The sequence below is a fragment of the Psychrobacillus sp. NPDC058041 genome, from assembly GCF_042885655.1.
Lineage (GTDB): Bacteria > Bacillota > Bacilli > Bacillales_A > Planococcaceae > Psychrobacillus.
In genome coordinates this window covers 173,014-288,356 of sequence record NZ_JBHVRO010000003.1, presented here as the reverse complement: position 1 = coordinate 288,356, position 115,343 = coordinate 173,014, and the positions used below count along the sequence as shown (strand labels likewise).

Genomic DNA, 115,343 nt, shown 5'->3' with positions numbered 1-115,343 from the left:
TTTGTTTGAGCTTCCAAATTCGCGCATTTTCCCTATAACCGTAGTTTTAATAGCATCGCGTGCTGGGATTAAATATTTACGTGGATCATATTGAGTTGGATTTTCATCTAAATATGCACGAATTGCTTTTGTTGCAGCTATTTGATTTTCTGTATTTACATTGATCTTGGCAGTTCCTAATGATATAGAACGCTCAATATCATGGGTTGGTATCCCTGTACCACCATGCAGTACAAGCGGAAGGTCTGCTAGTTTTGAGATTTCTTCCATTTCTTTAAATCCTAAATTAGGTTCACCTTTATATGGACCATGTACTGAACCTAACGCTGGTGCTAAGCAATCAATTGCAGTACGTTTTACTAGTTCCGCACATTCTGCTGGATCCGCATAAATAACGCCATCTGCGATTACATCATCTTCTTGGCCGCCAACTGTCCCAAGCTCTGCTTCAACTGACACATTTTGAGCGTGCGCATATTCCACGACTTTAGAAGTAATTTCTACGTTTTCTTTAAATGGATGATGAGAAGCATCGATCATCACAGATGTGAAACCAGCATCTATTGCTTCTTTACATTTTTCAAAGCTAGAACCGTGATCTAAATGAATAGCAACTGGAACCGACGTTTTGTAGTCTTCCATTAGTCCTTTTACCATATGTACAACTGTAGTAAAGCCGCCCATATATTTTGCAGCACCTTCTGAGACACCTAAAATAACTGGTGACTTTTCTTCTTCTGCCGCTTGTAAAATAGCTTGTGTAAATTCTAGATTATTGATATTGAACTGTCCTACAGCATATCCTTCTTTTTTACCTTTTATAAGCATTTCTTTCATTGATACTAAAGCCATTCAAATGGACCTCCTCGTTTGCTCTTATGCTCATTTATTTACTTATTATATCTATAATGTCTAGCGAATGAGAAAATCCTCATATCGCATCTGGCATTTCCCACTTTTCTTTTTCATCATAACAAAAACAGGCGATGTTTTCCACTGCCTGCTTATGGACTCTTTTTTAACAAATTATTTATTGCGTCCCGTACTTCAAAAATATCAAAAGGTTTTGTAAAATAAAGCGATGCACCTAATTCCATGGCTTCTTGAATCATGTTCAACTCTCCATAAGCCGTCATCATTATAACGGGTAAGCTTGGATACTTTTCCTTTAATAAAGTGAGAATCTTTATTCCGTCCATTCCAGGAATCTTCATGTCCAATAAAACACCGTCTATTGCTTGTTTTTCAGCAATATCCAAAGCTTCTAGACCATTTGAAGCCAAACTCACTTCGTATCCTTCTTGTGAAAAAACTTCCTTTAAGAGCATTCGTATTCCTAGTTGATCATCAACAATTAAAATGTGTTTCATGATGCACAAACCCCTTTAATTAAATTTCCCCCTCTATACTATTCGCTATGAATTTTCTTTTCCCTTCTATAAATTCAAAATACTTCCCATTTTACGTATATCTTCTCCTACCTTATAATAACTACGAGGTGATAATTCCATGAAAATGCTAACAACACAACTTTCTGGACTTCTTCAAAGAATTGCTACTTCCGAAGAAGAAAATATAGAAGAAACATCTAGACTTCTTGCACAAGCTGCTGCACGACAAGGTTCCATTTACTTCGCAACTTTCGACGAAATGGAAAGTATCAAGATTAATGCAAAAAATGCTGTAGAACCATTTCCTAGCATGCAAGAATGGACAAAAAATACTGAGCTTACAAGTGTAGATCGAGTTTGGATTATTACAAGATCTTGTGAAAATAAAGAAGCTTTAGCTCTCGCAAAAAAGTTAAGTGATGAATTCATCCCTTTTAGTGTTACTGCCGCAGAAGCTGCAGATGACGAGAACCAACTTGCTAATTTAGCCTATACATATATTTCCTTGAAGCTTTCCAAAGGTCTCCTTCCTACTGAAGATGGAAGTCGAATTGTATTACCCTATGCCTTAAGTGCAATGTTTGTATATGAAGCTGTCAAAATGAAGCTTGACGAAATACTTATTGGTGAATAATCATACGAAAAGTCCCTAGAAATTTGTTATTTCTTGGGTCTTTTTTGTTTGGTCTTGCTCTGCTATTGATTATGGATAATATTCAAAACTCTCGCCCCAGTTATAAAAACGCACCGTCTATCCTGGAGTTAACTCTTAGTTTTGAGATTTGGTCGCTCTTCTACTTGAAATGGTTGCTCTTCCCAAAGAATTGGTCGCTTCAACCACATAATTGGTTGCTCTCTAAGATCATTTGGTTGATCTTAACCATTTACTTCCATAACAAAAGCAGTTCGACTTATCGAACTGCTTTTGGTAATTTATTTTTCAACAGCTGCTTTTATAAATTCACGGAATAATGGTTGTGGACGTTGTGGACGTGACACAAATTCCGGATGGAACTGAGACGCTACGAAGAATGGATGATTTGGTAGCTCGATGATTTCGATTAGACGACCATCTGGGCTTGTACCAGAGAATACGAATCCAGCTGCTTCGAATTGTTCACGGTATTCGTTGTTGAATTCGTAACGATGACGGTGACGTTCGTATACAAGTTCTTCTCCGTATGCTTGGTGTGCTTTAGAGCCAGGAGTTAGTTTGCACGGATATAATCCTAGGCGAAGTGTACCACCCAAATCTTCAACATCTTTTTGTTCAGGCAACAAATCGATTATTGCATGTGGAGTTTTAGCATCTAATTCTGTAGAGTGAGCTCCTTGTAGTTCTAAAATAGAACGTGCAAACTCAACTGTTGCAAGTTGCATTCCAAGACAAATACCTAAGAATGGTACATTGTTTTCACGTGCAAATTTAGTAGCTGCAATTTTACCTTCTACTCCGCGGTCTCCAAATCCACCTGGAACAAGAATTCCATCTACATCTGAAAGAATTTCCGCAACATTTCCTTCGTTTACTTCTTCTGCATTAACCCATTTAACTTCAATATCTGCATCAAACTTGTAACCAGCATGTTTCATTGCCTCAACTACAGATATATATGCATCTTGAAGTTCTACGTATTTACCAACTAAACCAATACGAGCTTTTTTCGATAATGATTTCACTTGATCCACAAGTGCTTGCCAGTCCGTCATATCCGCTTCTTTTGTATTAAGTTCGAAATGATCCACAACAATTTGGTCTAAATGTTGTTCTTGAAGCATTAATGGAATTTCATATAGTGAATCTGCATCGATACATTCGATTACTTCTTCTGGTTTAATATCACAGAATAACGCAATTTTGTCTTTCATATCTTGAGGAATTGGCATTTCTGAACGGCAGACAATTACATTTGGTTGTATACCAAGGCTACGCAATTCTTTCACGCTATGTTGTGTAGGTTTTGTCTTCATTTCACCAGCAGCTTTAATAAATGGAACTAAAGTACAATGTACGTACATAACATTTTTACTACCTACATCACGTTTCATTTGACGAATTGTTTCTAAGAATGGAAGAGACTCGATATCTCCAACGGTACCGCCGATTTCTGTAATAACGATATCCGCATGTGTTTCTTTTGCAGCTAAGAATAAACGCTCTTTAATTTCATTTGTAATATGTGGAATTACTTGCACTGTTCCACCGTTGTAATCCCCACGACGCTCTTTTCTTAAAACAGAAGAATATACTTTCCCTGTTGTGATATTCGAGTATTTGTTTAAATTAATGTCAATAAAACGCTCGTAATGACCTAAATCTAAATCCGTTTCTGCTCCATCATCTGTTACAAAAACTTCCCCATGTTGATAAGGACTCATTGTTCCTGGGTCTAAGTTAATGTATGGGTCAAATTTTTGAATCGTTACATTCAAACCTCTGTTTTTCAATAGACGACCTAGCGACGCCGCCGTGATACCTTTTCCTAATGAAGATACTACTCCACCAGTAACAAAAATAAATTTAGTCATTGTTTATTCCTCCTATGTTTTTAATTACAACAACAAAAAGCGCCCCGCCTGCTTTTTTGCAGGGGAGCGCATATGCACATGAGTAATGTCTCTTTAAAAAGAGCCCAATTGAATCTTATAGCGTATAGAAGTAGAAGTCAAGAATTATTCCTCATCTTCTAAATCTTCATCGTCTAAATCTTCATCTTCAATGATTTCAAATTCATCTTCATCTTCATCGATTAGATCCTCTTCGATCACTTCATCAATTTCTCCTACGAAATCAATTGAAACGTCGTCATCATCTTCGTCATCTTCATCTTCAACAAACTCATCGAAATCTTCTTCAAAGATAATTTCATCTTCATCTATTTCATCTAACTCGTCATCTTCCACGGCTTTAGCTTTCTTTTTACGAACTTTTACGGTTGGAGCAGTTTCTTCTTCTATTTGTTCAACAGGGTACCACTCTCTCAAACCCCATTGATTTTCAGCTGTAGCTAAAAAGCGGCCATCGATGTTCATATCTGTATAGAATTGAGGCTTACGGTTCGCCATCTCTTCATCAGTAAAACCATTAAGTTTTTGGATTTCGTCAAATAGTTCAGTTAGTGTTAAAGAATTTTTTTTATCCTCTAAAATAGCAAATCCTAAATCTATTAACGATTCTTCTTTTAATTGTGCTGTTGTCATTTCACGAAATTTCAAATCGTGCACGTCCTTTCAATGTCCGTTTTGCATACTTCCCATTATATACAAACAAGTATGTTATATGCTACATTCATTTATTCTTTTTGAAAAATGATTTTTTTGAAGTTGCTAATAAAAATAAATAAAATGAAAGTAATAATAAAGGAATAGATCCCAGTTGTTTATTATATAGGAAAACAGTAAGTAGTAGGAGTATGATAATGACCATTATGTGAATTACTTTTCTCATGTCATAGCCCCTTTTACTACGTAATCTAGTTCGCCTTGGCTTATTTGTGCGCTTCCTTGAGGAATTATTTGTGTCTCATCGGAGGCTCTAACCTTATTCAGAAGAGGTCTCTAACTTCTAGTTAGTTTCATTATACAAAAAAACAAGAAAAAGTGCCTCGATAATATATCGAGGACACTGAAAAAGTTTCATTCTATTATTTTTACCAGGATTGAGCACTCTGGTATTCGCTTTCTCTAGGTGAGCGTCGAGCTTTCTGGGCAACCAAGATGTTGGGAAAACTTTTTTACATATTGCGTCGGTACTGCCCGCCGACCTCGTAAAGTGCGTTGGTGATTTGTCCAAGACTTGCCTTCTGAACGGTTGTCATTAGCTCTTCAAATATATTTCCACCAGTAACAGCTACTTGTTTTAGACGAGCAAGTGCTTCATCTGCTTCGTTCGCATGTTTTTGTTGGAAGTTTTGGAGATTTGTAATTTGTGTTTCTTTTTCTTCTCTCGTTGCACGAGCAAGTTCCATATTATCAATATCCTCTGCGGAAGCAGGATTTGGATTTAAGTATGTGTTCACACCGATTATCGGAAGTTCACCAGTGTGTTTTTTCATTTCATAGTACATGGATTCTTCTTGAATTTTTCCACGTTGGTATTGTGTTTCCATGGCACCAAGCACTCCACCACGGTCATTTATACGATCAAATTCAGAAAGAACTGCTTCTTCGACAAGATCCGTCATTTCTTCAACAATGAACGCTCCTTGCAGTGGATTTTCATTTTTTGATAATCCATGTTCTTTTGTAATAATCATTTGAATTGCCATTGCACGACGAACGGATTCTTCCGTCGGTGTTGTAATTGCTTCGTCATAAGCATTTGTATGAAGCGAGTTACAGTTATCTTGCAATGCCATCAACGCTTGAAGTGTTGTTCGGATATCATTGAAATCGATCTCTTGTGCATGCAGACTTCTACCTGACGTTTGAATATGATATTTAAGTTTTTGACTTCGCTCATTCGCACCGTATTTATCGCGCATTACGACAGACCAAATGCGACGAGCAACGCGGCCAATTACTGTGTACTCTGGATCCAATCCATTCGAGAAGAAGAAAGATAAGTTTGGTGCAAAATCATCAATATTCATCCCTCGACTCAAGTAGTATTCTACATATGTGAAACCATTTGAAAGTGTAAACGCCAGTTGGGATATTGGATTAGCTCCCGCTTCCGCAATATGATAACCAGAAATCGATACCGAATAATAGTTACGAACTTTTTGGTCGATAAAGTATTGCTGAATGTCCCCCATCATACGTAAAGCAAATTCTGTGGAGAAAATACATGTATTTTGACCTTGATCTTCTTTTAAAATATCTGCTTGAACTGTACCACGAACAACTTGTAACGTAGCAGTTTTCACTTCTGTAAATTCTTCAAGAGTTAATGTACGGCCAAGTTTTTCTTCTTGAATACGAACTTGCTGATCTATAGCTGTATTCATAAACATTGCTAAAATTATTGGTGCTGGACCATTAATCGTCATCGATACAGATGTAGATGGCGCACATAAATCAAATCCATCATATAACTTTTTCATATCTTCTAATGTACAAATACTTACACCAGATTCACCGACTTTTCCGTAAATATCTGGGCGGTGATCTGGATCTTCACCGTAAAGTGTTACTGAGTCAAATGCTGTAGAAAGACGTTTTGCATCATCATCTTTGGATAAATAATGGAAACGACGATTTGTTCGTTCAGGTGTTCCTTCTCCTGCGAACTGTCGCTTCGGATCTTCCCCTTCACGTTTGAATGGGAAAACTCCCGCCGTGTATGGGAATGACCCCGGAACATTTTCTTTATATACCCATCTTAAAATTTCGCCATAATCCACGAATTTTGGAAGCACTACTTTTGGAATCTTTAACCCTGACAAGCTTTCTGTACGTAATATTGTGCGAATTTCTTTATCACGAATCTTCGTGATGAATTCATCCCCAGCATACGCTTCTTTTAAAGTTGCCCAGTTTTCCAATATCCGCTTTGATTCCGCTGTTAATTCATCACGAACTCCATGTGCTAATGACTCCAATGATTGAACTAAAGCATCATCCGCAGCTTTTTCTTTTACTGTCTCCATTGCACCTTCTAATTGGAACAATCTTCTCGCAAAAGCAACTTGTTCATCCGATTTTTTATGGTATCCACGAACAGTATCTGTAATTTCACGAAGATAATAGCGACGGTCATTTGGAATGATGACGTTTTGCTTTTGTGTTTTCACAAATTGTTCGTAGGAAGTTTCCCAGTCAGAACCTGTCTTTTCATTCAACACTGCTACTAAAGCTGCAAATAAAGAATTTGTTCCTTTATCATTAAATTGGCTAGCAATAGTTCCGTAAACTGGCATTGTATCTAAATCATCATGCCATAATTCACGACTACGCTGATATTGCTTTTGAACTTGTCGAAGTGCATCTTCTGAGCCTTTACGTTCGAATTTATTGATAACAATTAAATCTGCATAGTCAATCATATCGATTTTTTCTAATTGAGACGGTGCTCCGAACTCACTTGTCATTACATACATCGAAACATCCGATACATTGGTAATTTCCGCGTCCCCTTGCCCAATACCACTAGTTTCAACAACGATTAAATCGAAACCTGCTACTTTTACAACATCTAGAACGTCAGCTATTGCACCCGATAATTCCGTGCGAGATCCACGTGTTGCTAAACTACGCATAAACACGCGCTTGTTGAAGATTGCATTCATACGGATTCGGTCTCCGAGTAACGCTCCACCCGTTTTTTGTTTCGTTGGGTCAATCGATAAAACGGCAATTTTTTTGTCAGGCAATTCATGTAGGAAACGGCGTATTAATTCATCTGTTAGTGAACTTTTACCCGCTCCGCCAGTACCTGTAATACCTAGAACAGGAGTACCTTTTGACAATTTTCTTGCTTGTTCAATCATTACTTTTACTTCAGCATCTTGCGTTTGATGCGCTTCTTCAGCAATTGTGATTAAATGAGCAAGCACCTCTGGGGATTCTGTCGAAACTGTTGAAATTTCATCTTTTGCTCCAGAAGCTTTTGTTGGCACATCACATTCAACTAGCATTTGATTGATCATACCTTGAAGACCAAGCTTACGACCATCTTCAGGTGAGAAAATACCTGAAATCCCGTATTCTTGTAGTTCTTTTATTTCTTTAGGGATAATTACTCCGCCTCCGCCACCATATATGCGAATATGAGGTGCTCCGCGCTCTACGAGTAAATCCTTCATATATTTAAAATACTCAACATGTCCTCCTTGGTAGGAAGAAATTGCGATTCCTTGAACATCCTCTTGAATAGCAGCATTCACTACTTCTTCTACAGATCGGTTATGCCCTAAGTGAATAACTTCTGCTCCACTTGCTTGTAAAATACGGCGCATAATATTAATCGATGCATCATGTCCGTCAAATAGACTCGATGCAGTGACAAAACGAACATGATTTTTTGGACGATAAACTTCTACAGTTGACATGTTGTTCCCCCTTTGCTTTTTGCAAACACTTATTGTCAAAGTTACTAAATATCTTAATTAAAATACAAGTCCCGATTTAAATACTAATTCCAAATTTTTCAGTGATTTTTCGCTGCGGGTGGACGCTTTCCTGGACTGAGCGCTAGCCAATGAAGAGACTTTAAGCCATGCCGGTGGAAAGAGTCCCCCTGAAACGGAAATCTACGGATACCATAAAATAGTTCAAGGACTTGCATAAGTGCATCCGTATTTCTTACTTGCCCATCCCACTTAACACAAATTCTATTTGTAATTCGGTAAATTGTTCAATCGTATATTCTTTACGTAAAGCCCATCTTCTAAATGCCCACATTTGTCCTTGAACGACAAGAGTATGTGCATAAAGGTTTGCTTGTGCTTCTGTAAGTTCAAGTTCACCAGATTGAATGCACCCAACAAGAATTTCATGGAAGATACCTACCATTTCTAATTCTTTTTTTAATACATATTCCAGTGCATCTTTTGGTAAAGATTTGGATTCTTGATACATAACAACAAACTCATCCTGCATGTCGTCAATTACTCGATAGTAGTGTCGGATCGCTGTTTTCAAATCTTCAATTGTGTCATTTTGTGACGTAATTTGAGATAGTTTGTCATGCACTTCATTGTAAATACTATCGCAAACTAAATAGAGCACATCTTCCTTTGTACGTATATATTCGTACAGTGTACCTATACTGAAACCAGCTTCTTTAGCAATTTCTCTCGTTGTTGCGCGGTGAAATCCTTTTTCTTTAAATAATGTAACTGCTGCACGAATCATTTGGTGACGTCTTTTTTCGATGAGTCCTTCATCTTTTACAGATGTCTTCACTTCATGCTTTTTTTCCATCGCCATCTACTACTTTGTAAGCATACGAGAAATAACTAGACGTTGAATTTCTTGTGTGCCCTCGTATATTTGCGTAATTTTTGCATCACGCATAAAACGTTCTACAGGGTAATCTTTTGTATACCCGTATCCTCCGAATACCTGCACTGCTTCTGTCGTCACTTTCATTGCTGTATCGCCAGCCATTAGCTTCGCCATTGCAGATTCTTTTCCGTAAGGAAGACCATTGGACTCTAGCCATGCAGCTTGATACGTAAGTAAACGAGACGCTTCTGTAGAAGTTGCCATATCAGCAAGTTTGAAAGATACCCCTTGATTCGCAACAATCGGCTTACCAAATTGAACGCGTTCTTTAGCATATCCAACTGCAGCATCTAGTGCGCCTTGTGCAATCCCTACCGCTTGAGCTGCAATACCGTTACGTCCACCATCTAATGTTTTCATTGCGATGATGAAGCCTTCTCCTTCTTCTCCAAGAAGATTTTCTTTTGGTACACGGCAATTATCAAAAATAATTTCAGTTGTTGGAGAAGAACGAATTCCCAATTTCTTTTCTTTTTTCCCTACTGAGAATCCAGGGAAGTCTGCTTCAATGATAAATGCACTTGTTCCCTTATGCTTTGATTCTGGATCTGTTACTGCAAACACTACATAGATATCTGCAATTCCACCATTTGTGATGAAAATTTTAGAACCATTTAGAACATAATGATCGCCATCTAATTTAGCAGTTGTTTTCATCCCGCCAGCATCAGAGCCTGAACCTGCTTCTGTTAAACCGTATCCACCGATTTTAGTTCCCTCTGCCATCGGACGAAGGTATTTTTGCTTTTGCTCTTCATTACCGTATTTAAAAATCGGCCATCCAGCGAGTGAAGTATGTGCAGAAAGCGTCACACCTGTTGAAGCACAAACACGGGACAACTCTTCTACTGCGATGCAGTAAGCAAGATAATCAGAACCGATTCCGCCATATTCTTCTGGCCAAGGAATACCCGTTAAACCTAGTTCCGCCATTTTGTCGAAGATTTCGCGGTCAAAGCGTTCCTCTTCGTCACGCTCTGCAGCTGTTGGTGCTACTTCGTTTTCTGCAAAGTCACGTACCATTTTACGAATCATTTCATGCTCTTCTGATAGTTGGAAATTCATTGTTATCCCGCCTTTTTAGTGTTTTAGTTTGTTTGCTCTCGTAAAGCCGATTATTTTGAATGGATTTAATTTGTAAGATGCTTACTAATTACTATTTTTTGAATTTCACTTGTTCCTTCGTAAATTTCCGTAATTTTTGCGTCACGGAAATAACGTTCGACAGGATAATCTTCAGTGTAACCATATCCTCCGAATACTTGAACCGCTTCAATTGCTACATCTACTGCAGTTTTCGATGCAAATAGTTTCGCCATCGAAGCTTCTTTTCCACAAGGAAGTCCATTTTCGCGAAGACTCGCTGCACGATATACAAGAAGTCTAGCCGCTTCTACCGCTGTTCCCATATCTGCAAGCTTGAAGCCTACTCCTTGATTTGCTGCAATTGGTTTACCAAATTGCACTCGTTCTTTTGCATATTCAACCGCCGCTTCAAATGCTGCTTCTGCAATTCCGAGTGCTTGAGTTGCAATTCCAATACGACCAGTATTTAAATTTGCCATCGCAATTTTAAATCCTTCGCCTTCTTCACCGAGTCTATTTTCTACTGGAATTTTCATATCTTCAAAAGTGATTTGCACAGTCCTTGAACCATGCAAGCCCATTTTCTCTTCATCTTTTCCAACGATAAAACCTGGAGTATCCTTCTCCACGATAAACGCTGTTATTCCTCTTGAGCCTTGGGACGGATCCGTTGAAGCGAACACGATGTTCACATCTGCTTCGCCACCATTTGTAATAAATACTTTGGAACCATTAAGTACATAGTGGTCATCTTTTTTTACTGCTTTCGTTTTTAGTGCACCTGCATCAGATCCTGCAGATGGCTCTGTTAAACAAAATGCTCCTAAGTATTCACCAGTTGCAAGCTTCGGAATATATTTGTTTTTTTGCTCTTCATTGCCGAAGTAAAGAATTGGGTTTGTTCCAACAGATGTATGAACGGAAAGAATTACTCCAACAACTGCACTCACTTTTGACAGCTCGTTTATTGCAATTACGTAGCTTGTGAAGTCCATTTCTGCACCGCCATATTGTTCAGGAACTGTTATCCCCATTAACCCAAGTTCGCCCATTTTTTTTATTATTTCACGAGGAAACTCCCCTTGTTCCATTCGTTCAATAAAAGGCTCGATTTCTGTTTTCGCAAAATCTCGCACCATATTACGCATCATTAATTGTTCTTCCGTGAATTTCAATTCCATCTAAAAAGCCCCTTTTTCCTCGTATAAATACCCGAATGGTTCAACTAACAATCAGTAGGATAAAACCCCACTGATTGAAGTTTCACTTTTCCCCGTATTAACGGTCAGTAAGGCTCCCACTTCTAGTATATTTTTACGGGAAGTATAAGTGGGAGCCTAACAGTCCGTAAAAACCCGATTGGTTCAACTAACAATCAGTAGGATAAAACCCACTGATTGAAGTTTCACTTTATTCATAGCTGTAGAAGCCTCGACCTGATTTCTTGCCTAACCAACCAGCTTTTACGTATTTTCTAAGCAGTGGGCACGGACGATATTTACTGTCCCCAAAACCTTCATGTAAAATTTCCATAATATATAAGCAAGTATCTAAACCAATAAAATCGGCTAATTGAAGTGGTCCCATTGGGTGATTCATACCCATTTTCATCACATCGTCAATTGCTTCTTTTGAAGCTACACCTTCATAAAGAGTGTAGATTGCTTCGTTAATCATTGGCATTAAAATACGATTGGAAACGAAACCTGGGAAGTCATTTACTTCAACTGGTGTTTTACTTAATTTTTTTGTCATTTCTTCTATAGCTGTGTATACCTCGTCGGAAGTTGCTAATCCACGGATGATTTCCACCAGTTTCATCACCGGAACAGGATTCATAAAATGCATACCGATGACTTTCTCAGGACGTTTCGTTACCGCTGCAATTTCCGTTATTGGTAAAGAAGAAGTGTTCGTTGCCAAAATAGTATGTTTTGGCGTTATTTCGTCTAATTGTTTAAAAATTGATTGTTTAATATCCATATTTTCGACAGCCGCTTCAATTACTAAATCAACATCTTTTGCGTCTTCAATAGAAAGTGATTTTGTAATATTATTTAGAACTGCTTGTTTTTCATCTTCTGTCATGCGACCTTTTTCGACGTTACGTGACAAGTTTTTCGTAATTGTTTGAATGCCGCGATCGTAAAATTGTTGTTCGCGGTCATTTAATTTCACTTCAAATCCGGCTTGTGCACAAACTTGTGCAATTCCAGATCCCATTTGACCTGCTCCGATTACCATTACTTTTTGAATTGTCATGCGTTACTTCCCCCTGTTTTTGGAACTTCGATCATAATAGCATCACCTTGCCCGCCTCCCGAACAAATTGCTGCTACTCCAATACCACCACCGCGGCGTTTTAATTCATAAGCAAGTGTTAATATAATACGCGCACCAGATGCTCCAATTGGATGACCAAGCGCTACTGCTCCACCGTTTACGTTCACTTTTTCCTCATCGAGACCTGCAATTTGGTTGCTAACTAATGCAACAGCTGCAAATGCTTCGTTTATTTCAAATAAATCTATTTCATCCAAAGATTTGCCTGTTTTATCAAGTAATTTATTTATCACAATACCTGGTGTTTGAGGGAAATTCTCTGGTTCAATTGCAATTTCAGCGTGACCTAACACATAAGCAAGCGGTTCCTTACCAAGCTCTTTTGCTTTTTCTTCATTTGTTAAAATCATTGCACAAGCTCCGTCATTAATACCAGGTGCATTTCCTGCAGTGATCGTTCCTTCACTCCCGAATACCGGTTTCAATTTCGCAAGTGATTCAATGGAAGTGTCGCGGCGAGGTGCTTCATCTTGGTTTACGATGATAGCGTCCCCTTTTCGTTGTGGAATTTCCACAGAGATAATTTCCTCTGCAAAAATGCCTTTATCCATTGCTTTTAGTGCCAGATCATGACTTCTAAAAGACCACTCATCTTGCTTCTCGCGAGAAAGTTCGAATGATTCTGCAGTAGTGTTTCCGTACGTTCCCATATGCACATGCTTTGGATGGAATGAACAAGAAAGTCCATCGTAGACCATCCCGTCCACCATTTGTGCATCTCCCATACGAAGTCCGAATCTACCTTTTGGTAAATAATATGGAGCATTCGACATCGATTCCATTCCACCAGCAACAATGATTTCTTCATCACCAAGGCGAATTAATTGATCAGCTAAAGTGACACTTCGCATACCAGAAGCACACACTTTGTTAATCGTTTCGGTTTTAACTGACCAAGGAATTCCTGCTTTTGTAGCTGCCTGTCTAGAAGGAATCTGTCCTTGACCTGCTTGTAACACAGTTCCCATAATGACTTCATTTACTTGTTCCGCATATATTCCAGCACGAGTCAACGCTTCTTTAATCGCTACTCCACCTAAATCAGAAGCGGTTAAACTACTAAGAGCCCCTCCGAATTTTCCAAAAGCTGTCCGTGCACCATCCAAAATAACTGTCTTTGTCAAACTAGCCACCCCTTTATTGGATTTTATTTAGAAAACTTAGCGCCAAAAGGCAGCACTAATTGTATGCGCTTTCAGTACAAATAAAATAAAAAATGTCACTGACTGAACGCTCGCTCGATATTAAATGTTAGAAAAAAGGGAGCTTTTACACTCCCTTACTATTAACACTAGTTTACGAAACTATCACATTAATTGCAATATTTATTGAACGATTGGTTCTACTTCTTCCTCTTCAACTGGTGGAATGAACTCTCCGAAAACAGACTTTTCTAGAAGCTCTGCAATGTCATACGTACCAACAGTTTCTTCTACTTCCTTCGCTTTCGTACCATCCGATAGCATCGTTAAGCAGTAAGGACATCCAGAAGAGATAATGGTTGGATTCACTTCTAGCGCTTGTTCTGTACGAGCTACGTTTACACGATTTCCAACATGCTCTTCCATCCACATTAATCCGCCACCTGCTCCACAGCACATTCCTGTTTCGCGGTTACGATCCATTTCTACTAATTTCACACCTGGAATTGCTTTCAACACTTCACGCGGTGCGTCGTATACATCATTGTATCGACCTAAGTAACAAGAATCGTGGAATGTAATGGTTTCTTCCACTGCGTATTGTGGTTTCAAGCGACCAGCTTGCACTAAGTCATAAAGCATTTCTGTATGGTGAACTACTTCTCCACTCCATCCGAAATCGCTGTATTCATTTTTAAAGATATTATATGCATGCGGATCAATTGTTACTATTTTAGTTACCCCAGCTTTTTCAAATTCAGATATATTGTTTGTTGCTAGCTCTTGGAATAAAAACTCGTTCCCAAGTCGACGTGGTGTGTCTCCAGAGTTCTTTTCTTTATTACCAAGAATAGCAAATTTCACTCCAGCCTCGTTCATCAAATGGGCAAACGATAAAGCGATCTTTTGTGATCGGTTATCGAACGATCCCATTGAACCAACCCAGAATAAGTATTCAAATTCTTCTCCAGCTTTCGATACTTCTTTCACTGTAGGAATGTGAATATCTGGACGTGCATCTCTCCAGTTTTCTTTTTCTTTACGATTTAAGCCCCATGGATTTCCTTGACGCTCAATATTCGTCATTGCGCGTTGTGCATCTGGATCCATTTTTCCTTCTGTCATTACTAAGTAACGGCGAAGGTCTATGATTTTGTCTACATGTTCATTCATAACTGGACATTGGTCTTCACAGTTACGGCAAGTTGTACAAGCCCAAATCTCTTCTTCTGTAATCACATCACCAATTAGTGATGGACTATAAATATCTTCGATTACTGCACCTTCTGCACCTGCTGCCATTGCAAGTTGGTTTCCTTTTGTTCCTTGGAAAGCAAGTGCTGGTACCCAAGGTTTTGACTTTGTTTCAACTGCTCCAGTAAGTGTTAAATGATCTCGAAGCTTTACGATTAAGTCCATCGGAGAAAGCATTTTGCCTGTTCCCGTTGCTGGACACATATTTGTACAACGTCCACATTCTACACATGCGTAGAAGTCGATCATTTGTGCTTGTGTAAAATCTTGAATGCGACCTACACCAAAAGAAGGCATTTCTTCTTCGTCCGCATCTTCGTCTTCTTCCTCTTCAAAATTGATTGGACGTAGCTTTCCAACATTATCTAAACGGTGGAAGTAAACGTTTGCAGGACCAGTTATTAAATGGAAATGCTTTGATTGTGGTACGTATACTAAGAATGTTAGTAGGAACAGAAGATGGACCCACCACATTACATAGAAAACTACAGCAGCTGCAGTTGGTGGAATAAAACCAAATATTGTTGAGATAGAAGATGCGATTGGCTCAGTCCAAGCTGCATCATGGCCATGCCAAATCATCCCCATGCCATTACCGACTAAAACAGAAACCATTAATCCCCCGATGAAAATCAAAACAAGGCCATTTTTCCATCCACGTTTTAAACGAACTAATTTTTCAATATAACGTCTATAGAAAGCCCATACTACTGCTATTAAAATAACAAATGTAACGATTTCTTGGAAAAAAGTAAAAGCAGAATATACTGGTCCCAAAGGTAAATGTGAGCCAGGAGCTAATCCTTTCCATATAAAATCAATTGCTCCGAATTGAACTAATAAAAAGCCATAGAAGAACATAACATGAATTGCTCCACTTTTCTTATCTTTTAATAGCTTCTTTTGCCCGAAAACATACACCCAAATTTTGCGAAGTCTTTCCTTCACATTATCTTCAAATTCAACTTTTTTCCCAAGTTTGATATATGCATACCTCGTTTTCAATAAATATGCGAACAAACCGATTGCGTACAAAGTAACTGCTATAAACAGCACCCAGTTTGCGATTAATAATGGACTCATCTTATTTCTCCCCCTTTGAGTTGTAAAATGACGTGTTACCGATAGAATACCATTTGGCTAATAGAATGTTAACGAAGTAATTTAATATTAAAACTGAATGAGCATTCAGTCAACATTAATTTATTTCAAGGTGTTCGAGATTGATTATAAAGGCAAGAAGTTTCTTTGGGAATAGGGAAGTTTATTTAGAAATCAGAAAGTTTCTTCGCAGTGTAGGAAAAGCAAGGAGTTTTATTCGGTATTAGAGTGCTGTGACTGCTATCAAAAATTATTTATTAATCAAAATAGTTTGGGATTATTTAACTTTATTTGTTGTAATACGGCACTTCGAGACCAATAACTAAGTCGGCGAGACTAATTAGCTTGTAAGCGAGACTAATTTATACTTATTCGCAACCAATTCATATACAACCGAGACCATTTCTCATAATAAAGAGTTAACTCTACTTGAGATAGCGCACTATTTTTCAATTAACAATAATTTAATTGGAATTATTTTCTATTAAAAGTCACTTTAAGGTTAACCGAGACCATTTTCACCATATTAGCGATCAATTTGCTCATATCAGCAACCAATTCGATTTCCAAAGCAACCATTTCTCACAATAAAGAGCTAACTCTTTGTGAGTTAGCTCTAGGTTATAGACAAAGTTATTTTTGAATGAATGGTATCTCTTCAGACTGTCTTGAAAACGCTTGTCAGTCGAGGCGCGCCAGCACGAGGCGGAAGCGAATAGAACTAAAGTTCATGAGCTTACAACGAAGTGCAAGCAACGAAGAATGCGAGCGTTTGTCAACAGTCTGGAGCTAACTCTTTGTGAGTTAGCTCCTATAAATCAATTAATTTCTTCAAAATACTTTCCAAAATGCACTTTTGCTTCGACCATTCGATCAGGAGAAATTCCAAGTAATACAGATGTTGCCGGGCCTGCAGATTTCGAAATGTCCCAGCCGTTTAATTGGCAGGATAATCCAAGTCGCTTGCATTCTGCTTCTATTCCCGTGGATCCGATTGGCCATACACGCTGCACTAGTCCACTAGCTATTCCATCCCAAATCTTCTTAATGTCTGCAATTTTATCTGCGTCCATTAGTACTTCTTGCCCGACGCATGGTTTGCCATATATACACCACGTTGATTCTTCATTGCTCGTTGGTCGCTTTTCACCAATCATCGTGACGGACATCGCAGATTGCAGCATTTCCATGTTTGATTCGGTGCTTCCTGTAACAACTGGGCAGGGTTGCTCTATTTCTATAAACAATTTTTCGATACCGGTTAAATATTTTTTCCAACTTTTATTACCCGAAAAGTTATGCATGATTATTGAGATTGGATGTGCTCCTGCAGCCCATTGTTCAACCAGTGTTACTCTTGCTGCAAAATAAGCTACAATCTCATCATCCACATGAACAATATCTGCCTCTTTTTCACCGATTCCAGCAGAATTATCGGTAGTTAATAAAAGTCCATTTTGCAATAATACTGCGTTACGCATGGGTTTTCACACGCGCCATTACTCGCTCAACTAATGGAGATACGACTATCGCGATTCCAGCATTCAAAACGGTTGCAATTGTAATTTCGGGTAGTACAGTTACAAAAAATCCCGGCGAAATAATCCAATAAAACGGAAGTGTTGCAAGCACACTATTTGCAAACACAAAAAATATCCATTTCCATATGCGCAATCCTGCTCTATGAAGTTTCGTGAACACAAACAAAATCAAAAACATTTCACCAGCAATTATTATATGAAGTGGTCCTAAAGGAAATCCTGCATAAAGGGATGAAGATAAATGGCCGATCATGGAAGCAGCTCCTGCGTAAACAGAAGGTAAAAATGCAGCTGATACAAGTGCTGGAATCGTATCAAGAGCTGCGCTTCCAATACCTACAGGAATCTTCACGAATGCACCAATAGCACATAATGCTGCAAACATTGCTGCGAGTGTTAGTAAACGAAGCTTCATTGCACTTACTTCCCCTCTTCTTTTACGCTTCCTACGTTTTTAAAAACTTTTGCACTACGTAAATATTCTACATCCGAAACATTTTCTCGTGCATTGGCTACACGTGCTGCTGCAAATAAATAATCGGATAGGCGATTCAAATAGCGCTGCACTACCGCTGGCACATCCTCTTCCGTTTTCATCAAGGTCACCATTTGACGCTCTGCACGTCTAGTAATTGTTCGTGCAATATGAAGTGTTGCTGCAGCTGGCGTACCACCAGGTAAAATGAATCTTTCTAACACTGGACCTTCCTCGACAAGTACATCAATACGTTTTTCCATTGCTTCAATCGGTTCGTCGGTCATTTTATACACACGTCGATTCGATACATTTGCTAAGTCGCCACCACAATCGAATAATTCGTGCTGAATCGTTTCTAAGTCCTCCAACACGTCTGCGAAAATTGCTGGATCTAATTCAGTCACTGCTTTTCCTATAAACGAATTCACTTCGTCGATTGTTCCGTATGTTTCAACGCGAATATCATCTTTGTCTGTTCTTCCTCCGATTAATCCTGTTTGCCCTTTGTCACCTGTTTTTGTGTAAATTTTCAATCCGATCATCTCCCTTTATTGTTTGTGAAATACCGTACCAAATTCGTGTTACACTTTCTGCTTTTGAAAAAAGTTGTTGATAAAATCGGCCGACTTCATCTCGTAACCGGCGTAAACTTGCTTCCATCGGTACAATACCGCGACCAATTTCTGTTGCGATGACAATAACTTCAGCTTGATCATCCCATTGTTCAAGCTGCCCTAGCAACTTGTTCAACTTAGGTTCAAGTAAATTTTCTACTCCAAATACCACAATCACTTCTGTAGCTGGCAATAAAACCGGGACATCCTCTCCAGCATCAACCCACTGGACACTTTGACCTTGAACTAGCCTATCTACATATGCTCGTTTTCCATTAAATGCTCCACCGAAAATGACATGCACGGCTTTCCCTCCAGTATGTCTTTTTTAGTTGCCCATTGCAGCTTATAACAGCAACCATGGGGCACTTCCCACTCCCAAAAACTCTTGTCGGCACTCACAAAATTTGTTAATAAAAAACGAATTGGTCCCCCATGTGTCAAAATAACAGGTTCTTCAAATTCCTTAACCACATTATAAAATCCTTGTAGCACACGCTTTTTCATACTTGCAAGTGACTCCCCATTTGGTGGAGCCACTTGTCCAGGGTTCTCTAGCCAACTCTTATAAATCGTATCCTCTTTTAATTCATTATATGTCTTTTCTTCCCAATCACCAAAAGAGCACTCTCTAAAATTTGCATTTTCAAGATAGGGAATCCCTTGGAATAACTGTTCGGCCGTTTGTTTACAGCGTATCAGATCGCTACCAACCACTTGTGTAAGTTCCCAATCTAATTTTTTCGTTTGTATTTCAGAAATAATCGACTCATCAGTCCAGCCGATGTATTTTTTCTCCCTGTTCCCATTCGTTGGCAAATGTCTTATGAGAGTAATAGTAAAAGTGTCATCCATAGCACTACCTCCGAAACTTCTACACTAGCACCGAGCAAATCCCCCGTAACACCACCGAAATTCTTCATTGCCCAGTGTCGAAATAAGCAAATAAATACGATTAAAACTGCTGCAAATGTTATCGCAATTAACCATTCTGTAAACCATCCTATAAAGAAAAGACCCGCAAAATAGTTACATGCAGTGGCAAATATGAGCATATTCGTATTCATTCTCTGTTTAAAAAAGTAAGCAAGTCCGCTTTCTTTAGCACTTCTCGTTAACACGAATACCATAGTAAGTGTTGCCCTTGAGAAAAAAGGTATAAGAAGGACAAAAATCCAATGAAACGTTTGTGCAGCCAATACTTCGGATACAATAATCACTTTCCCTACAACCAATAACACAACTGCCATTACTCCAAAGGCACCAACTCGTGGATCATCTAATATTTCATATCGTTTTATTCGGTCTCTGTAAGAGAAAAATGCATCAGATGTATCAATAAAACCGTCCATATGGAGACCTCCAGATAACAAGATCCCTAAAAACACAATAGAAAAACTCGTCATTAGGGTACTCCATTCGAAATATAGCCCTAAACAAGCGATTGCCCCGATACCTGCACCTATCCAAGGAAACAAACTATACATTCCCGATATTTCCCTATTCTCCATTGGTAAATTTTTATGCACAGGAACGATGCTAAAAAACTGAAGAGCTAACAACAAGCTTTTCAATTACTCATCCCCTTCTAAAGTAGCAACAATTTTATCCCATCTAACATACTTTTTAAAATGGTTTGCCCAATCATCTATTTGATCATCGGAAGCAGACTTATCACTTTTGGCAATACCATCTTCTTCCTCTAGTTCATTCGGAAAGTAAGGAACTACCCCTAGTACTTCAATTCCTGTGTATGCTTCGATGAAGTCAACTCCATCTTGGAACATCGAAACGTCTCCTTGGAACTTATTAATAATGATTCCTTTCACACGTGCTCTTTGCTCTTCAGGTAATAATGCAAGTGTTCCAACAATAGATGCAAACACTCCACCATATTCAATATTTGCGACTAATAAAACAGGAACATCTGCTAAATCAGCAACACGCATATTGACTAGTTCACGATCTCTTAAATTCATTTCGACAGGACTTCCTGCACCCTCTAAAATCAAGAATTCAAAGGAATTGGATAATGCGTGTAAACTTTTTTTAATAAGCTTTTGACCTGCTTCAAAATACTGTTCCCGGTAGAGCATTCCATTCATTTTGTTTTCTTTTTTGCCGAGAATAATTATGTCAGTTTCCATGTTGCCTGATGGTTTCAATAATATTGGGTTCATCTCAGGTAAATAAGGTGTTTTTGCGGCTCTTGCTTGCAATGCTTGTGAAACGCTTATTTCAAAACCATCTTCTGTATGAATACTTAAACTGGACATGTTTTGTGATTTAAAAGGTGCCACACATTTACCTTCATTCGCAAGAAGTCGACAAATAGCGGTACATATTAAACTTTTCCCTACACTAGAAGCGGTACCTTGCACCATTAATCCTTTCACAACTATTCCTCATTTCCACTGATGACTTAATCCATATTCCATTTCAAATGCTATATCTGCTTTTGCCACAAGTCGTTGGTGAATTTGTCCAATCCACTTTTGATAGAGAACAACACTTTCATATTTTGATAAGGGTTCATCTAGCACTTCATTTGAAACAATGACGATTATTTTTGCTTTGTGAATTAAACAATCAATTGCTTCAAATAGTACCTTTCCTACTTTTTCCATATCATTATCATAAAGCTCATTGGCAAGCCAAGTCGTGACACAATCCCAAAGGATGCCATCTCCTTGTTGGATTAGTGGGATTATTTGTTCGAAGTTACGAGGTTGCTCTATAGTCACCCATTCAACAGGATAACTTTCACGGTCGTTCTGGTGTTTTGCAATTCGTTCCTTCATTTCGCCATCTACTGCAACTCCAGAAGCGACATACACATTTCGTTTTGCCTGCTCATTCATTAAATAATGTTCGGCGAAGCTACTTTTTCCGCTTCGGACACCGCCTGTTATGAAGACAAGTTTTCCTCGAACCATGCGGTCATCTCCTTTTGCAAGTGCTTCATTTGCGAGCTTTTTTTCATTCCCACTCGAAACCATTTTCCATCAAGTCCTTTAAAATTCTCTGTATGACGCAGTACACAGCCTTTTTCTAATAAAAACAAAAAGAATTTTTTTGATTGAGTTGGATCTGGTAGTTGAAAACAAAGAAAGTTCGTCCTAGATGGTAGGACTACACAATTCCAATTTTCAAGAAATTCAGTAAATTGCTCCCGCATTTTCTTTGCAAATGAAATTGCCTGTAAACGATATTCCTCTTCTTGTAAACACGCTGCACCAATCGTTGTTGCAATAGCATTGCTATTCCAATGCGGCATTCTATAACGAGTTTCTCTTACAATTTCCTCACTCGCTACCGCGTAACCAAGTCGTAAGCCTGGAATCGCATACATTTTCGTCATCGAACGAACTACAATAACATTCGTAAATTCCTTCAAATATGGAATAAATGATTCTTTTTCATCAATAAAATCCAGAAATGCTTCGTCTAGAATGACTTCACATTTATATCTTTTCGCGTATTTGGCAATTTGGATAATCTCTTCTAAAGGAACCAAATAGCCCGTCGGATTATTCGGTCTGCAAATATAAATTACTTCCGCAAACTCTATTTCATCGAGTACTTCATCTATTGGTAAATCTTGTGTTGCAATGATTTCTTTTATGTATACATGATAAGGGGCTAGAGTTGAAGCATACTCTGAAAAAGTGGGATGGATCAAAATAGCCCTTTTACTTTCATATCGTTTCGCAAGACAAGCAAATATTTCCGCTGCGCCGTTTCCAACTATTACATTTTCTACTTGTACATCATGATATGTTGCAACTGCTGATAGAAATGGTTCACCAATAGGATCTGGATATTTGGTGATCAATTCACTATAAGATTCCCAGTGCTCATTCACAAATGCAGGTAATCCAAGTGGATTAACATTTTCACTGAAATCAATTACTTTTTCAGGTAACTTCATATCGAGACTTTCATATAAGTGATGAGCATTTGCTCCGTGATTAGGTAATGACAAATAAAATTCCTCCAATGACCATCATCCAAAGCCAAAATAGAAAAACGGCAGTATTCAAATGCGATAATGTACTTAATATATGTTGTGGTGTTAATGTTACCTCACCAATCCCCATTAGTGCTCGATTTGAAACGACACCCTTATATGTATTTATTCCACCTAGTTGTATTCCTAATTGGTAAGCTGTTGCAGCTTCTAAGTAGCCGCTATTTGGACTTGGGTGCTTTTTTGCATCTAGCCACCAGCCTTTTAATCTATCCTTAAAAGGCAACGTACTTTCTTTTTTCCCCCAAAGCATAATAAGATAGCCGGTTAAACGACTTGGAATGTAGTTTGCGATATCATCCAATTTTGCAGCGGCATAACCGAAATCGTTGTATTTCTCGTTTTTGTAGCCGACCATAGAATCGAGCGTATTGATCGCTTTATATACCCAAAGGCCCGGTGCACCAGCAAAAAGAAATGCATAAAAAAGTGGAGATGTAATTCCATCACTAATATTTTCAGATACAGTTTCAACGACACCTCTTGTAATTTCTTTTTCATCTAGTTTTTCTGTATCACGACCGACAATCCACGATAGTTTTTGTCTAGCTGTTGGTAAATCTTTTGCGATTAAAGGTTTATATACATCCATTGCCGCTTCCTTTAAGCTTTTTTGTGCAAGTCCCGATGCGATGAAAATACTCTCAACTGCAATCCCAACCCACATATGAATGGAATAAGCACCTATTAAAATACCAACTGTCACAAAGAATGTGATTCCAACGACAATAATAACAAGTAGAAATCCTTTCGCTTTTCGCGCACTTCCTTTATTTAACAAGGCTGTTAGCTTCGAAATTAGTGAACCAATCCAGCGGACAGGATGCGGCCAGTTTGGTGGGTCCCCGATGATTCTGTCTAATAGAAGACCAATTGCTATAGCAATAATATGCGGACCCATTAGTTACACCCATCCTTTTGCTTTTTTATAAATTTGAATCGCTTCTACGGTGCATTCGTAAACGCCTAGTCCAATTTTTTTACCTATTTCCGTAATGGGACCAGCGTATGGAATATGGATTCCTTGTTGAGTTGCTGCTACTAATACACTATCAGTGGATGTACCTGTAGCTATTGTACCAGTACGTGGATCTTTAACTTGTTCGAAAGAAAGCGCTTTTGTTTTAGCTTCTGTAGCCGTTATGACAGATTGAATAAAAGCTTCATCCGAAAGTTCTCCGTTCACAATAATCCATGTATTAATCGTCCCGATTGCCGGAAACATTTCTACTTCATGTGCTCTTGATACGTCTACCGCATTTCCAACACCTGCAGTTACCATGATGACGATACTGCCAAAAGGTGTATCGTATTCTTTTATTACCGCGTCCTTTGTATTAACTGCAGTCATCATTCCAACTGTATCCGCTTCAGAAAATCCATTATTCGTAAGGTATTCTAACATTTCTTCTTGGACATTATTACAGGCATAGTTGGCGTCCACTCTTCTGTTGACGAAGTTTTTATACCAACCACTACCTGCATTGATTACCGCAGATGACCAAGTTTTTAGCTGGGTTTCTCCTTGGAATACAACAAGTTCTCCTGTAATCTGAAAATTTTTAGTTGTAATTAGTTTATCATTCTTCTTTTCTTTCACATCTGGAAGAATCGTAATTTGCGGTTTAGGACGTTCGGGATGCGGATTTGTACTGACACGTGCTTCATAAACCGTTTCAATTTGACTTTTTGTTACTACTTCATGTGGTGCTCCAATTACTTTTATTTCTCCATGATCCATTAATAACAGTCGATCACAGTAAATAGAAGCAAGATTTATGTCATGAAATACGCTAACAATTGTAATTCCTTTTTCGATTGCCTGTGTTTTAATTGTATCAAGCAATTGCTTTTGGTGTGCTATATCCAGGTGATTTGTAGGTTCATCCAATAATAAAATAGGTGCTTGTTGCGCAAGTGCTTGGGCAACAAATACACGTTGTTGTTCTCCCCCAGATAACATGTCTAAAAGTTGATGTTCGTATTTCTCCATTGCTGTTAATTTCATTGCCTCCACAACGGCGGCTTCATCTTCTTTGGACCATGAAGAAAACCAACCACTTTGATGAGGATATCGTCCAAGTGAGACCGTATCTCTCACTGTATGTGAAAATGCATGACTATGTAATTGTGGGAGGACCGCCATTTTTCTAGCTAACTCCTTGGAAGAGTAGGCTGTTAAAGATTTACCATCAATGTAAACTTCTCCTGACTCCTTTGGTTGAATTCCGCTCATCATCTTCAATAAAGTGGATTTCCCGCTTCCGTTTGGACCTAAAATTCCAAGCATCTCTCCCTTTCCTACTTCAAAGGAGACGTTTTTAACGATTAATTTTTGATCGTAACCACCAGATAATCCTTCAATTTTCAACATTTTAAACGCCTCCTTTTCTTCGTTGTCTAAAGAAAATAAATGCAAAAACAGGTGCCCCAATAAAAGCTGTTATAACGCCAATCGGAAGCTCTGTTGGGGAAATAATTGTACGTGACACTAAATCACATACGATGAGCAGTGCCGCTCCGTTGAGAAAACTTAGTGGTAATACATGTCGATTATCCGAACCAAATAAAAGCCTTGTCATATGCGGAACAACTAGACCTACAAATCCAATCGTTCCAGAAACCGCCACGGCTGTTCCCGTTAACATAGATCCGCCTATTAATATCATCATTTTTCGTTTTTTCACATTTACTCCCAAATACCTCGCTCGTTCTTCCCCAAATAGCATCGCATTTAACTCTCTTCTATTCAGCCATAATAAAAATGAGCCAATGATGATAAAAGGTAATGCCATTTGAACAAAACTCCAACCACGCATCGATACACTTCCAAGAAGCCAGCCAATAATTTGGCGTAACTCTTCTCCGGTAAGTGCAATCATTAGAGAAATTACTGAGCCTAGAAAAGAACTGAAAATGATTCCTGTTAAAATAATGGTTTCCATTTTCATTGCTCGATCAACTAGTTTGGCGAATGAAATAACAAGGAGCATCGTAACTAGTGCGCCTATCATACTAAAAATTGGTAACGTATATATACCTAAAAAAGGCACCGAAATACCGAAAAAGAGCGTAGCCACGGCGCCTACTGAGGCACCGGACGACACTCCTAACGTATAAGGATCGGCAAGCGGATTTTTAAATAACGCTTGAAAAGCAGCACCTGCAATTGCTAGTGATGCACCAACTAGCCCTGCAAGTACAACCCTTGGCATGCGAATTTTCCAAACTATATTGGTAGCAATTTCGTCTGCTCCCGTATCCCATAATGTGCTGATCGGTACCTTTACGGATCCGACCGATACACCTAGCCAAATCGCTACGATTAAAGTAGCAATAGACAAGATGTAGCCGATCATGGCTTTACTCACTAAACGCCTCTGGATAGATTGCTTTCGCTACTTCTTCTAGTCCATCCGCAAGACGAGGACCTGTACGACTTGTTAAGTTTTCATCCACTTGCACAACTTCATTATTTTTCACTGCATTAATCGTATCAAATCCAGGACGAGCTTTAACACTATCAACAATTCCGTCTACATAACTATACATTACTAGGATTACATCTGGATTACGGCTAACAATTTCTTCTGGCTCGATTTTAAACCAACCTTCTTGGTCTGCCGCAATATTTTCCGCATTCACCATATTTAAAATTTCTTGCATGAAAGTTCCTTTACCAGGAGTGTAAATATCCGGAACATCTGATGTTTCGACGAAAACTGTTTTCTTCGTTTTTACTTTTGCTATTTTTTCTTTCACTTCTTCTACTTTTACTTTCATACCTTCTACAATTTTTTGTGCTTCGGCTAATTTTCCAGTTGCACGACCGATTTGTTCAATTGTTGTATATGTTTCATTGAAGTCTGCTGCATTTTTCACAACAAACACTTTCACACCTGCATCACGAAGTTGTTGTAGACCAGCATCACCTGAACCTAACATTGACTCATGTGCAAATACGATATCTGGATTCATCGACACAATTTTTTCCACATTAAATTCAATACCACCGATTTTCTCTTTTTCAAGCGCTTCTGCAGGATAGTCGTCATAATCGTTTACCCCAACAATTTCATCATTCAATCCAAGTGCAAATAATATTTCAGTATTACTTGGCATCATAGAAACAATTGTTTCTGGAGCTTTTTCTAAAGTGATCTCGTTGCCAACTGCATCTGTAATTGTTAGTGGGAAAGTTGCTTCTTTTACAGCCGTTTCTTGTTGTGTATTATCTTTATTATCTACTGGTGTTGCTTCTTTTGCCCCACATCCAACTAGCAATAATACTGCTAATGCGGATGCCATCCATAATTGCCACATCTTCTTCATCTGTCATTCCTCCATTTTTGTGCAAATAAAAATCTCTCGTCCAATGAACGAGAGATAAAATAGGTATAAATCTGCTAGTTTATGTATATAACAAGCTGACTTACACGAACCTATCCTCGTAGGTACAAAAGTGTAACACATAAAGGCAGGTTTTCTGACTCGTGATAGAGTACTATCACATACAGTGGCGGGACCGCGCTGGGTTTGAACCAGCTTCCCTTTTAACTCACTAGTAAACTAGCAAGCACCTTTATGTTCAAAATATTCATGATGCATCGTTTTCATTATACCTTAAATCGATTTGTTGTCGACATCGATTTTTGAAGAACGGGCTGGGAGTGTGAAGATATCGTTTTCCAACTAACGTGTTCATTTTTCCAATTTAATGCTATTTCACATAAGAAAAGTGCAGGTGCCCTTTAAGAGCATCTTGTCTTCACCGATTCCTAAGTGCTTTGGACGAAACATCCACTACACTATTACCTTTGAAATTATGTAGCTGGAAGTGACGCTGTCACTTCCAGCTACACTTTTTTCGGTAATCTTGTGGTAGATATTTGTCCGTCGCCCTCTTAGAACTTGTGAAGACATGATGCGTTTGGTTTGGATAATTAGAGAAAAAATACTTTCTTACTCTTTTTTGAAAGAATAAAATAATACCGGGGATTTCCGTTTCAGGTGGACGCGTTCCGCGGGGTGAGCGATGAGCTATCACCGCCGCTACGCGTTCGTTGTGATAGCTCATCTGTCTCACTCATCCCGCTGGAGTCGCCACCTTTCACTACAATCCACGAAGTGAGTAGTACCTAACAAGAAGTTTTAGAACAGTTTATCGCTAAGAAGATAGAATTAGTTAAATTAAACGCAGTAATCATACCATCCAGTAATTAGGATTGTTTTCCTCTTAAGGCGGACGCTTGCAAGTTAGGCAAGCATCAAGCCGCCGCTTCCTCTGCTCCTGAACAAACTCGTCGACTCACGAAATCCTTTAATAGCAAGTAGCACAGAGATAATCGGTGGCACTAACAAATTTAGTAGCATCCGATAATGAAGCGCAGTGCTTCCGAAATGGTATCTTCGGAAGCTTTTATAATATTATGAACACTAGTTTCACAGGACAATTATCCATATACTTTCTCATCTCGCAAAAAAAACACTCCGACCGAGGTCGAAGTGTTTCGTTTCATAATTACATTTTTTCTGGAGCAGCTACTCCTATTAAACGAAGTGCATTTGCGATTGTTTGGCGTGCTGATGTTACAAGTGCAAGACGTGCTTCTGATAAAGGGATGTTTTCCGCATTTAGTACTTTATCTGCATTATAAAAACTGTGGAAAGTTGCAGCTAGTTCTTGGATATACGTTGCAACACGGTGAGGTGCACGAAGTTTTGCAGCATCCGCTACAACTTGTGGGAAGTCACCGATTTTTTTCAATAGGTCTAATTCTTTTTCACTTTGCAATAAATCAAGTGAATCTGTAGAAGCCTTCATCTCTTGAGTTTCTGCTGAACGTAAAATGGAGCAAATACGTGCATGTGCATATTGTGCATAATACACTGGGTTTTCATTTGATTGAGAAACAGCTAAGTCTAGATCGAAATCCATATGCGAATCACCTGAACGCATGCCGAAGAAATAACGAACTGCATCCAGTCCAACTTCTTCCACAAGCTCACGCATTGTAACTGCTTTCCCTGTACGTTTACTCATTTTCATTTTTTCGCCGTCTTTATACAGCTGAACCATTTGAATAACAGATACTTCAAGTTTTTCACGCTCATATCCAAGCGCTTCAATTGCAGCCTTCATACGTGGAATATACCCGTGGTGATCTGCTCCCCAAATATTGATCAGTTGGTCGAAGCCACGAACTAATTTATCTTCATGGTATGCGATGTCTGGCAATAAATAAGTGAAGGAACCATCACTTTTTATCAATACACGGTCTTTGTCATCTCCAAAAGTAGTAGAACGGAACCAAGTTGCTCCTTCTTCTTCAAAAATGTGACCATTTGCTTTTAATTTGTTGAGAGCTACCTCAATTTTACCGTCTTCGTATAATGAAGTTTCAGAGAACCAGTTGTCAAAGCCAACACGGAAATCTGCTAAATCTTTTTGTAATTTAGCAAGCTCCACTTTCAAACCGTGTGCACGGAATGCCTTATAGCGTTCCTCGTCTGACATTTGCACAAATTTATCCCCATGTTCTTTTACTAGAGCAGCTGCGATATCAATTATATCTTGCCCACGATATCCATCTTCCGGCATTTCCTTATCTAAGCCTAAAGCTTCGAAATAACGAGCTTCAATAGAAACAGCAAGATTATGGATTTGATTACCAGCGTCATTAATATAATATTCACGAGACACATCGTAACCAGCGAAATCTAATACATTACTTAAGGAATCCCCTACCGACGCACCTCTCGCATGCCCTAAATGTAAGTCACCAGTTGGATTTGCAGAAACGAATTCGATTTGAACTTTTTCTCCTGCACCAGAAGAAGTACGTCCGTAATTATCATTTTCCATTAGGACGGCTTTAACTACTTCTTGTAAATAATCTTTACGAACAGTGATATTCATGAATCCAGGACCCGCAATGTCGATTTTCTCCATCATTGTTCCGGTCATATCGATGTTCTCTACAATTGCTTCTGCAATTTGACGAGGGTTTCTTTTTGCAAGCTTTGTTAATTGCATCGCAATATTCGTTGCATAATCACCATTTGCCTTGTCTTTTGGTGTTTCTAAATGGATTGTAGGAAGTTGTTCTTCTGTTACAAGTGCTGCTTTTACAATCGCATTTTGCAATGCCATTTTAATTGATTGTTGTACTTTTTCTACCGCGTTCATTTATTTCGCCTCCGTATAAATTAGTTCCAATATATATGTACCTGTCACTTCATCATTTATTAATAGCTCATATTCCACTTGAAAAAGACCATCTTCAAAATGCAACTGCTTCGTATTTGTTGTGATCATTAATGTGCCATAAACGGTGTCATAGCTTCCTGTTTGAAGCTCTCCATTTTCAAATGGCAATCGCATTTTAACTCCGCCACTTCGCATTATTAGAGCTGATTTTCCGCTAAGTTTCAAGGTTGTTCGAACATTTTTTTCATCCTGCACTTCTTCGTAAACTAAATAAGGCTGATTCCCTTTTAAGATTAGTTCTCCTGTCGTTTTAATATCCAAAGTTTCTTTTTCGACATCAGGATGATGAATTGTTGATAATAAACGAATATTTACTCGTTTTTTTTGTGGTTGGGACATTACTTTCATCCTTTAAAACATTTTTTCTATAACCTTTTTATTATAAGGCTAAAAGCTTACTAATAACAACTAATCAAAAAGAAATTCACTATTTTTTTGGAAGAGGTTATAATATACCAAAGATATTTTAAGAAGGTGAAAGCAATGTTATTAGGCTTTATTGTTAATTTTTGTATTTTATTCACTTTTGCAATTCTTACCTATATTCCTTTTCAAAACAAATTAACTGTTTTTATTCCATCGCCAAAATATCATCCATTTTTACTTGGTGTACTAAGTGGGTTAACTGGATGCGTGTTAATGTTAACGTCTGTAAGAATATCCGAACATGTAATAGTTGATGCCAGAATGGCTGTCATCTCATTATCAGGAGTTTTAGGCGGCCCTTTAGCCACAATACTAAGCGGAATAATTATCGGTTTGTTTAGAATGTTTTTTCACGGATTTTCTATACATACACTTATAGCTGGAGGCAACACAATTATTGTTTGCCTTGTCATTGGTTATTGCATTTCGAAAAAGCCGATGACGTTTAGAAATGCCTCTTATTATTTTACTTATTCAATAATTCAATCTTCAGTAGTGATTTGTTATTTAAATGACTGGTCATTATCAGGAGTTTTACCTCTCATAGGTTTTATAGTGTTCTCCTTTGTTTCATTTTCCATTGTATTTATAATTTTGATTCAACTAAGTAGTTTATTCGATAAAATTCACAAAATTGAAGAGATGTCTGTGACAGATTATTTAACAGGGTTAAATAATAATCGAAAGTTCCAAGAACATGCACAAAATCTATTAAAAACAAATAATAAATTTTCTCTTATTTTACTAGATATTGATCATTTCAAAAAAGTAAACGACACATATGGACACCCAATAGGCGATGAAGTATTAAAAGAATTAGCCCTTCGAGTCAAAGATGCGACAAATTCTTGTGGAGGGTTTGTTTCTCGAAATGGTGGAGAAGAGTTTTCAGTCCTACTTCCAAATATAGAATCATCAAAAAGTATAATAATAGCAGAAACAATTAGACAAGCAATTGAGAAAAATACTTTTCATGTTTCCACTGGCGAACAGTTAACTATTACAATATCTAGCGGAATTAGTTCTTATCCAGAAAACGGAAAAGCGGTCATGGAACTATTTAAACTTGCGGATGATGCCCTTTATATTGCAAAATCGTCAGGAAGAAATAAAGTAGTTCATATTGATCAAAGATAATGTTTCCATTTAGTGTCTTAGCAAAACCAAAAAACGTGATGCCTTGGTAAAGGTCATCACGTTTTTTATATCACCATTTCTTAATAGTTGTCCCAGAAAAATAAAAATCGCTTTCTATTTTACCCAACCTAAAATCATTTCACGTAGTAACTTTGATGCTGTGTTTGCAGTTTGTTCAGAAGAATCATAGATTGGGGCAACTTCAACTAGGTCGAAGCCAACTACGTTTACTCCTGAATTTGCAATTGCATGGATGGAAGCTAGTAGTTCGCGGCTAGTGATTCCTCCGCAGTCAACTGTTCCAGTTCCAGGTGCATGTGCAGGGTCTAATACGTCAATGTCTATCGTGACATAGACAGGACGACCAGCAAGCGTTGGTAGCACTTCTTTCAAAGGTTCTAGTACTTCGAATTTGGCAATTTGCATGCCATTTTCTTTTGCCCAGTCAAACTCTTCTTTCATGCCAGAACGAATTCCAAATGAATAGACATTTTTTGGACCGATGTATTCAGCTATTTTACGAATTGGTGTAGAGTGTGAAAGCGGTTCTCCCTCATATTCCACTCGTAAATCAGTGTGCGCATCCATATGAATAATCGCAAGGTCTTTGTAGTTGTCTGCTACTGTTTTCATAACTGGCCATGATACTAAGTGCTCGCCACCCATACCTACAGGAATTTTCCCATCTTGCATAAGTTGGCGAATAAAACCTGCAATTAGATCCAAACTTTTTGATGCGTTTCCGAATGGAAGTGGAATATCTCCAGCATCAAAATAGTTCACATCATCTAGCTCACGGTCTAAATACGGGCTATATTCCTCTAGACCAATAGATACTTCACGAATACGTTGCGGACCAAAGCGTGAGCCTGGACGATAGCTTACCGTCCAGTCCATTGGCATGCCGTAAATAACTGCCTGCGCTTCTTCGTAATTTTGCTTACTTTTGATAAATACATTTCCTGAATAAGCTTCATCAAATCTCATCGGCTTACTCTCCTGCAAGGTCTTTCACAAATTTCGGTAAAACAAATGCTGCTTTGTGAAGCTCTTTTGTATAATATTTCGTTTCTATATCAAAGAATTGCTCATCCGGTACTTGAAGTGGATCGTATTTTTTCGAACCAATTGTGAAACACCAAAGTCCACTTGGGTACGTTGGAATATTCGCCAAGTACATATTTGTAATAGGGAAAATTTCTTTCACGTCTTTTTGTACTTGTCGGATTAAATCAGCTTTAAACCAAGGATTGTCCGATTGTGCAACGAATAATCCATCTTCTTTAAGCGCTTTAGAGATTCCTGCGTAGAAACCTTTTGTAAATAAATTCACTGCAGGTCCTACTGGCTCAGTTGAATCTACCATAATTACATCGTATTCATTCTCTGATTCAGCAATATGCATGAAACCGTCGCCAACTTGAACTTCCACGCGTGGATTTTCTAGTTCGCATGCAATTTCTGGTAAATATATTTTAGAGTACTCGATTACTTTTCCATCTATATCAACAAGTGTTGCTTTTTTCACTTTAGGATGCTTCATAATTTCACGGATTACTCCACCATCCCCGCCTCCAACAACTAATACGTTCTCTGGATTAGGATGTGTAAACAAAGGAACATGTGCAACCATTTCATGGTACACAAACTCATCTTTTTGTGACGTCATAACCATACCGTCTAAAAAGAGCATATTCCCCCACTCTTCGGTTTCTGCCATTTCTAATAGTTGAAAATCCGTTTGCTCCGTATGAAGTGTACGTTTCACCTTCATTGTGATGCCAAAATTCTCGGTTTGCTTTTCTGTAAACCAAAACCCAGCCATTTATCTATCTCCTCTAACTATATAGTTTGTGTACTTTTAAAAAAAAATAAATACAAAGAAAGTATAGAGGTTTTTGACAAAAGTGCAATACTTTTTTCTTCTTCTGTTTAATTTGAATCTATTGTTCTCATACTAATAAAAACATTAAAAGAACGGAGTAGATTTTTATGCGTCGTGTACAACACCGAAAAAAAGTCAAACGATCAAAACGCATGAAAAGTTTTTTTCTACTTAGTATTGCTGCTATTTGTGCCATATCCGGTGCATTGGTGACTCTTCGTATTTATGCTCAAATCGTTGGTGCACCTATTATTCAGGTACCTATATCCTCTGTATTTTTGGATAATCAAGGAAATGTTATTGGAGATCGATTTGAAGAACAGAGACGTTATTGGGTTGCATTGGATGAAATTTCCCCTTTCCTATCTCAAGCCGCAATTGCAGTGGAAGACAAGGATTTTTATAAGCATCACGGATTTGATTATTCCCGAATTGCTTCTGCTATTTTAAAAGATGTAAAAGCAGGCAAAAAAGTCGAAGGGGCAAGCACAATTACACAACAATATGCACGAAATTTATTTTTAACGCACGAAAAATCGTGGAATCGTAAAATAAACGAGGCATTATTTGCGTATCGATTAGAAATTTTTTACGATAAGGAAGATTTATTAGAAGGTTATTTAAATACCGTCTACTTTGGACATGGAATGTACGGTGTAGAAGCAGCAAGTAGATTTTATTTCGGAAAAAGTGCAAAAAACGTAACACTTTCAGAAGCCGCGTTATTAATGGCTATTCCAAAAGGACCGTCCCATTACTCCCCTTTGGTAAATGAAAAGAAAGCTGTGGACCGACAAAAACTTATTTTAAAACTTATGGAAGATCAACAATTAATAACAACAGCTCAACGTGAAAGAGCTAATGAAGAAAGATATGTATTGAAAGCTGAAGATTCCGTTGTAACCAAGAAAACCGCTCCTTACTTTTTAGAAGAAGTTTGGAAAGAAGCAAGCGAAATTGTAAGGAAAAAAGGCCATCGCATTGAAGAAGGTGGTTGGACTATTGAAACGACTTTAAACAGACAACATCAACAAGCAGCAGAAGAGGTAATTGAAAAATGGATGCCAAAAGGTGAGCTTCAAATAGGGTTTGTTAGCATGGAGCCTAAAACTGGATATGTAACTGCTATGGTTGGTGGTCGCAATTTTGCTGAAAGTCCTTTTAACCGAGTAACTCAAGCAAAAAGACAACCCGGTTCCACGATCAAACCATTACTATATGCTGCTGCACTTGAAAACGGATTTTCACCGTTGACGTACATGAAGAGCGAACAAACTATCTTCACATATGATAATGGACGACGGGAATACGAACCGAAAAATGTAAATGGTGAATTTGCTGAACATCCGATTTCTCTTGCTCAAGCACTTGCTATTTCTGATAATATTTATGCAGTAAAAACGTTTGAAAAAATAGGCTTTAAACCATTCCAACAATTAATACAGAGATTTAATATCGATATGGATATTAAAGATACTCCGGCAACTGCACTTGGAACATCTGAAGTATCTCTTATTGACATGACGAAAGCATATAATACAATTTCTGATAAAGGAATTCAAAAAGAACCTACTTATATAACCAAAATCACAACTAATAAAGGCAAAGTAATCTACGACATTGAAAATGAAAAACCGAAAGAGAAGAAGGTATTGTTGGAACAGGATGCATTCTTATTATCACATTTGCTTACCGGAATGTTCGACCCAACTTTTAATGACTATTCTCCAGCAACCGGAAATAGCATTCGTTCTAAACAATCACGACCATACGCAGCTAAATCTGGTACAACAAATACGGATCAATATATTATTGGATTCTCTCCCCAATTAACCGCTGGTGTATGGAATGGCTATGACCAAGGTAAACAAGTGAGCGATGCAGAAGCTAAGCAAGTAACGAAGCAAGTTTGGATAGAATTTATGGAAAAGTCTCATCAAGGATTACCAGTGGAGCCGTTTATTTCTCCTCCTGGTGTACGTGGAGTTATTGTTGATATCGAAACCGGTGGAATCGCAACGTCAGCTTGTAAGAAACAGCGACTCATCTACTTAAAGGAAAAAGACATCCCAACAAAATTATGTACAGATCCAAATTTGAAACCACAAACCTTTGAAGATAAAGAAAAATATGACAACAGTTGGTCCATTTTTCCCTTTTCCTTTTTTGGAGAATAAAAAAAGATGGAATTAAGTTCGACTTGGAGAAAGCAAGCTAACGCCACCCAGTAAATGGCACTTCGAGAACAATTTTGGGCTATGCGAGACCAAATCGTATCTACCCGAGACCAAATTACAAAAGTCGAGACTAATTCAACCATAACCGAGACCAACGACCAAATAGGAATTTTCACCAAAAATAAAAAGCTTTCTAATACCTAATTTAGGTAATAGAAAGCTTTTTCCTAGTGAAGTATTGCATTGAGCTTGCTGAATCGGAATGGGTTGTCACGATGTCTACATGCCCAAGCATGATCACTTTCACTAAGTGTCCTAGCATTACTGTGAAGTAAGCTTTAACTAGATTGTACTTTTTTTTTGGCATTTATTCAACCTTATAAAACCATAATAGACATTTGTCACTATTTGGTCAGAATTAAATAATATTAGATTTTTAAATCGTCATGTAATTTTTCATCGCTTCGATTCCACATATCTTTATTATGATTTTGTAAAAAATCACTTAGTATATTTTTAGAACGATCATCCATAAAGTCCACAAGAATTTGCCTTTTCATGGATTTATCCATTCGATTTACATGATCTGCGAGTATTTTATAGCCACGACGTTTTTCACGATTAATAACCATTTCACATGCCGTAACCCCTGCATAATATGGACCTTCTTGTTTTTGGTCAATTGTCACCCAAACTAGCCAGTATGGTTTTCCACCCTCTGAATCTTCTCGATTGGTCGTAAATTTAATACCCCGTTCTGTATCACTTCTCGCATGCATCGCGCCAATCTCTACTCTTGCAACGCCTTCTTCAACGTCTATTATTACTGGTGATACATTCTCTAGCGAAAGAGAACCAATTCCAAATCCTTTATGTCCGTCCGTCGGATCGTTTTTTATAATAGTGAAGCCTATTTTTTGTTTTGGTTTTTCTTCATTACCCATTCGAAAGTTCCCTCCGTTCTGTTATGATACTAGTATACAGAAAAGTTCCCTAAAGGAGGAAATGAAATGCCATATGTAACAGTAAAAATGCTCGAAGGTCGTACTGAAGAGCAAAAAAAAGCTCTTGTTGAGAAAGTGACAGCTGCTGTAGTTGAAACAGCAAACGCTCCTGCGGAAAACGTTGTAGTTTTCATTGAAGAAATGTCTAAAAATCATTATGCAGTAGGCGGAAAACGCTTTAGTGATAAATAATCAAAATCGCCCCCCTTTTCATAGGGTAGGCGATTTTTTATTTATATTAACTTATAGTGAAGCTTATTCGACCGATTTTTATACTTATTCAACCGATTGTTATGCTTTTTCGACCGATTGTTAGGAACATTCAACCGATTATTGCAATTATTCGTCCCTTTCGTATCTTTTCTCGTACGAAGAGGACACTTATAGAGATGCTCCTGCGGTTACTCGTCGCAGAAAAAAATTTGCTCCTGCGGTTACTCGTCGCAGAAAAAAATTTGCTCCTGCGGTTACTCGTCGCTGAAAAGTTTTAAGCGCTCTAGCATTGCCTTGAGGGGGCAAGTACGCCGCTTCGCTAAATCTGCAGTGCCATCCTATTGGATAGCTCGCTCATTCATCAGATTCATTACAAAGTTAAATGCTTCTTCTATTTCATCTTCTGAAAAATTTAGTTTTCCTTTTACAACATGAAGCTTTTCGATTTGTTGCTCTTTTGGCATATTGTCGAAGTAGAGTAACGTGGAAACAAGTTCAAGAAATCTTGAGCTTTTGTTTTTCATCTGATTAATACAAGAATTTAATGCTGGGCTTACTTCTTGCACTTGGGCCATTTGCGTGAAATGCTCACCAGCATCTGTCATTTGATATTTATATTGTACATAAGAGCCTTTGTCTTGTCTTTCTTCATATAAAAAGCCCATGTTACATAGTTCTTCCACTCGTAAAGTTAGCTCTTCTGAGTAAGGACCATATACATGAAATTCATACTTTTCTTTGTAGGAGTATTGTAGTTTTTTTGCAATGTAAATCATTTTTTGTAGTTTTTTTCGTCCAGTAATCCCGTCTGCTGCTCCGATAAATTGTACAATTTTTGCATGTTCTTCTAGCAACGCAAACCCACCTTTACTTTAACAACTCTAAGATTTGTTTTTTCAATGCTTTTTTCTTTCCGTCTTCTGTTAAAAAATCTTCCGGAAAGTACAACTTATGATCTGTTCGTCGTTTCCCTGAAATTGCCTCTACTATTTCTGATTCACGTGAAAGTTCTCGAATTTCTCCTGAAGGCATAAGTAAATGGATTGGAATTCGTTCCCCTTCTTCTCCAGGTCGATAAAAGTCATAAGGCAGATCAGAAGACGAATCAAAAACCAAATAATATTCTGGATCTATACCCGCTTTTTTAAATAATAACTCTAGCTCTTTCATCTTCGTATAATCCTTCGCTAAATCAAATTCTATATATTGAAAAAGTTTGCGATTTACAAACCTATCACATAAATCAGCTAATATTGGGTCTTTTTCGTTCATCCACAGCTGAAAATAGGTCATTAAAATACCTTCATCTAATGCAAGATACTCTTTCAACGAAAAACTTCCATCAAAGAAAGATTTAAAATGAGTAGGTTGTTGTTCAAAATCATATCCCATCTCACTTAATGCCTTAGCACGATGTAAGATTTTCGTTAATATCACTTCAGCACTTCGAGAAACTGGATGAAAATACACTTGCCAATACATTTGATATCTACTCATAATGTAGTCTTCTACCGCATGCATTCCGCTTGATTTAATAACGACTTGATCTTCACGAGGACGCATGACTCTCAAAATTCGCTCCATATCAAAATGACCATAGCTAACGCCTGTAAAATAAGCATCTCGCTGTAAATAATCCATTCGATCCGCATCAATTTGACTGGATATTAAGCTTACAACTTGTTTGTTTGAGTATGTTTTTGCAACAACATCCGCTACTTTTTGTGGAAAATCTTCACTAACTCTTTTTAATATTTCATTTACTTCGGTATCCCCAAGCAATATAGCACCAGTAAACTTTTCATGGTCTAGCCCAAACACATTTTCAAAGGCATGTGAAAATGGACCATGTCCTAAGTCATGTAGAAGAGCCGCACATAAAGCTACTAGTCTCTCAGAAGCATCCCATTCTGGACGCCCGCTAAAACTATCATCCACTATTCGACGAACAATCTCATATACTCCAAGAGAGTGATTGAAACGGCTATGTTCTGCACCATGAAAAACTAGATATGTAGTTCCCAGTTGTTTAATCCGGCGAAGTCGTTGAAATTCCTTCGCTCCGATAACATCCCAGATAACTTGATCTCGAACATGAATATATCGGTGAACTGGGTCTTTAAACACTTTCTCTTCTGCAAGCTTTTGCGTTGCATAGCTCATTTAGCCACCTCCATTATTATTCATTCTATTATAAAGAAAAAAACCGCTCTTTGAAAGGCGGCAAAAGTTCTGATTACACTGTCGGCTGTTCTTCGCACGGGAGATGGTAGCTCGGATAAATGAACTCCCTACCTTTCTAGTTTGGCACGTACTTTTTCCATTAATTCGTCTTCTGAAAGAGCTGCTACTGGACGATTATTAATAAATGCGAACGTCTTTTTTCGCCCTGGCCCGCAGTAGGATTGGCATTCTTTTATTTCAATTTCTGCTTCCGGATCTATCGCCTTTAGCTTTGGTATTAGTGATTTTAAATTAACTGCCTGGCATTCATCGCAAACTCGAAAATGGTTTCCCATATTTCTACAACTCCTTCATTAATAATGCTTCAGCGTAATTGTATCCAAACTCTGAATTGTGCTTAAACCTGATAATTCAGGTCCGATAGCCGTTGCCACAGGAGGCAGCACCTCATCCAGAGTTCCACATTATTGGACATTGGACACCATCTCACCACTTTTATAATAGGAGACTTCCACTGAAACACGTTAATAGTAATAGTCTACAGGTCATTGTATCTTAAAGCTTATATTGCTATCAAGTGTATTTTAAGTGAATAAAAGAGCAGTTAGTTGTCCATTATGTTAATAGAACAACGAAACTATGAACATGGTAGGAGGACAAAAATGGTAAAAATAAGACAAGATGCTTGGATGGATGAAAACGATGAAATGCTAGCAGAGATGGTGCTAAGACACGTTCGGGAAGGAAGCACACAATTAAATGCATTTGAAGAGGCTGGGGATGAATTAAATCGAACAGCTGCTGCATGTGGATTTCGCTGGAATGCTGTCGTTCGCCATCAATACGAAGCAGAATTAAAAGAAGCAAAAAAAGAACGAAAAGAAAAGCTTCGGATATTAGGTAAAGACTATAGACGAAGAGGGAATGGTATCTATTTAGCGAAACCAGCTGAAAGCGGCGAACGCACAACCTCTATTCCTGTTTCTGCATTATCAATAGATATTATTATCGCATACCTCGTTCGATTACAGCATAGCGATTCGGATATTTCGAGATATCGCCATTTGGCTACTATCTCAAATGAAAAAATTCGTAAACTAGAAAGCGAACTTGCAAAACTAGAAAAAGAAAATGCTGCAATTAAACAAGATTACGAGCAATTCGTCCAAATTATGAATCGTGCAAGACGACTAGTAACTTTAAATGATGAAGAGATTCCATCTGTACCTGTATTTCAAATGGAGAAAAACGGCAACTTAGTATCAAAAGAACCACCAACTATTTAACAACATTCAGCAGGAATCAATCCCTGCTGAATTTTGTTATATGTCTATGTGGCATAAGGATTCCAACTGGAAATCCTTGGTTTAAGTTAAAAATACGAAATCTTTCTATCTAGACTCAAGCGCAAGCATACAGCCTGTAAGGGCAATAATAGCGCTTGCGTTTTTATTTTTTTTGGAGCATCTTTTTATTTCTATCTACTACCCTTTGCATATAAAACTGATAGAGTTCCATTTCATCTTGTGTAACAGATTGGGACACTACGTTTGGAGACAAATGTTGTAATATTTGTTGGATTCGTATGACAATATCTTCGACTGTAAAATTTGTATGAAGCAGTTCATTCAAAGAGGCCATCACTTTTGGGTTAATTACTGGATAACTAAACTTTGTGTTTTCACCTTGAACTCCTATTTCGTAAAATTGGCGAATCAAATCTGCTCTCTCGCTTCCACTGCCTTCAATGCATAAATAAACTTGGACTGCGATACCTTGTCGAAGTCTACGTTGCGAAATTCCAGCAAATTTCTTTCCACCAATACTTAAATCATATGAACCTGGACAGTACGAACCTACAATTTCATAAGCTTCTATTTTCCCATCGGCTTCTGGAAATAAAATCCTTACAAATTCTAGCATTACTTCATAACCAGTAGAAATATCAATAGACTGCTCATTTTCCGATAGAACAATCGAAACATTAAGCACCCCATCATCTAAAACTACTGCAAGACCTCCCGAATTGCGCACAATAGGAGCAAACCCTTGTGTACGTAAGAACTCCTGTGCATCTTCCACAAATGGTAGTCGGTGATCTTGTATTCCCAATACAACGGTGTTCGTGTGTACCCAAGTTCTAATCGTTGCTGGGGATTGCCCTTGTCCAACTAAATGACAGAGTAGGTCATCTGAAGCGAACGATTCCAATGCGGATCGACTTTTTCCACTAAGCGATTGATCCCAAAACCGCCAACTTTTTTGTTGTAATAAAGATTCTATTTGAGACATTTATTTAACTCCCTATTCTAATGCTTGCGCTGCAGTAATATAAACTAGTTTGTATACATCCTCTGCTGTACAACCACGTGACAAATCATTTATTGGCGCGTTTAAACCTTGTAGGATGGGTCCGATAGCTTCGAATCCACCTAAACGCTGCGCAATTTTGTATCCAATATTCCCAGCATCTAATGAAGGAAATACAAAAACATTTGCATCTCCGTTTACTTCTCCATTTGGTGCTTTACTTGCAGCGATCGCTGGAACAATGCTTGCATCAAATTGCAATTCACCTTCAATTGTAATCGATGGTGCTAATTCTTTAGCTAGTTTAGTTGCGTTCACCACTTTTTCTGTTTCCTCTGAGTGTGCAGATCCTTTTGTAGAAAAGGATAGCATGGCAACTACTGGTTTTATTCCAAAGGTAGCTGCAGTTTTCGCACTTTCCACAGCTATTTCCGCTAATTCTTCACTTGTCGGAGCAATTGTAATCGCACAATCGGCAAATACATAACGAAGATCATTTTTTACCATGATAAATGCACCGCTCGTTTTCGTGATGCCTGGTTTTGTTTTGATTATTTGAAGTGCAGGTCTTACAGTTTCGGCTGTAGTATGTGCTGCTCCACTTACTAAACCGTTTGCTTTTCCAGTATAGACAAGCATCGTTCCGAAATAATTGACGTCTTTCAAAAGCTCTCTTGCTTCAAGCTCTGTGATTTTCCCTTTGCGACGCTCTACCAATGCCGACACGAGCTTGTCCATTTCTTCATATGTTTCGGGGTCCATAACAGTAAGATTTTTAGGAATGTTCTTGGAAGAACTAATTACGATAGGTTTAATAATTCTTTCAGCTTGTAGCTTTTCAGCTGCTCTTATAATTCGCTCGTCTGTTCCTTCGGGTAATACAATAGTTATATTGGCTCCGCTTAACTTATGTTTTATTTCTTGAAATAAATCAGCCAAATGTGCCCCTCCTATTGAAGTTCTCGCTATTTTAAGCATACACGAGTTTGTCACAGATTGTCATGTGAAAATACGTGCAAAACGGGAAAAAGTGGTGGTTGTATGATACACTAAAAATGCGAAATTTTTAATTAAAAGGAGTGTCTTCCTCAATGAATGAAGCAGCAATAACACTAGATGGTTGGTACGTTTTACATGATTTCCGCCAAATGGACTGGACATCATGGAAACAAATAGATCCAGAACTTCGAAAACAAGCAACAGATGAATTTGTCGCATTTTTAGATGAATTACAACACGCAGATGATGCCAAAACAGGTGCACATGCATTTTACACAATCGTTGGCCAAAAAGCAGACTTCATGTTAATGACATTGCGCCCAACAATTGACGAACTTCAGGAAATAGAAGCTAAATTTAATAAACTAACGATTGCCGACTTCACCATCCCTGCTTATTCTTATGTTTCCGTAGTTGAATTATCTAACTACTTAGCAGGTGAATCCAACGAAGATCCGTATCAAAATCCACATGTACGTGCTCGTTTATATCCAGAACTTCAACGTTCACAATACATTTGCTTCTATCCAATGGACAAACGTCGCAATGGCGAAGATAACTGGTATATGCTTTCAATGGAGGATCGTCGTGCACTTATGGCGAGCCACGGAAAAATTGGTCGCGGCTATGCGGGTAAAGTAAAACAAATCATTTCCGGTTCAGTTGGCTTCGACGATTTCGAATGGGGCGTAACTTTATTCTCAGATGATGTTCTTCAGTTTAAGAAATTAGTTTATGAAATGCGTTTTGATGAAGTAAGTGCGCGCTATGCAGAATTCGGTTCCTTCTTTATCGGGACAATCCTTGCTGGCGAAAAACGTGGAGAGTTTTTTAATATTTAATCAGTATCTGACTGCATTTAATGCAGTCTTTTTTATTTGCCCTGATTGCTTTAGGGTATTATGTTCCAATTCATTGCATAGTGTATTGTAGGAGGTGATGTATTGGCAGTAGTTCGTTCTACGGCGAAAGAATTGGATTTACTTGCAAGATTAATGCGTGCAGAAGCGGAAGGTGATGGAGATCTTGGAATGCTACTGGTCGGAAATGTTGGAGTAAACCGAGTTCGTGCTGACTGCTTAGACTTCAAAAATGTCCACAATTTGGAAGATATGGTTTTTCAGAGTCCCGGTGGATTTGAAGCAACAACAAAATCGTATTTTTATCAGCGTGCACGGGAGAGTGATAGAAAACTCGCAAGGCGTGTGATTAACGGAGAACGTTTTCATCCTGGAGAGCGTTCTTTATGGTTTTTTGACCCAGGTGGAGATTGCCCTGCTCAGTGGTTTAACCAATGGAACACTGGACGTTTTAAAGCACACTGCTTCTACTCCCCTTCAGCTGAGGATTGCCCAAGCATTTAATTTAGAAAGGATGTATGAATGGTTCAATATTATTGGTACCCCGGAAGCTATCCACAACAACAGCAACAACAAATGACCCCACCAAACGTTCAACTACCCGCTGCTAGAAGACGCCAGGAAGAATCCTATGTCGAAAACATTTTGAGAATGAATAAAGGAAAGCTTGGCACATTCTATTTTACATTCGAGCACAGCAAAGAACATAACTCCAAAGTAATTACAGGTTATGTTGAAGCTGCAGGCCGAGATCACGTTATTATTAGTGATCAAAGCGGTAAAAGATACTTAATTCTAATGATTTACTTTGACTATGCAACATTTGATGAAGAAATTAATTATGGCTTATGAGAAAAGAAGGCTTATCCGATATTGAGGATAAGCCTTTTATAAATTAGTCTCGTTCCTATGCAAATGAATCTCTTATTTTGTAAAGTTAATGCCGATTAGATGTGAATTGGTTGCTTTCACGTTGCAACTGGTCTCGCTCTGCCAGTTACTAACTGTTTATAGATAATAATTACTGGCATATTAGCTAAAGCTTTGCTTATATACAATATCTCACACAGAGTTAACTCTTTATTGTGAGAAATGGTCTCAGTTGTAGATGAATTGGTTGCTCTTTCCCCCTATTTGGTTGCTCTTGCATGTGAATTGGTTGCTTTCACGTTGCAATTGGTCTCGTTCTGCCAGTTACTAACTGATAATAGATAATAATTACAGGCATATTAGCTGAAGCTTTGCTTATAAATAATGTCTCACACAGAGTTAACTCTTTGTTGTGAGAAATGGTCTCGGTTGTAGATGAATTGGTTGCTCTTTGCCCCTATTTGGTTGCTCTTGCATGTGAATTGGTTGCTTTCACGTTGCAACTGGTCTCGCTCTGCCAGTTACTAACTGTTTATATATAATAATTACAGGCATATTAGCTGAAGCTTTGCTTATATATAATATCTCACACAGAGTTAACTCTTTATTGTGAGAAATGGTCTCGGTTGTAGATGAATTGGTTGCTCTTTCCCTCTATTTGGTTGCTCTTGCATGTGAATTGGTTGCTTTCACGTTGCAATTGGTCTCGTTCTGCCAGTTACTAACTGTTAATAGATAATAATTACAGGCATATTAGCTGAAGCTTTGCTTATTTATAATGTCTCACACAAAGTTAACTCTTTATTGTGAGAAATGGTCTCGGTTGTAAATTAATTGGTTGCGAATTAGTATAAATTGGTCTCGCTTACGAGCAAATAGGTCTCGTCTACATAGCATTTAGTCTCGAAGTGCCGTATAGAAAACAATTTCAACAAACATTTATAAGATAGCAATTTTCTCACAAAAAAAGACCAAATCTATTATAGATTTGGTCTGATCAACTATTAGTTCGCAAATTTTGCTGCTGCAACGATTAGTAAGATCCATCCTACTAAAAACGCAACGCCTCCGATTGGAGTGATAGCACCTAAAATTCCGACTCCTGTTAAACTTAATACGTATAGGCTTCCAGAGAATAAAACGATTCCGACTAGGATTAAATATCCTGCTGTATTCAAGGAAGTGACATGTCCGAGTAATTTACTGCTCATTAGAATGCCAATTGCAATTAACGCAAGTGCATGAAACATTTGATATTGAACTGCTGTTTCCCATATGGCTAAATACTTTTCAGATAGTCGTTCTTTTAAAGCGTGTGCACCAAATGCGCCTAGTGCTACAGATAAAAACCCATTAATCGCTCCTGCAATAATAAAAAATTTCACTAAACTCTCCCACTTTCTGCGTTAGCTATTGAATAAGATCAAAAATCAAATAATGATTCACCGTTGGCATCGTTTTCTTTTATTGTTATTGGTTGTGTCGCGATTACTGGTGTTGACTGGATGGGATTGACTGATGCAGTAGAATCCAATACTACATCACATAATGCACGAATGGCAGCAAATACCTCTCGTGTAGTCTGTCCATTAGTTTCCATTTTCGCTTTATGTATTTGTTTTTCAATTTGATTTAAAATTTGTTCATTTGAAATCATCTTTTATGCCCCTCCACTTGCTTTGGTTCGAATTTTAAACAGTCCATGTTAGAGGTACGTTTTACTATTGTGGATGGAAGCTCTTTTGTTTTAAATCCATAAGCCTTACAACCACGAGGATTACTGGCATCCCATGTAGTAAAAAAGTGTCGGCATTTAAAACAATTCACAGCCATTGCACTCCCCCACTTTCCATTCCATATAGTAGCATAATTACAGACAAAAATCGATTGGCGTCTCTCCCCATGCATCTAGTTGTGCATTTATTTTAGAATATGGCTTGCTCCCTAAAAAACCTCTATGTGCACTTAACGGGCTCGGATGTGGGGCTTCTAAAATTGCATGTTTACTTGTATCGATTAACTTCTTTTTCGCTTGTGCAGGTTTTCCCCATAAAACAAAAATAATGGGATTTTCTCGTTCTGATAACTTTTTAATTACTGTATCCGTAAACGTTTCCCAGCCCATTCCTTTATGGGAATTGGCCTCACTTTTCCGAACAGTTAATACCGTATTTAACAATAAAACACCCTGCTCTGCCCAGCGTTCCAAATATCCACTTGTAGGTGTTGGACAACCCATATCGTCCGAAAGTTCATTAAACATATTGCGTAAGCTAGGAGGAATTGGTACTCCTGGCTTAACGGAGAAGCTCATTCCATGCGCTTGTCCTTCTCCGTGATATGGATCTTGACCAAGAATCACCACTTTCACTTTATCGAAAGGTGTAGAACGAAAGGCATTTCCAATATCAGTTCGTTCTGGATAAATCGTTTGTTCTGCATATTCTTTATCTAAAAATGCTTTTAACTTCATAAAATATGCTTTTCTTCGTTCTTCTTCTAGAATCTCTTCCCAACTCAACACTATGCATCACTCCTTAAATTGTACCTGTACGTCATAGTCTACTAATTGGAACATTTCTTTCACAGATTTTGCTGCGTTTGCTTCTGCTATTTGCAATAACCCTTGCCCAGTAGTCTCCTCGATCATCATTTCTTTTGCAGTTTCTGCTAGGTCATATGCTTCTTTAATATCCGCTTTTTCACGAAATAATCCTTCATATGAAAATACTTCTACTTTATCGAATAAAATCTCTGGACCACCTAAAAATTGCGCCTTGGGCAATGTAAGCTTCGCTGTTTTATTCTTCTCGTCTACTTTTATATCAGACTCTGTCACTTGCGAAAAATCGACTCCGGCCCTCACTGAACCAGGCACTACAACTAAAAGCTGTCTCTTCGTTCCAGGTAAATCAATACCAATTTCTTTTCCAAATAATGCATTATCTTGTCGTTCAATAATTACTTTTGTAAATGCTTGAGCTGTTGATAACTCATTGAGAGCTTGTACTTGCTCAACAAACGAACCTTTGTGTTCCGTATATGTACTTCCTTTTATTGCCCAAAAAGCAGCAAATGGTAATGCTGCTAGAAGTAGAAGAACAATTAGTGCAATCGCAAAGAAAGATTTAAATCCTAGTTTATATAAAATACGGCGTACTTTCCAAAATCCAAATCCTCTTTTGAAAGGAGTTTCTGCAATTGTAGCGGCTGTTTCATTTTGTGCTTTTAATTCTTCTAGTAATTTTTCCATCTCACGAATTTTATCGTTATTACGCATGTCATCCCTCTTTCCCTCTCATTCTACTACGTTAACAGTAACGAAAAGTTTCTCTATTAACAACTATTCGATACATGGTACGATGAAAAAAAGGGGATGTGCAAATGGCAGATTTACATTATCGCGAAAAGTTGAAAACGATAGAGAAAGCAGCTACAACTTCTAACGAGATTCCAGATAAAGCTAAGACTTTAGGAATTGGCTGTTTCACGATAGGAACTATTCTATTGATAGGCTTTCTTCTCTTTTTAGCATTTTCTTTATTTACAAATGGCATTATTATTGGTTCCATTATTACTATTTTCATTGCGTTTATTTTATTATTTGTTTTGATTAAATTATGGATTGCTCCAAAGCTTCCGTAATTCAAAAATTTACCTCAATCTGATACAATGAGATATATTAAAGGTTGCAAAAAAGGAGATATTTTGACATGTCTATTAAAAAAACATTAACAATTGCTGGATCAGATACTTCTGGTGGAGCTGGAATACAAGCAGATTTAAAAACTTTCCAAGAACACGGAACTTACGGTATGAATGTTTTAACGGTTGTTGCAACAATGGATCCAGACAATGGGTGGAGCCATAATGTATTTTCTCTTCCAGTAGAAGAGATTAAACGTCAAGCAAAAACAGCGTTATCTACAAATGTAGATGCAATTAAAACGGGTATGTTAAGTACGGAAGAAATTATCGAAACAGCTGGTAATATTATCGAAGAAGCAGGCGTGAGCAATGTTGTAATTGACCCAGTGATGGTATGTAAGGGAGAAGATGAAGTTCTTAATCCAGGTACTGTAGACGCAATGATCAAATACTTACTTCCACGTGCACAAGTTGTCACTCCTAACCTTTTCGAAGCTGGACAACTTTCAGGTCTTGGAATATTGAAAACAATAGAAGATATGAAAGCTGCTGCTGAAAAAATTCATGCACTTGGCGCAAAAAATGTTGTCATCAAAGGTGGAAAACAACTAGCGCATGATAAAGCAGTAGATTTATTCTACGATGGAAAAACTCATACGTTACTTGAAACAGAAAAAACAGATACAACATATAACCACGGTGCAGGATGTACTTTTGCTGCTGCCGTTACTGCTAACTTAGCAAATGGTTTTACAGTTTCAGATGCTGTATTTGAAGCAAAAGAATTCGTTTCTGCTGCAATTGCACATGGTTGGAAGCTAAATCAATATGTTGGACCAGTACTACACGGTGCAAAAGGAAAATTCGGAGCTCCAAAAGTAACTGCAACTACAGTTTAAGAATTCACTCGCAAAGTCTCTATTGGCTTTGCGTTTTTTTGTTATTTGGCGTTAGTAGTTCAATCATTCGCTTCAAAGACTTTTTTTCATTATACTAATAATAGACAGTATGCTAGGAGGATATAGAGATGGAACTTGTTAAAGTTGAACGGTTACAAGAGCTTTTGAATAATTTTGCAAACGAGGATGTTTATATACATTTAGAAACAACGAACGGTGCTTATGCAACCCATTTTAATGAAAATGTGTTTAATGCGGGTGCCTTTATTCGCAATGTACTGATTCGTTATGAACTTGGAAAAGTGGCTGGTGAATCTCCACATCGTGTTGGGTTAAAATTGCCTCATGGTTGGGTATACGCGCAAGGTATTACTCATTTTGAATTAGACGAGCATGGTCGATTACTAATGGCAGGCCACGATCAAAGCGGAAAATTAGCGGTGGCACTTGAAATTAGTAGAACACCATTTACTTATTAAGGAGGAAAAATAAATGACTTTACCAATGGAACGACATGTATTAGTTGTATTCCCTCACCCAGATGACGAGGCTTTCGGTGTTTCTGGCACGATTGCTACTTATATAAAACAAGGAATTCCTGTAACATATGCATGCTTAACTTTAGGAGAAATGGGAAGAAACTTAGGGAACCCTCCTTTTGCAACTCGTGAAACACTTCCTCAAATTCGAAAACAAGAGCTACTAGCATCTGCCAAATCTATGGGTGTTACAGATCTTCGAATGATGGGACTTCGTGATAAAACGATTGAATTTGAAGATGATGAAAAAATGGTTGGCATGATGGAGAATTTAATAGAAGATACAAATCCTTCTCTTGTTATTACATTTTATCCAAACTATGCAGTTCATCCTGATCATGATGCAACTGGTCGCGCCATGATTCGGGCAATCCGTCGTATGCCGGAAGAAAACCGTCCGACTATTTATGCTCTTGCATTTTCGAATAATTCGAAAGAAGAACTCGGTGAACCAGATATTATTCATAATATTAAAGATTCCCGTGAAGAAAAAATGGGTTCGATGAGAGCACATATTTCACAAACAGCTTGGATGTTACAGGAAATGGACAAACGTCTAGCGGATGGAGAGCCGGAAGCAGAAAATTGGCTTAACTTCGAACGATTTTACACGTATGACTTCAGCAAAGACTTCGAATAATTGAACATACTGTAATACTACGGACTTTCCAATATTGCTACTTGGTTCGAAAATACCAGTGAACTTTATAGATTTACTTGTTATTTTCTTATTGCGTACGCTTATTTCATTCCCGATAATTGCGATAGTTGCGCACGGAAAAAGACACTCGCTTTTCGCAGACGAACCTTCGAGCCTCCTGGGCCAACACGATGTTGGTCATGAAGGCGTTGCCTCAGGAGGAGGCGCCATTAACCTTCCTTCCTTTTTCACGCTTCGTGCGGGGGGCTCGCTGGTCCGTTCTTCCGCAGAAGTCTCACGTCTTTTTCCTCTATCTATTAATCAGAGTGTGTACCGCGCTGATGACAAAACATTTACAGATTGAAAAGGAAAAATGTATAAAAAATTAAAAAGGTTTCGGGAATGTTGGACATCCCCAAAACCTTTTGTATTCAAACAGCTGACACCTTTTCTAGTGTCAGCTGTTTTTATGCAAGTTAATTTTTTGCTGCTAATTTTTCAAGCATATCTTTTGTCATTGTATCTAGATCATATTTATACGTGAAGCCCCACTCTTCTTTGGCAGCTGTAGCATCAATTGAATCTGGCCAGCTATTTGCAATTGTTTGGCGAACTGGATCCACATCATAATCCATCGTAAACGTTGGAATTACTTTTTTTATAGATGCTGCAATTTGCTCTGGCTCGAAGCTCATTGCCGTAACATTAAATGCATTTCGATGAATAAGTTTAGAAGGATCTGCTTCCATTAAGTCTACAATTGCTTGAAGGGCATCTGGCATATACATCATATCCATATACGTTCCTTCCGCAATGTACGAAGTATACTTCCCTTCCGCTAAAGCTTTATAATAGATATCTACCGCATAATCCGTTGTTCCCCCACCAGGCAATGTCTCATTAGAAATCAATCCAGGAAAGCGAACTCCACGAGTATCTAATTCAAATTTTTGAAAGTAATAGTCACAAAGAAGTTCACCAGAAACCTTATTAACTCCGTACATAGTTGTCGGACGTTGAAGCGTATCTTGTGGTGTATTCTTTTTAGGTGTAGATGGTCCAAATGCTCCAATTGAGCTTGGTGTAAAAAATTGCATGTTTAATTCACGGGAAGCTTCTAATGCATTTACAAGTCCACCCATGTTTAAATTCCAAGCAAGTAAAGGTTTCGCTTCTGCAGTTGCTGATAAAAGAGCAGCCATATGCATCATCGTATCTGCACCAAAATCTTTGGCAATCTGATGCATTTTCTCTCCATCAGTCACATCCAAAAGTTCAAAAGGACCGCTTTCTGATACTTCTGATGAAATATTTCTAATATCCGTTGCCAGTACATTTTCAGTACCGTATTCTTTGCGAAGTTTTGTAATTAATTCAGAACCAATTTGCCCTAAAGCTCCGGTAACCATAATCTTTTTCATATCATTTTCTTCCTTTCGAAAACAAATGTGTTTTTGGAGAGAACATACTATATCAAAAAAACGTTGATTTAATGATGTTTTTAACTATTTTATTATACGATGTTCGTTGGTGGAACACAACTGTAGAGTTCACTAAGGATTTGATATATGATAAGTAAGAAGGAGTTTATCATGAAAATAAGTTATAAAATATCAGTTATTTTAATAGGAGTAGCCAGTACTATTGTAATGCTCGGATTTAATTTGCCAATTTTGATCATTTATCCCAGTATACTTTTGTTATTCCTATTGATCTTATTCCTACCTCAGTTTTACACTGTATATAAATCCAATAATTTAAAACGGATTGAACGTTTTTTAGAAGAAAATAAACGAAAGCCCATTTTTGCTTATGTGCTTGCTATAAAAACTGGTGATACTGAAAAAATTATCGAAGCAATTCAAGCCATATTACATAAACATAAGAATCGCTATTTACAAGAAGTGTATAAGACGAATCTTGCATATTATGAAAATAACGTTTCGAAAATAGAACAACTGGCAAAGCAAATTAGCAAGGAACCCCTACGTACTTATAACATTGCCTATGTAGAAGTATTAAAGGGAAATTTTGAGGATGCAAGGAGATTAAAAGAAAACCTGCCGACTGGTTGGATGCCATATGCGATTGAAGCAATTATCGCTAATGAACAAGGGGATATTGAAGCATTTCAAAATGAAGCTAAGAACAGCATTGAACATGCTAGAGGAATTCAGAAGTTTAGCCTACTTTATTCATTTGAACATATGGAAAGAAATATTAAGTAAGAAAAAAGCAGCCGAATTTGGCTGCTTTTTGTTTTGTTAATTATCCCCCTACCTCATGTGTTTTTTCTTATCCTTCACTACCATAAATAACTGTAAGATTCGGATGCTTTAACAATTGACTCGCTGGAAAATCCTCTGTAATTTTACCGCCACGTAACTGTTTTATACTATTTACTTTTTTATCTCCGAAGGCTATTAGTACAATTTCTTTGGCATTCATAATCGATTGAATACCCATAGTAATTGCTTGTGTTGGTACATCTTCTAAACTTTCAAAGTATCGAGCATTTTCGATGCGTGTAGATTCTGTCAGATTTACAATATTAGTTAGAGATTCGAATGAAGTTCCAGGCTCATTAAAGGCTATATGACCATTTACGCCTATTCCTAATAGCTGTATGTCAATACCACCTGCTTCCTCAATGCTTTTATCGTATCTCAAACATTCTTCTTTCAAATCAATTGCATTACCATCCGGCAGATGGTAGCTTTCTTTTGGAATATTCACATGCCGAAAAAGATTTTCTACCATATAGGAATAGTAGCTAGCAGGACTATTAAAAGGTATGCCAATATATTCATCCAAGTTAAAAGACCTCACTTGGTCTAATGAGATTTCCCCTTCTTGATAGCTTTTCACCATCTCTTTATAAAAACCAACTGGGCTACCACCAGTTGCAAATCCTAATACACTGTTAGGTTTATATTGTAATTGCTTAACAAATATCGAGCACGCGACCTTACTCATTTCTTCATAAGAGCTCACTTTCATCCACTTTATCGCTTTCTGTTCAATCATTTAGCTCGTAAACCTTTCTTTTATGAATTTGCAGAGTATACTAATTCACCTTTACAAAATGTATATATTACCTCAAACTCGTCATTTAAAAGGACAATATCTGCATCTTTACCAACTTTAATACTTCCTTTACGTTCAAAGATACCTAAACGATGTGCAGCATTGGAAGAGGACATTTTCACTAAATCTTCTACAGGTGGATGTACCAAACGATAGATTCTCTTTAATGCTTCATTCATTTTTAAAACGCTACCAGCGAGTACACCATTTTCCAATCTAGCTTCGTTTCCATTAATCGTTACCTCTTGATTTCCTAATGTATATTTACCATTTGGCATACCTTTCGCACGCATCGAATCAGTAATCAATATCATTCGATCTGGACCAATGATCTTATAAATAAGCTTTAGCATATCATCTGACAGGTGGACTCCATCTGCAATGACTTCACAAAAAAGATGTGCATTTAAAAGACCTGCACCAACAACACCAATTTCACGGTGGTGGAGTCCACTCATTGCGTTTCCATAATGTGTTAATTGAGTTAACCCATTCTCCATTGCCTCAGTGATATCCAACAATGTTGCTTTTGTATGGCCTGCTGAAACAATAATGCCGTTATCGGACAAATAACGAGTAACATCATAATTCGCATCTTTTTCAGGGGCCAATGTCACTATTTTCAAATGCTCCAACTGTTCTCCAAACCATTCTTTAATGGTGGACTTGGATGGATTACAAATATAATCTACTGGCTGTGCACCTGCAAACTCTTTATTAATAAAAGGTCCTTCTAAATGAAACCCGAGCATTTCAGCTCCCTTAGAATTTGAACGAACTTTCGTGTTTATCTCAATTGCTTTTTGAATAGATCCAGGTGCTTGCGTCATCGTTGTCACTAGGAAAGAGGTCGTCCCTTCTTTAGGTAAGTACTCTGCAACTCTCCTTGTAGCTTCCTCTTCACCATCCATGAAATCTGCTCCCATAGCACCGTGAATATGTATATCAATAAAACCTGGAAGTGCCAACAATGCCTGTCCATCCAACCTCTTACCCTGATAATATTGGTTAGGTTCCTTTGCAATTTGCACGATCTTTCCATTCCTAATTAATATTTCCCCATGGATTACTTGGCCATTTTCTAAAGCAATTCGAATATTTTGCACTAAAATCTCAGTCACATTATTCACCCACTTGACAATCGCTTTTGTATTGTTCGGCAAAATTCCTTACAAATACTGAACTAATTGGGACATTTCGAGAATTTAGTCCAGCAATGATTGCACCTCCAACTGGTGGAATCAGTGGCTTTTTAAATGTAACATTAATATTTGACTGCTTCGCTAACTCTTCAAATCTCGGAATAAACAATTCTACTTCTGAAAATACCCCACCCGATAAAACAACCATTGTTTCTTTCTCTTTTAAATTCATTTTGCTATGACAAGCTTTAATAGAAATAAATAAATTCTCACATGCTTTTTGAATGATTGCTTGTGCAATTTCGTCTTTATTTAAGGCTTCCTCTACTGCATATACACTTAATGGAGCAATAACCGACCTAGGATGAGCGTCTCCATACACTTTTTCTATTATGTCTGGAATAGAACTGACACCAAAGTGACTTTTCAATCTTTCCGTTAACGAAGTTGCTAATCCTCTCCCATCATACGCTTTAAAAACAGCCTTTGTTACCCCTATTCCTATGTCATAACCACTTCCCTCGTCATCAAATATGTATCCCCATCCCGCAGAACGAAACAATTCTTTTTGCTCGTTAATACCTACAGTTATAGCACCTGTCCCAGCGATTTGCACAATTCCTTCACTGCCTAATGTTCCCGAAAATAAGGCATTAACGGCATCATTTGCAATTAATACCTCGGTCTTTGATGGCAAGTATCGCTGAAGTATATTCTGTAGCACACTATCGTAGTTGCCTTCTCCTACTCCGGCCATACCAGCGTAACAACAGACTAACTCACTAAATACATTTGGATTTTGATTTTGAATATTAAGTAGTAAATCTCGTATCACTATCTCAAATTCTTGCTTTGACATGGCAGTTGGATTACTTCGTCCTGCTATTAGTTTACTGTAAATATTACCGTTTTCATCTGCAATAATAGCGGAAGTTTTCGTGCCTCCCCCATCAATTCCTAATACATACATACCACCATCTCCACTTCCCAATATCCTTTTCTTCTATTTCTATAAAAAAAAGGATGAACCAAAAAAGTCGTTTATTAACTACTTTTAGAGTCACCCTTTCTAGTTTTCATACATTTTCTTAAACTAACCGGAAACTTAGCCAAGGTAAAAGCTGGCATTAATTTAAATCAATTAACGAATTCTGCGCTTGGATAGCTGCTCCAAGTACAACACCTTGACTCCCTAAACTAGAATGGACTATGCGCAAGTTCTTTTTAATCGGCTCCCACATATACCTTTCACATTTTTCTTCAATTTGTTGTTTAATTTCGGGCATTTTATCAATTAAATTTCCGCTTAATATAATGCATTCCGGTTCGTATAAACACGCAAGATTACTAATAGCTAAAGCAATATAAGTCGCAGTACGATCCAAAATATTGAGTGCCCACGACTCCCCGTCTCTAAACGCCGTGAACACATCATCTATTGAAGAAACATCCTTCATCTTTTTTGCATCAGCAAGTATGGCACCCTCTGAAATATACGTACATAAGCAACCAAATTTTCCACAATTACATACGTTTCCATTTGGATCGATAACAGTGTGTCCTATTTCTCCAGCGTTATTAGATTCTCCACGATGAACTTCCCCATTCAGAAGAATTGCTGAACCAATACCTGAACCAATACCAACTAAAATGGTGCTTTTAGAATCCTTTGCTTTTCCTACAGTGTTTTCAGCAATAATTTTCATTTTTAATTCATTATCTATTACTACATTTAATGAAGTTAATTCACTTAAATCACGGCTAAGATGAACATTTCTCCATCTCAATTGCTCTGCAACTCTCACAATACCATTCTCATAATCAATAGAACCAGGTAACCCCACAGCTAATCCAATAATTTTATCCATGGGAATTGCATTTAGCTCGATAATACTTTTTACTTTACTGTCAATATTTTGAACTGTAACTTCATAAGGCTCTAAGGGATTTCTTTCATAGGTTTGCAAATTAATCATTTCACCTAGGTAATTTACAATACCAATTTTCAATACGGACTTATCCAATTCTACCCCGATTGTGAATAAAACATCTCCACAAACATCCAGTAAGACAGCCTTTCTCCCAACTCCTGAAGTAACTAATTTGGTTTCCTTTACAAACCCTTGTTCCTGCAACTCTCCAACAATTCGAGTGATAGATGTCGGACTCATCTTCGTTATTTTGGAAATTTCCATTCTAGAGATAGGCGCCATATTTTTGATTAAGTCTAATACGAATGTTTTATTTTGTTTCTTCATTAAAATTTGGTCTTGTTTTTCCATCATTTAACCTTCTTTTTAGGAAGATTAGCTTTTAACCAATCTATCCACGCATTATTTACATACCAAAAAACATGAATTATTTTTCTTTTCAATTAGTAATGGTATGCTAATTTCATCATAATGCACAACGAACTTTTAATCTATAAGGAGAAGCCTATACTGCATTTCTCACAGATAGGCTTCGTCTCTTTTCTAGAAAACTGACTTTGTTATAAAACTAGTGTTTAAACTGTTGAATATACTTCACTGCATCTGCAATGTCTTTAACAGGATCAATATTTACTTCTCGTTCAATCGTTAAGTAACCATCATAATTTATTTCTTTCAATGCATTAAAATAGTTTAGAAAATCCACTTTCCCATGTCCTAATGGCGTTTCTCTAAAGTATGCTCCAGAGGAAACCATTTCTGCAATTTTCTCATGGTCTACCCCTCCCCCATAACCTAAAAAGCCATAAACATCTTTTGGATCAACCGCTTTTATTTGAACTCCATCTTTTACATGTGTATGAACAATATAATCCTTTAGCAACTTTACCCCAGCTACTGGATCGTCTCCTGTCACCATTACCATATTAGCTGGATCAAAGTTAACAGAAACACCATTTGTGCTAAGACTGTCTAAAAACTGTTTTAGTCTGCTCGCTGTTTCGGGACCAGTTTCAATTGCAAAAAAAGCATCGAGACTTTTCGCATATACACCTAGTTCCTCGCATGCAATTTGCATTGCCTCGTAGATATTGCTATTTTGATTTTCAGGTATGATTCCAATATGAGTCGTAACTATATTTGTTCCCAAATCTACCGCTAAATCTAAAATACGCTTCGATTTTTCAACTTTTTCTTCATTGAGAACTGCATCCTGAAAGCCATGTCCTCCTAAATCTCCGCAAAGAGCTGAAATTTCTAATCCAATTGAATCAAGAAAATTTCTTAACTCTTTACGAGCTTGAGGGCTCATATTTTCCGGTGCCATTGTTCCATCTACTGCATAGATCTGAACACCATCTGCTCCTATTTCCTTCACTTTTTTCAAGCCATCATAAAGAGGCAACTTAAGACTATCTACAATTACACCAATCTTGTTGGATAATTTCACTTGTAAATCCATTACGGAAATGTCACCTCACACTTTTTTTCCGCAGCTTCATAAATGCCTTCCAAAATTTTCATGATCTCTACACCATCTTCAATTGGAGCGACTGATTTCTCTCCAGTTAAACAGCAATTTACAAAAGAATCAATTTCGCTTTGGAATGCATTTTCAAAGTCAAAAGATAAATTATCTATTTGTGGATGTATATTTAAAATCGTATTATTTTCTTCACTTACGATTACCAATTCAGGTTCTAATTCAGCTCCACCCTTTGTTCCAAAAAGCTTCACGCTAATATCATCCTTTTTGGCATGTAAAGTAAAGGATACATCCACTGACAAAGAAGCCCCATTTTCAAAAGTAATAAGTGCATTTGCTAAATCTTCTACTGTATTTTTTGATTTATCATAGTCAGCTGCTTTATAAAATCTTAAATTTTCAACATTCCCTCTATTACCTAAGTTATTATAAGTATTTCCCGAAATCGATTTTACTTTTGGTCGTCCCATTAAGTACCAACAAATATCTATTACGTGAACACCTAAATCAATAAGTGGACCGCCACCAGATCTTTCTTTATCAGCAAACCAGCCGCCAGGATTTCCTATACGTCTTAAGCAAGAGGCTTTTGCATAGTAAATTTCCCCCAGCTTATCAGTATCGATAAATGATTTTAAAACTTTAGTATTCGTTGCAAATCTTCTCACAAAGCCTACTTGAAAAACTTTTCCAGACTTTTCAACAGCTTCTTGAACCCTAAGTGCTTCTTCTACATTTAAAGACAAAGGTTTTTCAACAAGAACATGTTTTCCACCATTAAGAGCTGCGATAGAAATTTCTGCATGTGTATTGTTCCATGTACAAATACTTACTGCATCGATCTCTGGATCTTCAAATACTTCATTTAAACTTTGGTACACTTGAGGAATACCATATTGTTCCGCTTTTTGCGCAGCTCTTTCCGTCACATAATCAAAGACACCGTGAAGTGTAACCTCTGGATTATTTGCATATGACTTGAAATGAAAATCTGAGATTGATCCTGTTCCAATTATACAAACTTTTAGATTTTTCATTTTTAAATCCCCTTAATGCTTATAAATTTTTTTTAGTTTTTTACTTCGTTCCAGAATCTTCTTACGTTGTCCATCCCGATTTTCGAACCTACTTTACAATCTTCCATTCCTTCAAATTCAACTGTAAGATATCCATCATAACCAGAGTTTTTCACTAATTTCATCACTTCTCGAATATTAATGTCACCATGTCCTACAATAGCGCCGCGCAAATAGTTTTCATTCACCGTTCTAAACCATACCCCGTCACCTGGATTTTCATAGTAAGGTCGGATATAAAAGTCTTTAAAATGAACCGTTGCAGCATACTTCAAATTTTTCTTCACACCTACAAGTGGATCTTCATCGATACATAGGAAGTTTCCAACATCAAGAGTAGTTTTAAAGTTATCTCGATTCACCGCATGGATAACGCTTTGCACTCGATCGCTTGTTTGGACATTGAATCCATGATTTTCAATTGTAGTAGTAATTCCGAATTGAGTAGCATAGTCCGCAATTAATTGACTACCTTTCACCATTTTAGAGAAATGCTTCTCAAAATATTGAATTGTCATCTCTTCAGGTTGCAATGTAAAAGCCGTAACATCATGACGCATAATTTTGATGCCTAATCGATTCACTATATCCACATGTTGCTTTAAACGAGCTACTTCTTCATCAAACGCTTCTTCCGTTTCTTGTACGAAATTTGCTGGCAATGAATATGCAGATAATTCTATTCCAACAGATTCTGCTTTTGCTTTAATCTGATCAGCTAATTCCACATTATCAACAACCGTGAAGCCATAAGGAACAATTTCCATATGTTCCCCTCCATTGTCTGCGATCCATTGGATGACATCCAAAACTGTCATTGTCCCTTCTCTTAATTCTTTTACTAAGCTGTATGTACTTAAACCTACTTTCATTCTCTTCACCTCTTCAATTTAATATGTTGCATTTTAAAGCTACTAGTTTGATATATATGTTAAAATTTATGAGTTTATCAAATGACATGAAACGAAATGATCGTCTACTGCCACTTGAGTAACTTTAGGTTCCATCGTTTTGCACATTTCCATACTAACCGGGCAACGTGTATGGAAAGGACAACCTGTTGGAGGATTCATTGGGCTCGGCAAATCCCCTTTTAGGATAATTCGTTCTTTCCTTAACTTAGGATCTGGTATAGGCACTGAAGATAATAAGGCCTTTGTATAAGGATGTTGCGGATTAGAGAAAATCGCATCCTTTGGCCCTGATTCAACAATTGTTCCTAAATACATTACACCGATGTAATCACTAATATGCTCTACCACACTTAAGTCATGGGAGATAAATAAATACGTTATATTGTACTCATTTTGTAAATCCTTTAATAGATTTAATATTTGAGATTGGATAGAAACATCCAGTGCAGAGACAGGTTCATCCGCAATAATTAATCGTGGTTTCATAATAAGTGCACGAGCAATTCCAATACGTTGACGTTGACCTCCACTAAATTCATGCGCATATCGGTCCGCATGAGATTCATTTAAACCCACAACTTTTAAAATCTCAGAAACTAATCTTTCCTGCTCTTGTTTAGCTAGCTTAGTATGAATCAAAAGGGGTTCAGCGATAATATCTCGCACCTTCATCCTAGGATTTAAAGATGCATATGGATCTTGGAAAATCATTTGAACCTTTTGTCTCATTTCCTTTAGTTGTGACTCTTTCTTTTGAGATATTTCTTCACCATCTATCCAAATTTCACCTTCACTCGGTGTAAGTAAACGAGAGATCAGACGACCAGTTGTAGATTTTCCACAACCACTTTCCCCTACAAGACTATACGTTTTCCCTTCTGTAATTTCGAAGGTTACACCGCTAACAGCCTTTAGTAGTTTTTTCTTCTTTAAAATACCATTTGGAATCTCAAATGTTTTCTTAATCCCCTTTACCTTGAGAAGCGTATTAGACAATTGTTTCCCCCCTTTCATTATCGTAAAGCCAACAGCTACATAGCCTCTCGTTCTCTAGCCTGATACTTGTTGGTTCTTCCTTCAAACAAATTGGCATTACTTGTGTACATCTCGGCGCAAATTTACATCCTATCGGCATATTGCTAGGGTCTGGTACATTCCCTTTAATCGAATCTAATTTATCCCTTTTATCCCCAATTTTAGGTACAGAACCAATGAGTCCTCGAGTATATGGATGTTTTGGTTCTTCAAACAAATCAAATACATTCGCTTCTTCGACAACTCTTCCCGCATACATAACCACCACTCGATCACACATTTCAGCAACAATACCTAAATCATGTGTTATCAATAAAATAGACATTTTTTCTTGCTGTTGAAGCTGTTTCATCAATTCCAATATTTGCGCTTGAATCGTTACATCGAGCGCAGTTGTAGGTTCATCCGCTATTAGTAAATTAGGATTACAAGACATTGCCATAGCGATCATAACTCTTTGTCTCATCCCGCCTGATAATTGATGTGGATATTCATTGATGATTTCAGCTGGACGAGCAATCCCAACTTTCGTTAACATAGCAATCACGTGCTCTTTTGCCTGCTTACTGTTCAAATTCAAGTGAATTCGAATAGGTTCCATCAACTGCTCCCCTATTTTCATCACTGGATTTAAAGAAGTCATTGGTTCCTGGAATATCATTGCAATTTGTTTGCCACGCATTTTCCGCATTTCGTTGTCATTTAAACTTGTTAAATCCTTACCATTAAATTGAATATGCCCACCTGTAATTTCACCACTTGTTCCTTGAAATAGCCTCATGATAGAAAGGGATGTTAAACTCTTACCACACCCTGATTCACCTACTAAACCAATAACTTCCCCTTTGTTTATATGAAAATTCACACCGTGCAGGATTTTAACTTTTTGCTTATCTTTCGTAAATTCAGTTTGAAGCTGTTCAACTTGAAGTAGTTTTTCAGTCATCCTTTACTAACTCCCTTATTCGTTCTTTGTTTTAGGATCCAAGACATCACGTAATCCATCCCCAATGAGGTTGAATGCTAAAACTGTCAAAAAGATAGCGATACCAGGCATCATTACTACGTGTGAAGCTGTCCCTAAATAGTCACGCCCCATACTAAGCATTGCTCCCCAATCAGGTGTTTCCGGACTAGCCCCTAATCCTAGGAAACTTAAGCTCGATGCTGCTATTATAGCCCCACCAATTCGCATCGTTACAAAAACGATTAAACTACTAACTGTTTCAGGGAAAATATGTTTAAACATAATTCGTTTGTGTGGTGCCCCCATTGATTTTGCTGCTTCTACAAACGTATTTTCTTTGGCTACCAAAGTAGAGCCTCTTACTAATCTTGCAAACGAAGGGACACTAAACACAGAGACCGCTATAATTACGTTATTTAATCCTGGTCCTAAAATTGCAACTATCGCAATGGCTAATAGTAAGTCTGGAAATGCGAACATTACGTCACTAGTTCGCATAATAATTCGATCTAACCAACCACCAAAATACCCACTAATTACCCCTAAAACAGTACCTACAATAGCACCTAATAGAACAGATGACATACTTACACTTAATGTAATTCTAGTTCCCACTAATATTCGACTAAATATATCTCTACCATATTCATCCGTGCCTAAAAAATGTTCACTACTCGGACCTTGTAAAATCACATCATAATCTGGTTGATACGGGTCGTATGGAGCGATAGAAGGACCCAGAATCGCAACAATTATTAGTAATAAGATAAAAATACTTCCACAGAAAGCAGTCTTTTGACGCTTGAAGTTCATCCAAAATTCTCTAATAGGTGAGTACTGTTTTTTTGGAACTACTTGTTTCTTCTCACCTACTGCACTTGTAAATACCATAGTTACTCTCCTTTATGATTCATATTGGATTTTTGGATTTAGCAAACTATATAAAATATCAACCACTAAGTTCACCAAAATGAATTCAATTGAAAACAGCAATATTGCAGATTGAATAACAGGGTAATCTCTAAATGCTATCGAATCTATAAGTAAACGCCCCATTCCTGGAAAACTAAAAACAGTTTCTACAACAACCGATCCACCTAACAGGAAGCCAAATTGTAATCCAGCAATTGTTACAACAGGAATTAACGAGTTTCTTAACGCATGGTTTGTAAGTACACTATATTCTCTCAATCCTTTTGCTCGACCAGTTCGGATGTAGTCAGCTTTTAACGTTTCAAGTAAAGAAGATCTTGTAAAACGCGCAAGCATTGACATTATTCCTGCACCCAATGTTATGGAAGGCAAAACATAACTCTTCCATCCTTCTGCACCACCAGTTGGAAACCATCCTAGTTGTACAGAGAAGATTTGGATAAGAATTAAACCTAACCAAAATCCTGGTAATGAGATACCAGATACAGCTGTAACCATCCCTACATAATCTGGCCACTTATTTTTAAATACAGCAGATAGTGCTCCTATTATTAGACCAAGGACTAATGCCCAACCTAAGCTTATAAGTGTCAAATAGATGGAAGGCATAAATCTGTCTGCAAACATACTAGAAATCGGTAAACCAGTTTTTAATGAAGTTCCAAGATCCCCCTGCAATAAATTGCCCATAAATGTTATGTACTGCTTCCATATCGGCTGATCTAAGCCCATTTCGATACTCACACGTGTAACATCTTCAAGTGTTGCATCCTTTCCAGCCACTAAGCGAGCGGGATCACCTGGAATTAAGTGGATAAATAGAAAAGTTAAAATGGAAACAACTAAAATCAGTGGTATCATTTCCATAATTCTTTTTAAAATATATTGAAACACGAATTATTTCCCCTCTCTATAAAAGGTGGATAAAAGTAAATATTGTAAATCGATGAAATAAGTAACCGTAAGGATTTTAATAATAGTAGGGCGATTATATAATATCGCCCTATCTTAGTTGTAAGCCCTAATTATTTCTATTTCATCGTTTTATTTATAATTTGCATTACTTACATTTATTCCTCCACCAGTTTCAACATATATGCCCTCTACATCTGCACGTGTTCCAACAAGCAGTTCATCTACACCTAGGAAAATCCAAGGTGAGTCCTTGTAAACAGTGGATTGAATTTTTTCATACAACTCTTCTTGCTTACTAGTATCACCAGTAGAATTAGCTGCATCGATCCACTCATCCACATCTGTATTTTTGTAATAAGCGGTATTCGAACCGTTCGGAGGGAAAGATTCACTATGAAATAATGGTTTTGTAGCATTTGTTATATCAGAAGCATAAGCAGACCAGCTCACATACCACATTTGTAACTTTGTATCTTCTGGCGTTTGTGCGCCATAGATTTCATCTGACAGTGTCGCTTCTTCCATAGATTTAATCTCTACTTTTACCCCAATTTCTTTTAATTGTTGTTGAATAAATTGCATGCCTTTCATCGTATCGGAGTTTGTATTACCCCAAATTTCAGCAGTAAATCCATTTTCAAATCCTGCTTCTTTCAGTAGTTCTTTTGCTTTTTCAATGTTTTGCTCATATACACCTTGGTTAACATAATAAATTGTTTTACTAGGGATAATTGAGTCTAAAGGTAAACCAAAACCAGAGTTAACAACATTAATATATGCCTTTTTGTCTACCGCGTAATTTAGAGCTTGGCGAACACGAACATCATTAAACGGCTCTTTCATCGTATTAATAGATACATACCGAGCTATTGTTGAAGGAATCTTACTAACTACAACATCTTTATTTACTTCAAGTTCTTTAAGATTTTGCGCTGGCAATGGATAAATTACACTTGCCTCACCTGTTTTTAACATCGCAACGCGAGAACCATTTTCTGGAACTGGTTTATATGTTATTCTCTTTACACGTTCGCCTTTTTTCCAATAGTCATCAAATCTTTCAATTGTTAAGTGATCTCCTTGAACCCATTCTACAAATTTGAATGGACCAGTTCCTACTGGACTCTTTGGAATAGCACCACTGTTTTCTTTTATTAACTTTGGACTAATCATTTTAGCCGCGCCGAATCTAGTTAACATAGGACCATAAGGTTTCTCTATAGTAAACTTAATTTCGTAATCTCCTAAAATATCTATATTAGTTATTAAATTAAATCCTCTACTATTTAATCGTAAACTTTTATCATTCATAATTCTTTCAATGTTCACTTTAACTGCTTCCGCATTAAAATCTTCACCGTCGTGGAATTTAATCCCTTGATTCAACTTAAAGGTATATTCCAACGCATCATCACTAACGCTATACTCCTTAGCCAATACAGGTGTTATTAATCCATCTTTATCAAACCCCAATAAACCTTCCAACATTGCTGATTGAACTGAATTAGAATTTGTATCTCCAGTGTTATGTGGATCCATCGAAATAAAGTTTTCGTTTACTGCTATTACAATTTCTTTGTCTTTTGATGCTTTCCCTTTGCCACTATCTGTTTGCCCAGTCTCGCTACCTGCGTTTTTTTCATTTGAACAACCAGCAACTACTATTGAACAAATTAAAGCGAAAAATAGGAACTTCCAAAAATTAGCCTTTCTCATTTCAATATCCATCCCCTTGGTTCGTTTTATTTTTGTAAATCTATAAAATATTTTCGTATCTATACAAACTATAAATAGAAAATAATTTTAACCACCGTGTTAAAAATTACACGTATATAAACAGAAATACCCTTAAAAAAATTACTCATCACAATTAATTTCTCCAATGGTGAAATTAATTGAATAAAAAAATATTATTTGCAAACATAACTTTCTAGATTAATCTAAATTATTAATCAATTCGCAAGTATTTATGATAGATTACAGAAAATTCTGCTGACAGTCAATAAAAAAATATTTTTTTATTTTCATGGATGACAAAAGTGACTGTACCTCCTTTTCTTCAAGGACAGTATTTTGAATAGAACAATCCTTTGGATGCATAACGAGTGTTAATTTAACATCATAAAAAAAAAAACGCAGGGGTTTAAAGCCCCTGCGTTTTCTTGTGCGATTTAGTAACTAAAAGTACTTACGAGTTTATTATGAAATTACCCCAAGCTCTTTACCAACCTTCTCATAAATAGCTAATGCTTCATCTAGCATTTCTTTTGTATGAGCAGCTGTTGGCATGTTGCGTACGCGGCCTGTGCCTTTTGGGACGGTTGGGAAGACGATGGATTTTGCGTAGACGCCTTCTTCAAATAGTCGTTTGGAGAATTGTTGTGTTAGTTTTTCTTCTCCTATGATACATGGTGTGATTGGTGTTTCGGATGCGCCGATGTTGAAGCCGAGTTTGGATAGTCCAGCTTTCAAGTAGTCACCGTTCTCCCATAGTTTGTCATGTAATTCCGTAGAATCAATAATCATTTGAACTGCTGCAGTAATTGCTGCGACATCTCCAGGTGGCAATGCTGTAGAGAATAAAAACGGACGGGAACGAACTTTTAACCAGTCGATTAAATCTTTTTTCCCTGCAACGTATCCACCTACAACTCCGATTGCTTTAGAAAGCGTACCGATTTGGAAGTCGATTTCTTTTTCTAAACCGAAGTGCTTCACAGTCCCTTTTCCTTTACCAGTAACGCCTGAACCGTGTGCATCATCCACATAAGTGATTAGGTCGAATTCTTTTGCGATTTCTACGATTTCTGGAAGTTTTGCAATATCTCCATCCATAGAGAATACGCCATCTGTGATCACCATTACTTTATTGTATAATCCAGATTCTGTTGCTTGTTTTGCTTTTGCCCGTAAATCATCCATATCAGAGTGATTAAAAGGAATAATTTTGGCTTTAGAAAGTCGGCAACCGTCGATAATGGATGCGTGGTTTAATTGATCCGAAAGAATGGCATCGTTTTTATCCATTACAGCTGAAATTGCTGCCATATTACAATTGAAGCCAGATTGATAAGAGATAGCTGCTTCTGTTCCTTTGAACTCTGCAAGTTTGGCTTCTAATTTTACATGAAGATCCAGTGTACCATTAATTGTACGAACTGCTCCTGCTCCAACTCCATACTTGTCCACTGCTTCTTTTGCAATGCGTTTAAGTTCTGGGTTTGTCGCAAGCCCTAAATAGTTATTAGAAGATAGATTAATAAGTTCCGATCCACGGACATTTATCTTCGCTCCATTTGGTCCTTCTACAGGGTCAATTTCGTTATATAAGCCTTGGTCTTTCAATTCATCTAGGTTTTCTGTTAAAAAATTGTTTAATACGTTTGACAAGGTCATCTTCCTTTCAAGCGAAATATTCCCTTCTATCTTACCATGCCTAGCCGAAAAGACAAAAAAAAACCGCAGACAGTAGTCTGCCGCATTGTTTTGCATGAGAGAATTTCTGGTTAGTTGGAAAAATGCTCTCTTTATGCCGCTTTGAAGTAAAGATTGATAAAAATGGTTTTTTTATGATTTAGTCTACAGCCTTTATAAAAAGGTTTGATCATTTTTTAATACTAACTCCACATTAGTTAAATAATATTTTTTATCCAAGTCATCATTCGAATAACTTGGAATGGTTCAAACCAAGTGACTAAAAATAGAACAATGAATAAAGATGAAAGTGAGATATATTTTATACTTCCTTTTTCCCTTTTAGAGATAGCAATAAAACAAAAGACAGCCCCAATTAATAAAAAGATAGCTCCTAGAAGTATAATAGGTTCAACATAATCGTCTATTATCCAATTAAATGTAAAGAAAAGAAATCCTAAAAATATAAAGGCTATTGAGCTTTTACTTAAACGTTTCATATTACAAACACCCCTAAATCATTTTCTAATTATGACTATAAGTTTTCATGAAAAGTTCCAATTCTTGTTAAACTAGACTCCCCCATTAGTTGAACAAGAAAAATAGCCGTCTAAGCAGCAAAAACGGTGCATCACAGACTTGTCACTACTCTATACGAGTAACACTCATGGGAGATTAATCCTTCTCTGGTCATTGCAACAGTCTTGCCTTTATTCTAGGAAGAATGGAGTTGGTTCTTGATCTACCTATCAACTCAATATTAACATTCTGACTAATATTAGTTACTATTACAGTAGTAACTAATATAGAAAGAGTGACAATATGATATTTGATTTAGATCCACAGGTTATAACTATCCTTATATTACTTGGCTTTCTAGCCGCTTTTATTGATTCTATTGTTGGAGGTGGTGGTTTGATAGCATTACCAGCTCTTTTATTTGTAGGGTTAAATCCAACAGCTGCTGTTGCGACAAACAAACTCGCGGGTACGATGGGGTCATTAACTTCTACTATTTCATTTTATCGTTCTGGAAAACTCGATTTCCGATCTGTAGCAAAGTATTTCCCACTAGCGTTTATCGGGTCACTTATTGGAGCCTGGGCCGTTACATTAATTAGTCCAGATATATTAAAACCGTTAATGCTATTTATGCTTGCTGCTGTTGGCGTCTATACGATTTTCAAAAAGGATTGGGGAGGCATGCCCGCGATAAAAACACTCTCACCAGTTCGTATTTTCGGATTAATCCTCTTGCTATTAGCAATTGGCTTTTATGATGGTTTTTTAGGGCCAGGTACAGGTTCCTTTTTTATTTTTACTTTTTTAATGCTTGGCTTTGATTTTTTAAAGGCAGCAGGAAATGCAAAGTTCTTAAATTTGGGAAGTAATATGGCAGCACTTCTTATGTTTGTCTATTTAGACGAAATTCATTTTGTATATGGATTCATTATGGGGATTGCCCAAATTTTTGGAGCCATTGTTGGTACACAATTTGCAATCAAAAAAGGAAGTACCTTTGTCCGGAAACTATTCATTATCGTAACAATCACCCTACTTATAAAAAACACATATGACTATTTCTTCTCTAATTAATGTAGTCATATGTATTTTATTAGTTTTGTTAATATTTTTTACCAAATTAAGCATACGCTTCGCTAAAACTAATGAAAAATCATTAGCTTTTTTCTCCACTATTTGATGCACAATGGATCTCTTCGATGTTTATGGCAACGTACCCTCCGATGTCTCTTAGCGTCAAGAGAAGACTAACTGATTTATAAATGGAAGTTGCTGAATTCTAATAGATTACCAGCTAATTCATAAGACACTTAAATAAAAACCAATCCATAACATAAGCCAAATTCCTTAACGTACAGGTATTTGGCTATATTTATGTCGAAATTCGCTTAGCATCCAAAATTTCCGAAATGTTGCGGTATCCCAATAAGGGGTAGCGTCAGGAAAATGCAGACTTCCGACTATAAGGAAACTCCAATACTAAAAAGCCCAACTTCTCCGTAAAATAATAGAGAAATTAGGCTTTTCATTACTTCATTAAAGCGCCTGATTAAGAAATAAAACGGAAGTATTATTGGAAGGTTTATTTCACTATCCTACTCTTTAACTGTTTATATATAAAAAAAAATGGTCTACTGTATCAGTACATCGTTATTCAATTCTTGCGCCGGTTTAATTGAATAAGATAAACGAACCCATCTTTTTTGTAATTTAATTTTATTTAAGTGTTTCTTTAAATTCGTAATCGCCTTCTATTGTATTAATAATATTATATGATTCTTCTGCGATTGCTTTGTTAGAATGCTTATTCCAATTGTAAGTAATTAAAGCCTTCCATAAAGCCCATCCTCTTGCTCTGTTCCAAGTTTCTTGATCTATATTTAATGCATTTTTGAATATCTTTCTACTATTATCATCAAAAAAAGTCCATGCCATGGCAGCGTCACAAGAAGGGTCTCCTACGCCTAAAATTCCGAAATCAATAATGGCACAAAGCTCCCCATTTTTAACTAGAATATTACCAGGTGCTATATCGCCATGAACCCAAACTGGATTTTCTACCCACTTTGAATTTAATGCAAGTTCCCAAATTTCGTTCAATAATGGAGCGTTTAATGTATCTTTATTTTGTTCAATTGCATCTCTGGACTCTTGATCGTAAACGGCAATATCTCCTCCCCTATAAAAATTATGTTGCCCTGCTAAAGGGCCACCACTAGCATCTATAGATTGGAATTCAATTAAAAATGCTCCCAAGTCTCTTGCAAATTGGTTAGGATCATTAATATTTTCTAGAGTCAATGTCTCTCCCTCTAACCACTTGTTGACAGACCATGGGAATGGGAATTCCTCACTTGGGTTCCCTTTTGCTATAGGTATTGAAATTGGTAAAGAAAGATCTTTTGATAATTTTGGTAGCCATTTTTGCTCTTTCTCCACTTGAGGAACATAACATTTAGCACTTGGTAACCTTACACTCATATGGTCGCCTAAGTGAAACGTTCTATTGTCATTTCCGCTATTTTTAACAGGTCTGATTTCCAATTTTGACCATTCTGGGAATTGTTTATTTATTAATTTTCTAACTAAATCCTCGTTGATAGTATGCATTTAATACCCCTCTATCAGTTATTTATCAATCACCAAAAAATTAGTATCAGTATGAAGAAGGTAAGCCCTTTAAGGTAGCTGTAATAGCATGAGCAAATAAACTTTTACATTGGATTTATGCACACAGCCAATTAAAGTTATTAATAAGAGAATAGCATGGGAATAAAACAAACTTTTTCAATATGTCACTCCTTGCTAGCATACCTTTTCTATGAGTATGAGACATCACAATAATTTGCGGGTGTAATTTGCTTGGTCTTTAAAACGGAAAATCATTGCCGTTCTTGTCTTGGACAATTAGCTCATATTTCAGATTTTCTATCTTTGTTTTTACTTCTTCACTATCCAGGAACTCAGTAATTTCTTTTCGGATCTTGTTTACCGTCTCTTTAGTCTCTGCATCCGATGATTTCATTTTAGTTATGATGGTAATAGACACTTTTTCAGGCTTATAGGAATATCTAATGTCTTCTACCTGATACTCTTTTTTCAGGAAAAACTCTTCTTCAATGCTCCTTATGACGGGCATCCACTGAATCTTAAGTTCTTCTTCCGTAACGTCTCGAGTTATAACCTGTACTTGTTTCGGTGAACCATTTGCTTTCAAAAGTTCAATCGCGGCCTTGTAGATATCTACTTTCTTAGCTTCATCGGCAATCGGGATATACACATTGACTACAGGGTTATATGCGTTAACATTCATAATCGGGTATCCTGCTTCCTGCAAGTCCGACATTAACTTCTCGCCTAGTTCCTTCCTTAGTTTATCTATCTTTTTTAGCGCGGGAGATCCCTCATTCGTGTCAGAAACCATTAACTCGTAGTTATCATACCCTCTTTTTTCCAAAATTTCAGTCAAAATATTTAAAACTCTGTCTTTTTCTTGATTGACGTATTGTTCCGTTCCCTTCAGCCGTATGTCAAAGTGTGCCTTCTGTCCCGACATTCCCATGCCGATACCTGCTGGTTTATACCCTTCTTTCTCCAACGCTTCTGCAATTACTTCATGTATCGGTTTATGGAATACTTGTCCTAGATACGGGATTTTTGATACTACTTCCGCCATAGTTGGATTCAGGAATGCGGAACCCGTTAGGATCCCAAGACTGATAACCGCTGCAACCGCAAACTGGGATTTCCTCCAAGCTCTTTTTCTTCCTTTCGACTCTTCAAAATCCGCTCTCTTTTCTGACTCTTCCTTAATATTTTTGACAAATTCGTACATGGAAGATGGTGCCTGGATTTTTTCCATCTCTTCTTCGATTTCTTTCTTCAACGATTCATCGATCTTCATTGTGAATTCACCTCTATCAACTGATTTTCGATCAACCTTTTTTTTAGAGCATTCCTCGCCCTGCGAAGGTGGGATTTGACCGTCGAACTTTTCAGTCCCAGCAAGTCTGATATTTCTTGGATTGCTTGCTCTTGGTAATAGTAGAGGATGAGGACGTTCTGGTAGTCACTGTTATCAAGAGATGATATGCCCTTTTTAATCTCGTTTTCGGTTTCCTCTTTTAGCACACTTTCCATCACGTCATGTTTGTCTGTCAGCACATCGATTTCAAGTGGTGATTCCTTCAGGCGGTCATTCTTTCTCCAAGCATCGATTGAGCGGTGGGAGACCAGTTTATAGAACCAGGTGTTGAAATAGGTGATATCCTTTCCACTCATAATGTTCCGATATACCTCAATCAACGCATTTTGGACAACCTCTTCTGCCTGTTCCTTCGACTTGAGGATACTGAAACTAGTCCTATACCCCTTTTCAATCAAGGGGTTGACTAGTTGAGCGAAAGCTTCGTCCTCGCCGTTCCGGATCCGTGTCATCAGTGTTTCCTGGTCCATGAGGAAAACCCCCTTTTTTGTTTCTACCTTTTAGGCGAAGGTGAGGCTACTTAGGATGCACAATTTGAAAAAATAAAATGGAAAAGGAGTTGAATAGACGTCCAACTCTAGTAATGTTTAATTAAAAGCAGTGTTTTTAATATTCCTGTTTTTCCAAAAATTCAGATCCACTATTCATGAAGACTTTTGTTGAAATAAATAACCCTGGCTACTGATATATTAAATCCTATAAAAATAAGGTCAACCAGTTAAATCTGGTTAACCTTATAATACGAAGCACTCGTTAGTCCAACAACGATTTAGTCATTACACATCTTTTCGATAATCATTATTATTGTTTTTACTTATTATAAAAATATTGTGAAGTAAAACAACTTCTGATTATGCTAATTATTCAATATAACTTAATAATCGATCAAAAGAATTGATCTCGGCATATGGTTTTATTTCGGAATCATTCTTTATCATATGAGGATTGAACCATATGCCCTTTATATTTGCATTTTGACAACCACCAATATCCTTTTCTATGTCATCTCCAACGAATAATACCTCTTCCGGTTGCACATTAAGCTTATTTAATGCTAAATCAAATATGCGTTTGTCAGGTTTACTAAATCCCACTTCTTCAGAAATAATTATTATATCAAAACAACTATTTAAATTAGTGTTAATTATTTTGGTTTTTTGTCTATGAGTTGAGCCGTTTGTTATAATTCCAACTTTAACATACATTTTTATAGAATTTACTATATTTATAATATTTTGGTTTATAGAAAAACAATGAGGAAAATTATTATTCCAAAAATCTTGAATGTAATTGCGTGGCAATCTATATTTTGGTGGAAATTCATCAAATAATGATTCCAAAACTTTTATTTTATCATTATTGCCATAGCTACTTTTATCATATTCTTTAAATTTTTTAAGCATTTCGTTTTTTACTGAATGTTTAATATCCTCATAACACTTTTCTAAAATAATTAAAAACATCTTATCTACTGCCTGATCTCTATTAAGTAAGGTATCATCTAAATCAAATAGCATTGCTTTATAATCTCTCAAATAACTCCACAACCTTTCTCACATTTTATAAATAATCCCTAGTTCGCACCTTCAAACCAAGGAGCTTTTTCAATTACACTTTCAATATATAACTACATAATTAAAGATAGGTAAATAGTTATAAAATTTCATATTTTAAACTGAGTACAAATATCAATGAAAGAGGTAGAAGTATGGATCTATGGATAAATGTTCAAACTCTTATTTGGTTGTTTCCTATTTTATTTATTTTTCATGACTTCGAAGAAATTATTATGGTAGAAAATTGGCTAAATAAGAATAGGCACGAAGTTTATAAAAGATTACCCAAAAAATTAGCTGATCGAGTAGTTAAACAATTTTCCATGTCCACTGCACAATTTGCTTTTGCAGTATTAATTATATTTTTATTTGTTAGCATTTCTACAATTATGGCCAACCAATACTTAACTCACGGAGTATTTGCTAATATCTATCTTTTTACAGCAGTAACATTAACTTTTTTCATCCATGCATTTACCCATATTGAACAAGCAATATTTTTCCGTTCCATAACTCCAGGAGCGATAACGTCGTTAATAATCATACTTCCATACAGTTTAGTGTTATATAAAGCTTTGTTAGTAAGTGAAGTCATAACGTGGAAGATTATTATTATAAGTCTACCTTTTGGTTTTCTTATAATTCCTCTTGTTTTATTTGCTCATTGGTTAGGAAAAAAGGGTTATAAAGTCAATTAATTCTTAAAAGTCACCTTAAAATGACTTTTTAATTTAAAAAAATCAATAGATTTCATTCCTTATAATACGGTATTTTTCCTTATTAATTTCCTGCACCATTCAAATGCGATATAAAAAAGATTGGAATTTCGATATCTCTTGTTTAATTATGTGAAATTCTTCACTGCAAAAAATATTGCCTTAAAGTGCTAAATCATCAGCATCTGTATTTCATGAATTAGTGTTTCGATAAAAAATCAACCATTATGCCAAAAGATTCTTGTGCAGATTTTACATTATACTTTGAATTGTATGGGTCACTAAATCCATGTTCTCCATGAATTTTATGTATCTCGATATTCTTTTTTTCTAAGTATGGAATTAATTCGTCGACATTAAATGATTTCTCACTTTCAGGAAAGAAAAGCATTGTTGAACATAAAGGTTCAATCTCTAGATAGTTTCTAATTCGCGAACCATAGTAGCCAACAATTCCATCGATATCATTTTCTTCACTACATAACCATGCAGTGGTTGCCCCAACACTAAATCCAACAATAAAGACTTTTTCATATTGATCTTTAATATCTTGCAATACTCGTTTAATTTTATCTGCCGCATTAATAAACCCGATATTCTCCATAAAATTTCGATAAGCAATTTCTTCAAATGAATATTCAAAAGGTCCTACTTTTTCTAATAAGTTGGGACAAATAACATCAAAGCCTCTTTCTGATAATGAATGGCAAAATTTATTCATATGCTGGTTAACCCCATAAATTTCATGTACTACTATGATTAATTTGTTTGAGTTACTTTGTATGTTTATCAAATTAAACCTCCAATTAAATCAAAACTTTCTTCTAATAATACATAACTAAATGAATAATACTTCTTCAACTAACTTGCCCGTCAGCACAATAAGAAACTATTTATTGCTCTTCAACTCCTGCCCCCTTTTATTAAAGAAGAAAGGAGATGTTTCTTACCACAATATGCTTTTCCTATTCTGGAATGTTATTTAGAAATTAAATATCTAATCCTCCCAGTAAAAAATTGCATCCATCACTAAATACTCTTTAGGTTTACGATAGATTGTTGGTATTTTCGTTTGAATTGATAATGGTTGCTTCAATTTTTCATCTTCTAATAGTTCATACTTAAACTCTTTTAACGCTTGTTTCAATTGTTCTGCAATTAATTTAAATTTCTCATTTAAAACTAATCGATTTGAACCATCAAGTATAGTACCATATAACCCACCAACTACCTCCTTTGTCTCAATACAAACTTTTTTATATCTGTCATCTTCGCCCATGATTGCTACAGGTGCTAGCCGACAAATATCAATAATAATTCCATTTGTCTTAATCTCTTGAAATCCATACTTTTCTTCAACAACTGTAACATCTTCTTTTCGATAACAAAAAAATTCAATAAAGGAAGCGTATCCACTTCCAAAATGATTCCACTCTGCTTCACACACTAAATTAGGTATACGGTTTATTCTATAAAATAACCGTCTGATATGTGCTTCAATTTCTTGCTCATTATTTGTATTATAAGGAAACTTGTCCCCAACAATTCTTCCTTCAATTAAGGCTTGTAATTGTTCATTAGAAAACACACGAAACACCTCTCCATTTTTCTTCACCATGACATTACATTCAGTTCTTCCATTAATACCGCACATTATTTTTTAATACGTTTAAGGTGAATAAACGTTTCAAATTTTATCCAATTAACTTCTTAGAATTTATAAAAATTAAATGAACTTAGGTGCTTCCTCTAAGCCTGTTAACTTTCATACGCCATAACGTATCATGGATTTTCATATTAGACCATTACCAGAGAGATGTGACCATCATCTATTTATCCAGCATTTTCGCCAGTTCTTAATACTATTCCAAGCGATTGTATTCCTTGTAGGTGCAATAAGTGCTTTCAGACTATACAAAAAAGATTTCAATTAAAACTTTATAAAAAAAAGATCGAGTCCTTTAAGGAATCGATCTTTTACTTTTAATGTTCGTTTATCTTAGATGATTTTTTCTAACTTCTTTGTTCAACTATGGCACCCTTTAGTTTAATAATAGAAATTAGTTTTGTAGCAAGTCTCATATTGGGCTTTCATTAACTAAATTTGATTTGCTAAGTTAGCTGTAAATAACTAACTATAGAGTTGGGCTTTATAATTCAATCTATTTACTATTTAACTTCTTTACCCATTCACTATCATCCCAAATATTAGGATTATCAATCGTTAGATTTTCTCCACGTACCAAGAAATCATAACTATCTTTTGCACCAGTATACCAATCAACAATGACTAACTTGCCGTTTGCATTACGTACGAGAAATTCAGTGACTTCACCATAACTACCTACAGTCTTTTTAATTTCCGCAGGTAATTTTAAATAGAGAAAACCGCCATCCATATCATCAGTATACTCCACTTCCCAAGTGCTAATCTCAATATTTTGCACCTTTTCATTAAATTTTCCATACACGTCATATTTGGATTGAATTTTCTTTTGTGTATACTGTCTAAGGTTTTCGTTATCGATAAATGTACCCAATTCAATATCCGAGCCGTTCCAGACCGCCTTATAATAGTCAGACAGCGCTCTCACACATATTTCATAAGCCGTTACAGAATCCTGAATAGATAGTTCCCCTTCATTATTAGCTAAATATTCGTAGGAATCCTGTAATACATTCTCTTCTGTGCTGCTATCTCCCGAGACTACAGGTGTATTTTGATTTGTACTTTCATCAATTTCAGCGGAAGTATTATAATCTTTTTTATCATTATCACTACAGCCAACTAATATTAATACCAGCATAAGAGTAAAAATAGTAAATTCGATATTTTTATAGAATATTGTTCACCCCTTTATGGATTTAGTGGTCATTTCATAAAAAAAAGTAACAAAAAAGAGTTGCCTAAGCATTCATATTTCACTAAAGCACCCTTTAGTGAAAAACGTCTCTACATTCCTTTTCCCATTAGACTCAAAAATCAATTGTTAAAATCATTGACCCAATAGAAATTAGGCACATTATTACAAATTGATTAAAAGTAATCTTTTTTAATTTACCTTTTCTATTCTGACTGTATAAAAATTCGGCTAGTTGAACAAGAATAAATAACTATATTATCAGCTCCTTGTATCACTAAAGCACCCGGTTAGTTTAATAAGAAAGCATTTTAGCTTATTAGAATAGAAGTAATAAAAATATTTTTATTCGTTAAAAGCCCAGACTTTAAATTCTGTATCTTGTTCTTGTAGATGCCAACCTGACTTGTAATAGTATTCATTAAATTTTGATTCGAACGGACATAACGCAAGGATTGGTAAGTCATTTATAGTTTTTAACATCTTTTTTAACAGCCCTTGTCCACGATAGTCCTCATTTATAGCAAATTGATATAATGATATGCTATTGGTTGTTTTTTTTCTGTAAAATCGAAAAGCTCCTACTACTTGTCCATCGACTATCCCCACTATCATTTGTTTTCTTCTTATAGCTGCTTTAATTCCGAGAGGGCATAAAAACTCTTTAGAATAAATTCCGCTGTTATTACAATCTAAATTGTTTTTGAAGAAAGACACGATTTGAGGTGCGTATGTTGTATCGGCTAATGCTATCTGCATCTATCTCACCCCATTATCAAAACTGACGTTTTTTAAGACATAAATGATTTATATATTTCTCCTATAATCCCCTCCATTTGATGAACACCTAACTCTGCATTTGTCATTATGACTGCACCTTTCTCTAAATTTGGAAAAGCCGCCAACATACATTGAAAGCCTACTCCCCAGCCTAGTGATGTAATTTCAAGTTCTTTTTCCGATCCCTCTAAAAATACACCAAGCCCAGTCCACGCCTTTCCTCCCTGTGGTGTTATCATTTCTTTTGCTAAACTTGTAGAAATTCCAATCTTACTATCTCCTTTTAATGCATTCATTAATTCAATGACCAATTGAGCTATATCAAAAGAAGTTGTCCATAGCCCAGAAGCAGCGGGGTAAGGATATATAGGATATTTTCCTTCTACTAATTCGCCGTATTTGTTATGACCACAAGAAAAATCATCTCTTTTCGTTTCTGAGATTATCGTATCTAATGTACTGTTTTCCATTTTTAATGGTTCAAATATTTGTTCGGTCATAACTTGCCTAAACGATTTTTCAGTAATATCTTCTATCAATTGCTGAATGATACAAAAACCTGCATCTGAATAGTGAAATTGACTCACAGGTTCATATTTCACTTCAATTGGATAATTACAATAAGGTGTTTTCCCATTTAATAATTCAACTATTGAGGGCATACCTAACATCGAATTAAGATCAGCAAAACTATTTTCGGGGTCTATAATTCCAGATTGATGACTAAGTAAGTTTCGTAATGTAACTCTTTTATTTTTAGTTAATTCAGTATCAGGTACTTTCCACGATACAAGCCTTTTGTTTACATCCTCATCTAAATCAAGAAGACCTTGTTCCGTTAATTCCAAAACTAGCATTCCTGTTAGGAATTTACTGATTGAACAAGCACTAAAAATAGAATTTCTATTTACATTTTTAGTAGTTCCTGCCTCTAGCAAACCAAAGTTAACTGTATTTTTGATTTGACCATTTTCAATTAATGTAACGCTTAAACCTGACACATTATAATGCTTCATACGCTCTTCAATGTTAATATTCTTCATTTCCATATTAATCCTCCTATTTAAGTTTCCATAAGAGTATATTAACACGAATGTATGTTCTTTGTTAATTTTTAGGAAATATTTATTTTATTCAACTAACCTACTCTGTTAGTACGATAACTTCTACAGAAAAAGCGTTAATCCTTTTTTGGGGGATCAACGCCTATGTTACTTCAATATATTAAAAGTAAGCATTTTTTTGGTAGCTCATATTCAACTAATGCCTCTGTTAGTTGAACAAGTACTCACATTTCCAATCAGGATATTCTTCATTGTGTAGGTAAAGAAACTCTTTCATTGTTTTTGCATCTGAAGGCAAGTTTTTTTCAAATTCTAACCATCCAATAAGCACAAGTTTATCTGGCATACTAATAAGCCCTGTTATTGCATCCCAATTTTCTCCATAGAAGTCAGGGAACTCAAGCTTTTCTTTAAGAAGCAAATGTAATTGATTTGCAGTTTGGATATTACTTATGTCAATAGTTACTATTGATTCACGTTCATTACTCATTTAAAGCACCCCGATTAAATTATTCACCTTATATTTTATCATTCTTATCTAAAGTATCCTTTTTCCTTCTTGAACTAAACTGCATCTTTAATCAAAAAGCACCTCGACTACGCTGCCCAGTTAGTTTAATAAAAAAAAGGAGCTGCCTAAGCAAATCCTTTCTCTTTTACTAAAGCACCAAGTTAGCCATCCATGAAGAGTAAAATCGCCGCAGCATAACAATGGATACCCCCGTCTATTCTGTTTCTATTGTCGCGAAGAAGGATACACTATTGTATTGTGATATAGAACCCACCCGCACCAATCTTGCCTTGCACCTAGAAGTTCAACAAGAAATACTTAATTGTATACTATCGTTGGATTATTAAGGACATTGTTTTGAATAATAGCATTCGCATGAACTTGAGGTGAATGTTGTTCTAAATAGAGTTTAGAAGCTGCATGATACCTTTTCAAGAAAATTTCTTCAGCCTTTTCAAAGCTTCCAAATGCTCGTTCTTCCCGTTTGGCACCTCGCATTCTTGCTATTTTAAAGTCACTATCAACGAATATTTTATAATCAAACAGGTCACTTAAATCTTGTTTGAATAAGAATGTCCCATCTACAATGAGAATCATATCCTTAGTTGCTACTTTTTCTACTTTATTAACATACTCATCCTTTTCTAAATCTAAGGAGATTGTTTGGTAGTAAAGGTTTCCGTTTGGTCCTAAAGGAACTAAAAGTTTTTCCTTAAATGACTGGTAATCATGAGCATCCTCGTAATAACCAATAGCAGATTCCTTTCCCTGTCTGTAACGAATTTTTCTTGGGTTATGAAAATTATCTATACTTGTTCTAATTACATCCTTTCCACTACTAATAAGTGCCTCAGCGAGCTCATTTGCGAGTGTTGTTTTTCCAGATGCTGTTATCCCGCTAATCCCTACTCTAACAGGATGATTTAAACTTAAATCCAGTATTTTATTAGCTAAATCAGATATAATTTTGCTCCGTTGCATACAACAATTTCCTCCCGTGTTGTCTTTCTTGTAAGTACTATTTCTATCAATAAATAAGATAAACCTTCTTTAATAATACTGCACCATTTGTACAATAAGTTCGATAAAAATGGCGCTTCAGCTTCTTTAATCAACACCCTTGCTCTGTTCATAAGAAAAACCAGGCAAAAAGATGCCCGGTCCTTTTAAGAAGAGTAGCATCTCCTATTCAGTAACGATTACAGGATAGCACCTCTTCTTGTTAGGTACTACTCACTTAATGGATTGTAGTGAAAGGTGGCGATTCCAGTCGGAGGCCAACAGGATGTTGGTCACGAAGGCGTTGCCACACGATGTGGCGCTCTTAGCCTCCCCGCGTAACTCGTCCACCTGAAACGGAAATCCGCGGTATTATCTAATTCTTTAAAGTACTATGAACACTTGTTTCGTAGGACGATAACGCATATACTTTCTTATCCAAGGGAGCCAATAGCTAAAAAAAAAGCTTTTTCTGAACCTCTTTTATTATGCCATTTTACTGATTTAAGAAAGTTTATAATTTTTATGGGAGTAAAAAAAGAACTCTAACTATTCTTCATATTGCACTTGAGATAACAAACAAAAACAGCTTATGATTATGTAATCAATAAGCTGTTTTATCCAACTTTATAATAAATGATCAATCTTTTTTACAAAACTTCACTTTATTTTTTTGTTAAAAAGTAGCTTTATTTGCAACAATTCATACTATCGTTTCTACCATTCTATTATGCAATGAACTCCATTTATTTTCATCTATTGCTGAATCGTACATCATTTTAATCATTTTTAAATCGCCTGCATACGTACAGAGATAGTCTTGCGCAATTTCCATTTCTGAAGAATACTTTTGTTGCACTTCTGTTAGTTTTTCTTCGTCCAAAAGCGATTGATCTATATAAGGAAAGAAATCAACTATTTCATCCCCTTCTCGTTCTGGTTCGTATACATGTGGACTTGTTGCGTCCACTATGCATAATTGCAATTCAGGAACGACAACACCGTCCACACTATTTGCATCCAGTCCACACCAAATTAAACGAACATCTAAACCATGCAATTTAGCTTCTTCTCCAAACTTCTTCATAAAAGAAGACTTTCCGCTCCCTGGTAGGCCTTTAATAAATAGTCTAGATTTCAAGTTTTTAGAGATCGAATTTAATGTATCTTTTGCTCCGAGTGGAGTAAGCGATCCCATTAGTCGATGTGTCACTTTTGGATTTTTTTGAAGTGCAACATTACCGATAGCTTTCTTGTTTAATTGTTCCAATAAAGCATTTATCCCTTCCCAATTCACAGCTGGTTGGATGAGTTGCTCCCATTCATCATGTATAACTTTTGCACGAGTAAGTGCTTGTAGTCCCTTTGTTAACCAAACATCATTCACAATTTGCTTATCACGAATGAGGGGACCAATTTCTCTAAGTTTACTTTCATCATATGCATCGTAATATGGAACCCACTCATGTCCCGCACCATAATAGGATGGATCTATTGCATCCGTTTGGATATAGAGCGTTTTAGTGTCCTTAATATATACGCCCTCTAATACTTCTTCATGAAGAGGATCATAAAACCATTCCATGTTTTTTCCTCTACGAATTCCTGCATATCCTATTTCTTTTAATGTATCAGTTAGTCGGTAGGAAGTAGGTCCCTTGAAAAAGTAAACTTTTTTGGCTTCTTGAATGATTTCTTTATAGAAACTTTTAACGCCTTGTCCCGTGAATGATTTGCCCATATAGTGCGTAATTGTTCCGTTCAAATTGCCATCCTTTCTATCTTTCATTCAATGAATAATATATGTAAAATGACTAGATAATATGAAAAAAGCGCTGAAAATCATTCCTGATTTTCGGCGCTTTCTTTTATGTAAGGTAATGTGTAGCCGCAAATTTGAAATAAAATTTTTTGAGACATCGGCAATGTATAGTGAACTAGCTGACCTAATAATATTGCGATAATAACCGTCCCCAAGCCTACTGGTCCTCCAAGAGCCCAACCAACGAGGGCAACTAGAACTTCTAGAGATGTACGTACTGTTTTTATGCTCCATCCCGTTTTTTTCATGATTAATAACATAAGTGAATCGCGAGGTCCTGCTCCAACATTTGGCGAAACATATACACCTACACCAATACCCGTTACAACTACACCTAGTATGAAGATGATTAGTTGCCCTATATAGCTGTTTACGTCAGGCAAGAGCCAGTTAAACATATCAATAAATGAGCCAATGAAGAGTATGTTGAGCCAAGTACCAAGTTGCGGAAACTTTTTCGTTCCGATCATCGTGAGAACTACAATAAGTATTCCCGTTAAAATAGCCCATGTTCCAATTGACAAACCCAAATGTTTAAACAAACCTACATGAAAAACATCCCATGGTCCAATTCCAAATCTTTGCCCTTTGATCGTCATAGAAATACCTAATGCCATTAATATGACTCCACCTACAAAAAATATCCAGCGCCAAACAAATTCCTTTTTCATAAAAATCCTACTTTCTATTCCCGTAAAAAAACCATTCACAACATGGTTGGAATGGAATAAATACTATTCATTTAATTATAACTTCTTAGAGTTAAAAAGCTATTCATTTTTAGGCTTAATAATTTCAGCAAGTTTACCATTTGTCATCATAAGTAACTCTGGAACAGCAAGCCTTACTTGAAGTCCTATTTTTCCTCCACTCACAATTATATAATCAAGTTTTTGTGAATTTGCATCTACTATCGTTGGAAATAACTTTTTCATTCCTATGGGAGAGCACCCTCCGCGGATGTAGCCAGTAGTTGGGAGTAAATCTTTTAGTGGTAGCAATTCTACTTTTTTCTCAGCAACTACTTTTGCGACTGCCTTTAAATCTAATTCCTTATCCACCGGGATAATACATACGAAGAATTTGTTTGATCCGGCTGTAACAAGTAAAGTTTTATACACAACAAAAACAGGGTGACCTATTTTGTTAGCTACAGTTACCCCATCTACTTGGTCCCCCGACAACTCGTATTCAATTAAATCAAAGGGTATTTTTTGCTGCTCTAATATTCTAACAGCATTTGTTTTTTGCTTTTTCATTGTTTCTCCTAAGCTATTCGGAAGAAGCTATTCTGTTGGCTAGCAAAACCATATCGCATTAAATTTACTTGATATGAGTATTTCGCAATCGCCTGTTCTTTTAATCTTTTTTTCTGTAAGTTCTCCAAATCCTCTTTCAACTCTTTTGGAGATTGAAAATCAGATAAAATGGAGCGATTAAAAACAGCTGCTTCGTCCTCTTTTTGTTTTTTAACTTCCAATTTAATTTGCCGATTAGCTTCTTGATTTAACGTAATTTGCGACTGATTTTGCTGAATTTTAGCTGTAGCACTAGCAGCAACATGTAAATCTTGCGGAGTTGGTTCAGCTGGAGCTAGAGCTGAACTTCTCACTTTTTCTAAAAGCTCAATCGTTTTTTCAGGTGTCGGTCCCTCAATTGTTTGCACTGGGGTGCTAGGTCCTTTGATAGGTCTATTGTTCGCACCTTCTAATTGCTGAAATTCTTTTATAGCAGCACTTACTTCAGGCGTTTCTTCCTCTCGTTCTTTATTGCCTAATAAGAGATTTTCTAATTCAGATAAAGTAGAGACTTTCGGCTGAAAATATTTTGCATGCTTTCGATATGCTTCGCCAGCGTCTTTCCGTTGCATCGCTCGTTTTCTTTCATCCAAGCTAGTAATCTGATTTAAAATACCATTACTAGAAGCCTTTATTAGCGTCATACGAATCCCCTCGTTCCACATAATTTCCCTTTATAACATTTTAACACTTTATCAGAATAATCAAACTCACAATAGTCATGTAAATAGATGCACCAATATTAGGTAAAAGGTCATGTATGTGAAATTTAATAAGGAACGCTAATTTTCATCGTATTTTCATATTCAAGGTCTATCCTTAATAGTAGAAATCATATTGTTTTGGTTTCAATTACGAAATTGTTAGTTGTGAAAGGAGAAACACTATGAACTATCATATATTTCAACAAATAAATGGATTGGCTGGACACTCAAAATTATTAGATAATATTATGATAACGTTATCTGATAGTTTACCTTATATAGCAGTAGCCATCATTTTGTATCTTTGGTTTATAGGAAACAAGCAACAAGGTATCGAAAAAAGGTATACAGCTATTTATACTATTTTTTCTTCTGCTATTGCATTAGTTGTAAATGCGATTATACATTTGGCTTATTACCACCCACGTCCATTTGTTACACATCATGTTCAGCAATTAGTACCACATACTGTAGATTCCTCTTTTGTAAGTGATCACGCAGTTTTAGTTTTCGCAATCGCATGGACATTCATTATGCGAAATGAGAGGTTTAAATATCCGATATTAATATGGGCAATAGTTGTTGGACTTTCACGTATATATGTTGGCGTACATTATCCATTTGACGTGATAGGCAGTGCGTTACTTTCATGTGCAACAAGCGGTATCGTTTTGTATTTTTCAGCGAAACTGGAACCACTTGTACAGTTATTGTTTCGCCTTTACAATCAGTTGATTAAGTTGAAACAACTACTTCCTAAACACTAAGAATATGGAATACAAAAAATCACACATTAAAAATGCACCTTGATATGCAATTCAAGGTGCATTTTTCTATAGAAATAATTATTATGGGTTAATGGGTGATAGCTCATCCTCTGTTACCCACTTATGATTTTTCACTTCTTCACCACCGTTAGTTGGAGTGTAATCGATCATATATACAGTAGTTTTTTCTGCTGATATAATTTCTGCAGTTGCACCCTTCATCCCTTTCATATGATCTGCCTCTATCGTGACCTCAGTTCCTGGTTTTAATGTTTTGTCACCTGCATCTTTTATCTCATCTTGAGTAACCCATTTATGATTTTCCACCTTATCCCCACCAGTTGTCGGCATATAGGAAATGACATAAGCTGTAGTATCGTAGGATCCTACAATGGTCGCTTCAGCACCGTTCATACCTTGCATATGATCTGCTTCAATAATAACCTTGCTTCCTACTTTATAAGTAGGATTTCCAGCCACTTTCATCCCTTCTGGAATTTCACTTGAACTGGAATGATTCATGTCGGAATGCTTCTCCACTTTTGACCCCTCTTTGTCATTTGCACATGCAGATAAGACAAGTATTGAAAGTAGAGAAACAATCACTACAGCTATAACTTTTTTCATTTTTATCCTCCTTGTTAATCTATTTCAATAAATAAATTCCCATCTACAAATAAAATTAAACTTAGACATTTTCTATACTTGCTCATCCATTTTAACTCGTTGTAATCGTAAAGCATTCAACACAACTGATACAGAGCTGAATGCCATTGCCGCTCCCGCTACCCAAGGTGCTAGTAAACCAAAAGCTGCAATTGGAATGCCTAAAGCGTTATAAGCAAAAGCCCAGAAAATATTTTGCTTAATATTTCTCATTGTTTTATGACTCATAATGATTGCATCTGCAATACTATTTAAATCTCCTCGAATTAGTGTGATATCAGCAGCTTCCATCGCTACATCCGTTCCTGTTCCAATTGCCATGCCTATATCAGCGACTGCAAGCGCAGGTGCATCATTAATTCCATCACCTACCATCGCTACCTTTTTACCAGTAACTTGAAGTTTCTTCACCTCTTCTGCTTTCCCTTCTGGAAGTACTTCTGCAATAATGAGGTCAATTCCTACCTCTTTACCTATAGCAGTAGCGGTACGCCAGTTGTCTCCTGTCATCATAATGACTTGAATGTCCATTTCTTTTAGTCGTTTAATTGCTTTTTTAGATGTTTCTTTAATCGTATCTGCTACGGCTATGATGCCTGCGTATTGACCATCAATACTAGCTAACATGGCGGTTTTCCCACTAGTCTCTAAATCCTCCAACACATTAAATACATCGGAAATATCCACCTCATACTGATTCATCAGTTTTCTGGTTCCTACTAGGATTTCTCTTCGATTAACGGTCGCTTTAACTCCATATCCTGGAATAGCAACAAAAGCTCCAATGTTTTGGAGTCGTATCCCTCGTTCTAGAATTCCCTGAACAATTGCTTCGGCAAGTGGATGCTCTGATTGTTTTTCAGCTGAACCGATTAAAGAAAGAAATTCCTCTTCTTCTACACCTTTTGCCGTAATTACATCTGTTAATACAGGCTTACCATTTGTAACAGTCCCTGTTTTATCTACAATAACCGTATCAAGATGGTGAGTAGTTTCAAGATGTTCGCCACCTTTAAACAGTATCCCAAACTCAGCTGCACGCCCGGATCCAGCCATGATTGAAGTAGGCGTTGCCAAACCCAGAGCACATGGGCAAGCTATAACAAGAACAGCAATCAAAGCTTCTAATGCCGGGGTAATCTCTCCAGGATAGACCCAAATAATCCATATTAGAAAGGTGATAATTGCAATACCGATTACAATCGGTACGAATATACCTGATATTTTATCAGCAAGTCTTTGGATGGGAGCTTTTGAGCCTTGTGCATCTTCTACAATTTTAATAATTTGAGAAAGTGCAGTGTCTCTTCCGACTTTCGTTGCTTTCATTTTAATAAAACCATTTTTATTGATCGTTGACCCAAACAAAGTATCACCTATCGTTTTATCAACTGGAATACTTTCCCCTGTAAGCATTGATTCGTCAAACGAACTACTTCCTTCGATCACTTTACCGTCAACTGGAATTTTTTCACCCGGCTTCACCAAAATAGTATCTCCAGTGACGACTTCTTCTAATGGTATTTCTATTTCGGTTTCATTTCTGAGGACTAATGCAGTCTTAGCTTGTAATCCCATAAGCTTTTTAATGGCTTCGGAAGACCTGCCCTTTGCTTTTGCTTCAAACAATTTACCTAAAATAATTAGCGTAATTAGCACGGCGCTTGTTTCAAAGTACAGGTTTGCCATATGATTCTCACCAATCGTTAGTATTGCTTGGTAGACACTATAAAAATAGGCTGCGGAGGTTCCCATCACTACTAACACATCCATATTGGCACTCTTATTTCGTATCGCTTTATATGCACTCACATAGAACTGTTTTCCAATGACAAATTGGATAGGAGTTGCGAGAGCCATTTGAACCCATGGATTCATTAGTAATTCTGGTATATAAATAAACGACGTAAACGAAAAATGCCCAACCATCGTCCACAACAAAGGAAGCGACAAAATTGCAGAGATGATAAATTTTCTTTTTTGATTGTGTATTTCCTGTTCACGGTAATCTACCGCATCCTTATTGTTTTCCTTGCTATGTGCCTTGTAACCTAACTTCTCGACTCGTCCAATAATATCTGCAACGGAAGTTTGAGCAGGATTATATTCGACTGTTGCATTTTCGAGTGCTAAGTTAACATTGACGTTGGATATTCCCTCTAACTTATATAATCCTTTTTCAATTCTTGTTGCACAGGCAGCACAAGTCATTCCTGTAATAGCAAACTCTTTTTTCTCTTTGGCAATGCCATATCCAAGATCTATTATTTTCTTTTCAAAGTCTTTATCACTTACCTTTTTCGGATCGTATTTTATCAAAGATTTTTCAAGAGCCAAGTTTACATTTGCTTCTTCTACACCATCTATTTTATTTAAGCCTTTTTCAATTCTTGTTGCACAGGCGGCACAAGTCATTCCTGTAATATGGAGACTTGTTTCTTTTATTTCATTGTCCATTTTATTTCCACCTCTCGAACATACCACTATGGGGTATATAATATTGTAAGAAAAAGAGTGCCTTAATAGCACTCATTTATTCCACTTCATATCCTTGATCATCAATCGTTTCTTTTATTTTCTCAAGCGTTACTTTTTCCTCGTCAAATGATACTTCCACTTCTCCAGACTCTAAGTGAACTTTCACTTGGTTCACGCCATCTAAATTTCCTACATTACTTTCTACTGCGTTGACACAATGACCACATGACATTCCTTGCACTTGTAGAGTAACTTGATTTGCCATTTTCATTCCTCCGATTATTTCCTCATTAATTTTTGTATCGTTACTAATAATTCGTCTAGTACTTCATCATCGCCTTCTGCAAGTCGATCCACCACACAACCTTTTAAATGTCCTTGTAAAAGAACTTTCGCTACACTGTTTAAAGCAGACTGAGTGGCAGAGAGTTGGGTAATAATATCGTCACAATAGACATCTTTGTCTACCATACCTTTAATTCCTCGAATCTGACCTTCTATACGATTTAATCGATTTGTTAAATCTTTTTTTACTTTTTCAGGATGATGACTTTTTCGACAAGATATATCCATTTCGATTGTATCCTCTTCTTTTAAATTGTCCAAAAAAACAACCTCCTATCCTTTTTCATAATATACCATACCATTATAGGGTATGCAATTAAAATGAAAAAGTCCATGAGAATAGCACAAGCCCCTTTAAGAGTACTGTTGTCTCCACTCAGTTGTTTTCCGAAGCTTACCGCTCGCTTTCCGCGGGCGAAGTATCGAGTCGCCTTTTCGCTCCAATCAACTAGTATCTATGGGACGATTTATAATTGCATAGTAAGATAGATGATAATTAAATTCTATGAAAATTAGTTAGGGAACTATATTTTATCCTCTGAGCGATAACTGTTCTAAATCTTTTTGTTAGGGAACTCCTTAATGGATTGTAGTGAAAGGTGGCGACTCCAGTCGGAGGCCAACAGGATGTTGGTCACGAAGGCGTTGCCACACGATGTGGCGCTCTTAGCCTTTGTTCCTCTGGGAGACAGATGAGCCGTCACAACGAACGCGTAGCGGCGGTGATGGTTCATCGCTCACTTCGCGGAACGCGTCCACCGAAACGGAAATCCGCGGTATTATTTAATCCTTTAAAGTACTATGAACAATGGTTTCGCAGGACGATAATTCATATACTTTCTTATCTTTTTTTAAAAAAAAGAGCCTCCCTATCAATTTAAGGAAGGCAAAAGAAAACTTATATTATTTACGTTTCATAAGCATTAGCATCATAATTGTGATGATGGTAAAAGCTATTAGCGCTAAAAAAGGAATTGTTACAAAACCGAACCAGTTAATATATTGACCTGAGCATGGAACTCCACTCGTACATGCACTGAATTCTTGCATGGAAGGGATTTTTTGCAACGCATAATGATAACTTGAAACAGCCATGCCAAGTACCGAAATCGGCAAAACATACTTATAAATATCTCGATCATTTCGGTAAAAAGCAATGCCTAGGAAAAAGACAAGTGGATACATCAAAATTCGTTGATACCAGCAAAGTGTACAAGGAATAAAACCCATACGTTCACTAAAAAACAAACTTCCTGCCATTGCTAATATGGCTGTTATCCATGCTAAGAGAAGAGGTTTATTTACCACTTGCAGCAGCCTCTTCCACCATTTTTATAAAATCATCCATTGTTCTTCCCTTGAATTCTTTTCCGCCAATAAAGATCGCTGGAGTTGAAGATACTCCTAGATTTCTTGCGGTAGCCATATCTTTATCCCAAGCTTCTTTCCCTTTGTTTTTACTGAAAGAAAGCATTACTTTTTCCGTTTCTTCTAGACTTGCAACTTTCTCTAAAACTGCTTTTAAAAATTCTTCTGTCATTACATTTTCTTGACCGGACTCTGTTGTTTGATTTGCGAACAGTAGATTATGGAATTCCCAGAACTTTTCATTGCCAAGTTCCTTGTAAACTGTTTCCGCAAATTGTGCAGCTGTTGTCGAATCAGCAGCAATAAATGAATAGTTCATGAAGTAAAATTTAGCTTTGCCTGTTTCCACTAATTCCTTGTTAATGATGGGAAAGAGACTATTATTAAACTCTTCACAGTGTGGACATTTATAATCACCAAATTCAACAATTTCAACTGGCGCTGACTCTTCGCCAAGAAACGGTTGTCCTTCGTAATCAATATTTACTGCTTTTTCTTTCACATCTGTTAGCACAACAATCGCTATTAAACAAACTGCTACTATACCGATAATCCAAAATATTTTCTTAGACAAAATAAACACTCCTAATTATAACTACACTATGTAGTGTGATTGGTGAAAAATTTACGCTAACGCGTAAATAAAAAATGCACAGATTAAACTAAAAATGGTTAAAGATATGAACGCTACCTCCACCGGAATATTTAATCGGATATCCTTTACTGGATTTAACATATATTCAATCCGGTAATTTACAGACGTATCTGCAAATGACACATACGTAAAAGGCATTTTTTCTTGTTTCCCTACCTTTAACATTTTCAAAAGGGCACTGCCCAAATACACCGACGTTTTCTGTTTTTCAATCGCAAATTCATCAGCCAATACTTCTTGAATGATTCTATATTTCTGATTAAACCATTTCAGTATGGGAATATAGCCCATCGTAGACGCGAAAAGAGATAGCAAAAAAATTTTTAGCGGATCGCGATTTTCTTTATGGTATTTCTCATGCGATATGACTGCTTTTAATTCCTCTTCATTTAAAAGATTTATCAAACCTGTTGAAATAACAATTTTAGGTCGAATAAACCCCATGGTAATAGCAATTGGTCCCGGATACGAGATAACAATCAAGTCATCTACTCCATCTTTATACGTTTCATTCATTTCGATTGTCAACATTTTCTCTCTATATTGCTGAAATCTTCTTTTCATTCGAGAAGCATGAACTAACTGCGAACCCATTTTCCAAAACGAAAATAGTAACGTATAAATTACTAGCGCATCGAGAACATATTCAAGTGAGGACAATCCAATTGATTTTAATGTACTGTGACATACTTCAACAAGATTAAACTTGATATTCCAGCCTGCTAACATAGCTATAACGTATAAAGCCATTTGAATAAAAATTGTACCTGAAATGATAAGTGACACGAAAAACATAAGAGAAGATTGACGTTTAGACATATATTATAATTCCTTTTTCAATTCTTTAATTTTATGTTCGAGTTTAGCAACAAGCTCATCATCTACGTCTTCCAGTGCATCTAGCATATGACTTACGACAACGTTTCCGAATTCATCCATTAGTTCGTTTGTCATCTCTTTTGACTGTGTATTTAAAAACTCAACTCTCGTTTGAATCGGTTGATATAAAGATGATCTTCCTTCTACCCTCTTTTGAAGAATTCCCTTTTCTACTAATCGATTCATGACAGTCATAACTGTGTTGAAGTTCGTTATTTTTTCCCGATCAAGAACTTGCTGAACATCTTTAATAGTCATTTCAACATCGTTCCATAAAATGTCCATAATCTTAGCCTCAAGAGGTCCAAAAAAGCGGTTTAATCCACTTTCATTAATCTTAAATTTTCGAATCAACACTATATTATCACCTCACATTACTCATTGTAGTGTATTTAATTTTCGAATGGAAGTATTTAAACTTAATTCATACAGTAATAAAAACGATTTTATGAATTTTAACTTAATATAAAAACCGCTAGCTGATTTCTAGTTTTTTAATTTCATTTAAATCTATCTATCAGACTATTACTTGTATAAATCTATCCAAGTCGACTCATACTACTTAAAAAGAAGGTGAATAGTATGATTAAATTTGAATTAACCATAAATAACTTTTATGTTGAAGCTCTTAATGAAATAGTACGCCAATTCAATGAACTTATTCCTGACAATTCTTCGTATTCGTATTCAACTCAAGATGTAATTGAGTTATTAATTGTTCGCGAACATATTAATAGCGAAATGAAACATATTAGACCTTGAAAAAGGTCTTTTTTTGTCCAGAACGCTTAAAAAATCTACTTCATAAACTCCAATGCAAACTCATTAAACAAATCCATTTGTAACTTATACCTCACATTTATTCCACTTCGGATATTTCTATTCAAAGACCTTTCGCTTATGGCGAAGTCTAAAGGTTTCAATTCCTTTCACATCCACAGTGTCTACTCATAGCAGAGTGATAGTTTTTTTGTATTATATTTAGTTAACTAAACTGTAACATCTAATAGCTTAACTTTAGTCTATGCTTTTCTACCAATCGCTACGTTTTATGCTATATTTAAACTCAATGGTTACCGTGGAAAGGATGTTTTAACATGAAAAAGAGTGTAGTAATCGCAGAAAAACCTTCCGTAGCTCGTGATATTGCAAGGGTATTAAATTGCAATAAAAAAGGGAATGGATTTTTAGAAGGAGATAAATATATCGTTACTTGGGCACTTGGGCATCTTGTAACACTCGCAGATCCAGAAGTATACGATACTAAATATAAAACCTGGAATCTGGAAGACTTACCGATGCTTCCAAATGACTTAAAGTTAGTTGTCATTAAACAAACGAGTAAGCAGTACAATGCTGTCAAAAGCCAAATTGTCCGTACTGATGTCAGTGATATTATCATAGCAACTGATGCTGGACGAGAGGGTGAATTAGTAGCTAGATGGATTATTGAAAAAGTAAAAGTAAACAAACCGATTAAACGTCTTTGGATTTCATCCGTTACAGATAAAGCAATTAAAGAAGGTTTTCAAAATTTGAAACCTGGTAAGGCTTACGAAAACCTATATCATGCGGCAGTTGCGCGTTCGGAAGCTGATTGGTATATCGGTTTAAATGCGACACGGGCACTTACTAGTAAATTTAATGCTCAGTTATCATGTGGACGTGTGCAAACTCCAACAGTAGCTATTATTGCACAACGAGAAAATGAGATACGAAACTTCAAACCGAAAACATATTATGGCGCGGAAGCACATACAGACCAAAAACTAAAGCTAACATGGATAGATAAACAAACAAACGACACTCGTACATTTTCCAAAGAAAAAGTGGAACAAATCGTTGCAAAAGTAGATAAAAAACAAGGTACAATTGTGGAAGTTGATAAGAAACAAAAGAAAAGCTTTGCACCACAACTTTACGATTTAACAGAACTACAACGTGATGCAAATAAAATATTTGGATATTCTGCCAAAGAAACGCTTGGCATTATGCAAACATTGTATGAACGACATAAAGTATTAACATATCCTCGTACAGATTCAAGATATCTCTCAAGTGATATTGTTGAAACACTGCAAGAACGTCTAAAGTCATGTGGCATCGGACAATACAGACAAATTGCTAACAAAGTATTACTTAAACCAATCAAAGCAAATAAAGCCTTTGTAGATGATAGTAAAGTATCGGATCATCATGCCATCATACCAACAGAAGAAATTGTTAATTTAACTAACTTCACGGATAAAGAACGTAAAATATATGATTTAGTTGTGAAACGATTTATAGCAGTACTCTACCCTCCTTTCGAATATGAACAAATTACTGTTAAAGCTTCTATCGGAGACGAAACATTCGTAGCAAAAGGTAAAACTATTCTTTCATCTGGTTGGAAAGAAGTGTATGAAAACCGTTTTGATGAAGAGGAAAATGCTGAAGAAATGAAGGAACAGATCCTTCCGCGTATTGAAAAAGGCGATAAATTAGCAATTAAACTGGTTGTAGAAACTTCTGGTCAAACAAAACCTCCTGCAAGGTTTAACGAAGGTACTTTACTTTCTGCAATGGAAAACCCAGCAAAATATATGGGTACACAAGATAAGGAACTAGCAAAAACACTCGATAAAACGGGTGGTTTAGGAACAGTTGCTACAAGAGCTGATATTATTGAAAAGCTTTTCAATTCTTTCCTTATGGAGAAAAAAGGTAAAGACATTTACCTCACTTCAAAAGGTAAACAATTGCTCGATTTAGTTCCTTCAGACTTGAAGACCCCTGCCCTTACAGCTGAATGGGAACAAAAACTAGAGGCTATTGCAAAAGGTAAATTAAACAAAAACGTTTTTATTAATGAAATGAAAGTCTATACGAAAACAATCGTTAGTGATATCAAAAATAGCGATAAGAAATTTAAGCATGACAATATTTCAACTAAAAGCTGTCCAGATTGCGGCAAACCGATGTTAGAAGTAAACGGCAAAAAAGGTAAAATGCTTGTTTGCCAAGATCGTGAATGCGGTCACCGTAAAAACGTTGCGAGAGTAACGAACGCTCGTTGTCCACAATGTAAGAAAAAGCTCGAACTTCGCGGAGAAGGTGAAGGACAAATCTTCACATGTAAATGTGGGTATCGTGAAAAATTATCTGCTTTCGAACGTCGTAAAAAGAGTTCAGGTGGAAAAGTAGATAAACGTGATGTGCAAAAGTACTTAAAAAAACAAAATCAAGAAGAAGAGCCTGTGAATAACGCCCTTGCAGAAGCTTTAAAGAAGTTGAATTTGGAGTAAAATTAATCTTTCACTATTCCTGAATACTTTAGACTAAACATCTGCTACAAATTTTAATATTCCAATAATAATAGCCTTAGTACATTTAATTGTATAAGGCTTTTATTATTTAAAGTATTAATGCTTCTAAATTTTATTTTTCTGGATATTTTTCTGTGAAATATTCCACACCTTCTTCATCAACAATAATGCGATCCCCTATTTTTTTAAACTCTAATGATATACCACCATCAGCAGTAATATAATACTTATCTTTTTTTGTTGTAATTTTTACGTTTTTGTATTTTTTTTGATAAGACTGGTCCGAAACGAAATTCTCTGATTCCAATATTTTATCTATACTTGTTTTACTTTTAGTATTGAAATTACCAAAAATAAATAAGTCTTTACCTATTGCTACAATCCTCTGGTTATTAGTATTTTCAAAGCCTGCATCTTCAAAATCACTAGCCTTTGCTTCGTATTGAGTAACATCTTCCGAACATGCTACTAATAAGAAAATTACACTTAAAAATAATGAACCTATTCTTTTTTTCATTCCTTTACCTCCTTTTTAATTCCTCCTATTCCTTTATACGTTCCAAATTAATGGAAGTTCCATAGCAAAATAACAATAAAATTTCATCATTTGCATGTGAAAAAATACTATTTTTATCCAGAAGATTGATTATTTGCTTTCTGTTAGTATTATCTATGTAGTTAAAAAGAAGTGAATTGTCAAAATTGGTTGCAATTATAATTAGGGTATACATAGAGGGAATTATTTCTATTTTTTTGCAAGATGGAGGATATTGAAATGAGCAACAAATATGAAAACGAGCACCTAACAAAACCTACCCGAATGATTCGTTCGCAATCGAAGAGCCGTATTATATTTAGTGGTATTTTGGTATTATTAATAGTTTTATTTATTAGGTTCTTAGAATGGTACACGTTCCTATTAGCTGTTTTGTGTATTATTGTTATTATTTTCTTGCTGAAGAACCAATACAATCGAGAGCAATTTTTTATGGATGATATAGGGTTTACATTTTTAAATGGTGAGTTTGAAGGAAAAACAATTGCTTGGGATCAAATGTCTTCTATTACCTATGAATCAAATGAACACAATTTAGGAAAACGGTATGACCATTTTGTAATATCGTTAGAGAAAACAGATTCTTCGTCAAGTAAAGAATATCCTTTTGTAATTTCAGAGGAAATGGATATAGGTTTAGTCGAACTTTTTTTACGGTTTAACCAAAACGGTATCCCTACCTACCAAATAGATCCTGCTACGAACACATTAGAACAGATTGATTTTAATCTTGAAGATAAAGAAGCCTTCCTCGAAAAAGGGTTAAAACTAGAATTGGAGATCCACCAAGCGAACGAAGATGAATTTAATAACTTCCCCTTCCGTCCTATATGGAAGCCTATCGTATTTTTAGTGAATATCATTCTAGCACTTCTCGGTTTATTACTTCTTATTCTGTTTGGGTTTGTGGCATATCTATTAGTGTTTTCTCATGATAAGGAATTTACGAAGTTGAATATTGTCGTTCGTTATGTAATTGCACTTTTTTCTCTTTATTGGGGTTTTTATTTGTTCTATATGAGTTGGGCACATGGTATGTACTCATTCTTCGGGGTATTTTTAACAAACAACCTTTCCGATTATCGTACCCGTTTTGGTAAGTACCTTTACAATCGTTTTTCACGAATCAAAATATAGAGTGCAGTCGAATAGAATTTTGCTAATTAATAAGTCCTTTTTCTTTTCAGGCAGAGGGCTGATATTTGTAGATGACCAATTGATAAAATAACAAATAAATTAGTTTAAAAAGGTGCTGTTATGTTTGGAAAAAGTAAAAATGTATAAAGTATCTTGGTTCTTTATACTATTAACTATGATTATGGGTATTTTTCCCTTATGTTTATTTCTGGATATAAAAGAAGTAATCTCAAATATATTCCCTTCTATTATCGTGTTAATTGTCTCATTTGGTTTTTTAGGATATTCAATTTATCTTTTGAGAAAAAGAATTGAGGGCAAGGGATTTTATTGGGATGATGAAGGTGTTGTAATTGACTTAGAAGGTAATAAAGTTTATTGGGAAGAAATTGAAAATATAAAATATCGCAATTTCAATGATATTAAAGCCACAGTGATTTATCCACACTACACAAATCACGAAAAGATTAGAATTCGTCGTAAGAAATGGATGCCAACAACAGCACATTCAATTGAATGGTGTTTAATAGAAAAGCCAAAGGAATATAACAAAAACTTAATGGAATTTTGGAATGAAAAAAGAAAATAACAGGCATGTTAGTATAATTACAGTTATAGTTTATTACGGTGATTTGGAATGTGGAGGGGGCTGTTTAAATGAAGATAATTCTTCAAGCAATTATTGGTTCATTGTTAATTCATTTGATTTATATAGTTTACACGGTAATAGGTGGTTACATTAAAACAAAATACTATACTCCAGATATTTCAAGTACCTGGGATAATGTAGAAGTGCTTCAGAATGAAGTAGCGTTTGGTATGGTTGGTTCCCCATTTTTCTATGTATTTTCATTTTTAAGAGTAGCAGTTATTTGTGCTATTTTAATATTTTCTTATGAAAAATTGATCAAGAAAAAAGTGAGTTTTTAAAACGAGGCAGATTAATAGAAAAAGAAATAAATAATATAGAAGTATTAGGGGGAAATATTTTTACTATGTCGCATCCATATAAACAATTTGAGGATTCAATATTATGGAAAGTTATAAACAAAGGCAAAGTGATCTTATACATAATAATGACATGGAAGAAACAACACGAAGAGAATACATCGTTGGCTACCTTTGTAAGTTAGTATCAGAATCAGAAACGGAAAATCAAAAGAACATACTTTAACTGACTTCGGAGTATAGATTCAAATTACCAATTATTTATAATCTGATCCTTTTTAGAAGAGTAGATTTTATGGCGGACTTTACGCAGGCATGGCTTCAGTCTCCTCGTCACTGCCTGCGCTTCAATCAACATGTACACTACTGGAAAACGGATATTCTACTAGCTAATCAGTTTGAGTTAATCCAAAAATGTTACCTTTTTTATCATTTGATAATTAGTCAGTTTGACACCTTTTCGTTCTACCGTTTGTGTACAAATTATTTTATACCCTCGCTGTTCAAAAAATGGTTTAGCGGTAATACTTGCTTCCGTATCAATTTCTAAAAGATTTAATTTATTGGCTTCAGATTCAAGCATATCAACTAAAGCTGTTGCTATACCCTTCCCTTGATATTCTTTATGAACATACAATCTATCTAGATGTCCATTATGTGTTAAATCGCTAAAACCAATAATTTTATTATTCATTTTAACAACATATGTTATATTTCTGCCTAAAGATTCTTTCCATAACTTCACTTTGTTTTCTTTTTCGTTTCTCGGTGCCCAAGCATCTAATTCGGATTGTGAATAATCCCTAGAATTTACTGAATGAACCGTATCATAAAACAGAGAAACAACTTCTTCCGTATCAAGTGGGTCAAATTTCATGATTTCCATTTTTTTTGTATCCCCCCTTTCTTTAACCAAAATAGTTGTCGCAGCAGTAAGTCATTAATTTTCATTTTTACGAAACAGTCACCAACCATATGTATAGCCCAAGTAACGTAATGAATAGTGTTGGAATTGTTAGCACTATCCCTACCTTAAAATAGCTATCCCACGATACTTTAACCCCTTTATGAGACAACACATGGAGCCACAATAACGTTGCAAGGGATCCTATTGGCGTAATTTTAGGGCCTAAATCAGAACCGATTACATTAGCATAAATTAATGCTTCACGTATTGTACCAGTAGTTGAGGTTTCTGCAATTGCTAATGCATCAATCATAACTGTAGGCAAGTTGTTCATGACGGAAGATAATATGGCTGCGATAAATCCCATTGCCATCGTCCCTACGAATAAGCCTTGATTCGCCGCAGCTTGGATAGCCTTTGCCAAAACAGATGTTAGTCCTACATTTTGAAGTCCGTATACAACGACATACATGCCAATGGAGAAAAATACAATATTCCAAGGTGCCCCTTTAACTATCTTCTTTGTTTTTATAGATGGACTTCTTCTTGCCATAACTAAAAAGAAAATGGCGATTATCCCAACTACAAACGAAACTGGAATTCCAAAAAATTCACTAGAAAAGTACCCAACGAGTAAAATTACTAACACAAACCAAGACAGCTTGAACATTTTTATATCTCTTACTGCATCCATCGGACGTTTTAACTCGGCAGCATCATAATCTTTCGGGATACTTTTACGGAAAAATAAAAACAAAACAACAATACTAGCAACTAATGAAAAAAGATTCGGTATAATCATTCGTGATGCATACTCAACAAATCCAATTCCAAAGAAATCAGCAGATACGATATTTACCAAGTTACTCACGATGAATGGAAGCGAAGTCGTATCCGCAATAAAACCACTCGCTATAATAAATGGAAACACCATTTTTTCATTGAAATTCAAATTACGAACCATCGCAAGTACAATTGGAGTCAAAATAAGGGCTGCTCCGTCGTTCGCAAATAAAGCAGAGACCATTGCTCCTAGAATTGACACATATATGAACATGCGAATGCCATTTCCTTTTGCAGCTCGAGCGACATGTAGCGCCGACCATTCAAAAAATCCAATTTCATCTAAAATAAGTGAAATAATAATAATCCCAATAAATGCAAGTGTCGCATTCCACACAATGCTTGTTACATCGAGTACATCTCGAAAATCGACTACTCCAACTAATAGGGCAATTACTGCTCCTCCACATGCTGACCAGCCAATCGATAAATTTCTCGGTTGTAAAATCACAAGTGCGAGCGTAATAACGAAAATAATGATTGCCGTAATTGTAGAACCCAAATATAACCCTCCATAATAAACGAATCTCAAATAATACTACCATAGTAATAAAAATGAGAGAGCATAAATTATTTAACAAATAAAAAAGCAGCTTGAAATTTACTTTTCATGAACTAACCTAAAATAGTGAGACAATATAAAACACCTTTGGTAATAGTACATTTAAAACAAGTACTTAAATCGGAGGTGTTTTTGTATTAAGTTTAATTCATTGAACAATGTCTGTGTTGTGCAACGAATTGACGAATATCTTCACCATTACAATGAAGAGCGTATCCAAGAAAAATTAGGCTACCTAAACGCCAAAAGAATTTGGAATTGCGGCAGCCTAATTAGGTTTTTTATATGTGTCTCATATCTCTAGGTCAGTTCATGACATGAAGGCTCTTTTTTATTTAGTACATCATTTTCAAATAATAATCATGCTGTTTTATTTAAAAATTGTTTCGTCAACTGACAAAAACTTGCTTCCGTTTATCACCAAAAATAGAGCAATTACTAAGAATGCTAGATCTAGCTCATAACCAGCCATATCGGCTGTACCTAAAAATCCGACAGCAAATTTTACTGTTACGATCGCACCAATCATTAATACAATAAAAAATGCAGAAACTACTCGAGTTCCAATTCCTAAAATAAGTGCAATGCCGCCTACTAATTCCAATGTAGCAACTACGTATGCAAAGAAACCTAGAATTCCAATGCTATCAAACCATCCTACAGTATTAGCTATACCACCTTGAAATTTTGCAAGTCCGTGTATAAAAAAGCTAATTCCTAACACAAGTCTTAATAATAATGTACTAATTCCTAATTTATCCATTACTCTTTCCTTCCTTCATTGTTAAAGAATCCCTCTACAATATCCTCTTAGAAATATTTTATTCATATGAGTGAACTTAAATTTTAAAAAAATCACCCTTTGTATTCTCCTTTCAATAAAAAAGTATTCTAATAGAGATATATGTTTCTTATAAAGTAACATCACTTTATAGATAACGTCAACATATTTGTGTTACGATATTATTTATAAAATACAATTTAGGGAGGGATTAACGTGGAAATCGGCTCAAAAATCCGAGATATACGTAAACGAAAAAAAATAACGATTGCGCAAATGAGCGAACAAATAGGGCTCTCAAAAGGATTCATCAGTAACATCGAAAACGATAATACTTCCCCATCCCTCAATACGCTGCAAACAATTGCGGTCTATTTGGACGTTCCGTTGCCTTATTTACTCCTTGAAAAAAAACAACATATGAAAGTAGTAAGGAAGTCCGAGCGAGTGTATACAACATTTAATGATATTAAAATAGAACATCTTACTTCTCAAAGTGGTTTACGAATGATGCATGTTGAATTGCCTCCTGGCGCATCAACTGGAGAAGCTATTGCTCACGAAGGAGAAGAAAGCCATATCGTACTTAAGGGCACCGTTCTTGCAGAACAAGGAGAAGACTCCGTAATCGCTCACGCAGGTGACTCATTTAGCTGGAATGCCTGTGTCCCCCATTTTGTTAAAAACATCGGGGAAGACGATGCCGTCTTACTGATTGCCGTCTATAAGGAAGACAGTCAATTATGACAAAACGCTCAAACTCTGAGGTAATGCTAGAAAAGGGTGATTTGAAAGCCGCTTTATGTCGCTTTCGAATCACCATCTTTTACGTATTTCTTTTCTCTATAACATTTATGCCAATCCCCATCGTGATAACTGCCATCAAGAGAAGGATACTCATTGGTTCAAGTAGCTCGCCATATGAATAGCCATTCACTGTTGCTCCGTTTAATAGTTGCATGCCATAATTTACAGGTGTTATTTTTGCTAAAAATAACATTACTTTAGAGGTTACAATATCAAGCGGCCAATAAGCCCCGCCAAGCATTGCAAGTGGTGTTGCTATGATTGTCAAATAGGACATATACTTTCTTGGTGTTCCTGCTAATGATGCCAGTAAAATGCAAAGTGCTACAATGGCAATAACGTATGGAATTAGAACGATGAGTGTCTTCATAAAGCCACCATAAAAATCCACCCCTACGACATAACGAAATGTACAAAAAATAAGGAATATTTGTGCATACCCAGTTATAAAACTGAAGAGTAAATTACCTGCATACATTTCCCATTTGTAAACTGAAGATAATATTAGTCGATCCCAAATACGGTTTTGTTTCTCCTCCATAATAGGGTATACATTACCTCCTATTGTATAAATAACGAAAAAGAGTGAAAAACCGAAAATGCTATGCAACCTGCCATCATAAATTTTTTCCTGGTCATTTTTAAAGTTAGACTGCTTCACATTAAAGAGTGGGCTTTCTTCCGCTTGCTTTAACAGTGCTTCTACTTTAGCTGGTTCATCTGTTTGTGCTAATACACTTTCATCCTGTAGTTTTTTTGCGTATACAAGTCTAAGTTCGTTTTCAATCAGTGGTATATTCGTTTCATCCGAGGAGTGAATGATTGTAAACCCTTTTTCTAATAGCTCCACTGCTGCGACAACTCGGCCTCCTCTTACTTCATTTTCTGCATCTTCTTTTGTACTTTTTACAAACGAAAAACTTTCTGATTCATTAAGATGTTCTAATAGTTCCTCTGTGTTAGTAAGTGTTGTATACACTGGAATTTCAATCTTTCCCTGTCCACCTAGCCCGACAGTATAGGCAAATATTATACTAATAGCAGTCATAATAATAAATGTTGCCGGTTTCCTAAAAAACAATTGTAATTTTGCTAAGATAATACCAATCATGCTACTCCCCCCTTTTTTGGAAATAGCGATATGGAAACGCTTAATAAAACAATAGCTAAGATTGCTAGTACATATAAATGACTACTTATTTCTTTCAAACTATCCCCTTGCATTAATTTTAAATAGGCAGACATCGCAGCTCCATTTGGTGTTAGATTTCCAGCGATATTAAAGAAGTCTGAGAAACCACTCACTTGAAAAAAACTTCCTCCTAAAAATGCAAGCATCGAAGCAAACATAGATTGAAATAATCTAGAAGCATTCAACGAACCTACGCGATAGTTAATAGAAGTTAACAAAGCAGCAATAGCACCGATAACTAAGCCAAGCATTAACGTTATTAACAAAAATACTGAAAATGTCGGGAACTTAACCCCATAAACTAAGTATGCACCACCAAATAAAATCAATAGCTGTGCAATTACTAACACCACTGTCGATGCAAAAACACTTAATAAATAAGTCCATCGTGATACATTTGCAAGCAAAATTCGGTCAAATAAATATAATTGTTTTTCACCAAAGGCCACTGCGGATGCTTTAACTGCAGCGAACAGTACGAACATAACACTCATGCCAATTGTGTAATACGCACTTGCACCAACAGGTTTGTGGTTATCGATTGTTTGAATATCAGAAATAATATCCACATTCACCGGTTCTACTAAGAATTTATTTTTCCCAAGAAGCACCATTCTCGAATACTGTTGTTGAAATGAATCAATTAAGCTTTGTACCACACTAGCTGATAAACTTTTTGTTTCGTTCGAATACAGTATTAGCTCAGGTTTCTTTTGATTTTCAAGAAAAATTGCCTTGATCGTATTCAGGCTAAAATTCTCTGGCACTTCAATGATGGCAGCATAATCATCATCTTTTTTGGCTTCCTCTAATTTTTCTGGACTAATTACATCCAATGTGACAAACGATTTTACTTCTTCACTGTTAAATAATTGTTCTTTTAATATATGAAGTGGTAATAAGGTATTAATATTTGGTATTTCTCCAAACTGCTTTTCAATATCTCTTAACTCCTGCTGTTCACTTGTATGCTCAACAATCCCTACTTTCAACTTCAGAGGAGGTCCGTCGTCACCATCCATTATTGAACCAAGTGCAAATCCAAGAATACTAATAAGAACAAACGGCATCAATAATAAAATAAGCAACTCTTGTGGCGAACGAAGAAACAAGAGAAACTGCTTTTTCATAAAAGCATTAAACATTATCACTCGCTCCCCTCTTAGTTTCGTAGTGCTTTTCCGGTTAAATGAAGGAACACATCCTCTAAACTTGGCGCATCCACATCCACGCTCACTAATACAGCTCCAGTTTGCTCAGATAAGGACAATAATTTAGGAAATAAATTCACGTCTTTCGCAACGGTCACAACTATTGTTTCTCCTTTTTCATGAAGTTGTGAAATAACCGTTTCACGCTTTAACCCTTCAACAAACTCTGCTACAGTGCGTTCAAGCTTTATATGAATCGTTTTTTCAGAGGATAAAATGTTTTTAATCTCATCTTTACTCCCAGAAGCAATAATATGACCTGAATCCATAATATAAATGCGATCACATAGATACTCGACTTCTTCCATATAATGACTCGTATACAAAATGGACATTTTCTTTTCTTTATTCAAAAGCTTCACTGTTTCTAATATATAATTTCTAGATTGTGGATCTATACCAACTGTTGGTTCATCCATAATAAGAAATTGAGGCTCGTGTAACAATGCAGCACCGATATTAAGACGACGCTTCATCCCTCCTGAATAGTGTTTTACAAGCTTTTTAGGTTGATCATGCAAACCAATTTGCTCAAGTACTTCTTCAATTCGTACTTTAAGTTGGTCTTTCGGCATTTTATGAATACGCCCAAAAAACTTTAAATTTTCACGTGCTGTTAACTCTTCATATAAGGCGATTTCTTGTGGAACCACCCCAAGTATTTTTCGCAAATCATTTGGATGTTGCAACGCACTTTTATTATCAATTCTTACATCTCCATTTGAAGTTGGAATGAGTGTAGAAATCATCGCAATCGCCGTCGATTTCCCTGCACCATTTGGACCAAGCAACCCTACAATCTCCCCTCTCTCAACATAGAGACTAAGATTATCAACCGCTTTTACTTTTTTATACATTTTAGATAATCCTACAGCTTCTAACATATCGATCGCTCCCTTCCAAATCACTATATGATAATTTATGCCTGCTCCCCACTATCTTAAGTCATTTCTACACATGACCTCCGTCACTAAATAGAAAAAGGGATTCTTATTTAGTCGCAAATAGTTATGTAGCGCGCAATATTTTGTCCATTACTCGCAAGATTGTTGAGTGTACTCGCAATATAGGAAGAGGTATTCGCAACATATCCATGCATTCACTCAATATTTTGTCCGTTACTCTCATGTTGGAATGACTTTTTACAAAAAAATGTGCGAATCGCAAGATCCACCATCCAAATCGCTAGATATCTTTTCAAATTTTCTTATCGCCAATTGAAAGTGCTTAATTTGACCTCTCGTCATAAGAAAGGAGTTGCCCCAAAGTCATTTTCGGGACAACTCCTATTAAACGAAGCCATTTTTTACTGCGTAAATAGCCAGCTGGGTACGATCACGAAGTCCAAGCTGTTGTAAAATATGCGTAATGTGATTTTTTACAGTGCCAATGGATAGAAAAAGCGCTTCGGCTATTTCTTTATTCGTCTTCCCTTCTCCTACTAGTTTCAAAATATCAATTTCTCTTACAGTTAAAGTATGTTCGACTATTGGTTCACTATTTTTTTGCAGGAGTCGAGGCATCATTTTAGCAGCAACTTCTTCATTTAATACAAGGCCACCCGTTGAAATGCTGTGGATGGCTGCTATTAGTTTATTAGGTTCTGCAGTTTTTAGCATAAAGCCACTTGCCCCGTCTTTTAACGTTTGAATTGCATACTCATCATCATCAAATGTAGTTAATATCAAAATTTTAACTTGTGGCCAGCGTTCCTTTATTCTTTTTGTTGCCTCCACACCATTCATTTCTGGCATCCGAATATCAAGGAGCACTATATCAATCGCATTCAGTTCAAGTACGGAAATTGCTTCTTTTCCATTACTTGCTTCCGCTACAACCGTAAAAGCATCGTCTAGATCAATCATCATACGCAAGCCTTGCCTTACAATCGCTTGATCCTCTACTATTAAAATCTTTTTTGGCATGCTCAAACCTCCTTTACAGGAAATGATCCTTCAATTTGAAAGCGCTCCTCTGTTCGCAAGACTCTGAGTTCTCCTTCTAATTCCTCTACTCTAGCTTTCATATTTGTCAATCCGAACCCTAATTCAATTGGTTTACTACTGGATATTTTATTGTTTACTAAAAATTGTAATGCCCCTGTAGATGTTTTTCTAAGCGTTACTTCCACTTCCCGAGACGCACCGTGTTTCATGGCATTCGTTAGTGCTTCTTGAAGCACGCGGTATAATGTAATACTTTGTGTATTAGTAAGCGGAATAGATAGTGCGCCTTTTTCTGTAATAAAGCGAACGAGTAGATGACTTTCGGATTCTAGCTTACGAATAAGTAGGAGCACTGATTGTATACCTGTTATTTCTTCCCGCTTTAACTGACGAACAGCATGCCTTGTTTCTTCTAAACTATCTTTTGCTAGTTTTTTTAATTCGACAACATTGGCATAATTTCCTGTCATCGAATCCATTTCTAACTGTATTAAAAGTGCAGTTAGTTTATGTCCAACAGAATCATGAATATCTCTAGCAACACGTGTACGTTCTTCTAATCGAACAACTTCTTCCTGCTGTAAAGAAGTACGTTTTAAATTTCGGTACTCACCAAGTAGCTCCTCATATAGTTCACGCTTCTCTTTTGCCTCATTAATATAGCGATTGAGAAATAAACAGACAATACCGAACAAAACAAACAACCCACTAATTGCATAGGATGAATGTGCGTATATTAAACTTGTAATTGCAAAAACGAACGTTACAACAACAAGCACCCTCAATTGTCGTTCCTGTAATTGAAATGCACCTTCTAGTAGACTTAGTGCAATTAGAGGTAACATATATTCAAAACTGGAAGTCCAAAACAACGTAGAAATAAGAATTATTTGACCTACCAAATAAAGAACTAGCGGCTTTTTTACAATAGGAATAAAAAAATGCAAGGTTAACGATGTTGCAAAAAGTGTAATAATCAATGATAAAGAAGAAGAATCATTATATGCTAAAAAGATGAAAAACAACCATAGCAACGTAAATGCATTAAAGCGAATCGCAAATTCTTTCATTCTAAAAAATCTCCAGAGTTAAATCTGCTCTTTAATCCTTCTTCATCCTCCACTTCAAAATACCGATATAATAGGTCAGTTACATCTCCTACTGTAGCTACCCCATTATCCTTTTCAACATTCCATAAGTGCTCCATGGATTCTACAAGTTCGATTGTTCGTTTACACCAAAGAATGTATTCCTCCTCTTGCTCAAGACCTCTCTTCAATACAACTGAACTCATTAATATTCGTGTAGTAAACTTATTTCCTTCTTTAATAAGTTGCCACTTTTCATAAAGGATTTGTTTTAATTTTTTTAACCTATCTTCGCGTTCCTTTTGATAATATTTTAACTGGAAAATAACGTCTTTTGCAGACAGATTATCCATAAAAAAGGCTTGCATTAAAAAGGAATCTTTTATATTAGGCGACTCTGGTGCTGCTTCTAGCCATTGGAATAACTCTTTCCTTCCCTCATCTGTAATAGAATATAACTTTTTATCGGGTTTCCCATCTTGTGGAATCATTCTACTATTAATCAATTTTTCTTTTTCTAACTTACTTAGCTCTGGGTAAATTTGCGAAAGGTGAGTATGCCAAAAAATGCTCATGAAAGAATCAAATTCTTTTTTTATCTCATAACCTGTTGCATCCCATTTACTTAAAAGTCCGAGCATTCCATATTTTAAAGACAATCAATTCCTCTCCTCTTCTAAGATGGACTATCTGTCTCTCCTTTCCCAAGTGCAGGTACTGTAAAGCAACTTGTCACCGCTAGAAAGAAAATGGCGCTTACCATCATTTTTATTGAATTCATCGTTCCAATCTTATTTAATAATAACCCAAACACTGCTATTCCAGGTAATGCCATTGAACTTGTGATCATATGAAACAAACTAAAAGTTCTCGTATAGTGCTCTTTTGCCACAACATCTTGCAAATAGGTAACAAACGTAACTTGATAAACACCTAATGCTATTCCTTGTATCGTAAATAAAGGCAAAATAAACCACCAAGTTTTCACAAAAAGAAGAACACCTAATGTACAGCATATAGCAAATAGCGATGGAATAATAAGTTTTTTTCGATCTACTTTACGATACAATTTTGGTGTAATACTCGCTCCTATGATAATACCTATTAAAGATGACGTTCCTATAAAACTCAGATTTTCTACCCCAACTTTTAAATGCTCAGTTAAAAACGAAATTAGGACAAGATCGATGGACGATACAATTAGCATTGCAAAGGCAAGTAATAGAAAAAGTTGCTTTAGCGTCTGGTGAATTGCTATATAGCGTATTCCATTCATCATCAATTCCCATTGTCCTACTGTCTCTGGGGCTTCTTTGCGAAACCATGGTTTTACATTCCAAATAAAAACCAAAGATAGCAGTAAACAACTAGCAACAATCAATAAAAGAATAGGGATTGGGGTCCCAAGTTTTATAAGTGCTGCAGTTGTAATTTGACCAATCATACGTACAACCGTAAATCCTAATTGAAAGATACTATTTGCTTTTGCACGATCCTCTTGTTTTACAACAAACGGTAATAATGACTGGCTAGCGGGCACAAAAAACAACCCTAATAAACTGATAATCATTAATAACAAATAGGTCCATTCTACTTGGATGAAGCTCATCGTCAATAAAAATAATACTAAAATGAAAACGCGAATTCCATCTGAAAATACCATAACTTTTTGAAGTGTTTTATCCTCTAACCAAGCCCCAATAGGAAGTGCAAAAATAGTCATGGGCAAATAATAGGCAATGTAAAACCAAGTAAAAGAAGTAGAACTGCTTGAGTAAAGTTCTATCCATTTCATTAAAGAAAAAAACATAATCGAATCCGCAAATATACTAAGCACTCTGCCAGTAAATAAATTTCCAAAAGCCTTTTCACGAAGTAATTGCATGTAAAAACCTCCATTAATTTTTTATATAGTGTACTTCAATATTTTTTATATGTAAACATTTATATATAAATGTTTACATATAAAAAGTATTGAATATTATAGGTAGCTAAGAAATCTACTAACTACCAAATAAAAAGACTCAAAAGTTGTTTACAACAACTGTTTGAGTCTTTTTTCCTTTACGAATCTGCTTTTTATTGAATTGAGTACTCCTACGGAAGCTTTTCGTAGAATTGATTGCTCCTGTTTGCAAATTGGTTGCTTTAGTTAGTGAATTGGTTGCTTTCACACTCAATTTGATCTCCCTTATCCATTTAGCGGAAAACAAATACGCCACTTTATTTAATCTGAACAGAAACAGAGCCGTCTAAGTAATTTGGATATGCAGAGAAATAGAGTTTAATTGGATTTACAATGTTTTTAGAATCCAGGTTAATAGTAGTGTAATTATATTCTCCATCCCCATCTCCATGCATACTTTGGGATGGCATATCGATCCTTTCACCTTTTGCATTTTTAGCATCTGCAAAAAGCTCATACATGTGATTTTCTTTAATTTGTGGGATTTTTACCTCAACTGAATTGTTACTAATATTCATAACTTCCAATTGCCCGTCTGCTGGTTTATTCAATACTTCTTTTTTCTCCAAATCAATTAGTAAATAGCTCTCCTCTTTAGGCAGCGCCTGCACTTTATCAAACTTAAAAAACAACTTTTTCGGTTGGTTAAAATAATTACTTTGCAAAAAATAAGTTCTTTCTTTATTTTCTACTCCACCAAAACCAGTAGTTCCATTTTGAATGGAACTCCATACTTCCCCGTTTTCATCTTCAATGCGCATATCTTCAAATTGTAAAATCTCCATATTATTCTGTTCATCAAATTCTAAATTTATTGCTACGCGAAGTGGATATACAGTAATTTTTTTCACCAACATCTTTTGACCATCCATCTCTACTTCTTGGTTTACTGAATAGACTTTCCCTTTTTTAATGTCATTTTTAATAGTAAATGGAATATTGAAGGTCGTTTTCTTTTCATTCTTTAATTGAAATTTCAATTCAAATTGCTTTGAAGCAAACTGATGTGCTTCTGCAAAATTAAAGCTTAACTGTTCTTCTATTCGATTTGTTTTTTCCTGTCCATGGAATCCGTAAGAAATGGCTGCATTATCGCTTAAACTTCTACCGTCGTTTAATACATCAACATTGTCATACATAATATTTTCAATGGAAGATGGTGCCTCTATTGTATAAAAAACTTCCATTCCAGTCTCATCTAAAATAACTCCATCTATGGTGAATGTCATATCGTCTTTTACCTGACTGACACCTATCGGCTCATAGTATTCATTTTCAATAATAGCTTCTAATCCTTTATCAATTAGAAATAAATCAACAAATCTCTCCATCCCTGGTATAGAGGCAATCGCGCTTGCAAAAGCAGGTGACACACGAATAGATGTCACGAGGGAGAGCATTAGGATAGCGGCAACTGAAAGAGTCCAAAGCGTATTTTTTCGTTTTCTTTTTTTATTTTTAGCTTGGAGCAAGCCTTGCTGGATTGCATTCATTATTTGTTGGTCAGGTATCTCGGTTTGCTCCAATTGCTTTCTTGATTCGTCCAACATTTCTTCTTCTTTTTCATACATGATCTGCATCTCCTTTCTCTGTCATGAAATTTCTTAGTGATTTTAGTGCTGTGTGGAGTCTCGACTTTACGGTTCCTTCTGGAATCTTCTTTATTTCTGCGATTTCTTTAATCTTTGTATTTTGAAAGTATTTCAGAAATATTAACTGCTGCTCGTCACTAGACAAGGATGCTATAGCTTCTTCTAACTCCATAGTAGAATCCACTGAATAGCCCGCCTCTTGCAGAACTTCATTCGAAATAAATCGCTTCTTCTTTTTCAACTGATCTTGGCAGTAATTCATCATTATTCGGATAAGCCAGGTTTTCATATATTTGGGCTCTTTTACGGTATGTATTTTTTGAAAAGCTCTGAATGTTACTTCTTGCATTGCTTCGACTGCATCGTGTTCATTTTTTAAAAATGCAAAAGCTGTTCTATATAAATCTTCTCTATTTAATTGCATTAATTGTATAAAAGCCTGTTCGTCCCCTTTTATTGCGCAACTTGCGACTTCAACTTCCTCCATCACATCACCCCATTTCGATTATGTTATACATTAGACATTCGAAGTACGAAAAAGTTCATTTATTTTAAAATAAAAAAAGGATGTCTCCAGCATTTTGGGGACATCCTCTAAATTAGTGCGTATCAATTGGCTCTTTGCAAAGCGTTTTGCTCATTTCTGCGTATTGCACGAAAACACGAGCTAGTTCGCGAAGACGCTTATGCACATCTTCATCCACAATGATATTATTTCCATCAAAATGGCTCGTATGGGTGTATACATAGTTTGGTGTAACAAGACACCGGAAATAATCCAAGATTGGCTTGAGTTGATTTTCTATTACTAAGTGATGTTGATACGTCCCACCATTCGCCACGATAGATACCGGTTTATATCGCATTGTTTTCGGATGTAAAAAATCAAACATATTTTTCAATACTCCTGGAATAGATCCTTGAAAAATAGGTGAGGCGATAATATAACCGTCTGCCTGCTCGAATTTACTTACTAGCAGTTTCATATCATCATTGTAATCATCAAACGGTCTTCCATCTACAAATTGATGTTCATAATTCGCCAAACTTACGATTTCCAACGTATAATTCATATTCAACTTCTCTATATAATCTTTCACCTGTTCTAAAATGACACCTGTTTTTGTGCCGATAATTGTCCCATCTAAAAGTAGAATCTTCATCATTTAGAACCTCCTTTACCCGTTACTAATTGTATCAAATAAATAAGATTATTTTAGACATCGAGTTTCATTTTTTTAAAGTTCATCCTTTTGACTGAGAACCATTCTTCAATTTTTCTGTATATTATCAAACTTTAAACTAATTAATGCAGTATATGCCTTCTTTTTAATAGCTGTAAATCACTTCAATTGTCTATTTTTTCTTTCTCTACAAATATATCTTTTCGCTTGTCCCAATTAAACAATTCTTCACGAGCGATGGGTTGCTCTTCCTCTTCAATGAAGGGCTTTGCATTTAAAATATCTAACGTTTTGTAGATTGTTACTTTGTTTTTATTTCCATAAACAGCGTAGTGGTACATTGCATAAGATAATTGATTTCCCTCAATAGAACGAAATCTTTTTAGAAATCCGAATAAAAGGGGATTTAATAATTGAAAGACACCTTCTGCAAGACGTTCTCCTAATCGAAATTCCTTTCTCCCCCCAGTAAGCAATGAAGGTCGGAAAATAGATAGTTTCGGAAGGTTTAAATCAATTAATTGCTGCTCCATCTGTCCTTTTACTCGACTATAAAAAAACGGAGATTTCTTACTGGAACCAGCCGCGGAAATGACGAGTATATGGTGTATCCCTCTTTTTTTAGCTAATGAAGCAATTTGTAGTGGATAAATTAAATCTACCTTTTCAAAATTTTCTTTGGTTCTTGCTTTCTTCATTGTAGTACCCAAACAACAAAAAAGATCATCTGCAATTTCTAAATCCTTTTCTTCTAGCGTTTCAAAGTCTTTTATCCTCACTTCGAGTTTCGGATGTTTATAGGAAATATTATTTCTAGCAATTACAGAAACAGAGACATATTCTTCACTTTCACATAGCTGCTTCACTAAAAAACTACCAGTAAAACCCGTTGCACCAATAACAATAGCTGTTCTTTTTCCCATTTCAATAAAACCTCCTCACTTCATAGCTACATCTTCCACTATTTCTAGTAGTCATAAGCACCTGTCCCTTTCCATACAATAAATAGAATATGTCAGGAAAGGAAGATGCAATTTGAAACTAGCTTATCTTTTAAATACATTTTCACACCGTGGATTATATCCTGCTGATAGAGCAAAGATGCTACTCCCAGCTTTAAAAGCTACAGACTGTAAGGTTTTTGTTCCTAGTTCGAATACAAGCCTTATCGAATACTTAGAAACTCAAAATATCACAGCCTATATATACAGAAACAATGGGCAACTGTTAGAAAAACTAAAACTATTTAACCCAGATTGCATTATTCACGATAATGGGAATTCCGAAAAAGATTTAATACGGCATTTAAAAACATTTAATTGCCCGCTTATTCATTTTGATGATCATGGTGATGGCAGCGCATTAGCGGATATTGTTTTTCAAGCATTATACGAAAATCCACAGGACCTAACTAAAGATAATTATGTATATGGACCTACTGGGTATATCCCAGCAAATAAAACGATTAGTAAGAATAATAACACGCTACAGAATCCACCGCATATAGTTGTTGCCTTTCCTCATGAGGATCCTGAAAACTTAACGTACAGAACGCTAAGACATCTTGTGCAATTGCATATTCCATTACAAATTAGCGTGGTAGTTGATAATTATTATAAACATGATATACACGAGCTAAAAAGGTTCGCACTTACTCGAAAATCCATTAAAGTTATTTCCACTAAAGAACCTGAATCTTATATATACACTAGTGATATCGTCATAACTTCTGGCGCTTACACCCCTCTATTAGTTGCACAACAAAAAATCCCTTGCATTGTTCTTTGTGCACATGAGGAAGAAATAAATTATGCATTTCCTCAAGAAGAAAATGGCTTTGCGAATTTAGGACTAGGGCGCAAAATAAAACAGTCCTATCTACAAAATGCAGTGATGGAAATCATTTTGCATGATAATAGAAGAAACGCTTATATTCAAAAACAAAAACACTTTCAATTTAGTTCTAACTTAGAAGATGTGGTAAATCTTATTGAACAAACAATTGCCAATAAAAAAGAGGAAGAAGAAATCGTACGTTAAGAAACTTTTTATGCTACAATTATTCAAAAAGCTGAAGGTGACTTTTCATGACAAAAGACCAACTGCAAATGGAAATTGCTGAATTGAAAATGGACTATATCCGATTGCAAGGTGATATGGAAAAATTAGAATCCAACGGATATCCTGCTCAATTAGAGAATGCCGAACGTAGACTAGCTAAAATGGAAGAAAACCTTGCAGAACTAAACAAACAACTCGCGGATTTGTAAATTCATCGCTTAAAGATTGAAGACTACTTATATTTCGAAAGTGATACCTAAGACTGTTTTGAAAACGCTTGGCAGTCAGGTACTACTTGCAACAAAGAAAGAAAGCGTTTATCAACAGTCTGAAAGCTCGCAGATTTGTATTCTGCTGAGCTTTCTTTTTTGGAGGAAATAATAGATGAGCTTATTAAACGTAGAAAATTTGGGACATACATTCGGAGATCGCACTCTTTTTAAAGAGGTTTCTTTTCGCTTAGTGGAAGGAGAGCATGTTGGTCTAGTTGGTGCGAACGGAGTTGGTAAATCAACTTTGATGAACATTTTAACAGGTGAAATTATTTATGATGAGGGTCGTGTAGAATGGTTACCCGGCACACATTATGGATATTTAGATCAACATACTCGTCTTCAACAAGGACGCTCGATGTTTGACACACTTCGAGATGCTTTTTTACCTCTATATAAAAAAGAAGAAGAGTTAAATGAAATTATCGCAAAAATGGCAGATGCAACTCCAGAAGAATTAGAAGAATTACTCGAACAAATGGCAGAAATTCAAGATGCTCTAGATGCTGGAGATTTTTATTCATTAGATATGAAAGTAGAAGAGGTTGCACGTGGGCTAGGACTAGATGCAATTGGTTTAGAGCGTCCAGTTGAAGCACTTTCTGGTGGTCAACGTACGAAGGTTCTTCTTGCCAAGCTATTATTAGAAAAACCAAAAGTATTATTACTAGATGAGCCTACAAACTATTTAGACGAAGAACATGTAAATTGGCTATCTAACTATCTAAAAAACTATCCACATGCGTTTTTATTAATCTCGCATGATACGGAATTTATGAACGGCATTGTAGATGTCATCTTCCACCTTGAATTCTCGAAGTTGACTCGGTATACCGCATCCTATGATAAATTTTTAGAGCTAGCCGAGTTGAATAAAAGACAGCATATTGATGCATATGAAAAGCAACAAGAATTTATTAAGAAACAAGAGGACTTCATAGCTAAAAATAAAGCACGTTATTCCACAACAGGACGAGCAAAATCTCGTCAAAAACAACTAGATCGTATTGAGCGTATTGACCGTCCAGAAACAGCTGCGAAACCAGAATTTAGTTTTAAAGAATCTCGTAGTTCTGGCCGCTATGTTGTCGAAGCAGATCACTTACAAATCGGTTATGATAACCCACTGCTTCCGCCATTAACGTTCACCATTGAACGCGGTGAAAAAATTGCACTTGTTGGAATGAACGGGATTGGTAAATCTACTTTACTTAAGACGATGTTAGGCAAAATTCCAGCTCTAGGTGGAAAAGTGACACGTGGAGATTTCTTATTCCCTTCTTATTTCGAACAAGAAGTAAAAGCCGGGAATATAACACCAATCGAATCAATTTGGGAAACTTACCCTAGTATGGAACAAAATCAAGTTCGTGGCGCACTTGCTCGCACTGGTTTGAAAAGTGAACACATCTCCCGTCCTCTCTCTAGTTTAAGTGGTGGAGAACAAGCAAAAGTTCGATTATGTAAATTGATGATGGAAGAAAGTAACTGGTTAATTTTTGACGAACCTACGAACCATCTAGACATTCATGCAAAAGAAGAATTAAAACGTGCAATGAAAGAATATAAAGGCACAATCGTCCTTGTAAGCCATGAACCCGAATTCTACGAAGGCCTAGTAACAAAAGTGTGGAACGTCGAAGAATGGTTCTCCACTGGCAAGGAAGTAATAGAAGAATAAGTGTGTCAACCGACCTCAAGTTTTAGAGACTTGGGGTCTTTTTTTACGGGAATTATTACCTTTAGAAGAAGGAAAAATATGCTTTACGACTTACAGTAAGTGGCACTTCGAGACCAATTTGCTTGAAGTCGAGACGAATCGACACGTATGCGAGACCATTTCCAGCTCAGTCGCAACCAATTCGACTATAATCGAGACCAAATCACCTATTCTATGTTTTTATTGGATTAGATCCATGAATTCAGCTACGCCATTACAGTAAATGGCACTTCGAGACTAATTTGCTTGAAGTCGAGACCAATCGACATGTATGCGAGACCAGTTCCAATTCAGTCGCAACCAATTCGACTGTAACCGAGACCAAGTCACCTATTCTATGTTTTTATTGGATTAAATCCATGAATTCAGCTACGCCATTACAGTAAATGGCACTT

At 36.3% G+C, this 115,343-nt stretch carries 116 protein-coding genes and 1 riboswitch (1 of these 117 running past the window's edge); of the genes, 24 read left to right on the top strand and 92 right to left on the bottom strand.

Annotation, left to right across the window (positions count from 1 at the left end):
- Together ACFVR1_RS06525 and ACFVR1_RS06520 are read right to left on the bottom strand one after the other, a co-directional pair.
- Positions 1-852, bottom strand: partial view of a class II fructose-bisphosphate aldolase gene (locus tag ACFVR1_RS06525; RefSeq protein ID WP_387581914.1) — the 5' portion only. The gene continues 6 nt to the left of window position 1, outside the view; the window shows 852 of its 858 coding nt (coding positions 1-852); its start codon is at positions 850-852; its stop codon lies beyond the left edge, outside the window.
- 152 nt (positions 853-1,004) lie between these two features.
- Positions 1,005-1,370, bottom strand: a complete 366-nt coding sequence (locus ACFVR1_RS06520) for a response regulator (RefSeq protein ID WP_387581911.1) — start codon at positions 1,368-1,370, stop codon at positions 1,005-1,007.
- A gap of 139 nt (positions 1,371-1,509) precedes the next feature.
- Here ACFVR1_RS06520 and ACFVR1_RS06515 point away from each other — a divergent pair, with 139 nt between their 5' ends.
- Positions 1,510-2,025: a DUF2529 family protein gene (locus tag ACFVR1_RS06515; RefSeq protein WP_387581909.1), complete on the top strand. Its 516-nt coding sequence runs from the start codon at positions 1,510-1,512 to the stop codon at positions 2,023-2,025.
- A 299-nt stretch (positions 2,026-2,324) separates the two neighbouring features.
- Here ACFVR1_RS06515 and ACFVR1_RS06510 read toward each other — a convergent pair whose 3' ends face one another.
- The 24 genes from ACFVR1_RS06510 to ACFVR1_RS06395 form a co-directional block, all read right to left on the bottom strand.
- Complete coding sequence (locus tag ACFVR1_RS06510) at positions 2,325-3,920, bottom strand: CTP synthase (protein ID WP_387581906.1); 1,596 nt, start codon at positions 3,918-3,920, stop codon at positions 2,325-2,327.
- A 144-nt stretch (positions 3,921-4,064) separates the two neighbouring features.
- Positions 4,065-4,607, bottom strand: coding sequence for a DNA-directed RNA polymerase subunit delta (gene rpoE / locus ACFVR1_RS06505; protein ID WP_387581903.1), 543 nt, complete (start codon positions 4,605-4,607; stop codon positions 4,065-4,067).
- A 518-nt stretch (positions 4,608-5,125) separates the two neighbouring features.
- On the bottom strand, positions 5,126-8,383 hold the full coding sequence (gene icmF / locus ACFVR1_RS06500) for a fused isobutyryl-CoA mutase/GTPase IcmF (protein WP_387581900.1): 3,258 nt from the start codon (positions 8,381-8,383) through the stop codon (positions 5,126-5,128).
- 253 nt (positions 8,384-8,636) lie between these two features.
- The gene (locus tag ACFVR1_RS06495) at positions 8,637-9,257 is read right to left on the bottom strand and encodes a TetR/AcrR family transcriptional regulator (RefSeq protein WP_387581897.1); all 621 of its coding nucleotides are present in this window, start codon (positions 9,255-9,257) and stop codon (positions 8,637-8,639) included.
- Between the two features lie 9 nt (positions 9,258-9,266).
- Entirely contained in the window at positions 9,267-10,406 is a 1,140-nt protein-coding gene (locus tag ACFVR1_RS06490) for an acyl-CoA dehydrogenase (protein WP_387581894.1), read from the bottom strand.
- Between the two features lie 65 nt (positions 10,407-10,471).
- Complete coding sequence (locus ACFVR1_RS06485; RefSeq protein WP_387581892.1) at positions 10,472-11,608, bottom strand: acyl-CoA dehydrogenase; 1,137 nt, start codon at positions 11,606-11,608, stop codon at positions 10,472-10,474.
- Between the two features lie 229 nt (positions 11,609-11,837).
- On the bottom strand, positions 11,838-12,689 hold the full coding sequence (locus ACFVR1_RS06480) for a 3-hydroxybutyryl-CoA dehydrogenase (protein ID WP_387581889.1): 852 nt from the start codon (positions 12,687-12,689) through the stop codon (positions 11,838-11,840).
- Positions 12,686-13,894 (bottom strand): acetyl-CoA C-acetyltransferase, encoded by a 1,209-nt coding sequence (locus ACFVR1_RS06475; RefSeq protein ID WP_387581886.1) that lies wholly within the window; start codon positions 13,892-13,894, stop codon positions 12,686-12,688. The genes ACFVR1_RS06480 and ACFVR1_RS06475 overlap by 4 nt, the downstream gene beginning before the upstream one ends.
- 201 nt (positions 13,895-14,095) lie before the next feature.
- The gene (locus ACFVR1_RS06470; RefSeq protein WP_387581883.1) at positions 14,096-16,249 is read right to left on the bottom strand and encodes a (Fe-S)-binding protein; all 2,154 of its coding nucleotides are present in this window, start codon (positions 16,247-16,249) and stop codon (positions 14,096-14,098) included.
- Positions 16,250-17,085: 836 nt separating this feature from the next.
- Positions 17,086-17,748, bottom strand: a complete 663-nt coding sequence (locus ACFVR1_RS06465) for a hypothetical protein (protein WP_387581881.1) — start codon at positions 17,746-17,748, stop codon at positions 17,086-17,088.
- A complete protein-coding gene (locus ACFVR1_RS06460) occupies positions 17,741-18,223 on the bottom strand; it encodes an ECF transporter S component (RefSeq protein WP_387581879.1) in 483 nt (160 codons plus the stop codon). The genes ACFVR1_RS06465 and ACFVR1_RS06460 overlap by 8 nt, the downstream gene beginning before the upstream one ends.
- Before the next feature lie 5 nt (positions 18,224-18,228).
- Positions 18,229-18,819 (bottom strand): cob(I)yrinic acid a,c-diamide adenosyltransferase, encoded by a 591-nt coding sequence (locus ACFVR1_RS06455; protein WP_387581876.1) that lies wholly within the window; start codon positions 18,817-18,819, stop codon positions 18,229-18,231.
- Positions 18,794-19,204 (bottom strand): bifunctional adenosylcobinamide kinase/adenosylcobinamide-phosphate guanylyltransferase, encoded by a 411-nt coding sequence (locus ACFVR1_RS06450; protein ID WP_387581874.1) that lies wholly within the window; start codon positions 19,202-19,204, stop codon positions 18,794-18,796. The genes ACFVR1_RS06455 and ACFVR1_RS06450 overlap by 26 nt, the downstream gene beginning before the upstream one ends.
- Complete coding sequence (locus tag ACFVR1_RS06445) at positions 19,156-19,755, bottom strand: histidine phosphatase family protein (protein ID WP_387581871.1); 600 nt, start codon at positions 19,753-19,755, stop codon at positions 19,156-19,158. Before ACFVR1_RS06445 ends, ACFVR1_RS06450 begins: the two co-directional genes overlap by 49 nt.
- On the bottom strand, positions 19,725-20,474 hold the full coding sequence (gene cobS, locus ACFVR1_RS06440; protein ID WP_387581869.1) for an adenosylcobinamide-GDP ribazoletransferase: 750 nt from the start codon (positions 20,472-20,474) through the stop codon (positions 19,725-19,727). Before cobS ends, ACFVR1_RS06445 begins: the two co-directional genes overlap by 31 nt.
- Entirely contained in the window at positions 20,475-21,296 is an 822-nt protein-coding gene (locus tag ACFVR1_RS06435; protein ID WP_387581867.1) for a cobyric acid synthase, read from the bottom strand.
- Between the two features lie 9 nt (positions 21,297-21,305).
- Positions 21,306-21,836: a bifunctional adenosylcobinamide kinase/adenosylcobinamide-phosphate guanylyltransferase gene (locus tag ACFVR1_RS06430; RefSeq protein WP_387581864.1), complete on the bottom strand. Its 531-nt coding sequence runs from the start codon at positions 21,834-21,836 to the stop codon at positions 21,306-21,308.
- Complete coding sequence (locus ACFVR1_RS06425; protein WP_387581861.1) at positions 21,809-22,885, bottom strand: pyridoxal phosphate-dependent aminotransferase; 1,077 nt, start codon at positions 22,883-22,885, stop codon at positions 21,809-21,811. The genes ACFVR1_RS06430 and ACFVR1_RS06425 overlap by 28 nt, the downstream gene beginning before the upstream one ends.
- The gene (gene cbiB, locus ACFVR1_RS06420; RefSeq protein ID WP_387581858.1) at positions 22,872-23,831 is read right to left on the bottom strand and encodes an adenosylcobinamide-phosphate synthase CbiB; all 960 of its coding nucleotides are present in this window, start codon (positions 23,829-23,831) and stop codon (positions 22,872-22,874) included. The genes ACFVR1_RS06425 and cbiB overlap by 14 nt, the downstream gene beginning before the upstream one ends.
- A 3-nt stretch (positions 23,832-23,834) precedes the next feature.
- The gene (locus ACFVR1_RS06415) at positions 23,835-25,304 is read right to left on the bottom strand and encodes an adenosylcobinamide amidohydrolase (RefSeq protein WP_387581855.1); all 1,470 of its coding nucleotides are present in this window, start codon (positions 25,302-25,304) and stop codon (positions 23,835-23,837) included.
- Position 25,305: 1 nt separating this feature from the next.
- On the bottom strand, positions 25,306-26,289 hold the full coding sequence (locus ACFVR1_RS06410; RefSeq protein ID WP_387582434.1) for a FecCD family ABC transporter permease: 984 nt from the start codon (positions 26,287-26,289) through the stop codon (positions 25,306-25,308).
- A 4-nt stretch (positions 26,290-26,293) separates the two neighbouring features.
- A complete protein-coding gene (locus tag ACFVR1_RS06405) occupies positions 26,294-27,262 on the bottom strand; it encodes an ABC transporter substrate-binding protein (protein WP_387581853.1) in 969 nt (322 codons plus the stop codon).
- Positions 27,263-27,389: 127 nt separating this feature from the next.
- A riboswitch (cobalamin riboswitch) is annotated at positions 27,390-27,529 on the bottom strand.
- A gap of 922 nt (positions 27,530-28,451) precedes the next feature.
- The gene (gene argS, locus ACFVR1_RS06400; protein WP_387581850.1) at positions 28,452-30,119 is read right to left on the bottom strand and encodes an arginine--tRNA ligase; all 1,668 of its coding nucleotides are present in this window, start codon (positions 30,117-30,119) and stop codon (positions 28,452-28,454) included.
- Positions 30,120-30,539 carry a YwiB family protein gene (locus ACFVR1_RS06395; protein WP_387581847.1) on the bottom strand — a complete coding sequence of 140 codons (420 nt, stop codon included), beginning with the start codon at positions 30,537-30,539 and terminating at the stop codon, positions 30,120-30,122.
- A gap of 144 nt (positions 30,540-30,683) precedes the next feature.
- Here ACFVR1_RS06395 and ACFVR1_RS06390 point away from each other — a divergent pair, with 144 nt between their 5' ends.
- Positions 30,684-31,763 (top strand): diguanylate cyclase, encoded by a 1,080-nt coding sequence (locus tag ACFVR1_RS06390; RefSeq protein ID WP_387581844.1) that lies wholly within the window; start codon positions 30,684-30,686, stop codon positions 31,761-31,763.
- A gap of 114 nt (positions 31,764-31,877) precedes the next feature.
- Here the strand turns inward: ACFVR1_RS06390 and speB are convergent, their stop codons facing one another.
- Together speB and speE are read right to left on the bottom strand one after the other, a co-directional pair.
- On the bottom strand, positions 31,878-32,750 hold the full coding sequence (gene speB, locus ACFVR1_RS06385) for an agmatinase (protein WP_387581842.1): 873 nt from the start codon (positions 32,748-32,750) through the stop codon (positions 31,878-31,880).
- 4 nt (positions 32,751-32,754) lie between these two features.
- Positions 32,755-33,588: a spermidine synthase gene (gene speE, locus ACFVR1_RS06380; RefSeq protein WP_387581839.1), complete on the bottom strand. Its 834-nt coding sequence runs from the start codon at positions 33,586-33,588 to the stop codon at positions 32,755-32,757.
- Positions 33,589-33,755: 167 nt separating this feature from the next.
- Between speE and ACFVR1_RS06375 the strand changes: the two genes are divergently transcribed.
- The gene (locus tag ACFVR1_RS06375) at positions 33,756-35,825 is read left to right on the top strand and encodes a transglycosylase domain-containing protein (RefSeq protein ID WP_387581836.1); all 2,070 of its coding nucleotides are present in this window, start codon (positions 33,756-33,758) and stop codon (positions 35,823-35,825) included.
- 205 nt (positions 35,826-36,030) lie between these two features.
- On the opposite strand, the gene ACFVR1_RS06370 is transcribed toward ACFVR1_RS06375, so the two are convergent.
- Both ACFVR1_RS06370 and ACFVR1_RS06365 read right to left on the bottom strand, forming a co-directional pair.
- Positions 36,031-36,192 (bottom strand): hypothetical protein, encoded by a 162-nt coding sequence (locus tag ACFVR1_RS06370; RefSeq protein ID WP_387581834.1) that lies wholly within the window; start codon positions 36,190-36,192, stop codon positions 36,031-36,033.
- 61 nt (positions 36,193-36,253) lie between these two features.
- Entirely contained in the window at positions 36,254-36,769 is a 516-nt protein-coding gene (locus ACFVR1_RS06365) for a YwhD family protein (RefSeq protein ID WP_387581831.1), read from the bottom strand.
- Positions 36,770-36,835: 66 nt separating this feature from the next.
- Here ACFVR1_RS06365 and ACFVR1_RS06360 point away from each other — a divergent pair, with 66 nt between their 5' ends.
- The gene (locus ACFVR1_RS06360; protein ID WP_387581828.1) at positions 36,836-37,021 is read left to right on the top strand and encodes a 2-hydroxymuconate tautomerase; all 186 of its coding nucleotides are present in this window, start codon (positions 36,836-36,838) and stop codon (positions 37,019-37,021) included.
- A 359-nt stretch (positions 37,022-37,380) separates the two neighbouring features.
- Here ACFVR1_RS06360 and ACFVR1_RS06355 read toward each other — a convergent pair whose 3' ends face one another.
- From ACFVR1_RS06355 to ACFVR1_RS06345, 3 genes are all read right to left on the bottom strand, one after another.
- On the bottom strand, positions 37,381-37,896 hold the full coding sequence (locus ACFVR1_RS06355) for a YwgA family protein (protein WP_387581825.1): 516 nt from the start codon (positions 37,894-37,896) through the stop codon (positions 37,381-37,383).
- A 13-nt stretch (positions 37,897-37,909) separates the two neighbouring features.
- Complete coding sequence (locus tag ACFVR1_RS06350) at positions 37,910-39,205, bottom strand: HD domain-containing protein (RefSeq protein WP_387581823.1); 1,296 nt, start codon at positions 39,203-39,205, stop codon at positions 37,910-37,912.
- 128 nt (positions 39,206-39,333) lie between these two features.
- Complete coding sequence (locus ACFVR1_RS06345; protein ID WP_387581821.1) at positions 39,334-39,561, bottom strand: YuzB family protein; 228 nt, start codon at positions 39,559-39,561, stop codon at positions 39,334-39,336.
- 327 nt (positions 39,562-39,888) lie between these two features.
- Between ACFVR1_RS06345 and ACFVR1_RS06340 the strand changes: the two genes are divergently transcribed.
- Positions 39,889-40,512, top strand: coding sequence for an RsfA family transcriptional regulator (locus ACFVR1_RS06340; protein WP_387581818.1), 624 nt, complete (start codon positions 39,889-39,891; stop codon positions 40,510-40,512).
- A 163-nt stretch (positions 40,513-40,675) separates the two neighbouring features.
- Here the strand turns inward: ACFVR1_RS06340 and lipL are convergent, their stop codons facing one another.
- Both lipL and pta read right to left on the bottom strand, forming a co-directional pair.
- On the bottom strand, positions 40,676-41,518 hold the full coding sequence (gene lipL, locus ACFVR1_RS06335; protein ID WP_387581815.1) for an octanoyl-[GcvH]:protein N-octanoyltransferase: 843 nt from the start codon (positions 41,516-41,518) through the stop codon (positions 40,676-40,678).
- A 12-nt stretch (positions 41,519-41,530) separates the two neighbouring features.
- Positions 41,531-42,475, bottom strand: a complete 945-nt coding sequence (gene pta, locus ACFVR1_RS06330) for a phosphate acetyltransferase (RefSeq protein WP_387581813.1) — start codon at positions 42,473-42,475, stop codon at positions 41,531-41,533.
- Between the two features lie 152 nt (positions 42,476-42,627).
- Here pta and hemQ point away from each other — a divergent pair, with 152 nt between their 5' ends.
- The 3 genes from hemQ (at position 42,628) to gerQ (ending at position 44,247) form a co-directional block, all read left to right on the top strand.
- The gene (gene hemQ / locus ACFVR1_RS06325; RefSeq protein ID WP_387581811.1) at positions 42,628-43,377 is read left to right on the top strand and encodes a hydrogen peroxide-dependent heme synthase; all 750 of its coding nucleotides are present in this window, start codon (positions 42,628-42,630) and stop codon (positions 43,375-43,377) included.
- Positions 43,378-43,530: 153 nt separating this feature from the next.
- The gene (locus tag ACFVR1_RS06320) at positions 43,531-43,899 is read left to right on the top strand and encodes a cell wall hydrolase (protein WP_387582431.1); all 369 of its coding nucleotides are present in this window, start codon (positions 43,531-43,533) and stop codon (positions 43,897-43,899) included.
- Between the two features lie 18 nt (positions 43,900-43,917).
- Complete coding sequence (gerQ, locus tag ACFVR1_RS06315; RefSeq protein WP_387581808.1) at positions 43,918-44,247, top strand: spore coat protein GerQ; 330 nt, start codon at positions 43,918-43,920, stop codon at positions 44,245-44,247.
- 1,022 nt (positions 44,248-45,269) lie between these two features.
- Here the strand turns inward: gerQ and ACFVR1_RS06310 are convergent.
- The 4 genes from ACFVR1_RS06310 to ACFVR1_RS06295 all read right to left on the bottom strand — a co-directional run bounded on the left by ACFVR1_RS06310 (position 45,270) and on the right by ACFVR1_RS06295 (position 47,545).
- Positions 45,270-45,650 carry a DUF423 domain-containing protein gene (locus ACFVR1_RS06310; protein ID WP_387581806.1) on the bottom strand — a complete coding sequence of 127 codons (381 nt, stop codon included), beginning with the start codon at positions 45,648-45,650 and terminating at the stop codon, positions 45,270-45,272.
- Between the two features lie 38 nt (positions 45,651-45,688).
- A complete protein-coding gene (locus ACFVR1_RS06305; protein WP_387581804.1) occupies positions 45,689-45,922 on the bottom strand; it encodes a YwdI family protein in 234 nt (77 codons plus the stop codon).
- A gap of 213 nt (positions 45,923-46,135) precedes the next feature.
- Entirely contained in the window at positions 46,136-46,792 is a 657-nt protein-coding gene (locus ACFVR1_RS06300) for a uracil-DNA glycosylase (RefSeq protein ID WP_387582429.1), read from the bottom strand.
- A gap of 3 nt (positions 46,793-46,795) precedes the next feature.
- On the bottom strand, positions 46,796-47,545 hold the full coding sequence (locus tag ACFVR1_RS06295) for a DUF4230 domain-containing protein (RefSeq protein ID WP_387581801.1): 750 nt from the start codon (positions 47,543-47,545) through the stop codon (positions 46,796-46,798).
- Between the two features lie 104 nt (positions 47,546-47,649).
- Between ACFVR1_RS06295 and ACFVR1_RS06290 the strand changes: the two genes are divergently transcribed.
- The 4 genes from ACFVR1_RS06290 (at position 47,650) to bshB2 (ending at position 49,991) form a co-directional block, all read left to right on the top strand.
- Positions 47,650-47,910 (top strand): hypothetical protein, encoded by a 261-nt coding sequence (locus ACFVR1_RS06290; protein WP_387581798.1) that lies wholly within the window; start codon positions 47,650-47,652, stop codon positions 47,908-47,910.
- Positions 47,911-47,978: 68 nt separating this feature from the next.
- Positions 47,979-48,812 carry a bifunctional hydroxymethylpyrimidine kinase/phosphomethylpyrimidine kinase gene (thiD, locus tag ACFVR1_RS06285; RefSeq protein ID WP_387581795.1) on the top strand — a complete coding sequence of 278 codons (834 nt, stop codon included), beginning with the start codon at positions 47,979-47,981 and terminating at the stop codon, positions 48,810-48,812.
- Positions 48,813-48,940: 128 nt separating this feature from the next.
- Complete coding sequence (locus ACFVR1_RS06280) at positions 48,941-49,291, top strand: YojF family protein (RefSeq protein WP_387581792.1); 351 nt, start codon at positions 48,941-48,943, stop codon at positions 49,289-49,291.
- Positions 49,292-49,304: 13 nt separating this feature from the next.
- On the top strand, positions 49,305-49,991 hold the full coding sequence (gene bshB2, locus ACFVR1_RS06275; protein ID WP_387581790.1) for a bacillithiol biosynthesis deacetylase BshB2: 687 nt from the start codon (positions 49,305-49,307) through the stop codon (positions 49,989-49,991).
- A 476-nt stretch (positions 49,992-50,467) separates the two neighbouring features.
- Here the strand turns inward: bshB2 and ACFVR1_RS06270 are convergent, their stop codons facing one another.
- On the bottom strand, positions 50,468-51,412 hold the full coding sequence (locus ACFVR1_RS06270) for an L-threonine 3-dehydrogenase (RefSeq protein ID WP_387581787.1): 945 nt from the start codon (positions 51,410-51,412) through the stop codon (positions 50,468-50,470).
- 171 nt (positions 51,413-51,583) lie between these two features.
- Here ACFVR1_RS06270 and ACFVR1_RS06265 point away from each other — a divergent pair, with 171 nt between their 5' ends.
- Positions 51,584-52,219, top strand: a complete 636-nt coding sequence (locus ACFVR1_RS06265; protein WP_387581785.1) for a hypothetical protein — start codon at positions 51,584-51,586, stop codon at positions 52,217-52,219.
- A gap of 67 nt (positions 52,220-52,286) precedes the next feature.
- Here the strand turns inward: ACFVR1_RS06265 and nagB are convergent, their stop codons facing one another.
- The 14 genes from nagB to ACFVR1_RS06195 form a co-directional block, all read right to left on the bottom strand.
- Positions 52,287-53,000, bottom strand: a complete 714-nt coding sequence (gene nagB, locus ACFVR1_RS06260) for a glucosamine-6-phosphate deaminase (protein WP_387582427.1) — start codon at positions 52,998-53,000, stop codon at positions 52,287-52,289.
- A 38-nt stretch (positions 53,001-53,038) separates the two neighbouring features.
- Complete coding sequence (gene nagA / locus ACFVR1_RS06255) at positions 53,039-54,199, bottom strand: N-acetylglucosamine-6-phosphate deacetylase (protein WP_387581783.1); 1,161 nt, start codon at positions 54,197-54,199, stop codon at positions 53,039-53,041.
- A gap of 1 nt (position 54,200) precedes the next feature.
- Positions 54,201-55,190 (bottom strand): N-acetylglucosamine kinase, encoded by a 990-nt coding sequence (locus ACFVR1_RS06250; RefSeq protein WP_387581780.1) that lies wholly within the window; start codon positions 55,188-55,190, stop codon positions 54,201-54,203.
- A 157-nt stretch (positions 55,191-55,347) separates the two neighbouring features.
- Positions 55,348-56,502, bottom strand: coding sequence for an ROK family transcriptional regulator (locus ACFVR1_RS06245; RefSeq protein WP_387581778.1), 1,155 nt, complete (start codon positions 56,500-56,502; stop codon positions 55,348-55,350).
- Between the two features lie 217 nt (positions 56,503-56,719).
- Positions 56,720-57,613, bottom strand: coding sequence for a sugar phosphate isomerase/epimerase family protein (locus ACFVR1_RS06240; RefSeq protein WP_387581776.1), 894 nt, complete (start codon positions 57,611-57,613; stop codon positions 56,720-56,722).
- Entirely contained in the window at positions 57,613-58,674 is a 1,062-nt protein-coding gene (locus ACFVR1_RS06235; RefSeq protein ID WP_387581774.1) for a Gfo/Idh/MocA family protein, read from the bottom strand. Before ACFVR1_RS06235 ends, ACFVR1_RS06240 begins: the two co-directional genes overlap by 1 nt.
- A gap of 32 nt (positions 58,675-58,706) precedes the next feature.
- Positions 58,707-59,585: a sugar phosphate isomerase/epimerase family protein gene (locus ACFVR1_RS06230; RefSeq protein ID WP_387581771.1), complete on the bottom strand. Its 879-nt coding sequence runs from the start codon at positions 59,583-59,585 to the stop codon at positions 58,707-58,709.
- Between the two features lie 66 nt (positions 59,586-59,651).
- On the bottom strand, positions 59,652-60,623 hold the full coding sequence (locus ACFVR1_RS06225) for an ABC transporter ATP-binding protein (RefSeq protein WP_387581768.1): 972 nt from the start codon (positions 60,621-60,623) through the stop codon (positions 59,652-59,654).
- Positions 60,616-61,608, bottom strand: coding sequence for an ABC transporter ATP-binding protein (locus ACFVR1_RS06220; protein ID WP_387581766.1), 993 nt, complete (start codon positions 61,606-61,608; stop codon positions 60,616-60,618). Before ACFVR1_RS06220 ends, ACFVR1_RS06225 begins: the two co-directional genes overlap by 8 nt.
- 15 nt (positions 61,609-61,623) lie before the next feature.
- Positions 61,624-62,520, bottom strand: a complete 897-nt coding sequence (locus ACFVR1_RS06215; RefSeq protein ID WP_387581764.1) for an ABC transporter permease — start codon at positions 62,518-62,520, stop codon at positions 61,624-61,626.
- Positions 62,521-62,532: 12 nt separating this feature from the next.
- A complete protein-coding gene (locus tag ACFVR1_RS06210) occupies positions 62,533-63,456 on the bottom strand; it encodes an ABC transporter permease subunit (protein ID WP_387581761.1) in 924 nt (307 codons plus the stop codon).
- Positions 63,457-63,606: 150 nt separating this feature from the next.
- A complete protein-coding gene (locus tag ACFVR1_RS06205; RefSeq protein WP_387581759.1) occupies positions 63,607-65,193 on the bottom strand; it encodes a glutathione ABC transporter substrate-binding protein in 1,587 nt (528 codons plus the stop codon).
- Positions 65,194-65,676: 483 nt separating this feature from the next.
- Positions 65,677-66,873: a glycine C-acetyltransferase gene (locus ACFVR1_RS06200; protein WP_387581756.1), complete on the bottom strand. Its 1,197-nt coding sequence runs from the start codon at positions 66,871-66,873 to the stop codon at positions 65,677-65,679.
- Between the two features lie 236 nt (positions 66,874-67,109).
- Positions 67,110-67,391 (bottom strand): hypothetical protein, encoded by a 282-nt coding sequence (locus ACFVR1_RS06195; RefSeq protein ID WP_387581753.1) that lies wholly within the window; start codon positions 67,389-67,391, stop codon positions 67,110-67,112.
- Positions 67,392-67,713: 322 nt separating this feature from the next.
- On the opposite strand from ACFVR1_RS06195, the gene ACFVR1_RS06190 reads away from it, so the two are divergent.
- On the top strand, positions 67,714-68,487 hold the full coding sequence (locus ACFVR1_RS06190) for a TSUP family transporter (protein ID WP_387581750.1): 774 nt from the start codon (positions 67,714-67,716) through the stop codon (positions 68,485-68,487).
- A 642-nt stretch (positions 68,488-69,129) separates the two neighbouring features.
- On the opposite strand, the gene ACFVR1_RS06185 is transcribed toward ACFVR1_RS06190, so the two are convergent.
- From ACFVR1_RS06185 to ACFVR1_RS06170, 4 genes are all read right to left on the bottom strand, one after another.
- The gene (locus tag ACFVR1_RS06185) at positions 69,130-70,023 is read right to left on the bottom strand and encodes an aminoglycoside phosphotransferase family protein (protein WP_387581748.1); all 894 of its coding nucleotides are present in this window, start codon (positions 70,021-70,023) and stop codon (positions 69,130-69,132) included.
- Between the two features lie 259 nt (positions 70,024-70,282).
- Entirely contained in the window at positions 70,283-71,317 is a 1,035-nt protein-coding gene (locus tag ACFVR1_RS06180; protein ID WP_387581745.1) for a DUF4179 domain-containing protein, read from the bottom strand.
- Positions 71,314-71,868, bottom strand: coding sequence for an RNA polymerase sigma factor (locus tag ACFVR1_RS06175; protein ID WP_387581742.1), 555 nt, complete (start codon positions 71,866-71,868; stop codon positions 71,314-71,316). Before ACFVR1_RS06175 ends, ACFVR1_RS06180 begins: the two co-directional genes overlap by 4 nt.
- Positions 71,869-72,258: 390 nt before the next feature.
- Positions 72,259-72,915: an HAD family hydrolase gene (locus tag ACFVR1_RS06170; protein ID WP_387582424.1), complete on the bottom strand. Its 657-nt coding sequence runs from the start codon at positions 72,913-72,915 to the stop codon at positions 72,259-72,261.
- 191 nt (positions 72,916-73,106) lie between these two features.
- Here ACFVR1_RS06170 and ACFVR1_RS06165 point away from each other — a divergent pair, with 191 nt between their 5' ends.
- Positions 73,107-73,652: an HXXEE domain-containing protein gene (locus tag ACFVR1_RS06165; RefSeq protein WP_387581740.1), complete on the top strand. Its 546-nt coding sequence runs from the start codon at positions 73,107-73,109 to the stop codon at positions 73,650-73,652.
- 217 nt (positions 73,653-73,869) lie between these two features.
- Here ACFVR1_RS06165 and ACFVR1_RS06160 read toward each other — a convergent pair whose 3' ends face one another.
- The 11 genes from ACFVR1_RS06160 to ACFVR1_RS06110 form a co-directional block, all read right to left on the bottom strand.
- Positions 73,870-74,463, bottom strand: coding sequence for a dienelactone hydrolase family protein (locus ACFVR1_RS06160; protein WP_387581737.1), 594 nt, complete (start codon positions 74,461-74,463; stop codon positions 73,870-73,872).
- Between the two features lie 204 nt (positions 74,464-74,667).
- Positions 74,668-75,258, bottom strand: coding sequence for a hypothetical protein (locus tag ACFVR1_RS06155; protein WP_387581735.1), 591 nt, complete (start codon positions 75,256-75,258; stop codon positions 74,668-74,670).
- 574 nt (positions 75,259-75,832) lie between these two features.
- Positions 75,833-76,477 carry a hypothetical protein gene (locus ACFVR1_RS06150; RefSeq protein ID WP_387581732.1) on the bottom strand — a complete coding sequence of 215 codons (645 nt, stop codon included), beginning with the start codon at positions 76,475-76,477 and terminating at the stop codon, positions 75,833-75,835.
- Between the two features lie 399 nt (positions 76,478-76,876).
- A complete protein-coding gene (locus ACFVR1_RS06145; RefSeq protein WP_387581730.1) occupies positions 76,877-77,290 on the bottom strand; it encodes a GNAT family N-acetyltransferase in 414 nt (137 codons plus the stop codon).
- 32 nt (positions 77,291-77,322) lie between these two features.
- Positions 77,323-78,360 (bottom strand): serine hydrolase domain-containing protein, encoded by a 1,038-nt coding sequence (locus tag ACFVR1_RS06140; protein WP_387581728.1) that lies wholly within the window; start codon positions 78,358-78,360, stop codon positions 77,323-77,325.
- Positions 78,361-78,583: 223 nt separating this feature from the next.
- Positions 78,584-78,865 (bottom strand): barstar family protein, encoded by a 282-nt coding sequence (locus tag ACFVR1_RS06135; RefSeq protein ID WP_387581726.1) that lies wholly within the window; start codon positions 78,863-78,865, stop codon positions 78,584-78,586.
- Between the two features lie 339 nt (positions 78,866-79,204).
- Complete coding sequence (locus ACFVR1_RS06130; RefSeq protein ID WP_387581725.1) at positions 79,205-79,867, bottom strand: nucleoside/nucleotide kinase family protein; 663 nt, start codon at positions 79,865-79,867, stop codon at positions 79,205-79,207.
- A gap of 721 nt (positions 79,868-80,588) precedes the next feature.
- A complete protein-coding gene (locus tag ACFVR1_RS06125) occupies positions 80,589-81,650 on the bottom strand; it encodes a hypothetical protein (RefSeq protein WP_387581723.1) in 1,062 nt (353 codons plus the stop codon).
- Positions 81,651-81,727: 77 nt separating this feature from the next.
- Positions 81,728-82,378 (bottom strand): YczE/YyaS/YitT family protein, encoded by a 651-nt coding sequence (locus ACFVR1_RS06120; RefSeq protein ID WP_387581720.1) that lies wholly within the window; start codon positions 82,376-82,378, stop codon positions 81,728-81,730.
- Between the two features lie 99 nt (positions 82,379-82,477).
- On the bottom strand, positions 82,478-82,966 hold the full coding sequence (gene ybaK, locus ACFVR1_RS06115) for a Cys-tRNA(Pro) deacylase (RefSeq protein WP_387581717.1): 489 nt from the start codon (positions 82,964-82,966) through the stop codon (positions 82,478-82,480).
- 8 nt (positions 82,967-82,974) lie between these two features.
- A complete protein-coding gene (locus tag ACFVR1_RS06110; protein ID WP_387581715.1) occupies positions 82,975-83,649 on the bottom strand; it encodes a hypothetical protein in 675 nt (224 codons plus the stop codon).
- 242 nt (positions 83,650-83,891) lie between these two features.
- On the opposite strand from ACFVR1_RS06110, the gene ACFVR1_RS06105 reads away from it, so the two are divergent.
- A complete protein-coding gene (locus tag ACFVR1_RS06105) occupies positions 83,892-84,476 on the top strand; it encodes an undecaprenyl-diphosphatase (RefSeq protein ID WP_387581712.1) in 585 nt (194 codons plus the stop codon).
- An 81-nt stretch (positions 84,477-84,557) separates the two neighbouring features.
- On the opposite strand, the gene ACFVR1_RS06100 is transcribed toward ACFVR1_RS06105, so the two are convergent.
- The 8 genes from ACFVR1_RS06100 to ACFVR1_RS06065 form a co-directional block, all read right to left on the bottom strand.
- On the bottom strand, positions 84,558-85,103 hold the full coding sequence (locus tag ACFVR1_RS06100) for a YdhK family protein (protein ID WP_387581709.1): 546 nt from the start codon (positions 85,101-85,103) through the stop codon (positions 84,558-84,560).
- Positions 85,104-85,175: 72 nt separating this feature from the next.
- On the bottom strand, positions 85,176-87,599 hold the full coding sequence (locus tag ACFVR1_RS06095) for a heavy metal translocating P-type ATPase (protein ID WP_387581707.1): 2,424 nt from the start codon (positions 87,597-87,599) through the stop codon (positions 85,176-85,178).
- Positions 87,600-87,675: 76 nt separating this feature from the next.
- The gene (gene copZ, locus ACFVR1_RS06090; protein ID WP_387581704.1) at positions 87,676-87,885 is read right to left on the bottom strand and encodes a copper chaperone CopZ; all 210 of its coding nucleotides are present in this window, start codon (positions 87,883-87,885) and stop codon (positions 87,676-87,678) included.
- A gap of 14 nt (positions 87,886-87,899) precedes the next feature.
- Positions 87,900-88,193 carry a metal-sensing transcriptional repressor gene (locus ACFVR1_RS06085; protein ID WP_387582422.1) on the bottom strand — a complete coding sequence of 98 codons (294 nt, stop codon included), beginning with the start codon at positions 88,191-88,193 and terminating at the stop codon, positions 87,900-87,902.
- Between the two features lie 675 nt (positions 88,194-88,868).
- Positions 88,869-89,273 (bottom strand): disulfide oxidoreductase, encoded by a 405-nt coding sequence (locus ACFVR1_RS06080; protein WP_387581702.1) that lies wholly within the window; start codon positions 89,271-89,273, stop codon positions 88,869-88,871.
- Entirely contained in the window at positions 89,263-89,916 is a 654-nt protein-coding gene (locus ACFVR1_RS06075; RefSeq protein ID WP_387581699.1) for a DsbA family protein, read from the bottom strand. The genes ACFVR1_RS06080 and ACFVR1_RS06075 overlap by 11 nt, the downstream gene beginning before the upstream one ends.
- 42 nt (positions 89,917-89,958) lie before the next feature.
- Positions 89,959-90,807, bottom strand: coding sequence for a M56 family metallopeptidase (locus tag ACFVR1_RS06070; RefSeq protein WP_387581696.1), 849 nt, complete (start codon positions 90,805-90,807; stop codon positions 89,959-89,961).
- 3 nt (positions 90,808-90,810) lie between these two features.
- On the bottom strand, positions 90,811-91,224 hold the full coding sequence (locus ACFVR1_RS06065; RefSeq protein ID WP_387581694.1) for a BlaI/MecI/CopY family transcriptional regulator: 414 nt from the start codon (positions 91,222-91,224) through the stop codon (positions 90,811-90,813).
- Between the two features lie 740 nt (positions 91,225-91,964).
- Here ACFVR1_RS06065 and ACFVR1_RS06060 point away from each other — a divergent pair.
- The gene (locus ACFVR1_RS06060; protein WP_387581692.1) at positions 91,965-94,154 is read left to right on the top strand and encodes a DNA topoisomerase III; all 2,190 of its coding nucleotides are present in this window, start codon (positions 91,965-91,967) and stop codon (positions 94,152-94,154) included.
- A gap of 133 nt (positions 94,155-94,287) precedes the next feature.
- On the opposite strand, the gene ACFVR1_RS06055 is transcribed toward ACFVR1_RS06060, so the two are convergent.
- Positions 94,288-94,692 carry a hypothetical protein gene (locus tag ACFVR1_RS06055; protein ID WP_387581689.1) on the bottom strand — a complete coding sequence of 135 codons (405 nt, stop codon included), beginning with the start codon at positions 94,690-94,692 and terminating at the stop codon, positions 94,288-94,290.
- A gap of 258 nt (positions 94,693-94,950) precedes the next feature.
- Between ACFVR1_RS06055 and ACFVR1_RS06050 the strand changes: the two genes are divergently transcribed.
- The 3 genes from ACFVR1_RS06050 to ACFVR1_RS06040 all read left to right on the top strand — a co-directional run bounded on the left by ACFVR1_RS06050 (position 94,951) and on the right by ACFVR1_RS06040 (position 96,798).
- Complete coding sequence (locus tag ACFVR1_RS06050) at positions 94,951-95,868, top strand: hypothetical protein (RefSeq protein ID WP_387581687.1); 918 nt, start codon at positions 94,951-94,953, stop codon at positions 95,866-95,868.
- A 124-nt stretch (positions 95,869-95,992) separates the two neighbouring features.
- Positions 95,993-96,457 carry a hypothetical protein gene (locus tag ACFVR1_RS06045; RefSeq protein ID WP_387581685.1) on the top strand — a complete coding sequence of 155 codons (465 nt, stop codon included), beginning with the start codon at positions 95,993-95,995 and terminating at the stop codon, positions 96,455-96,457.
- 68 nt (positions 96,458-96,525) lie between these two features.
- Positions 96,526-96,798, top strand: a complete 273-nt coding sequence (locus tag ACFVR1_RS06040) for a hypothetical protein (RefSeq protein ID WP_387581683.1) — start codon at positions 96,526-96,528, stop codon at positions 96,796-96,798.
- Between the two features lie 421 nt (positions 96,799-97,219).
- On the opposite strand, the gene ACFVR1_RS06035 is transcribed toward ACFVR1_RS06040, so the two are convergent.
- The 3 genes from ACFVR1_RS06035 to ACFVR1_RS06020 form a co-directional block, all read right to left on the bottom strand.
- On the bottom strand, positions 97,220-97,702 hold the full coding sequence (locus tag ACFVR1_RS06035; RefSeq protein ID WP_387581681.1) for a GNAT family N-acetyltransferase: 483 nt from the start codon (positions 97,700-97,702) through the stop codon (positions 97,220-97,222).
- Between the two features lie 67 nt (positions 97,703-97,769).
- Positions 97,770-99,068, bottom strand: coding sequence for an arsenic transporter (locus tag ACFVR1_RS06030; protein WP_387581679.1), 1,299 nt, complete (start codon positions 99,066-99,068; stop codon positions 97,770-97,772).
- 430 nt (positions 99,069-99,498) lie between these two features.
- Positions 99,499-99,891: a DoxX family protein gene (locus ACFVR1_RS06020; RefSeq protein WP_387581674.1), complete on the bottom strand. Its 393-nt coding sequence runs from the start codon at positions 99,889-99,891 to the stop codon at positions 99,499-99,501.
- A gap of 234 nt (positions 99,892-100,125) precedes the next feature.
- Between ACFVR1_RS06020 and ACFVR1_RS06015 the strand changes: the two genes are divergently transcribed.
- The gene (locus ACFVR1_RS06015) at positions 100,126-100,656 is read left to right on the top strand and encodes a helix-turn-helix domain-containing protein (RefSeq protein ID WP_387581671.1); all 531 of its coding nucleotides are present in this window, start codon (positions 100,126-100,128) and stop codon (positions 100,654-100,656) included.
- 79 nt (positions 100,657-100,735) lie between these two features.
- Here ACFVR1_RS06015 and ACFVR1_RS06010 read toward each other — a convergent pair whose 3' ends face one another.
- From ACFVR1_RS06010 to ACFVR1_RS05960, 11 genes are all read right to left on the bottom strand, one after another.
- Complete coding sequence (locus ACFVR1_RS06010) at positions 100,736-101,827, bottom strand: ABC transporter permease (RefSeq protein WP_387581669.1); 1,092 nt, start codon at positions 101,825-101,827, stop codon at positions 100,736-100,738.
- On the bottom strand, positions 101,824-103,053 hold the full coding sequence (locus tag ACFVR1_RS06005; RefSeq protein WP_387581667.1) for an ABC transporter permease: 1,230 nt from the start codon (positions 103,051-103,053) through the stop codon (positions 101,824-101,826). The genes ACFVR1_RS06010 and ACFVR1_RS06005 overlap by 4 nt, the downstream gene beginning before the upstream one ends.
- Positions 103,054-103,070: 17 nt before the next feature.
- Positions 103,071-104,003 (bottom strand): ABC transporter ATP-binding protein, encoded by a 933-nt coding sequence (locus ACFVR1_RS06000; protein ID WP_387581664.1) that lies wholly within the window; start codon positions 104,001-104,003, stop codon positions 103,071-103,073.
- Positions 104,004-104,408: 405 nt separating this feature from the next.
- Positions 104,409-105,044 carry a response regulator gene (locus tag ACFVR1_RS05995; protein ID WP_387581662.1) on the bottom strand — a complete coding sequence of 212 codons (636 nt, stop codon included), beginning with the start codon at positions 105,042-105,044 and terminating at the stop codon, positions 104,409-104,411.
- 2 nt (positions 105,045-105,046) lie between these two features.
- Positions 105,047-106,135 (bottom strand): sensor histidine kinase, encoded by a 1,089-nt coding sequence (locus ACFVR1_RS05990; RefSeq protein WP_387581659.1) that lies wholly within the window; start codon positions 106,133-106,135, stop codon positions 105,047-105,049.
- A complete protein-coding gene (locus tag ACFVR1_RS05985) occupies positions 106,132-106,812 on the bottom strand; it encodes a PadR family transcriptional regulator (RefSeq protein WP_387581657.1) in 681 nt (226 codons plus the stop codon). The genes ACFVR1_RS05990 and ACFVR1_RS05985 overlap by 4 nt, the downstream gene beginning before the upstream one ends.
- A 17-nt stretch (positions 106,813-106,829) precedes the next feature.
- On the bottom strand, positions 106,830-108,038 hold the full coding sequence (locus tag ACFVR1_RS05980) for an MFS transporter (RefSeq protein ID WP_387581654.1): 1,209 nt from the start codon (positions 108,036-108,038) through the stop codon (positions 106,830-106,832).
- A 338-nt stretch (positions 108,039-108,376) separates the two neighbouring features.
- Positions 108,377-109,690: a DUF4179 domain-containing protein gene (locus tag ACFVR1_RS05975; protein ID WP_387581652.1), complete on the bottom strand. Its 1,314-nt coding sequence runs from the start codon at positions 109,688-109,690 to the stop codon at positions 108,377-108,379.
- A complete protein-coding gene (locus tag ACFVR1_RS05970) occupies positions 109,683-110,198 on the bottom strand; it encodes a sigma-70 family RNA polymerase sigma factor (protein WP_387581649.1) in 516 nt (171 codons plus the stop codon). Before ACFVR1_RS05970 ends, ACFVR1_RS05975 begins: the two co-directional genes overlap by 8 nt.
- Before the next feature lie 112 nt (positions 110,199-110,310).
- On the bottom strand, positions 110,311-110,874 hold the full coding sequence (locus tag ACFVR1_RS05965) for an NADPH-dependent FMN reductase (protein WP_387582420.1): 564 nt from the start codon (positions 110,872-110,874) through the stop codon (positions 110,311-110,313).
- A 185-nt stretch (positions 110,875-111,059) separates the two neighbouring features.
- Positions 111,060-111,818: an NAD(P)H-binding protein gene (locus tag ACFVR1_RS05960; protein WP_387581647.1), complete on the bottom strand. Its 759-nt coding sequence runs from the start codon at positions 111,816-111,818 to the stop codon at positions 111,060-111,062.
- A gap of 112 nt (positions 111,819-111,930) precedes the next feature.
- Here ACFVR1_RS05960 and ACFVR1_RS05955 point away from each other — a divergent pair, with 112 nt between their 5' ends.
- From ACFVR1_RS05955 to ACFVR1_RS05945, 3 genes are all read left to right on the top strand, one after another.
- Complete coding sequence (locus tag ACFVR1_RS05955) at positions 111,931-112,935, top strand: hypothetical protein (protein WP_387581644.1); 1,005 nt, start codon at positions 111,931-111,933, stop codon at positions 112,933-112,935.
- Positions 112,936-112,982: 47 nt separating this feature from the next.
- Complete coding sequence (locus tag ACFVR1_RS05950; RefSeq protein ID WP_387581642.1) at positions 112,983-113,165, top strand: SE1832 family protein; 183 nt, start codon at positions 112,983-112,985, stop codon at positions 113,163-113,165.
- A gap of 175 nt (positions 113,166-113,340) precedes the next feature.
- Entirely contained in the window at positions 113,341-114,909 is a 1,569-nt protein-coding gene (locus ACFVR1_RS05945; protein ID WP_387581639.1) for an ABC-F family ATP-binding cassette domain-containing protein, read from the top strand.
- Positions 114,910-115,343: the final 434 nt, after the last annotated feature.

What these genes read in the sequence shown, in the direction of transcription:
- ACFVR1_RS06520 (WP_387581911.1), bottom strand. Translation starts at nt 1,370, where the DNA reads ATGAAACACATTTTAATTGTTGATGATCAACTAGGAATACGAATGCTC.
- ACFVR1_RS06515 (WP_387581909.1), top strand. Translation starts at nt 1,510, where the DNA reads ATGAAAATGCTAACAACACAACTTTCTGGACTTCTTCAAAGAATTGCT.
- ACFVR1_RS06510 (WP_387581906.1), bottom strand. Translation starts at nt 3,920, where the DNA reads ATGACTAAATTTATTTTTGTTACTGGTGGAGTAGTATCTTCATTAGGA.
- icmF (WP_387581900.1), bottom strand. Translation starts at nt 8,383, where the DNA reads ATGTCAACTGTAGAAGTTTATCGTCCAAAAAATCATGTTCGTTTTGTC.
- ACFVR1_RS06495 (WP_387581897.1), bottom strand. Translation starts at nt 9,257, where the DNA reads ATGGAAAAAAAGCATGAAGTGAAGACATCTGTAAAAGATGAAGGACTC.
- ACFVR1_RS06490 (WP_387581894.1), bottom strand. Translation starts at nt 10,406, where the DNA reads ATGAATTTCCAACTATCAGAAGAGCATGAAATGATTCGTAAAATGGTA.
- ACFVR1_RS06485 (WP_387581892.1), bottom strand. Translation starts at nt 11,608, where the DNA reads ATGGAATTGAAATTCACGGAAGAACAATTAATGATGCGTAATATGGTG.
- ACFVR1_RS06480 (WP_387581889.1), bottom strand. Translation starts at nt 12,689, where the DNA reads ATGACAATTCAAAAAGTAATGGTAATCGGAGCAGGTCAAATGGGATCT.
- ACFVR1_RS06470 (WP_387581883.1), bottom strand. Translation starts at nt 16,249, where the DNA reads ATGAGTCCATTATTAATCGCAAACTGGGTGCTGTTTATAGCAGTTACT.
- ACFVR1_RS06465 (WP_387581881.1), bottom strand. Translation starts at nt 17,748, where the DNA reads ATGCGTAACGCAGTATTATTGCAAAATGGACTTTTATTAACTACCGAT.
- ACFVR1_RS06460 (WP_387581879.1), bottom strand. Translation starts at nt 18,223, where the DNA reads ATGAAGCTTCGTTTACTAACACTCGCAGCAATGTTTGCAGCATTATGT.
- ACFVR1_RS06445 (WP_387581871.1), bottom strand. Translation starts at nt 19,755, where the DNA reads ATGGATGACACTTTTACTATTACTCTCATAAGACATTTGCCAACGAAT.
- ACFVR1_RS06430 (WP_387581864.1), bottom strand. Translation starts at nt 21,836, where the DNA reads ATGGTTCGAGGAAAACTTGTCTTCATAACAGGCGGTGTCCGAAGCGGA.
- cbiB (WP_387581858.1), bottom strand. Translation starts at nt 23,831, where the DNA reads ATGGGTCCGCATATTATTGCTATAGCAATTGGTCTTCTATTAGACAGA.
- ACFVR1_RS06415 (WP_387581855.1), bottom strand. Translation starts at nt 25,304, where the DNA reads ATGTTGAAAATTGAAGGATTATCTGGTGGTTACGATCAAAAATTAATC.
- ACFVR1_RS06410 (WP_387582434.1), bottom strand. Translation starts at nt 26,289, where the DNA reads ATGATCGGCTACATCTTGTCTATTGCTACTTTAATCGTAGCGATTTGG.
- ACFVR1_RS06405 (WP_387581853.1), bottom strand. Translation starts at nt 27,262, where the DNA reads ATGAAGAAGATGTGGCAATTATGGATGGCATCCGCATTAGCAGTATTA.
- argS (WP_387581850.1), bottom strand. Translation starts at nt 30,119, where the DNA reads ATGAACGCGGTAGAAAAAGTACAACAATCAATTAAAATGGCATTGCAA.
- ACFVR1_RS06395 (WP_387581847.1), bottom strand. Translation starts at nt 30,539, where the DNA reads ATGTCCCAACCACAAAAAAAACGAGTAAATATTCGTTTATTATCAACA.
- ACFVR1_RS06390 (WP_387581844.1), top strand. Translation starts at nt 30,684, where the DNA reads ATGTTATTAGGCTTTATTGTTAATTTTTGTATTTTATTCACTTTTGCA.
- speB (WP_387581842.1), bottom strand. Translation starts at nt 32,750, where the DNA reads ATGAGATTTGATGAAGCTTATTCAGGAAATGTATTTATCAAAAGTAAG.
- speE (WP_387581839.1), bottom strand. Translation starts at nt 33,588, where the DNA reads ATGGCTGGGTTTTGGTTTACAGAAAAGCAAACCGAGAATTTTGGCATC.
- ACFVR1_RS06375 (WP_387581836.1), top strand. Translation starts at nt 33,756, where the DNA reads ATGCGTCGTGTACAACACCGAAAAAAAGTCAAACGATCAAAACGCATG.
- ACFVR1_RS06370 (WP_387581834.1), bottom strand. Translation starts at nt 36,192, where the DNA reads ATGCCAAAAAAAAAGTACAATCTAGTTAAAGCTTACTTCACAGTAATG.
- ACFVR1_RS06365 (WP_387581831.1), bottom strand. Translation starts at nt 36,769, where the DNA reads ATGGGTAATGAAGAAAAACCAAAACAAAAAATAGGCTTCACTATTATA.
- ACFVR1_RS06360 (WP_387581828.1), top strand. Translation starts at nt 36,836, where the DNA reads ATGCCATATGTAACAGTAAAAATGCTCGAAGGTCGTACTGAAGAGCAA.
- ACFVR1_RS06350 (WP_387581823.1), bottom strand. Translation starts at nt 39,205, where the DNA reads ATGAGCTATGCAACGCAAAAGCTTGCAGAAGAGAAAGTGTTTAAAGAC.
- ACFVR1_RS06345 (WP_387581821.1), bottom strand. Translation starts at nt 39,561, where the DNA reads ATGGGAAACCATTTTCGAGTTTGCGATGAATGCCAGGCAGTTAATTTA.
- ACFVR1_RS06340 (WP_387581818.1), top strand. Translation starts at nt 39,889, where the DNA reads ATGGTAAAAATAAGACAAGATGCTTGGATGGATGAAAACGATGAAATG.
- lipL (WP_387581815.1), bottom strand. Translation starts at nt 41,518, where the DNA reads ATGTCTCAAATAGAATCTTTATTACAACAAAAAAGTTGGCGGTTTTGG.
- hemQ (WP_387581811.1), top strand. Translation starts at nt 42,628, where the DNA reads ATGAATGAAGCAGCAATAACACTAGATGGTTGGTACGTTTTACATGAT.
- ACFVR1_RS06320 (WP_387582431.1), top strand. Translation starts at nt 43,531, where the DNA reads ATGCGTGCAGAAGCGGAAGGTGATGGAGATCTTGGAATGCTACTGGTC.
- gerQ (WP_387581808.1), top strand. Translation starts at nt 43,918, where the DNA reads ATGGTTCAATATTATTGGTACCCCGGAAGCTATCCACAACAACAGCAA.
- ACFVR1_RS06305 (WP_387581804.1), bottom strand. Translation starts at nt 45,922, where the DNA reads ATGATTTCAAATGAACAAATTTTAAATCAAATTGAAAAACAAATACAT.
- ACFVR1_RS06295 (WP_387581801.1), bottom strand. Translation starts at nt 47,545, where the DNA reads ATGCGTAATAACGATAAAATTCGTGAGATGGAAAAATTACTAGAAGAA.
- ACFVR1_RS06290 (WP_387581798.1), top strand. Translation starts at nt 47,650, where the DNA reads ATGGCAGATTTACATTATCGCGAAAAGTTGAAAACGATAGAGAAAGCA.
- thiD (WP_387581795.1), top strand. Translation starts at nt 47,979, where the DNA reads ATGTCTATTAAAAAAACATTAACAATTGCTGGATCAGATACTTCTGGT.
- ACFVR1_RS06280 (WP_387581792.1), top strand. Translation starts at nt 48,941, where the DNA reads ATGGAACTTGTTAAAGTTGAACGGTTACAAGAGCTTTTGAATAATTTT.
- bshB2 (WP_387581790.1), top strand. Translation starts at nt 49,305, where the DNA reads ATGACTTTACCAATGGAACGACATGTATTAGTTGTATTCCCTCACCCA.
- ACFVR1_RS06270 (WP_387581787.1), bottom strand. Translation starts at nt 51,412, where the DNA reads ATGAAAAAGATTATGGTTACCGGAGCTTTAGGGCAAATTGGTTCTGAA.
- ACFVR1_RS06265 (WP_387581785.1), top strand. Translation starts at nt 51,584, where the DNA reads ATGAAAATAAGTTATAAAATATCAGTTATTTTAATAGGAGTAGCCAGT.
- ACFVR1_RS06250 (WP_387581780.1), bottom strand. Translation starts at nt 55,190, where the DNA reads ATGTATGTATTAGGAATTGATGGGGGAGGCACGAAAACTTCCGCTATT.
- ACFVR1_RS06245 (WP_387581778.1), bottom strand. Translation starts at nt 56,502, where the DNA reads ATGGAAAAACAAGACCAAATTTTAATGAAGAAACAAAATAAAACATTC.
- ACFVR1_RS06240 (WP_387581776.1), bottom strand. Translation starts at nt 57,613, where the DNA reads ATGGATTTACAAGTGAAATTATCCAACAAGATTGGTGTAATTGTAGAT.
- ACFVR1_RS06235 (WP_387581774.1), bottom strand. Translation starts at nt 58,674, where the DNA reads ATGAAAAATCTAAAAGTTTGTATAATTGGAACAGGATCAATCTCAGAT.
- ACFVR1_RS06230 (WP_387581771.1), bottom strand. Translation starts at nt 59,585, where the DNA reads ATGAAAGTAGGTTTAAGTACATACAGCTTAGTAAAAGAATTAAGAGAA.
- ACFVR1_RS06220 (WP_387581766.1), bottom strand. Translation starts at nt 61,608, where the DNA reads ATGACTGAAAAACTACTTCAAGTTGAACAGCTTCAAACTGAATTTACG.
- ACFVR1_RS06215 (WP_387581764.1), bottom strand. Translation starts at nt 62,520, where the DNA reads ATGGTATTTACAAGTGCAGTAGGTGAGAAGAAACAAGTAGTTCCAAAA.
- ACFVR1_RS06205 (WP_387581759.1), bottom strand. Translation starts at nt 65,193, where the DNA reads ATGAGAAAGGCTAATTTTTGGAAGTTCCTATTTTTCGCTTTAATTTGT.
- ACFVR1_RS06200 (WP_387581756.1), bottom strand. Translation starts at nt 66,873, where the DNA reads ATGACCTTGTCAAACGTATTAAACAATTTTTTAACAGAAAACCTAGAT.
- ACFVR1_RS06195 (WP_387581753.1), bottom strand. Translation starts at nt 67,391, where the DNA reads ATGAAACGTTTAAGTAAAAGCTCAATAGCCTTTATATTTTTAGGATTT.
- ACFVR1_RS06190 (WP_387581750.1), top strand. Translation starts at nt 67,714, where the DNA reads ATGATATTTGATTTAGATCCACAGGTTATAACTATCCTTATATTACTT.
- ACFVR1_RS06185 (WP_387581748.1), bottom strand. Translation starts at nt 70,023, where the DNA reads ATGCATACTATCAACGAGGATTTAGTTAGAAAATTAATAAATAAACAA.
- ACFVR1_RS06180 (WP_387581745.1), bottom strand. Translation starts at nt 71,317, where the DNA reads ATGAAGATCGATGAATCGTTGAAGAAAGAAATCGAAGAAGAGATGGAA.
- ACFVR1_RS06175 (WP_387581742.1), bottom strand. Translation starts at nt 71,868, where the DNA reads ATGGACCAGGAAACACTGATGACACGGATCCGGAACGGCGAGGACGAA.
- ACFVR1_RS06170 (WP_387582424.1), bottom strand. Translation starts at nt 72,915, where the DNA reads ATGCTATTTGATTTAGATGATACCTTACTTAATAGAGATCAGGCAGTA.
- ACFVR1_RS06165 (WP_387581740.1), top strand. Translation starts at nt 73,107, where the DNA reads ATGGATCTATGGATAAATGTTCAAACTCTTATTTGGTTGTTTCCTATT.
- ACFVR1_RS06150 (WP_387581732.1), bottom strand. Translation starts at nt 76,477, where the DNA reads ATGCTGGTATTAATATTAGTTGGCTGTAGTGATAATGATAAAAAAGAT.
- ACFVR1_RS06145 (WP_387581730.1), bottom strand. Translation starts at nt 77,290, where the DNA reads ATGCAGATAGCATTAGCCGATACAACATACGCACCTCAAATCGTGTCT.
- ACFVR1_RS06140 (WP_387581728.1), bottom strand. Translation starts at nt 78,360, where the DNA reads ATGGAAATGAAGAATATTAACATTGAAGAGCGTATGAAGCATTATAAT.
- ACFVR1_RS06135 (WP_387581726.1), bottom strand. Translation starts at nt 78,865, where the DNA reads ATGAGTAATGAACGTGAATCAATAGTAACTATTGACATAAGTAATATC.
- ACFVR1_RS06130 (WP_387581725.1), bottom strand. Translation starts at nt 79,867, where the DNA reads ATGCAACGGAGCAAAATTATATCTGATTTAGCTAATAAAATACTGGAT.
- ACFVR1_RS06120 (WP_387581720.1), bottom strand. Translation starts at nt 82,378, where the DNA reads ATGAAAAAGGAATTTGTTTGGCGCTGGATATTTTTTGTAGGTGGAGTC.
- ybaK (WP_387581717.1), bottom strand. Translation starts at nt 82,966, where the DNA reads ATGAAAAAGCAAAAAACAAATGCTGTTAGAATATTAGAGCAGCAAAAA.
- ACFVR1_RS06110 (WP_387581715.1), bottom strand. Translation starts at nt 83,649, where the DNA reads ATGACGCTAATAAAGGCTTCTAGTAATGGTATTTTAAATCAGATTACT.
- ACFVR1_RS06105 (WP_387581712.1), top strand. Translation starts at nt 83,892, where the DNA reads ATGAACTATCATATATTTCAACAAATAAATGGATTGGCTGGACACTCA.
- ACFVR1_RS06100 (WP_387581709.1), bottom strand. Translation starts at nt 85,103, where the DNA reads ATGAAAAAAGTTATAGCTGTAGTGATTGTTTCTCTACTTTCAATACTT.
- ACFVR1_RS06095 (WP_387581707.1), bottom strand. Translation starts at nt 87,599, where the DNA reads ATGGACAATGAAATAAAAGAAACAAGTCTCCATATTACAGGAATGACT.
- copZ (WP_387581704.1), bottom strand. Translation starts at nt 87,885, where the DNA reads ATGGCAAATCAAGTTACTCTACAAGTGCAAGGAATGTCATGTGGTCAT.
- ACFVR1_RS06085 (WP_387582422.1), bottom strand. Translation starts at nt 88,193, where the DNA reads ATGGATATATCTTGTCGAAAAAGTCATCATCCTGAAAAAGTAAAAAAA.
- ACFVR1_RS06070 (WP_387581696.1), bottom strand. Translation starts at nt 90,807, where the DNA reads ATGTCTAAACGTCAATCTTCTCTTATGTTTTTCGTGTCACTTATCATT.
- ACFVR1_RS06060 (WP_387581692.1), top strand. Translation starts at nt 91,965, where the DNA reads ATGAAAAAGAGTGTAGTAATCGCAGAAAAACCTTCCGTAGCTCGTGAT.
- ACFVR1_RS06055 (WP_387581689.1), bottom strand. Translation starts at nt 94,692, where the DNA reads ATGAAAAAAAGAATAGGTTCATTATTTTTAAGTGTAATTTTCTTATTA.
- ACFVR1_RS06050 (WP_387581687.1), top strand. Translation starts at nt 94,951, where the DNA reads ATGAGCAACAAATATGAAAACGAGCACCTAACAAAACCTACCCGAATG.
- ACFVR1_RS06040 (WP_387581683.1), top strand. Translation starts at nt 96,526, where the DNA reads ATGAAGATAATTCTTCAAGCAATTATTGGTTCATTGTTAATTCATTTG.
- ACFVR1_RS06035 (WP_387581681.1), bottom strand. Translation starts at nt 97,702, where the DNA reads ATGGAAATCATGAAATTTGACCCACTTGATACGGAAGAAGTTGTTTCT.
- ACFVR1_RS06020 (WP_387581674.1), bottom strand. Translation starts at nt 99,891, where the DNA reads ATGGATAAATTAGGAATTAGTACATTATTATTAAGACTTGTGTTAGGA.
- ACFVR1_RS06010 (WP_387581669.1), bottom strand. Translation starts at nt 101,827, where the DNA reads ATGATTGGTATTATCTTAGCAAAATTACAATTGTTTTTTAGGAAACCG.
- ACFVR1_RS06005 (WP_387581667.1), bottom strand. Translation starts at nt 103,053, where the DNA reads ATGTTTAATGCTTTTATGAAAAAGCAGTTTCTCTTGTTTCTTCGTTCG.
- ACFVR1_RS06000 (WP_387581664.1), bottom strand. Translation starts at nt 104,003, where the DNA reads ATGTTAGAAGCTGTAGGATTATCTAAAATGTATAAAAAAGTAAAAGCG.
- ACFVR1_RS05995 (WP_387581662.1), bottom strand. Translation starts at nt 105,044, where the DNA reads ATGCCAAAAAAGATTTTAATAGTAGAGGATCAAGCGATTGTAAGGCAA.
- ACFVR1_RS05990 (WP_387581659.1), bottom strand. Translation starts at nt 106,135, where the DNA reads ATGAAAGAATTTGCGATTCGCTTTAATGCATTTACGTTGCTATGGTTG.
- ACFVR1_RS05980 (WP_387581654.1), bottom strand. Translation starts at nt 108,038, where the DNA reads ATGCAATTACTTCGTGAAAAGGCTTTTGGAAATTTATTTACTGGCAGA.
- ACFVR1_RS05975 (WP_387581652.1), bottom strand. Translation starts at nt 109,690, where the DNA reads ATGTATGAAAAAGAAGAAGAAATGTTGGACGAATCAAGAAAGCAATTG.
- ACFVR1_RS05970 (WP_387581649.1), bottom strand. Translation starts at nt 110,198, where the DNA reads ATGGAGGAAGTTGAAGTCGCAAGTTGCGCAATAAAAGGGGACGAACAG.
- ACFVR1_RS05965 (WP_387582420.1), bottom strand. Translation starts at nt 110,874, where the DNA reads ATGAAGATTCTACTTTTAGATGGGACAATTATCGGCACAAAAACAGGT.
- ACFVR1_RS05960 (WP_387581647.1), bottom strand. Translation starts at nt 111,818, where the DNA reads ATGGGAAAAAGAACAGCTATTGTTATTGGTGCAACGGGTTTTACTGGT.
- ACFVR1_RS05950 (WP_387581642.1), top strand. Translation starts at nt 112,983, where the DNA reads ATGACAAAAGACCAACTGCAAATGGAAATTGCTGAATTGAAAATGGAC.
- ACFVR1_RS05945 (WP_387581639.1), top strand. Translation starts at nt 113,341, where the DNA reads ATGAGCTTATTAAACGTAGAAAATTTGGGACATACATTCGGAGATCGC.